This is a genomic window from Amycolatopsis sp. NPDC051045, from assembly GCF_040682955.1.
In the GTDB taxonomy this organism is placed as follows: Bacteria; Actinomycetota; Actinomycetes; order Mycobacteriales; family Pseudonocardiaceae; genus Amycolatopsis.
On the sequence record NZ_JBFBCC010000003.1, the window covers coordinates 526,636 to 636,982 of the forward strand.

At 69.7% G+C, this 110,347-nt stretch carries 110 protein-coding genes, 1 tRNA gene and 11 pseudogenes (2 of these 122 running past the window's edge); 64 read left to right on the plus strand and 58 right to left on the minus strand.

The window, feature by feature from the left end; translation table 11 throughout:
• Together AB0M80_RS10295 and AB0M80_RS10300 are read left to right on the plus strand one after the other, a co-directional pair.
• Positions 1-338: the 3' end of a glycosyl hydrolase family 18 protein gene (locus AB0M80_RS10295; RefSeq protein WP_364561660.1), read on the plus strand. Its footprint begins 1,285 nt before the window's first position; the window shows 338 of its 1,623 coding nt (coding positions 1,286-1,623); the start codon falls outside the window, past its left edge; it ends in the stop codon at positions 336-338.
• The gene (locus AB0M80_RS10300) at positions 335-1,687 is read left to right on the plus strand and encodes a cellulose binding domain-containing protein (protein ID WP_364561663.1); all 1,353 of its coding nucleotides are present in this window, start codon (positions 335-337) and stop codon (positions 1,685-1,687) included. The genes AB0M80_RS10295 and AB0M80_RS10300 overlap by 4 nt, the downstream gene beginning before the upstream one ends.
• Positions 1,688-1,771: 84 nt before the next feature.
• Here the strand turns inward: AB0M80_RS10300 and AB0M80_RS10305 are convergent, their stop codons facing one another.
• Positions 1,772-2,239, minus strand: a complete 468-nt coding sequence (locus tag AB0M80_RS10305; RefSeq protein WP_364561666.1) for a hydrogenase maturation protease — start codon at positions 2,237-2,239, stop codon at positions 1,772-1,774.
• Between the two features lie 58 nt (positions 2,240-2,297).
• Complete coding sequence (locus AB0M80_RS10310) at positions 2,298-3,341, minus strand: tetratricopeptide repeat protein (protein WP_364561669.1); 1,044 nt, start codon at positions 3,339-3,341, stop codon at positions 2,298-2,300.
• Between the two features lie 177 nt (positions 3,342-3,518).
• On the opposite strand from AB0M80_RS10310, the gene AB0M80_RS10315 reads away from it, so the two are divergent.
• A complete protein-coding gene (locus AB0M80_RS10315; protein WP_364561672.1) occupies positions 3,519-4,196 on the plus strand; it encodes an HNH endonuclease family protein in 678 nt (225 codons plus the stop codon).
• Positions 4,197-4,206: 10 nt separating this feature from the next.
• Complete coding sequence (locus AB0M80_RS10320) at positions 4,207-4,845, plus strand: alpha/beta fold hydrolase (RefSeq protein WP_364561675.1); 639 nt, start codon at positions 4,207-4,209, stop codon at positions 4,843-4,845.
• Between the two features lie 7 nt (positions 4,846-4,852).
• Here AB0M80_RS10320 and AB0M80_RS10325 read toward each other — a convergent pair whose 3' ends face one another.
• Complete coding sequence (locus AB0M80_RS10325; protein ID WP_364561678.1) at positions 4,853-5,491, minus strand: nitroreductase family protein; 639 nt, start codon at positions 5,489-5,491, stop codon at positions 4,853-4,855.
• Positions 5,492-5,509: 18 nt separating this feature from the next.
• Entirely contained in the window at positions 5,510-6,487 is a 978-nt protein-coding gene (locus AB0M80_RS10330; RefSeq protein ID WP_364561681.1) for an aldo/keto reductase, read from the minus strand.
• A gap of 42 nt (positions 6,488-6,529) precedes the next feature.
• Between AB0M80_RS10330 and AB0M80_RS10335 the strand changes: the two genes are divergently transcribed.
• The gene (locus AB0M80_RS10335) at positions 6,530-7,015 is read left to right on the plus strand and encodes a MarR family winged helix-turn-helix transcriptional regulator (protein ID WP_364561684.1); all 486 of its coding nucleotides are present in this window, start codon (positions 6,530-6,532) and stop codon (positions 7,013-7,015) included.
• Here the strand turns inward: AB0M80_RS10335 and AB0M80_RS10340 are convergent, their stop codons facing one another.
• The 3 genes from AB0M80_RS10340 to AB0M80_RS10350 form a co-directional block, all read right to left on the minus strand.
• The gene (locus AB0M80_RS10340) at positions 7,016-7,435 is read right to left on the minus strand and encodes an ATP-binding protein (RefSeq protein ID WP_364561687.1); all 420 of its coding nucleotides are present in this window, start codon (positions 7,433-7,435) and stop codon (positions 7,016-7,018) included. It lies immediately after the preceding gene.
• Positions 7,436-7,497: 62 nt separating this feature from the next.
• Complete coding sequence (locus AB0M80_RS10345) at positions 7,498-8,277, minus strand: SigB/SigF/SigG family RNA polymerase sigma factor (RefSeq protein ID WP_364561689.1); 780 nt, start codon at positions 8,275-8,277, stop codon at positions 7,498-7,500.
• Positions 8,274-8,690, minus strand: a complete 417-nt coding sequence (locus AB0M80_RS10350) for an anti-sigma factor (RefSeq protein WP_364561692.1) — start codon at positions 8,688-8,690, stop codon at positions 8,274-8,276. The genes AB0M80_RS10345 and AB0M80_RS10350 overlap by 4 nt, the downstream gene beginning before the upstream one ends.
• A 162-nt stretch (positions 8,691-8,852) precedes the next feature.
• Between AB0M80_RS10350 and AB0M80_RS10355 the strand changes: the two genes are divergently transcribed.
• The 4 genes from AB0M80_RS10355 to AB0M80_RS10370 all read left to right on the plus strand — a co-directional run bounded on the left by AB0M80_RS10355 (position 8,853) and on the right by AB0M80_RS10370 (position 11,306).
• A complete protein-coding gene (locus tag AB0M80_RS10355) occupies positions 8,853-9,161 on the plus strand; it encodes a WhiB family transcriptional regulator (RefSeq protein ID WP_043788536.1) in 309 nt (102 codons plus the stop codon).
• Positions 9,162-9,391: 230 nt separating this feature from the next.
• The gene (locus AB0M80_RS10360; protein ID WP_364561694.1) at positions 9,392-9,745 is read left to right on the plus strand and encodes an STAS domain-containing protein; all 354 of its coding nucleotides are present in this window, start codon (positions 9,392-9,394) and stop codon (positions 9,743-9,745) included.
• Between the two features lie 57 nt (positions 9,746-9,802).
• Positions 9,803-10,591, plus strand: coding sequence for a metal-dependent hydrolase (locus tag AB0M80_RS10365; protein ID WP_364562049.1), 789 nt, complete (start codon positions 9,803-9,805; stop codon positions 10,589-10,591).
• 142 nt (positions 10,592-10,733) lie between these two features.
• Entirely contained in the window at positions 10,734-11,306 is a 573-nt protein-coding gene (locus AB0M80_RS10370; protein WP_364561696.1) for a TetR/AcrR family transcriptional regulator, read from the plus strand.
• Here AB0M80_RS10370 and AB0M80_RS10375 read toward each other — a convergent pair.
• Both AB0M80_RS10375 and AB0M80_RS10380 read right to left on the minus strand, forming a co-directional pair.
• Positions 11,251-12,474, minus strand: a pseudogene (locus AB0M80_RS10375) (MFS transporter); the annotation flags it as partial. The gene AB0M80_RS10370 and the pseudogene AB0M80_RS10375 overlap by 56 nt on opposite strands.
• 98 nt (positions 12,475-12,572) lie before the next feature.
• Positions 12,573-12,905, minus strand: coding sequence for a hypothetical protein (locus AB0M80_RS10380; protein WP_364561697.1), 333 nt, complete (start codon positions 12,903-12,905; stop codon positions 12,573-12,575).
• 69 nt (positions 12,906-12,974) lie between these two features.
• Here AB0M80_RS10380 and AB0M80_RS10385 point away from each other — a divergent pair, with 69 nt between their 5' ends.
• A complete protein-coding gene (locus tag AB0M80_RS10385; RefSeq protein WP_364561700.1) occupies positions 12,975-13,457 on the plus strand; it encodes a hypothetical protein in 483 nt (160 codons plus the stop codon).
• Here the strand turns inward: AB0M80_RS10385 and AB0M80_RS10390 are convergent.
• A complete protein-coding gene (locus tag AB0M80_RS10390; protein WP_364561703.1) occupies positions 13,454-15,088 on the minus strand; it encodes an ABC transporter permease in 1,635 nt (544 codons plus the stop codon). The genes AB0M80_RS10385 and AB0M80_RS10390 overlap by 4 nt on opposite strands.
• Positions 15,085-15,981 carry an ABC transporter ATP-binding protein gene (locus AB0M80_RS10395; RefSeq protein WP_364561705.1) on the minus strand — a complete coding sequence of 299 codons (897 nt, stop codon included), beginning with the start codon at positions 15,979-15,981 and terminating at the stop codon, positions 15,085-15,087. Before AB0M80_RS10395 ends, AB0M80_RS10390 begins: the two co-directional genes overlap by 4 nt.
• A 93-nt stretch (positions 15,982-16,074) precedes the next feature.
• Between AB0M80_RS10395 and AB0M80_RS10400 the strand changes: the two genes are divergently transcribed.
• Positions 16,075-16,563 (plus strand): MarR family transcriptional regulator, encoded by a 489-nt coding sequence (locus tag AB0M80_RS10400; RefSeq protein WP_364561708.1) that lies wholly within the window; start codon positions 16,075-16,077, stop codon positions 16,561-16,563.
• On the opposite strand, the gene AB0M80_RS10405 is transcribed toward AB0M80_RS10400, so the two are convergent.
• Complete coding sequence (locus AB0M80_RS10405; RefSeq protein ID WP_364561711.1) at positions 16,560-17,123, minus strand: TetR/AcrR family transcriptional regulator; 564 nt, start codon at positions 17,121-17,123, stop codon at positions 16,560-16,562. The genes AB0M80_RS10400 and AB0M80_RS10405 overlap by 4 nt on opposite strands.
• 84 nt (positions 17,124-17,207) lie before the next feature.
• Here AB0M80_RS10405 and AB0M80_RS10410 point away from each other — a divergent pair, with 84 nt between their 5' ends.
• From AB0M80_RS10410 to AB0M80_RS10425, 4 genes are all read left to right on the plus strand, one after another.
• Positions 17,208-17,816: an NAD(P)-binding oxidoreductase gene (locus tag AB0M80_RS10410; RefSeq protein WP_364561714.1), complete on the plus strand. Its 609-nt coding sequence runs from the start codon at positions 17,208-17,210 to the stop codon at positions 17,814-17,816.
• Positions 17,817-17,825: 9 nt separating this feature from the next.
• Positions 17,826-18,497 (plus strand): SGNH/GDSL hydrolase family protein, encoded by a 672-nt coding sequence (locus tag AB0M80_RS10415; protein ID WP_364561717.1) that lies wholly within the window; start codon positions 17,826-17,828, stop codon positions 18,495-18,497.
• Positions 18,498-18,912: 415 nt separating this feature from the next.
• Positions 18,913-19,518: a sigma-70 family RNA polymerase sigma factor gene (locus AB0M80_RS10420; protein WP_364561720.1), complete on the plus strand. Its 606-nt coding sequence runs from the start codon at positions 18,913-18,915 to the stop codon at positions 19,516-19,518.
• The gene (locus AB0M80_RS10425) at positions 19,515-19,994 is read left to right on the plus strand and encodes a carboxypeptidase regulatory-like domain-containing protein (RefSeq protein WP_364561723.1); all 480 of its coding nucleotides are present in this window, start codon (positions 19,515-19,517) and stop codon (positions 19,992-19,994) included. The genes AB0M80_RS10420 and AB0M80_RS10425 overlap by 4 nt, the downstream gene beginning before the upstream one ends.
• Here the strand turns inward: AB0M80_RS10425 and AB0M80_RS10430 are convergent.
• A complete protein-coding gene (locus tag AB0M80_RS10430) occupies positions 19,991-20,740 on the minus strand; it encodes a polysaccharide deacetylase family protein (RefSeq protein ID WP_364562051.1) in 750 nt (249 codons plus the stop codon). The two genes, AB0M80_RS10425 and AB0M80_RS10430, sit on opposite strands and share 4 nt — an antisense overlap.
• Before the next feature lie 126 nt (positions 20,741-20,866).
• Positions 20,867-21,316 (minus strand): SRPBCC family protein, encoded by a 450-nt coding sequence (locus tag AB0M80_RS10435; protein ID WP_364561726.1) that lies wholly within the window; start codon positions 21,314-21,316, stop codon positions 20,867-20,869.
• Positions 21,317-21,384: 68 nt separating this feature from the next.
• Here AB0M80_RS10435 and AB0M80_RS10440 point away from each other — a divergent pair, with 68 nt between their 5' ends.
• Both AB0M80_RS10440 and AB0M80_RS10445 read left to right on the plus strand, forming a co-directional pair.
• Complete coding sequence (locus AB0M80_RS10440; protein WP_364561729.1) at positions 21,385-23,352, plus strand: FUSC family protein; 1,968 nt, start codon at positions 21,385-21,387, stop codon at positions 23,350-23,352.
• 23 nt (positions 23,353-23,375) lie between these two features.
• Entirely contained in the window at positions 23,376-23,585 is a 210-nt protein-coding gene (locus tag AB0M80_RS10445; RefSeq protein WP_364561732.1) for an antitoxin, read from the plus strand.
• Between the two features lie 12 nt (positions 23,586-23,597).
• On the opposite strand, the gene AB0M80_RS10450 is transcribed toward AB0M80_RS10445, so the two are convergent.
• The 3 genes from AB0M80_RS10450 to AB0M80_RS10460 form a co-directional block, all read right to left on the minus strand.
• Complete coding sequence (locus tag AB0M80_RS10450; RefSeq protein ID WP_364561734.1) at positions 23,598-24,575, minus strand: prephenate dehydrogenase; 978 nt, start codon at positions 24,573-24,575, stop codon at positions 23,598-23,600.
• Between the two features lie 88 nt (positions 24,576-24,663).
• Positions 24,664-26,676, minus strand: coding sequence for an NADPH-dependent 2,4-dienoyl-CoA reductase (locus AB0M80_RS10455; protein WP_364561737.1), 2,013 nt, complete (start codon positions 26,674-26,676; stop codon positions 24,664-24,666).
• Positions 26,673-27,218 (minus strand): PadR family transcriptional regulator, encoded by a 546-nt coding sequence (locus AB0M80_RS10460; protein ID WP_364561739.1) that lies wholly within the window; start codon positions 27,216-27,218, stop codon positions 26,673-26,675. The genes AB0M80_RS10455 and AB0M80_RS10460 overlap by 4 nt, the downstream gene beginning before the upstream one ends.
• A gap of 123 nt (positions 27,219-27,341) precedes the next feature.
• Here AB0M80_RS10460 and AB0M80_RS10465 point away from each other — a divergent pair, with 123 nt between their 5' ends.
• Positions 27,342-28,271: a patatin family protein gene (locus AB0M80_RS10465; RefSeq protein ID WP_364561742.1), complete on the plus strand. Its 930-nt coding sequence runs from the start codon at positions 27,342-27,344 to the stop codon at positions 28,269-28,271.
• On the opposite strand, the gene AB0M80_RS10470 is transcribed toward AB0M80_RS10465, so the two are convergent.
• The gene (locus AB0M80_RS10470; RefSeq protein WP_364562054.1) at positions 28,268-29,110 is read right to left on the minus strand and encodes an SAM-dependent methyltransferase; all 843 of its coding nucleotides are present in this window, start codon (positions 29,108-29,110) and stop codon (positions 28,268-28,270) included. The two genes, AB0M80_RS10465 and AB0M80_RS10470, sit on opposite strands and share 4 nt — an antisense overlap.
• Positions 29,111-29,147: 37 nt before the next feature.
• The gene (locus tag AB0M80_RS10475; RefSeq protein ID WP_364561745.1) at positions 29,148-29,597 is read right to left on the minus strand and encodes a MarR family transcriptional regulator; all 450 of its coding nucleotides are present in this window, start codon (positions 29,595-29,597) and stop codon (positions 29,148-29,150) included.
• Between the two features lie 153 nt (positions 29,598-29,750).
• On the opposite strand from AB0M80_RS10475, the gene AB0M80_RS10480 reads away from it, so the two are divergent.
• Both AB0M80_RS10480 and AB0M80_RS10485 read left to right on the plus strand, forming a co-directional pair.
• Positions 29,751-30,713 carry an alpha/beta hydrolase gene (locus tag AB0M80_RS10480; RefSeq protein ID WP_364561747.1) on the plus strand — a complete coding sequence of 321 codons (963 nt, stop codon included), beginning with the start codon at positions 29,751-29,753 and terminating at the stop codon, positions 30,711-30,713.
• 144 nt (positions 30,714-30,857) lie between these two features.
• The gene (locus tag AB0M80_RS10485; protein ID WP_364561749.1) at positions 30,858-32,066 is read left to right on the plus strand and encodes an alpha/beta hydrolase-fold protein; all 1,209 of its coding nucleotides are present in this window, start codon (positions 30,858-30,860) and stop codon (positions 32,064-32,066) included.
• 6 nt (positions 32,067-32,072) lie between these two features.
• Here the strand turns inward: AB0M80_RS10485 and AB0M80_RS10490 are convergent, their stop codons facing one another.
• On the minus strand, positions 32,073-32,966 hold the full coding sequence (locus tag AB0M80_RS10490; RefSeq protein WP_364561752.1) for a serine hydrolase: 894 nt from the start codon (positions 32,964-32,966) through the stop codon (positions 32,073-32,075).
• A gap of 190 nt (positions 32,967-33,156) precedes the next feature.
• Here AB0M80_RS10490 and AB0M80_RS10495 point away from each other — a divergent pair, with 190 nt between their 5' ends.
• A complete protein-coding gene (locus AB0M80_RS10495; protein ID WP_364561755.1) occupies positions 33,157-33,810 on the plus strand; it encodes a DUF4383 domain-containing protein in 654 nt (217 codons plus the stop codon).
• 15 nt (positions 33,811-33,825) lie between these two features.
• Here AB0M80_RS10495 and AB0M80_RS10500 read toward each other — a convergent pair whose 3' ends face one another.
• Together AB0M80_RS10500 and AB0M80_RS10505 are read right to left on the minus strand one after the other, a co-directional pair.
• On the minus strand, positions 33,826-34,812 hold the full coding sequence (locus tag AB0M80_RS10500) for an SCO0930 family lipoprotein (protein ID WP_364561757.1): 987 nt from the start codon (positions 34,810-34,812) through the stop codon (positions 33,826-33,828).
• A 135-nt stretch (positions 34,813-34,947) separates the two neighbouring features.
• Positions 34,948-36,504 (minus strand): adenylosuccinate lyase family protein, encoded by a 1,557-nt coding sequence (locus AB0M80_RS10505; RefSeq protein ID WP_364561760.1) that lies wholly within the window; start codon positions 36,502-36,504, stop codon positions 34,948-34,950.
• Between the two features lie 69 nt (positions 36,505-36,573).
• Between AB0M80_RS10505 and AB0M80_RS10510 the strand changes: the two genes are divergently transcribed.
• Positions 36,574-37,215: a TMEM175 family protein gene (locus AB0M80_RS10510; protein ID WP_364561762.1), complete on the plus strand. Its 642-nt coding sequence runs from the start codon at positions 36,574-36,576 to the stop codon at positions 37,213-37,215.
• 4 nt (positions 37,216-37,219) lie between these two features.
• Here AB0M80_RS10510 and AB0M80_RS10515 read toward each other — a convergent pair whose 3' ends face one another.
• Positions 37,220-37,762, minus strand: a complete 543-nt coding sequence (locus AB0M80_RS10515) for a DinB family protein (RefSeq protein ID WP_364561764.1) — start codon at positions 37,760-37,762, stop codon at positions 37,220-37,222.
• A gap of 239 nt (positions 37,763-38,001) precedes the next feature.
• Here AB0M80_RS10515 and AB0M80_RS10520 point away from each other — a divergent pair, with 239 nt between their 5' ends.
• Together AB0M80_RS10520 and AB0M80_RS10525 are read left to right on the plus strand one after the other, a co-directional pair.
• Positions 38,002-38,823 (plus strand): hypothetical protein, encoded by an 822-nt coding sequence (locus AB0M80_RS10520; protein WP_364561766.1) that lies wholly within the window; start codon positions 38,002-38,004, stop codon positions 38,821-38,823.
• 203 nt (positions 38,824-39,026) lie between these two features.
• A tRNA-Lys gene (locus tag AB0M80_RS10525) sits at positions 39,027-39,099 on the plus strand.
• Positions 39,100-39,577: 478 nt separating this feature from the next.
• Here the strand turns inward: AB0M80_RS10525 and AB0M80_RS10530 are convergent.
• Positions 39,578-40,729 (minus strand): site-specific integrase, encoded by a 1,152-nt coding sequence (locus tag AB0M80_RS10530; protein WP_364561768.1) that lies wholly within the window; start codon positions 40,727-40,729, stop codon positions 39,578-39,580.
• A gap of 1,058 nt (positions 40,730-41,787) precedes the next feature.
• On the opposite strand from AB0M80_RS10530, the gene AB0M80_RS10535 reads away from it, so the two are divergent.
• On the plus strand, positions 41,788-42,834 hold the full coding sequence (locus AB0M80_RS10535) for a hypothetical protein (RefSeq protein WP_364561769.1): 1,047 nt from the start codon (positions 41,788-41,790) through the stop codon (positions 42,832-42,834).
• On the opposite strand, the gene AB0M80_RS10540 is transcribed toward AB0M80_RS10535, so the two are convergent.
• A complete protein-coding gene (locus AB0M80_RS10540; RefSeq protein WP_364561772.1) occupies positions 42,831-43,394 on the minus strand; it encodes a hypothetical protein in 564 nt (187 codons plus the stop codon). The genes AB0M80_RS10535 and AB0M80_RS10540 overlap by 4 nt on opposite strands.
• Before the next feature lie 183 nt (positions 43,395-43,577).
• Between AB0M80_RS10540 and AB0M80_RS10545 the strand changes: the two genes are divergently transcribed.
• The 4 genes from AB0M80_RS10545 (at position 43,578) to AB0M80_RS10560 (ending at position 50,414) form a co-directional block, all read left to right on the plus strand.
• Complete coding sequence (locus tag AB0M80_RS10545) at positions 43,578-43,853, plus strand: helix-turn-helix transcriptional regulator (RefSeq protein ID WP_364561774.1); 276 nt, start codon at positions 43,578-43,580, stop codon at positions 43,851-43,853.
• 410 nt (positions 43,854-44,263) lie between these two features.
• Entirely contained in the window at positions 44,264-46,009 is a 1,746-nt protein-coding gene (locus AB0M80_RS10550; RefSeq protein WP_364561777.1) for a class I SAM-dependent DNA methyltransferase, read from the plus strand.
• Positions 46,010-46,053: 44 nt separating this feature from the next.
• Positions 46,054-47,277, plus strand: coding sequence for a restriction endonuclease subunit S (locus AB0M80_RS10555; RefSeq protein ID WP_364561780.1), 1,224 nt, complete (start codon positions 46,054-46,056; stop codon positions 47,275-47,277).
• Complete coding sequence (locus AB0M80_RS10560) at positions 47,277-50,414, plus strand: DEAD/DEAH box helicase family protein (protein WP_364561783.1); 3,138 nt, start codon at positions 47,277-47,279, stop codon at positions 50,412-50,414. The genes AB0M80_RS10555 and AB0M80_RS10560 overlap by 1 nt, the downstream gene beginning before the upstream one ends.
• A 214-nt stretch (positions 50,415-50,628) precedes the next feature.
• Here the strand turns inward: AB0M80_RS10560 and AB0M80_RS10565 are convergent, their stop codons facing one another.
• From AB0M80_RS10565 to AB0M80_RS10595, 7 genes are all read right to left on the minus strand, one after another.
• Positions 50,629-51,087: a contact-dependent growth inhibition system immunity protein gene (locus tag AB0M80_RS10565; protein WP_364561786.1), complete on the minus strand. Its 459-nt coding sequence runs from the start codon at positions 51,085-51,087 to the stop codon at positions 50,629-50,631.
• A 40-nt stretch (positions 51,088-51,127) separates the two neighbouring features.
• Positions 51,128-52,294, minus strand: a complete 1,167-nt coding sequence (locus AB0M80_RS10570; protein WP_364561788.1) for a putative T7SS-secreted protein — start codon at positions 52,292-52,294, stop codon at positions 51,128-51,130.
• Complete coding sequence (locus AB0M80_RS10575; RefSeq protein WP_364561790.1) at positions 52,287-52,607, minus strand: hypothetical protein; 321 nt, start codon at positions 52,605-52,607, stop codon at positions 52,287-52,289. Before AB0M80_RS10575 ends, AB0M80_RS10570 begins: the two co-directional genes overlap by 8 nt.
• A gap of 555 nt (positions 52,608-53,162) precedes the next feature.
• Entirely contained in the window at positions 53,163-54,335 is a 1,173-nt protein-coding gene (locus tag AB0M80_RS10580) for a site-specific integrase (RefSeq protein WP_364561792.1), read from the minus strand.
• 391 nt (positions 54,336-54,726) lie between these two features.
• Positions 54,727-55,650, minus strand: coding sequence for a DMT family transporter (locus tag AB0M80_RS10585; protein WP_364561795.1), 924 nt, complete (start codon positions 55,648-55,650; stop codon positions 54,727-54,729).
• A gap of 81 nt (positions 55,651-55,731) precedes the next feature.
• Positions 55,732-56,028: a hypothetical protein gene (locus AB0M80_RS10590; RefSeq protein ID WP_364561797.1), complete on the minus strand. Its 297-nt coding sequence runs from the start codon at positions 56,026-56,028 to the stop codon at positions 55,732-55,734.
• A gap of 455 nt (positions 56,029-56,483) precedes the next feature.
• Positions 56,484-56,915: a hypothetical protein gene (locus tag AB0M80_RS10595; RefSeq protein ID WP_364561799.1), complete on the minus strand. Its 432-nt coding sequence runs from the start codon at positions 56,913-56,915 to the stop codon at positions 56,484-56,486.
• Positions 56,916-57,095: 180 nt separating this feature from the next.
• Between AB0M80_RS10595 and AB0M80_RS10600 the strand changes: the two genes are divergently transcribed.
• Genes AB0M80_RS10600 through AB0M80_RS10610 form a run of 3 tightly spaced genes read left to right on the plus strand, consistent with a single transcriptional unit; the run spans position 57,096 to position 59,602 of the window.
• Positions 57,096-57,662, plus strand: a complete 567-nt coding sequence (locus AB0M80_RS10600) for a hypothetical protein (RefSeq protein WP_364561800.1) — start codon at positions 57,096-57,098, stop codon at positions 57,660-57,662.
• Between the two features lie 54 nt (positions 57,663-57,716).
• Positions 57,717-58,964, plus strand: coding sequence for a histidine kinase (locus AB0M80_RS10605; protein WP_364561802.1), 1,248 nt, complete (start codon positions 57,717-57,719; stop codon positions 58,962-58,964).
• Positions 58,952-59,602, plus strand: a complete 651-nt coding sequence (locus tag AB0M80_RS10610; protein WP_364561804.1) for a response regulator transcription factor — start codon at positions 58,952-58,954, stop codon at positions 59,600-59,602. Before AB0M80_RS10605 ends, AB0M80_RS10610 begins: the two co-directional genes overlap by 13 nt.
• Before the next feature lie 195 nt (positions 59,603-59,797).
• On the opposite strand, the pseudogene AB0M80_RS10615 reads toward AB0M80_RS10610, so the two are convergent.
• Both AB0M80_RS10615 and AB0M80_RS10620 read right to left on the minus strand, forming a co-directional pair.
• Positions 59,798-59,908: pseudogene (locus AB0M80_RS10615) on the minus strand (IS982 family transposase); the annotation flags it as partial.
• Between the two features lie 21 nt (positions 59,909-59,929).
• Positions 59,930-60,079 (minus strand): annotated as a pseudogene (locus tag AB0M80_RS10620) (helix-turn-helix domain-containing protein); the annotation flags it as partial.
• A gap of 193 nt (positions 60,080-60,272) precedes the next feature.
• Between AB0M80_RS10620 and AB0M80_RS10625 the strand changes: the two are divergent.
• Positions 60,273-60,418: pseudogene (locus tag AB0M80_RS10625) on the plus strand (IS256 family transposase); the annotation flags it as partial.
• A 42-nt stretch (positions 60,419-60,460) separates the two neighbouring features.
• On the opposite strand, the gene AB0M80_RS10630 reads toward AB0M80_RS10625, so the two are convergent.
• Genes AB0M80_RS10630 through AB0M80_RS10640 form a run of 3 tightly spaced genes read right to left on the minus strand, consistent with a single transcriptional unit; the run spans position 60,461 to position 64,395 of the window.
• Positions 60,461-61,813, minus strand: coding sequence for a hypothetical protein (locus AB0M80_RS10630; RefSeq protein ID WP_364561807.1), 1,353 nt, complete (start codon positions 61,811-61,813; stop codon positions 60,461-60,463).
• A gap of 5 nt (positions 61,814-61,818) precedes the next feature.
• Positions 61,819-63,231, minus strand: a complete 1,413-nt coding sequence (dctA, locus tag AB0M80_RS10635; RefSeq protein ID WP_364561808.1) for a C4-dicarboxylate transporter DctA — start codon at positions 63,229-63,231, stop codon at positions 61,819-61,821.
• A 27-nt stretch (positions 63,232-63,258) separates the two neighbouring features.
• Positions 63,259-64,395, minus strand: a complete 1,137-nt coding sequence (locus AB0M80_RS10640) for a glycerate kinase (protein WP_364561811.1) — start codon at positions 64,393-64,395, stop codon at positions 63,259-63,261.
• Positions 64,396-64,538: 143 nt separating this feature from the next.
• Between AB0M80_RS10640 and AB0M80_RS10645 the strand changes: the two genes are divergently transcribed.
• Positions 64,539-65,447, plus strand: a complete 909-nt coding sequence (locus AB0M80_RS10645) for a LysR family transcriptional regulator (RefSeq protein ID WP_364561813.1) — start codon at positions 64,539-64,541, stop codon at positions 65,445-65,447.
• A gap of 104 nt (positions 65,448-65,551) precedes the next feature.
• Positions 65,552-66,643: a tartrate dehydrogenase gene (locus tag AB0M80_RS10650; protein WP_364561816.1), complete on the plus strand. Its 1,092-nt coding sequence runs from the start codon at positions 65,552-65,554 to the stop codon at positions 66,641-66,643.
• Positions 66,644-66,679: 36 nt separating this feature from the next.
• Here AB0M80_RS10650 and AB0M80_RS10655 read toward each other — a convergent pair whose 3' ends face one another.
• Positions 66,680-66,928 carry a hypothetical protein gene (locus tag AB0M80_RS10655; protein WP_364561818.1) on the minus strand — a complete coding sequence of 83 codons (249 nt, stop codon included), beginning with the start codon at positions 66,926-66,928 and terminating at the stop codon, positions 66,680-66,682.
• Between the two features lie 139 nt (positions 66,929-67,067).
• Between AB0M80_RS10655 and AB0M80_RS10660 the strand changes: the two genes are divergently transcribed.
• Positions 67,068-67,484: a transposase gene (locus tag AB0M80_RS10660; RefSeq protein WP_364561821.1), complete on the plus strand. Its 417-nt coding sequence runs from the start codon at positions 67,068-67,070 to the stop codon at positions 67,482-67,484.
• A gap of 86 nt (positions 67,485-67,570) precedes the next feature.
• On the opposite strand, the gene AB0M80_RS10665 is transcribed toward AB0M80_RS10660, so the two are convergent.
• Both AB0M80_RS10665 and AB0M80_RS10670 read right to left on the minus strand, forming a co-directional pair.
• The gene (locus tag AB0M80_RS10665) at positions 67,571-68,758 is read right to left on the minus strand and encodes a HAMP domain-containing sensor histidine kinase (RefSeq protein WP_364561824.1); all 1,188 of its coding nucleotides are present in this window, start codon (positions 68,756-68,758) and stop codon (positions 67,571-67,573) included.
• Positions 68,755-69,414, minus strand: coding sequence for a response regulator transcription factor (locus tag AB0M80_RS10670; RefSeq protein ID WP_364561827.1), 660 nt, complete (start codon positions 69,412-69,414; stop codon positions 68,755-68,757). Before AB0M80_RS10670 ends, AB0M80_RS10665 begins: the two co-directional genes overlap by 4 nt.
• 90 nt (positions 69,415-69,504) lie before the next feature.
• Between AB0M80_RS10670 and dacB the strand changes: the two genes are divergently transcribed.
• From dacB to AB0M80_RS10685, 3 genes and pseudogenes are all read left to right on the plus strand, one after another.
• Entirely contained in the window at positions 69,505-71,022 is a 1,518-nt protein-coding gene (dacB, locus tag AB0M80_RS10675) for a D-alanyl-D-alanine carboxypeptidase/D-alanyl-D-alanine-endopeptidase (RefSeq protein WP_364561829.1), read from the plus strand.
• A 10-nt stretch (positions 71,023-71,032) separates the two neighbouring features.
• Positions 71,033-72,193, plus strand: a complete 1,161-nt coding sequence (locus tag AB0M80_RS10680) for a serine hydrolase domain-containing protein (protein WP_364561832.1) — start codon at positions 71,033-71,035, stop codon at positions 72,191-72,193.
• A 371-nt stretch (positions 72,194-72,564) separates the two neighbouring features.
• Positions 72,565-72,684 (plus strand): annotated as a pseudogene (locus AB0M80_RS10685) (IS3 family transposase); the annotation flags it as partial.
• Between the two features lie 208 nt (positions 72,685-72,892).
• On the opposite strand, the gene AB0M80_RS10690 reads toward AB0M80_RS10685, so the two are convergent.
• Positions 72,893-73,843, minus strand: a complete 951-nt coding sequence (locus AB0M80_RS10690) for an SDR family NAD(P)-dependent oxidoreductase (protein WP_364561835.1) — start codon at positions 73,841-73,843, stop codon at positions 72,893-72,895.
• 57 nt (positions 73,844-73,900) lie between these two features.
• Between AB0M80_RS10690 and AB0M80_RS10695 the strand changes: the two genes are divergently transcribed.
• The gene (locus AB0M80_RS10695) at positions 73,901-74,305 is read left to right on the plus strand and encodes a MerR family transcriptional regulator (protein WP_364561838.1); all 405 of its coding nucleotides are present in this window, start codon (positions 73,901-73,903) and stop codon (positions 74,303-74,305) included.
• Positions 74,306-74,458: 153 nt separating this feature from the next.
• Here the strand turns inward: AB0M80_RS10695 and AB0M80_RS10700 are convergent.
• From AB0M80_RS10700 to AB0M80_RS10710, 3 genes and pseudogenes are all read right to left on the minus strand, one after another.
• Positions 74,459-74,998: pseudogene (locus AB0M80_RS10700) on the minus strand (response regulator transcription factor); the annotation flags it as partial.
• Positions 74,999-75,000: 2 nt separating this feature from the next.
• Positions 75,001-75,138 (minus strand): annotated as a pseudogene (locus AB0M80_RS10705) (IS5/IS1182 family transposase); the annotation flags it as partial.
• Positions 75,139-75,171: 33 nt separating this feature from the next.
• A complete protein-coding gene (locus AB0M80_RS10710) occupies positions 75,172-75,561 on the minus strand; it encodes a RidA family protein (RefSeq protein ID WP_364561841.1) in 390 nt (129 codons plus the stop codon).
• A gap of 66 nt (positions 75,562-75,627) precedes the next feature.
• Here AB0M80_RS10710 and AB0M80_RS10715 point away from each other — a divergent pair, with 66 nt between their 5' ends.
• Complete coding sequence (locus tag AB0M80_RS10715) at positions 75,628-76,542, plus strand: LysR family transcriptional regulator (RefSeq protein ID WP_364561844.1); 915 nt, start codon at positions 75,628-75,630, stop codon at positions 76,540-76,542.
• Positions 76,543-76,587: 45 nt separating this feature from the next.
• On the opposite strand, the pseudogene AB0M80_RS10720 reads toward AB0M80_RS10715, so the two are convergent.
• A pseudogene (locus tag AB0M80_RS10720) lies at positions 76,588-76,944 on the minus strand (transposase family protein); the annotation flags it as partial.
• 111 nt (positions 76,945-77,055) lie between these two features.
• Here AB0M80_RS10720 and AB0M80_RS10725 point away from each other — a divergent pair.
• A complete protein-coding gene (locus AB0M80_RS10725; protein ID WP_364561846.1) occupies positions 77,056-77,835 on the plus strand; it encodes an alpha/beta hydrolase in 780 nt (259 codons plus the stop codon).
• 58 nt (positions 77,836-77,893) lie between these two features.
• Positions 77,894-78,040: a hypothetical protein gene (locus tag AB0M80_RS10730; protein ID WP_364561847.1), complete on the plus strand. Its 147-nt coding sequence runs from the start codon at positions 77,894-77,896 to the stop codon at positions 78,038-78,040.
• Positions 78,041-78,543: 503 nt separating this feature from the next.
• Here AB0M80_RS10730 and AB0M80_RS10735 read toward each other — a convergent pair.
• Positions 78,544-79,497, minus strand: a complete 954-nt coding sequence (locus AB0M80_RS10735; protein WP_364561849.1) for a helix-turn-helix domain-containing protein — start codon at positions 79,495-79,497, stop codon at positions 78,544-78,546.
• A 71-nt stretch (positions 79,498-79,568) separates the two neighbouring features.
• Here AB0M80_RS10735 and AB0M80_RS10740 point away from each other — a divergent pair, with 71 nt between their 5' ends.
• Entirely contained in the window at positions 79,569-80,408 is an 840-nt protein-coding gene (locus AB0M80_RS10740) for an alpha/beta hydrolase (RefSeq protein WP_364561852.1), read from the plus strand.
• Here the strand turns inward: AB0M80_RS10740 and AB0M80_RS10745 are convergent.
• From AB0M80_RS10745 to AB0M80_RS10765, 5 genes and pseudogenes are all read right to left on the minus strand, one after another.
• Positions 80,386-80,814, minus strand: a complete 429-nt coding sequence (locus tag AB0M80_RS10745; RefSeq protein ID WP_364561854.1) for an AAA family ATPase — start codon at positions 80,812-80,814, stop codon at positions 80,386-80,388. The two genes, AB0M80_RS10740 and AB0M80_RS10745, sit on opposite strands and share 23 nt — an antisense overlap.
• Positions 80,751-80,978 carry a hypothetical protein gene (locus AB0M80_RS10750; RefSeq protein ID WP_364561856.1) on the minus strand — a complete coding sequence of 76 codons (228 nt, stop codon included), beginning with the start codon at positions 80,976-80,978 and terminating at the stop codon, positions 80,751-80,753. The genes AB0M80_RS10745 and AB0M80_RS10750 overlap by 64 nt, the downstream gene beginning before the upstream one ends.
• Positions 80,979-81,095: 117 nt before the next feature.
• Entirely contained in the window at positions 81,096-81,464 is a 369-nt protein-coding gene (locus AB0M80_RS10755; protein WP_364561859.1) for an MmcQ/YjbR family DNA-binding protein, read from the minus strand.
• Positions 81,461-81,854 (minus strand): annotated as a pseudogene (locus tag AB0M80_RS10760) (MmcQ/YjbR family DNA-binding protein). Before AB0M80_RS10760 ends, AB0M80_RS10755 begins: the two are co-directional and overlap by 4 nt.
• A gap of 374 nt (positions 81,855-82,228) precedes the next feature.
• The gene (locus AB0M80_RS10765; protein ID WP_364561862.1) at positions 82,229-82,624 is read right to left on the minus strand and encodes a helix-turn-helix domain-containing protein; all 396 of its coding nucleotides are present in this window, start codon (positions 82,622-82,624) and stop codon (positions 82,229-82,231) included.
• A gap of 86 nt (positions 82,625-82,710) precedes the next feature.
• Between AB0M80_RS10765 and AB0M80_RS10770 the strand changes: the two genes are divergently transcribed.
• Both AB0M80_RS10770 and AB0M80_RS10775 read left to right on the plus strand, forming a co-directional pair.
• A complete protein-coding gene (locus AB0M80_RS10770; RefSeq protein ID WP_364561865.1) occupies positions 82,711-83,478 on the plus strand; it encodes an SDR family oxidoreductase in 768 nt (255 codons plus the stop codon).
• A 929-nt stretch (positions 83,479-84,407) separates the two neighbouring features.
• A complete protein-coding gene (locus tag AB0M80_RS10775) occupies positions 84,408-84,836 on the plus strand; it encodes a hypothetical protein (protein WP_364561868.1) in 429 nt (142 codons plus the stop codon).
• A gap of 138 nt (positions 84,837-84,974) precedes the next feature.
• On the opposite strand, the gene AB0M80_RS10780 is transcribed toward AB0M80_RS10775, so the two are convergent.
• Positions 84,975-85,544 (minus strand): TIGR03086 family metal-binding protein, encoded by a 570-nt coding sequence (locus tag AB0M80_RS10780; protein WP_364561870.1) that lies wholly within the window; start codon positions 85,542-85,544, stop codon positions 84,975-84,977.
• A gap of 64 nt (positions 85,545-85,608) precedes the next feature.
• Between AB0M80_RS10780 and AB0M80_RS10785 the strand changes: the two genes are divergently transcribed.
• The 6 genes and pseudogenes from AB0M80_RS10785 (at position 85,609) to AB0M80_RS10810 (ending at position 90,139) form a co-directional block, all read left to right on the plus strand.
• The gene (locus AB0M80_RS10785) at positions 85,609-86,355 is read left to right on the plus strand and encodes a helix-turn-helix domain-containing protein (RefSeq protein WP_364561872.1); all 747 of its coding nucleotides are present in this window, start codon (positions 85,609-85,611) and stop codon (positions 86,353-86,355) included.
• 345 nt (positions 86,356-86,700) lie between these two features.
• Entirely contained in the window at positions 86,701-87,120 is a 420-nt protein-coding gene (locus tag AB0M80_RS10790; protein WP_364561875.1) for a hypothetical protein, read from the plus strand.
• Between the two features lie 620 nt (positions 87,121-87,740).
• A pseudogene (locus tag AB0M80_RS10795) lies at positions 87,741-88,040 on the plus strand (DoxX family protein); the annotation flags it as partial.
• Positions 88,033-88,140: pseudogene (locus tag AB0M80_RS10800) on the plus strand (NAD(P)H-binding protein); the annotation flags it as partial. The pseudogenes AB0M80_RS10795 and AB0M80_RS10800, both read left to right, overlap by 8 nt.
• Positions 88,141-88,209: 69 nt before the next feature.
• Positions 88,210-88,719, plus strand: a complete 510-nt coding sequence (locus tag AB0M80_RS10805) for a histidine phosphatase family protein (RefSeq protein WP_364561877.1) — start codon at positions 88,210-88,212, stop codon at positions 88,717-88,719.
• Between the two features lie 115 nt (positions 88,720-88,834).
• Positions 88,835-90,139 carry an alginate lyase family protein gene (locus AB0M80_RS10810; RefSeq protein WP_364561880.1) on the plus strand — a complete coding sequence of 435 codons (1,305 nt, stop codon included), beginning with the start codon at positions 88,835-88,837 and terminating at the stop codon, positions 90,137-90,139.
• Between the two features lie 51 nt (positions 90,140-90,190).
• Here AB0M80_RS10810 and AB0M80_RS10815 read toward each other — a convergent pair whose 3' ends face one another.
• From AB0M80_RS10815 to AB0M80_RS10825, 3 genes are all read right to left on the minus strand, one after another.
• Positions 90,191-90,907, minus strand: a complete 717-nt coding sequence (locus AB0M80_RS10815; RefSeq protein WP_364561882.1) for a trypsin-like serine protease — start codon at positions 90,905-90,907, stop codon at positions 90,191-90,193.
• A 275-nt stretch (positions 90,908-91,182) separates the two neighbouring features.
• The gene (locus tag AB0M80_RS10820) at positions 91,183-91,554 is read right to left on the minus strand and encodes a hypothetical protein (RefSeq protein WP_364562057.1); all 372 of its coding nucleotides are present in this window, start codon (positions 91,552-91,554) and stop codon (positions 91,183-91,185) included.
• Between the two features lie 22 nt (positions 91,555-91,576).
• Positions 91,577-91,942, minus strand: coding sequence for a hypothetical protein (locus AB0M80_RS10825; RefSeq protein WP_364561885.1), 366 nt, complete (start codon positions 91,940-91,942; stop codon positions 91,577-91,579).
• Between the two features lie 443 nt (positions 91,943-92,385).
• On the opposite strand from AB0M80_RS10825, the gene lanKC reads away from it, so the two are divergent.
• Positions 92,386-94,950 carry a class III lanthionine synthetase LanKC gene (lanKC, locus tag AB0M80_RS10830; RefSeq protein ID WP_364561888.1) on the plus strand — a complete coding sequence of 855 codons (2,565 nt, stop codon included), beginning with the start codon at positions 92,386-92,388 and terminating at the stop codon, positions 94,948-94,950.
• 644 nt (positions 94,951-95,594) lie between these two features.
• Here lanKC and AB0M80_RS10835 read toward each other — a convergent pair.
• A complete protein-coding gene (locus AB0M80_RS10835; protein ID WP_364561890.1) occupies positions 95,595-96,008 on the minus strand; it encodes a thioesterase family protein in 414 nt (137 codons plus the stop codon).
• Positions 96,002-97,282: a hydroxyacid-oxoacid transhydrogenase gene (locus tag AB0M80_RS10840; protein ID WP_364561894.1), complete on the minus strand. Its 1,281-nt coding sequence runs from the start codon at positions 97,280-97,282 to the stop codon at positions 96,002-96,004. Before AB0M80_RS10840 ends, AB0M80_RS10835 begins: the two co-directional genes overlap by 7 nt.
• 135 nt (positions 97,283-97,417) lie before the next feature.
• Here AB0M80_RS10840 and AB0M80_RS10845 point away from each other — a divergent pair, with 135 nt between their 5' ends.
• From AB0M80_RS10845 to AB0M80_RS10895, 11 genes are all read left to right on the plus strand, one after another.
• On the plus strand, positions 97,418-99,076 hold the full coding sequence (locus AB0M80_RS10845; RefSeq protein WP_364562059.1) for a thiamine pyrophosphate-dependent enzyme: 1,659 nt from the start codon (positions 97,418-97,420) through the stop codon (positions 99,074-99,076).
• Between the two features lie 213 nt (positions 99,077-99,289).
• A complete protein-coding gene (locus AB0M80_RS10850) occupies positions 99,290-99,463 on the plus strand; it encodes a hypothetical protein (RefSeq protein WP_364561897.1) in 174 nt (57 codons plus the stop codon).
• 208 nt (positions 99,464-99,671) lie between these two features.
• Positions 99,672-99,875: a cold-shock protein gene (locus AB0M80_RS10855; RefSeq protein WP_013222289.1), complete on the plus strand. Its 204-nt coding sequence runs from the start codon at positions 99,672-99,674 to the stop codon at positions 99,873-99,875.
• 64 nt (positions 99,876-99,939) lie between these two features.
• The gene (locus AB0M80_RS10860; RefSeq protein WP_364561900.1) at positions 99,940-100,164 is read left to right on the plus strand and encodes a heavy-metal-associated domain-containing protein; all 225 of its coding nucleotides are present in this window, start codon (positions 99,940-99,942) and stop codon (positions 100,162-100,164) included.
• A gap of 173 nt (positions 100,165-100,337) precedes the next feature.
• Complete coding sequence (locus tag AB0M80_RS10865) at positions 100,338-101,372, plus strand: NAD(+)/NADH kinase (protein ID WP_364561902.1); 1,035 nt, start codon at positions 100,338-100,340, stop codon at positions 101,370-101,372.
• Positions 101,369-102,172 carry a thiamine pyrophosphate-dependent dehydrogenase E1 component subunit alpha gene (locus tag AB0M80_RS10870; RefSeq protein ID WP_364561904.1) on the plus strand — a complete coding sequence of 268 codons (804 nt, stop codon included), beginning with the start codon at positions 101,369-101,371 and terminating at the stop codon, positions 102,170-102,172. The genes AB0M80_RS10865 and AB0M80_RS10870 overlap by 4 nt, the downstream gene beginning before the upstream one ends.
• A 95-nt stretch (positions 102,173-102,267) precedes the next feature.
• Positions 102,268-103,530: a GAF domain-containing protein gene (locus AB0M80_RS10875; RefSeq protein ID WP_364561907.1), complete on the plus strand. Its 1,263-nt coding sequence runs from the start codon at positions 102,268-102,270 to the stop codon at positions 103,528-103,530.
• Positions 103,531-103,547: 17 nt separating this feature from the next.
• Positions 103,548-104,684, plus strand: coding sequence for a histidine kinase (locus AB0M80_RS10880; RefSeq protein WP_364561910.1), 1,137 nt, complete (start codon positions 103,548-103,550; stop codon positions 104,682-104,684).
• A 181-nt stretch (positions 104,685-104,865) separates the two neighbouring features.
• Entirely contained in the window at positions 104,866-106,284 is a 1,419-nt protein-coding gene (locus tag AB0M80_RS10885) for a hypothetical protein (protein WP_364561913.1), read from the plus strand.
• Complete coding sequence (locus AB0M80_RS10890) at positions 106,281-107,255, plus strand: glutamate ABC transporter substrate-binding protein (protein ID WP_364561916.1); 975 nt, start codon at positions 106,281-106,283, stop codon at positions 107,253-107,255. The genes AB0M80_RS10885 and AB0M80_RS10890 overlap by 4 nt, the downstream gene beginning before the upstream one ends.
• Before the next feature lie 55 nt (positions 107,256-107,310).
• Positions 107,311-109,968, plus strand: coding sequence for a tetratricopeptide repeat protein (locus AB0M80_RS10895; RefSeq protein WP_364561919.1), 2,658 nt, complete (start codon positions 107,311-107,313; stop codon positions 109,966-109,968).
• 45 nt (positions 109,969-110,013) lie between these two features.
• Here the strand turns inward: AB0M80_RS10895 and AB0M80_RS10900 are convergent, their stop codons facing one another.
• Positions 110,014-110,347 carry the 3' portion of a PaaI family thioesterase gene (locus AB0M80_RS10900; protein WP_364561921.1) on the minus strand. It continues 260 nt past the right edge of the window, so the window shows 334 of its 594 coding nt (coding positions 261-594); the start codon falls outside the window, past its right edge; its stop codon occupies positions 110,014-110,016.

Sequence of the window (110,347 nt, forward strand, 5' to 3'; positions counted from 1 at the left end):
AGCTGCTGCTGGGCATCGGGTTCTACGGCCGCGGCTGGACCGGCGTCACACAGGACGCCCCGGGTGGCACCGCGACCGGCGCCGCGCCGGGCACGTACGAGGCCGGCATCGAGGACTACAAGGTCCTCAAGAACACCTGCCCGTCGACCGGCACGTTCGCCGGCACCGCGTACGCCAAGTGCGGCAGCAACTGGTGGAGCTACGACACCCCGGCGACCATCGGCGGGAAGATGTCCTACGCCAAGCAGCAGGGCCTCGGCGGCGCCTTCTTCTGGGAGCTGACCGGGGACACCACGGGCGGCGAGCTCATCACCGCGATGAAGAACGGCCTGTCATGAGGCGCCGGTGGTGGCCCGCACTCGGGCTGGCGGCCGCGGCCGCCACGATCGGCGCGCTGTTCGTGATCGCTCCGGCGAGCGCGGCGGGCGGGGTGTCCGCGACCTTCACCAAGGGCTCCGACTGGGGCACCGGGTACGAGGGCAAGTACACGATCAACAACGGCTCCGGCTCGACGTTGCCGACCTGGACCGTCGAGTTCGACCTGCCGAGCGGCGCGAAGATCTCGTCGCTGTGGGACGGCAGCTATACGGCGTCCGGGCAGCACGTCACGGTGAAGAACACGTGGAACGGCAACGTCGGCAACGGCGGTAGCGCGAGCTTCGGCTTCAACGTGGCGTACTCCGGTTCGTACGTCGCGCCGTCGAACTGCAAGCTGAACGGCGGTTCGTGCTCGGCCGGGGGCACACCCCCCACGACCACTACGCCGCCTACGACGACCACCCCGCCGACCACCACCACCCCGCCGCTCCCGGCGGGCGGCCGCGGCGCGCCGTACCTGTACCTGGGCTGGGGCAACCCCCCGAACCCGCAAACGGTGATGAGCGCGACCGGGGTCAAGTGGTTCACCATGGCGTTCGTCAACGCCTCCGGTGGCTGCAACCCGGCGTGGGACAGCAGCCGTCCGCTGCAGGGCAGCGCGGACGCGAACGCGATCGCGCAAATCAAGGCGGCGGGCGGCCAGGTGGTCCCGTCGTTCGGCGGCTGGAGCGGTAACAAGCTCGGCCCGAACTGCTCGACCCCGGCCGCGCTGGCCGGCGCCTACCAGCAGGTGATCAACGCGTACGGGCTCAAGGCGATCGACATCGACATCGAGAACTCCGACGAGTTCGAGAACGAGGCCGTGCAGGACCGCATCCTGAACGCGCTGAAGATCGTCAAGCAGAACAACCCGGGCGTGCAGACCATCCTGACCTTCGGCACGTCGACGACCGGCCCGAACTACTACGGCAACCGGCTCATCGACCAGTCGAAGGCCTTGGGCGCCAACGTGGACGTCTTCACGATCATGCCGTTCGACTTCGGCGGCGGCGCGGACATGTACGCGAGCACGGTGAGCGCGGCGAACGGCTTGCGCGACAAGCTGAAGTCGACGTTCGGGTGGAACGACGCCACGGCGTACGCCCACCTCGGCATCTCGGGCATGAACGGCCTGTCCGACCAGCAGGAGCTGACGAGCTTGTCGGCCTGGACCCAGATCACCGGCTGGGCCAAGACGAACAAGATCGCCCGCCTGGCGTTCTGGTCGGTCAACCGCGACCGCGGCTGCCCCGGCGGCGGCGTCCAGTCGACCTGCAGCGGCATCGCCCAGAACGATTGGGACTTCACGAAGGTGACGGCGGGTTTCTGACGCTGTCGTGAATGAAGGCCTCCTTGCCGGCTCCCCGGGCCGGCAAGGAGGTTTTCTCGCGCAGTGCCTTGCCGAACAAGGAAGTCAGACTTCGGTCGGCTCCCGGACCGGCAGTTCCGGACTGGCGCCCCAGGCCAGTTCGGTGACCACGCGCACCGCGGCCGGGACAGCGGCTCCGACCTTGCGGGACAGCCCGATCCCGCCGTCGACGCACGCCGGTTCGCAGCTCAGGAGCAGTACCCGGCCCGCGTCGCCGCCCACGAGGCGGAGCAGGCGGAACACCGCGTCGCCGTGCAGGTCGTGGGTGTCCGTTGCCGAGGTCAGGGACAGCGTGCCCGGTGGCAGGCCGTGCGGGGTCGCGTCCAGGAGGATCGTTGTGTCGTAGCCACCCGTCAGGTCGTACGCCAGGTGGACCGTCGCGATGTCGTAGTCGGCGATCTGCACCCACGGTGGCAGGCCGGCCCGGTCCAGTTCCCTGATCACCTCGACACCGAAGCCGTCGTCGTGCAGGAAGACGTTGCCGATACCCGCGACCAGGACTCGTGGCCTCATTGCGCAACCTCCAGGGGTGCGCCCCCAGGCTAGAACCGTGAGTTGGACCACACAACAGTCAGTGTTGGTGCTCCCGATCGTCCTGCACGGTCTCCGCGCGGGCCAGCCACAGCTCGGCCTCCTGGTTGGCGCCGCGCGCCCGCAGCATGCGCGCCAGGCTCAACATGCCCTGGACGTCCCCGATCTCGGCGGCTTGGCGGAACCACCGCTCGGCCTCGGCGAAGTCCTCGCGGTGCTCGGCGAGGTGGCCGAGGTTGGTGAGCGCGGGGACGCTGCCGTGCTCGGCGGCCTTGCGGTACCAGGCCGCGGCTTCGCCCTCGTCGCCGCGGTTGCGGGCCAGCACGCCGAGGTTCGTCATCGCCGCCGGGTCGCCGCGCTCGGCGGCGTCGAGGTACCAGCTCTCGGCCTCTTCGAGGTCGCCGCGGCGGTGCAGCAGCAGCCCGAGCCGGACGATCGCCTCGACGTGGCCGCCACCCGCCCCTCGGCGGTACCACGCTTCGGCGTCGGCCGGCCGGCCGAGCCGTTCGGCCTGCCTGCCGAGCTGGCAGGTGGCCGCGAGGTCGCCGGCCTGCACGGCGGACCGCCACCAGCGGGACGCCTCGGCGGCCTGGCCGCGGTCGCGGAGCACGGTGCCCAGGTCGATCATCGCGCCGGTGAAGCCCGCCTCGGCGGCCTGCCGCAGCCACGACTCGGCCTCTTCGCCCTGCCCGCCCTCGCGCAGCAGCCGCCCCAGCGCGGCCATCGAGGGCAGGTCACCGGCGCGGGCCGCCTCGCCGTACCAGTGCCGGGCGTCTTCGCGCTTGCCGCGCCGCTCGTACGACTTGGCGAGGTACTGCATCCCGTGCGGCTCGCCGGCCAGCGCCGCCTCGTGGTACCAGCGTTCGGCCTCGTCCGGCGCGCCGCGGTCGGCGAGCAGGTGGGCCAGCGCGGTCATCGAGACGCGGTCACCGCCCATGGCGGCCTTGCGGTACCAAGACTCGGCCTCGGCGAGCTCGCCGCGCTCTCGCATCGCCGACCCCATCCGGGCCATGGCGACGACGTTGCCGCCCTCGGCGGCCTTGCGCTGGAAGAACTCGTCGAACTTCTTGAGCCGGCCGGGCATCGGCTGCTCCCTCCGGATGGGTCCTGCTCCGGTAGTCGCAGTTGATCGGCTCCGTGTGACAGCTCCGCCATGGGTGGGCGAGGTCACATTCGCGCCAGGTCATCGTGTCGGCGCGGTTGTCCCGCGTCGGCAGAGGTGAGACTACGCCGCGCGAGCGCGCAGGTGAGAGGAGAAAATGTGGCGGCCCGGAGCTTTCGGCTCAGCGTGACGCAGCGAACCCTGCTGGTAATCGCGGTCTTGGCGGTCGCACTCCTCGGGTACTGGGCGACGAGGGGCGCGGGCGCGACCCCGCCGTCGCCCGCTCCTTCGGCGCCCGTCCCGGTCGACGCGGCCGGCGCGCAGAAGCAACTCGACGAGCTGACCATCGCCGCGCGGACGTCCATGGACGGCTATTCGCGCGAGAAGTTCCCGCACTGGGACAGCCAGGGATCCGGCTGCGACACCCGTGAAGTCGTGCTCAAGCGCGCCGGCAAGGACGTCAAGACCGACCAGGACTGCAAGGCGACGTCCGGGACGTGGACCAGCGTCTACGACGACGAGACCTGGACCAAGGCCACCGATCTCGACATCGACCACATGGTCCCGCTCGGGCAGGCCTGGGCGAGCGGCGCGAAGACGTGGACGACCGAGAAGCGCGAGCAGTTCGCCAACGACCTGACCCGGCCGCAGCTGTTCGCCGTCACCGACAACGTCAACCAGCAGAAGAGCGACAAGGCGCCCGACCAGTGGAAGCCGCCGCTGGTGGCCTTCTGGTGCACCTACGCGACCGACTGGATCGTCGTGAAGCACTACTACGGGCTGACCGTCACGCAGGCCGAGAAAACCGCCTTGACGGACATGTTGCGCCGCTGCTGAGCTGCCCGCCATGACGACTTTCGCGCTGATCCACGGCGGCGGTGGCAGCGGCTGGGACTTCCACCTGCTCGTGCCGGAACTGGCGGCCCGCGGGCACGACGCGGTCGCCCCGGACCTGCCGATCACCGACACCTCGGCCGGGCTGGCGGAGTTCACCGAGACGGTGCTGGCCGCGCTCGGCGACCGCACGGACGTCGCCGTGGTCGGCCACTCGTACGGCGGGTTCACCGCGCCGCTGGTCGCGGCGAAGGTCCGCGCGCGGCTGCTGGTGTACCTGGCCGGGATGATCCCGGCGCCGGGGGAGCAGCCGGGGCAGTGGTGGGGCAACACGGGCTTCGAGTCGCCGAAGGGGCTGAGCGAGACCGAACAGTTCTTCAACGGCGTCCCGGCGCCGCTCGCCGAGGCGTGCCAGGCGCACGGGCGCGAGCAGGTCAGCAAGGAGTGGGACGAGCCGTGGCCGCTGCCGGCCCACCCGGACGTCCCGACCCGCGTGCTGCTCGCCCGCGACGACCGGTTCTTCGTCCCGGACTTCCAGCGGCGGGTGGCACGCGACCGCCTCGGCATCGAGCCCGACGAGATCGACGGCCCGCACTGCGTGCCGCTCAGCCACCCGGCCCCACTGGCCGACCGCCTGGTGAGCTACCTGTAACTCCGCCTCACCAGCGGTCGAGGTGCAGCACCTCGTCCAGGGGCTGCCGCGCCGCGGGTTTGAACGTCTCGCCCGTGTAGAAGGCCGTCGGGATCAGCGCCGCCTGGTGGACGTTCTTCGGCAGCTCCAGCACCTCGGCCGCCTCCTGCTCGTACTTCAGGTGCAGCGTCGTCCACGCCGTCCCGAGCGTCACCGACCGGGCCGCGAGCATGTAGCTCCACACCGCCGGCAGCAGGGAGGCCCACATCCCCGCCTGGTTGCCCGGCGGCAGCTCCGCGGACGCCGTCTCCAAGCAGGGGACCACCAGCACCGGGACGTCACCCATCCGGTCGGCCAGGTACGCCACGCTGTCGCCGACCCGCTGCTGCACCCGCGCCCGCGCCGGGTCGTCCGCGAACAACTTGCCCGCGGCGCCCGGAGACGCCAGGTACTCCTGGCACGCCCGGCGGTAGATCGCCCCGAGCGCGGCCCGCTGGCCGGCGTCGGTGACGACCAGCCACTGCCACCGCTGCGTGTTCGACCCGCTCGGCGCCTGGAGCGCGACCTGCACGCAGTGCTTGACCAGGTCGAGCGGCACCGGGCGCTCGAGGTCGAGGCGCTTGCGGACGGTCCGGGTGGTGGTCAGCAGCTCTTCGGGCGTCATCATCGGCCCATCATGCCGGGCCTACCAGCGGTCGTGCACCAGCGGCCGGATCAGCGCGTCGTAGGTTTCGCGGACGCCGGCGGCTGCCTCAGCGGACAGCGGCGGGAGTGCGGCCGCCACGGTGTTCGCCTGCGCCTGCCCGGCGTTGCGGGCGCCCGGGATCACCGTGCTGACGCCCGGCTGGTCGATGATCCAGCGCAGCGCGAACTGCGCGAGGGTCTGCCCGGACGGGACCAGGCCGCGCAGCCGCTCGACGGCCTCCAGCCCGACTTCGTACGGCACCCCGGAGAAGGTCTCGCCGACGTCGAACGCGTCGCCGTGGCGGTTGTAGTTGCGGTGGTCGTTCTCCGCGAACGTCGTCTGCGCGGTGTACCGCCCGGACAGCAGCCCGGACGCCAGCGGCACCCGCGCGATGATCCCGGCGCCCGCCTCCACCGCCGCGGGCAGCACGCGCTCCAGCGGCTTGAGCCGCAGGCAGTTCAGGATGATCTGCACCGAGGCGACGTTCGGCCGCGCGAGCGCCGTCAGCGCTTCCTCGCAGGTCTCGACGCTCACGCCGTACGCCTTGATGCGGCCTTCGTCGACCATCGCGTCGAGGGCGTCGTACACCGCGTCGGAGGAGTACACCGGCGTCGGCGGGCAGTGCAGCTGGACCAGGTCGAGCGTGTCCACGCCGAGGTTGCGGCGCGACCGGTCGTTCCACTCGCGGAAGTTCGCGGCCACGTAGTTCTCGGGTACCTGCTCGACCCGGCGGCCCATCTTGGTCGCCACGAAGACGTCACCGCGTTCGGCGAGGAACCGGCCGACCAGCCGCTCGCTGCGGCCGTCGCCGTAGACGTCCGCGGTGTCGAAGAAGGTGACGCCGGCGTCGGCGGCGCCGTGCAGCACGGCCAGCGCGTCGTTCTCGTCGACCTCGCCCCAGTCCGCCCCGAGCTGCCAGCAGCCGAGCCCGACGACGGACACCTCGCGGCCCAGACGGGTGATCTTCCGGTTCTCCATGTCGCGATCCAAGCACACGACCGGCGCCTATGATCGGCCGTCATGGCCATGACGTCGGGTCCGGAGGGACTGGGGACCCGGATGCGGCACGTCCTCGAGATCCTCGACGGTGACATCGCGCGGTTCCTCGCCGACATCGGCCTCGACGGCTACCGGCCGCGGTACTCGCCGGTGGTGCGGGCGCTGCTGGCGCGCGGCCCACTGGCCATCCGCGACCTCGCCGGGGAGATGCGCGTGACGCACTCGGCGGCCAGCCAGACCGTCGCGCAGATGAGCCGGGCCGGGCTCGTGCGCCTGGAGCCGGGGGCCGACGCCCGGCAGCGGATCGTCTCGCTCACCGCGAAGGCGCGCGACCTGCTGCCGCTGATCGAGGCGGAGTGGACGGCGACGACCGAAGCGACGGAGGCACTGGAGGCCGAGCTGCCGTACTCGCTGCGCGCCCTGCTGGACGCGATCGCCGAAGCACTGGAGCGCAAGCCGTTCCGGCAGCGGATCGGGGAGACCGACGCTGCGCGGGAACTCCTCTGATCAGGCGTCCGGCAGCTGGAAGACCGCCCAGACGTACTTGCCGCCGGGGCAGCGTTCGAAGCCCCAGTCCAGCGACAGCGCCTGCACCAGGACCAGCCCGCGGCTGCATGCCTCGGCCGGGGACGGCGCCCGCAGCTCGGGCAGCATCCGGCCGGTGTCGTGCACCCGCAGCGTCAGCCGGCCGCCGGCGTACTCCATCTCGAGCCGCTGGGGCCGGTCGCCGTGCTCGAAGGCGTTGGTGACCAGCTCCGAGGTCGCCAGCAGGACGTCGTCGAACTGCTGCTCCCGCAGGCCGTGCCGGAGCAGCGTCGTCCGGACCTCGTGCCGGGCCAGTGCCGGGGCCGTGACGTCGGCCGGAAGAAGCACCCGCAGCGGGGCGACGGCCGCCGCTGTGCGCTGCGGCGTCTTCGACATCGTCATCCGGTCCCCCTCCCAGTGAGTTCGGTACCGCCCGCCAGGTACCCAAGCGGCTGAGCGGCTAATCAGGTGCCGTCGGCCAGCTCGGATTCGTCCAAACCCGACCGCAGCTTCTTCAGCGTCGCGGCCAGCAGCCGCGAAACCTGCATCTGGGACACCCCGACGCGGCGGGCGATGTCCGACTGGCTCATCCCCGAGCCGAACCGCAGCGCGACGATCTTGCGCTCCCGCTCCGGCAGGCTTTCCAGCATCGGGCGCAGCGCCTCCCGCAGCTCGGCCTGACCCAGCTCGGCGTCCGGCGCCCCGAAGCGGGTGTGCGCCGCGTTCTCCAGCAGGTGGTCCAGCGACGCGCCGTAGCGGCCTTGCCCCGCGCGGAGTCCCTCGTAGACGTCCTCGATGGGCACCCCGAGCCGGGCCGCGATCTCACTCGGCTTCGGAGCGCGCGAGAGCTGCACGGTGAGCTCCTCGCGCGCGGCGGAGATGTTCGCGTTCAGCTCCTTGAGCCGCCGCGGCACCCGCACCGACCAGCTGTTGTCCCGGAAGTGGTGCCGCAGCTCGCCCGAGATGGTGGGCACGGCGAACGCCAGGAAGTCCGTGCCCTGTCCCGGGTCGAACCGGTCGACGGCGTGGATCAGCCCGACCGTGGCGATCTGGACCAGGTCCTCCATCGCCTCGTCGCGGTTGCGGAACTTCCGGGCCAGGTTCCGCGCCAGCTCCAGGTGCGCGCGCACGAGGGTGTCGCGGATGCGCTCCCGCTCGGGCGAGTCCGCCGGCAGGGCAGCGAGTTGGGTGAACAGCGCGCCGACGTCGAGGTCGTTCCCGCTGCTCCCGGCGGGATCGGTCACGACTCCGTCGCCTGGCTTTCCCGGACGAGGTCGACCCGGGACAGGTAGCGGCCGTTCTCCGGGGTGATCGTGCGCTCGGCGGTCGTCGCGAGGGCGGTCAGCAGCTGCCACGACAGGCCGGCGTCGTCCTCGTGTTCGGCGCTGTCCGCCAGCACCGACACGGAAACCTCGATCCGCGGCCCGCTCCAGGAGAAGACGCACGTCAGACGACCGTCCGAACTGGCGGGGAGCAACAGTGAGCAGGCTTCGTCCACTGCCATCCGGAGGTCCTCGACGGCGTCGAGGTCGAAGTCCTGGCGCATCGCGATGTCGGCCACGATGGTCCGCAGCGTGGGCACGACGTGCGGGATCGCTGCCGTCCGTACCTCGATGACCTGCGCGACTTCCGGGACGAGCGGGGCGTTGTCCTCCACGTTTGTTCCTTTCTCAGGCTCGCGCTCCAGGTGATCGGCAGTGTCTTCCACGCCCGGTGAGCGAGATGCCCGTGGTGTGAGCAAACCAAACCCGGGTTTGATCCGCTCCACCGGCGGGCATGTAGCGGTCGACGTGCTGATCCTGGGAAAGGCAGGGACGACATGGCTGACGTGAGCCGGCTGCCCAATGTGGTTGCTGAAGAGTGGGAATGGCAGCTGCACGGCTCGTGCCGGGGTGCGGACAGCAGCCTGTTCTTCCACACGGACAACGAGCGCGGTTCGGCGCGGGAGCGGCGGGAGGCGCGGGCCAAGGCGATCTGCCAGGCCTGCCCGGTCCTGGCTCAGTGCCGCCAGCACGCGATGACCGTACAGGAGCCGTACGGCATCTGGGGCGGGCTCGGGGAGATCGAGCGGCGGCAGCTGTTCCTGCGCCAGCGCAGGGCGGCGCGGAAGGCGATGAGTGCGCACTGAGCAGCACGCTGAGCAGGCAGGATTTGATCGCTGGTGAGCAGTACAGGCGAAAGGGTGGCGGCCGTGGCGGGCGCGGTCGCTTCCTGGGTTAGGGTTGGCCCCGGAGTTGCCTTGACCGTGTCCGGCGCGGGGTCATGCCCCGGGCTGTGGAAGGCACGGTGACACGGATGCCGCTTGAGACAGCAGGCGCGTACCCGGCGCAGGAGCAGCGCCTGACGAGGAGAAACTGCATGCCCGCAGCCGACCAGAACGCCACCCCGCCCGGGTTCGGCATCACGCTGGACACCGACGCGACGGAGCCTCGGGTGGTGGTCACCGGCGAGCTCGATCTGCTCACCAGCCCGCAGCTGCAGGAGGCCCTCGCCGGGCTGATCGCGGACAAGCGCGCGCAGCGGGTCGTGGCCGATCTGTCCGGGGTGACCTTCTTCGATTCCTCCGCGCTGAACGTGGTGCTCCGCGCACAACGCCAGGCCGGCGAGCAGGACGTCGAACTCGAGGTCGTTCCGAGCCCCGCGGTGAGCCGGGTGATCGAGCTCACCGGTGTGGCCGAACACCTGAGCGTGTCGGAGGAACCCCAAGGCTGACTGCCCGCTACCGTTCCGCGGAGATTTGGTTCGCGGACCACTGGGGGCGGCACGATGATGGGGCGGACGCATGCCCTGACCGGCTGGTGCGCGGGCTTGGCCCTGGCGCCCGCGGTGGGGGCGGGTTCGGTGCACCAGGCGGTCGTCTTCGCGGCGACGACGGCGGGGTTCGCCCTGCTGCCCGACCTCGACCACCCCGGCGCGAGCGCGTCCCGCCTGCTCGGCTGGCTGACGGGCGCCCTGTCATGGATCCTGCGCCGCGTCTCGGCGGGGATCTACGCGCTGACCAAGGGCCCGCGCGACGAGAAGGTCACCGGCAAACACCGCCACCTGTCCCACACGGTTCTCTTCGCGGCCGGACTGGGCGTGCTGACGTCGTGGGGCACGACCGAAGGCGGCCCGTGGGCGGTCGTCGGCGTGGTGATCTTCGGGCTGATGCTGGCCGAGGGCGCCTTGGGCGACTGGCTTCTCCCGGTGAGCGGCGCGGCGGTGGCGTGGTGGTTCTTCACGGCGCCACCCGATCGAGCGGGTGAACTGGCGTCCATTTCCGGCTGGCTCGGGATCGCGGTGGCGGCGGGGTGCGTGGCCCACTGCCTGGGTGACGCGCTGACCGAGTCCGGTTGCCCGTTCCTCTTCCCGCTCCCGATCGCCGGCGAGACCTGGTACGAGATCCGGCCACCGCGGGTGCTGCGGTTCCGCACCGGCAAGAAGGTCGAGAAGCGGCTGATCTTCCCGGTGTTCGCGGTGCTGGGGGTGCTGCTGGTGCCGGGGGTGTGGGAGCACTCGGTGAGCACGTTCGAGCGGCTGTTCATCCCGCCGGCGAGTCAGCAGGCGACCACGCCTTGAGCCGCTCCGTCGCCGAGCCCGGCGGCCGGCGAACGGAGCCGCGGCATCGGAATTCTCCTGGAACACCGGACGTTGAATCGGAACGGTGGGCCCGCTTAGGACGATGCGGAGCGCGCGTTCCGGTGGTCAACGAGGAGACGTGATGGAGAAGATGCGCGCTGACGCACGGCGCAACCGGGCCAAGGTGCTGGCCGCCGCCGAAGAGGCGTTCGCCCTCGATGGCCTCGCCGTCCCGCTCGATGACATCGCGCGGCTGGCCGGCGTCGGCGCCGGGACCGTCTACCGGCACTTCCCCAGCAAGGAAGCGCTGTTCCAGGCCGTTGTCCTGGAACGCATCGGCCAGTTCGCCGAGGAGGCCCGCGCACTCGCCACCGCCGACCGCCCCGGTGAAGTCTTCTTCGACTACTTCGTCCGCGTCATCAAGCAGGCGTCGCTCAACCGCGCCATCTGCGACGCCCTCGCCGAGTCGGGCGGGCACGCCTTCAAGGCCGGCGCGGGCGAGGAGTTCCGCGCGGCGCTGGCCGAGCTGCTGGCCCGCGCGCAGGCCGCCGGCGCCGTCCGCCCGGACCTCGACGGCGACGACCTGCGGGCGCTCATCGTCGGCTGCCTCGCCGTCGAGCGGTACGCGCCGGGCAGCCGGCACCTGGTCCGCGTCGTCGTCGACGGTCTGCGGGCGTCAAGTCACGCAGCTTCCGCAGCGGCGACCACACCATGATCACCGCCGACGCCAGGACGCCGGCCGCGGCGACGTGCATCGTCGTCCGCATGCCGAACGTGCCGGCCAGCACGCCCCCGAGCAGGCTGCCGACCGGCGCGACGCCGAACACCAGCGTCTGCGAGATGGCGTTGACCCGGCCCAGCAGCTCCGGCGGCGTGACGGCTTGCAGGAAGCTCACGCCGAAGACGCTCAGCACGATCACGCTGTAGCTGGTGAAGAAGCCCGCGGCGACGTAGCAAGCGAGCGCCCACCCCCGTCCGGTGAACGGGTAGAGCTGGTAGGCCAGGCCGAACAGCACCGCCGCACCCCACAGGGCCCGCGCCTGGCCGATCCGCTCGCCGAGCCACCGCGCGGTGAGCCCGGCCGTGAGGGCGCCGGTCAGCGACGCGGTGCCCAGCAGCCCGATCACCCAGGGCGAGAGCCCGACCTCGCGGGCGAGGAAGACGATCACGATCGCCAAGTGGGCCGACTGGAAGAAGCTAGACACCGCGCCGTGCGCGCTGATCGCCAGCAGGACGCGGTCGCCGCGGACCAGCCGCAGCCCTTCGCCGATGTCGCGCAGCAGCCGCCGCTCCCGCGGCTCGGGCCGCGCGTCGGGCGTCTCGATGCGGCGCAGCCAGAGGGCCGACCACAGGTAGCTGGCGGCGTCGACGGCCAGTGCCGCGGCGATGCCGAGCGCCTGGACGATCATCCCGGCGAGGCCGGGACCCGCCACCGCCGCCACCGACCGGTTCGTCTGCAGCCGGGTGTTGGCTTCCGGCAGCTGCTCCCGCGGCACCAGCCTCGGGACGTAGGTCTGGTGGGCGACGTCGAAGAAGACGCCGAGCACGCCGGCGGCGAGGACGACGGCGAGCAGCTGCGCCATGCCGAGCACGCCGAACACCGCGGCGAGCGGAATGGAGGCGAGCAGCACGGCTCGCCCGACATCCGCGGCGATGAGTACCGGGCGGTGGCGGATCCGGTCGCACCAGACGCCGACCTGCAGGCCGAGCACCAGGTACGGCAGCGTTCCCGCGGTTCTCAGCAGCGAGACCTCGAAGACCGGCGCGCCGAGCACGGTGGCCGCGAGCAACGGCATCGCCAGGACGTCGATCCGGCTCCCGAGCTGGCTCGCGAGGTCGGCGAGCCAAAGGCGCCGGAAGTCCCGGTTCGCCAGCACCCCCATGATCCCAAGCTGGCAGATGCGCGCCTGGACCGCAAAGAAACTTGAGCCATACAGACTCAAGGTGCACTCGGCGTAACAAGACGTAAGATCAACGCGAGTTAGTCCTCGTACCTGCGCTGCGCGTGGCGAGGGGGTGCCCGGATGAGTGGCCGACCTACCTGGGGTTCCGCCGCGGTCACCGGGCTGGCCGGCTTCGCCAGCGGGTTGCTGGTGGCCGCGCTGCTCATCGCCGGGCGCTCCGCGCCGCGGCCCGTCGAGGCCACGGTGCCGCCGACCAGGACCGTTTCCGCGGTGCCCGTCACGGTGACCTCGTCCGTGCCACCGTCCACGATCACGTCGGTCGAGACGTCCCCGCCGACGACCACCACCAGCTTCGTCCAGGTGACGGTCCAGTCGCCGACCTCCGTCACGCCGACCTCGAGCTCGCCCACGTTGCCGGCCGTCTCCGGCTGGCGCGACTGAAGGTGCAACCCGGCGGCCGCCGGGCCCGTCTGGTCGGTATGCGCTGTGTGCCGGGGTTCGTGATGCTCGTGGCGGTGACGGCCGGCTGTGCCGGGACGGAGGGCGCCGGGCCGGAGGTCGCCTGCCCGGCGATCGGGTACCCCGTCGGCATCGGCCTGTCGATCCCGTCCCCCGTGGGCATCTCCCGCGCGACGCTCGAAGCGTGCTGGCGCGGCCGGTGCGTCACGGTCCCGGTCAGCCTCTTCCCCGAGACGTCGGCGGGTGCGACGACCTGCACGGGCACCGGCCCGGACGGCTCGTGCGGCACGTCGGTGGTCCCGACCGGCGGCCTCCAGGGCTTCGCGGCCGTCCCTGACCTGCCCGCCGAGCCGGTGCGGGTCACCGTCCGGTTCGACGACGGCCGGCCGCACACCGTCGAGGTGACGCCGGCCCTCGCCGAACCGAACGGCCCCGCTTGCGGGAAGGCCGGCCCCCAGGCGCAGCTCGTGGCCGGCCCCGGCCACGAGCTGCGGGTGCGTTAGCCGACGTCGCGGCGCTTCCAGCCGACCAGGCCGGCCACCAGTGCGACGACCGCGACCGCCAGTAGCCAGCCGAGCGGTGTCGCGGTGAACTCCTGACCGGGGAGCTTCGGCGGGTGCTGGAACGGGGAGACGTCCAGCACCACCTGGGGCAGGTTGAGGATCGGGCCGAACAGGCTGAGCAGCAGCGCCAGCGCGCCGGCCGCCCACGCCGCGGCCGAGAAGGCCGGCAGCAGCCCGAAGATCGTCACGGCCAGCGCGACCACCACCCAGGCCGCGGGCAGCTGGACGAGCATCCCGGCGAGCGTGTCCGCGAGCGAGCCACCGACGTCGCCGGTGCGCAGCCCGTTGGCCAGGCCCATGAACACCCCGCCGGACAGCAGCAGCGCCGCCGTGCCGAAGAAGGCGAACACCAGGTGGCTGCCCGCCCAGCGCAGCCTGCCGACGCTGGTGGCCAGCACCGGCTCGAGCCGGATCGCGGTCTCCTCGCCGCGCATCCGCAGCACCGCCTGGACCCCGTACAGGGACGCGACCATGGCGAACATCCCGGCCATCGCGGCGAGGAACGCCTGCGTCAGCGCGTGGCTGCCGCCCAGCCGCTCGAAGATCTGCTGCGCCTGCGGGCTCGAGCCGACCAGGTCGCCGATGCCGCTGGCGATGGAGCCGAACACCGCGCCGACCACCGCCGTGCCGATCGTCCAGCCGAGCAGCGGGCCGCGGTGCAGCCGCCAGGCGAGCGCGAGCGGTGACCGCAGGCTCGCCGCTGCCCTCGCCGGCCCCGGCCGGGGCGGCAGGATGCCGACGCCGACGTCGCGGCGGGGCAGCAGCCAGTACCCGGCCGCACCGGCCACCAGCGCGGCGGCCACCGGCAGCAGGAGCACCCACCAGCGTTCTCCGGCGAACGCCCGGACCTGCTGCACCCAGCCGATCGGCGACAGCCAGGACAGCCAGCGAGCGTCCACAGTGGAGTCACCGGCGCCGCGCAGCAGAAAGGCGGCGCCGACCACGGCGGTCCCGATGCCGTTGGCGGTCCGGGAGTACTCGGCGAGCTGGACGGCGACCGCCGCGACGGCGGTGAACACCAGCCCCACCAGCGCTTCCGACGCGCCGAAGGCGAGCGAGCCGGCCGCGGGCAGGCCGGCGCCGATCATGGTGACCGCCTGGATCAGCCCGGTCAGCACGCTCGCGCCGCCGGCCACCAGCAGCGACGCCGTCAGCGCCGCGTACCGGCCGACCACCGCGGATCCCAGCAGTTCCGCCCGCCCGGTGTCCTCCTCGGCGCGGGTGTGCCGGGTGACCGTGAAGACGACCATCAGCCCGGTGAGCAGCGCCAGGAACCCGCACATGCGCCAGGCGATGAAGCCGCCGGCCGTGGTCAGGTCGAACGGCGGGCCGTAGAGCAGCGCGTACGACGGGTTGGCGTTCGCGCCGGCCTGCAACGCGAGCCGGTCGGCGACGGTCGGGTAGAACTGCGTGAACGTGTTGACCGTGCTCGCCGGGACGACGCTGAGCAGCACGATCCAGATCGGCAGGAGCACGCGGTCGCGGCGCAGCGCGAGCCGGGTGAGGTGCCAGGTGCCGGCCAGCTCGTGGGCGGGCGCCACGGTGGCCGGGCGTTCGAGCGTCGCGGTCATTTCGCGCTCGCTTCGGTCGTGTAGTGGCGCAGGAACAGCTCCTCCAGCGTCGGCGGCTGGCTGACCAGGCTCCGCACGCCGACCTGGGTCAGCTGTCGCAGGGCTTCGTCGAGCGAGCGCGTTTCGACGTCGAACCGCACGCGGTTGCCGTCGACCTTGAGGTCGTGGATGTTCGCCAGGTTCGTCAGCCCGTTCGGCGGCCCGGCGAGCTCGGCGGTGATCGACGTCCGGGTCAGGTGGCGCAGCTCGGCCAGCGTGCCGGACTCCACCGTGCGGCCGTTGCGGATGATGCTGACCTTGTCGCACAGTGCCTCGACCTCGGCGAGGATGTGGCTGGAGAGCAGCACGGTGCGGCCCTGTTCGCGCTCCTCCTGGATGGCGTACTGGAAGGTCGCCTCCATCAGCGGGTCGAGGCCGGACGTCGGCTCGTCGAGGATCAGCAGGTCGACCCGGGAGGCGAGGGCGGCGACGATGGCGACCTTCTGCCGGTTGCCCTTCGAGTACGTCCGCCCCTTCTTCTTCGGGTCGAGGTCGAAGCGCTCGATGAGCTCGGCGCGGCGCTTTTCGTCCAGCCCGCCGCGCAGCCGGCCGAGCAGGTCGATCACCTCGCCGCCGGAGAGGTTGGGCCAGAGGTTGACGTCGCCGGGCACGTAGGCCAGGCGGCGGTGCAGGCTCGCGGCGTCCTTCCAGGGGTCGCCGCCGAGCAGCCGGACGTCCCCCGAGTCCGCGTGGAGCAGGCCGAGCAGGACCCGGACGGTGGTCGACTTCCCGGCGCCGTTGGGGCCGAGGAAGCCGTGCACCTCCCCGGCGGGCACCTGCAGGTCCAGGCCGTCGAGGGCCTTGGTCCGGCCGAACGACTTGTGCAGGCCGATGACCGAAATGGCATTTTCCATGCTTCGGAAGCTACGCTCGGTTCATGAAGTTGTGAAGTTAAGAAAATGTCTAGATTTAGTGATCTTGGGGGACCGGTACGGGAGGATGGACCGATGACGACGCCTGACACCAAACGAGACGAGGACGCCGTCCGCCGTTACGTCGAGAGCCTCGGGCTCGTGCTGTCGCAGATCGGGATGCAGCGCATGTCCGCGCGGGTGTTCGCCGCGCTGATGACCACCGACGAGGGCCGGTTGACCGCCGCCGACCTGGCCGCCCAGCTGTCGGTCAGCCCGGCGGCCGTCTCCGGCGCCGTGCGTTACCTCGAGCAGATCGGGCTGGTCGCCAAGGAGCGCCAGCCCGGCGAGCGCCGCGACCACTACCGCCTCTACGACGACCTCTGGTACGCGACCTTCCTCAAGCGCGACCGCATGATCATCATGTGGCGCGACGCGGCCGAGAACGGCATCGAAGCCCTCGGTGCGGACTCGCCCGCGGGCCGGCGGCTCGCCGAGATGCGGGACTTCCTCTCCTTCATGATGAAGGAGCTCGACGGCATGTACGAGCGTTGGCACCAGCTCCGCGAGGAGAAGAACGCCTAAAGCCCGGCCAGCAGGACGTCGGCGAGCCGGTCGGCCCGGTCCGCCGGCTCGCGTTCTTCGAACGTGGCCAGGAAGGCCTGGTGGAAGCACGCGCCGAGCAGCATCGATGCGGCCGCCTCGACGTCGGTGCTCGCCTTGATCCGGCCCAGCGCCTGCTCGGCGCGCAGGTAGCCCGCGACGGCCGCCGGCAGCACGTGGGGGCCGTGCTCGCCCAGCCGTTCGCGGTGCGACCGCAGCAGTTCCCGTGAGGAGAAGACCGAGACCGCGATCGGGAACCCTTCGAGGTAGAAGGCGAGGCCGAGCCGGGCGACGCGGACCAGGTTGTCCCGCAGCGGCGCCCGCCCGGGGTCGGCGGTCAGCTCGGCCAGTGCGGCGCCGAGCGCGGGCAGCTCCTCGGCCATGACGCTGAGGAACAGGTCGGTCTTGTCGCGAAAGTGCTTGTAGAGCATCGCCTCCGAGTAACCCGCGGTCCGCGCGATGACCTTGGTCGTCGCGTGGGCGTAGCCCTGCTCGCGCATCACCTTCGCGGCCGCGGCGACGATCTCTTCGCGGCTTCCCATGGCGGCTCCCTGAGTGCGTTCTCAGTTGGGTTAGTGAACACTCACTCTACCTGGTGAGTGTTCACTAACCGAGAAGGAGACACCATGAAGATCACCGTGCTGGGGGCGACCGGCGGCGTCGGCGGCGAGGTCGTCAAGCAGGCATTGGACCGCGGCTGGGACGTCACGGCCGTGGTTCGCGACCCCGCCCGGCTGAAGCTGCCGGCCCACGTCGTGGTCGCCGGGCTGCAGGACCACGAGAAGCTTGCGGCCGCCGTCGAAGGCCGCGACGCGGTGATCTCGGCGGTCGGCTCCCGCGACCGCGGGCCGACCACGGTCTGCGTGGACGGCGCCCGGGCCGCGATCGAGGCCGGGGCGAAGCGCCTGCTCGTCGTCAGCGCCAGCGGCATGCACACCGAGGGGGACGGCTTCTTCACCCGCACGCTCGTCAAGCCGCTGCTCAACACCTTCCTGAAGCACGGCTGGGCGGACATGCTCGCGATGGAGGCCCTGGTCACGGCCACCGACCTGGACTGGACGATCGTCCGGCCGCCGATGCTGCTCAACGGCCCGCGCACGGGCAAGGTCGCGAGCCGGCTCGACGGGAACGTCCACACGTTCACCATCCGGCGGGCCGACGTCGCCGCCTTCCTGCTCGACGCCGTGGCGGAGCCCACGCTGATCAGGGCCAAGGTTTCGATCGCCCACGGCTAACTTCGAGGAATGGTGCTCCTCGCTCAGGCTGTCTACGTCAAGCGCACGACCCCGCGGCTGCCCGGCGCGGCCGGGCCGACCGAAGGGCACGTGCCGGGCCGGGGCGAGCCCTTCCGGCTGGCCGTGCTCGGCGAATCCACAGTGGACGGGGTCGGCGCGGCGGACCACGAGGAAGCGCTCACCGGCTGCCTCGCCCGCGAACTCGCGCGGGGCGGCCGGGCGGTGCGCTGGCAGGCGGTCGGCCGGACCGGCGCCAACGCGCGGCTCGTCCGCACCGAGCTCGTCCCGCTGGTCCGCCCGGCCGACTTGGTCGTGATCGCCCTCGGCGTCAACGACACCATCGAGCTCCGGACGGCCGCGGCCTACCGCCGTGACCTCCTGCACCTGGTGATCGACCTGCGCCGGCGGCTGGGCTCGGTCGACGTCCTGCTGGCCGGGGTGCCGCCGATGTCCCGCTTCCCGGCCCTGCCCAGGCCGCTGCGTGACGTCCTTTCGACCCGCTCCGCCGCGCTCGACCGGGCGGCCGCGACGCTCGGCCGCCTTCCCGGCGTCCGGCACCTCCCGATGGACCCCGCCCTGCTCGACCCCGCGGCCTTCGCGTCCGACCGCTTCCATCCGGGGCCAGCCGGTTACGCACGGTGGGCGCGGACGCTCGCCGACGCACTGCCCGTGATCAGTTAGCCGCTCTGCGTCGATCTTCAAAAAAAGTCACCGGTTCGGGTATCTGGCGGTCCCCTCACTGCGTCCTGTGGAGCAGCCGAGCACGGAGGAACACGACAGGGGGTGTCGGGTTCGGAGTGACGCGGTGGCCGGGAGCCGAGGGGGCTGCCGGACACCGTCGGCCGGGTGCCCTTCGGGGGAGGGGACATCCGGCGGGGCCCGTTGGGGAGCGGGCCCTTGAGGGAGGGGAGTACCGGCCGGCGCGGGTTCGCCCGCGTCGGCCGGTACCTCGCGGAATCGACATTGACCGGTAGTGCACGACCGACGAAGTAAGTGACTGATGTATTCCAGATTCACCTGCACGCTCCTTCCCCCCGAAGGACCCGCGATACTGCCATTGCCGACTCGAAGAACTTTCCGAAGAGGGGCAGATACGGTGACCGACGTGCAAACCACAGAGGTAGATCCGCCGTGGGAGGGCCTGACCGGCGCCGAACTGCACGCCGCGTGCATGCAGGCCGCCCGGGAGGGTGACCGCCGGGCGATGGCTCGCCTCGTCGAAGAGCTGACCCCGCTCGTCTGGCACGTCGCCCGGGCCAACGGGCTCGACCGCGCGGTCGCCGAAGACGTCGTCCAGACCGTCTGGCTGGCGCTGTTCAGCCAGCTCGGCAAGCTCCGCGACCCCAAGGCCCTCGCCGCATGGCTGATCACCACCACCCGCCGCGAGGCGACCCACCCGTTCGGCCGGCGGATGCAGCCGGTGCCGCTGAGCGACGAAGTCGCCGAAGCCATGCCGAGCACCCAACCGGCACCCGAAGACGAAGCCGTCCGCGCCGACCGCGACCGCCGGGTCTGGCGCGCCTTCGTCCGGCTGCCCCACCGCTGTCAGGAACTGCTCCGGCTGACCGTGCTCGCGGGTCGCGCGGAGTACCAGCTCGTCGCCGAGGCGTTGCGCATGCCGCGCGGCAGTGTCGGCCCGACCAGGGGTCGCTGCCTCGACCAGATGCGCGATCTCCTCGCCAGTGAAGGGGGAAGCCGATGAACGACCTCGGGGTACCGGGGGGCCAAGCCTCCTTCGGTGACGACGTGCTGCTGGCCGACATCGGCCGTTTCCTCGACGAACTGGACCCGCCACCGGGCGACCTGGTGCAGCGGGTCCAGTTCGCGCTCGCCCTCGAAGACCTCGACGTCGAGGTCGCGCGGTGGGAGCGGCTGGACAACCTCGCCGGCGTCCGCGGCGGTGGCACCGGCACGATCACGTTCACCGTCAGCGACCTGACGGTGATGATCAACCTGACCAAGATCGGCAAGCTGCACCGCATCGACGGCTGGCTGGTGCCGGCCGGGCAGTACGGCGTCGAGGTGCGGGTCGCCGAGCACGGCACGTCGTCGACCACGGCCGACGAGGGCGGCCGGTTCGTGCTCGACAACGTGCCGCGCGGGACGACGCAGATCCTCGTGCACCTCGGTGACGTGTCGTGCCGCCGGACCGTCGTGACGCCGACGGTCGTGCTTTAACCCAGGAAGTCGCCGAGAGGGACGGGAATCAGCCCGTCCCTCTTGGCCTGCTCGACGAACGCCGTGTAGTCCTCGGCGAAGGTCTTGCGGAAGTGCATCAGCACGATGTCACCCGGCTTGAGCTTGTCCCCGGACTGGAACTGGACGTGCCCGTCGTTGACCGCGGCCGTCCACAGCACGGCGGCGCGCATCCCGCAGGCGGCCGCGGCGCGCAGCGTGTTCTGGTCGTAGTTGCCGAACGGCGGCCGGAACAGGGACGGGCGCACGCCGAGCCCGCGCTGGAAGTCGTCGGCGTCGTCGCAGATCTCCTTGCGCTGGAACTCGTACGGCTTGCCCTTGAGGTTCGGGTGGTCGACGGTGTGGTCGCCGAGCGTGGCGCCGGTGGCGTCGAGGATCTGCTTGAAGTAGGCCTCGTGGCCCTGCACGTACTTCTGGTTCAGGAACAGCACCGGGTGGGTGGCGTTCTCCTGCATCAGCTTCAGCGCGCCTGCGTCCTTGACCGCGCCGTCGTCCATGGTGAGGAAGACGTACGGCTTGTCGGTGGTGATCCGGCGGACGAGCGGGACCTGGCCGTTCGCGATCGCGGGCGCCTTCTGCTGGACCGTGCCGAACGGGTAGGGCGCCGGCGTCCGGGTGCCCGGGCTCACGCCGCCCGGCGCCGGGTTCGGCTGGCTCGTGCCGAACGCCCGCTGGTCCGGCTCGTCCGCCGAACACGCCGTGAGCGCCAGTGCCGCTGCGGCCACCACGGCCACCAGTCGCTTCATCCCGCGTCCCCTCTCTCACCGGTGATTGCAAAGACCACCCGAAAGAGTGACGCCGACGGGACGGGGGAAGTTGCGCCGGACGATCTTCTGTGGTCTGGCGCACGCAGGTCAGCGCCCGGATTCGGCCGCCTTGACCAGCTTGGCCGAGAACAGCCGGATCACGCTCCGGAGCGTGGCGGCCAGCACCGGCCCGCTGCCCTTGACCGGCTCGGTGAACGAGCCGGTCCACCGCAGGTGCGTGCCGCCGTCGACGGTCGGCGTGAAGAGCACTTCGGCGCGGTAATCCTTGATCGGGTTGCCTTCGGTGAAGGTGTAGACGTGCTTGCGGCCGGGCTCGTACTCGAGGGTTTCCTCGCGGATCAGCACCGGCCACAGGCCGACCTCGCGGACGGCGCCGACGCCGTCCGGGTCCTCGGTGCCGCGCCGCGCCCAGCGGGCCTGGACGATGAGTGGCTTTCCCCACTCCGCCCAGCGCGGGCCGTGGGCTTCGCGCTCGAACAGCGCCTCCGGAGGGGCGCTGCTCGTGCGGTTGACCTCGAAGGAGTACTTGCGGCCCACCGGAACCTCCCGCGTTGTTGACAGGCTGATAATTAATCGTCTCCGGCAGCGTAGGTCAAGATGAGGGGGTGAGCACGCCGCGTCCCGACCTCGCCGCGCCGCACTGGCTGGTCCAGCTCCTGCGCAGCAAGCCGGTCCCGGTGCCGTGGAACATGGTCGCCCGCGCCGTCGTCGCGCTGGCCGTCCCGCTGGCGGTGGCGTACGCGGCGGGGGACATCGCCGTCGGCGCGCTCATCTCGACCGGCGCCCTGCCCGCCGTGCTGTCCGAATCGGCCGGGCCGTACCGCTACCGCGCCCGCCGGCTGGGCGGTGCGACGCTCGCTGCGACCGCCGGGTACTTCGCCGGCCTGCTGACCGGCGGCACCCCGGCGCTGTCGGTGCCCGCGGTGATCCTGATCGCCGCGGTGTCCGCGCTGATCAGCGCGGCCGGCAGCAACGCCTCCGTCGCCGGGCTGCAGATGCTGGTCTTCGGCGTGCTCGGCACCGGCCAGCACGCGACCGGCCTGCGCGTCGAGGTCCTGCTCGGCTTCTTCTGCCTCGGCGCCGCCTGGAGCCTCCTGGTCGCCCTCGTCACCTGGACCGTCCGGGCGACCAGCCCGGAGCGCACCGCCGTCGCGCACGTCTACGTCGAGCTCGCCGCGATGCTCTCGGCGACCGACGAAGCCGTCTCGCGGGTGGCCCGCCACCGGCTGACCACGGCGATGAACACCGCCTACGACCAGCTGCTCACCGCGCGCTCCTGGCTGTCCGGCCGGGACGCCGCCTACCGGCAGCTGCTCAACCTGCTTTCGGCCACGACCCCCGCGGTCGAGGCGTCGGTGGCGCTGGTCAACGCGGGCCGCCGCACGCCGCAGGCGGTCATCGACCACTTCGTCGCGCTCTCGGCGTCGGTGCTGGCCAGCCAGCCGCTGCCGGAACCGCCGACGGCGCCGGACGACGACGGCGATCCGCTGCTCGCCGCGCTCTTCGCGGGGCTCGTCCGGATCGGCAAGGGCGACGACCGCAAACGCCGCGAGCCGACGCCGTGGTACCGGCGCCTGCGGACGTGGGCCGGTTCGCTCGCGTCCGGCCCGCTGACCTGGATCGCCGCGCTGCGCCTGACGCTGTGCGTCGCGATCGCCGAGGTCGTCGGCCTGCTGGTGCCGTTCGAGCGGTCCTACTGGATCACCCTGACCGTCGGCATCGTGCTCAAGCCGGACTTCGGCTCGGTCTTCGGCCGCGCGGTGCTGCGCGGCATCGGCACGGTCGTCGGCGTCGGGATCGGTGCGGTGGTGCTCGTCGCGGGCGGCCGCGGCTGGATCCTGGTGGTGCTGATCGCGATCTTCGCCGGCGGCGTGGCGGTCGGGAAGGTGCGCAACTACGGCATCCTCAGCGCGTTCGTGACGCCACTGATCATCCTGCAGATGGACCTGGCGAACAGCGGGAGCTGGAACGTCGTCGTGGCGCGGCTGGTCGACACCGCGCTCGGCTGTGTGATCGTGCTCGTCTTCGGTTACCTGCTGTGGCCGGGCAGCCGGCGCCCGCAGGTGGGCGGCCGGCTCGCCGACGGGTTGGACGCCGTCGCGAAGTACGTCTCGTGCGCGCTGGTCGAAGCGTCGTCGGGGGAGGCGCGGCTGGCGCGGTCGCGGGCCCGGCGCGGCGCCTACCGGGCCCTGGCCGACCTGCGGACGGCGTTCCAGCAGGTCGTCGTCGAGCCGTCCGCGAACGGCCGCCAGGCGGTGGCGTGGTGGCCGGTGATCGCCGCGCAGGAGCGCGTCGCGGACGCCGTCACCGAGGTCGGCGTGACGATCGGGCGGGGCGCGCCGCCACCGGCCCCGGCCGACATCGAGCTGCTCACGGCCGCGTTGGCGGAACTCGCGTCGGCCGTCCGGGAACAGCGGCAGCCGCGGTCGGTGCCGCTGCCCGACGCCCCGCAGCTGGCCGGTGTGGTCGACCAGCTGGCGTCGGCGTTCGACGCCGTGCGCGGCCCCGACCTGGCGGAACGCGCGCCTCTGTGGCTCGTCCGGCGGTTCCTGCCCTACCACCGGCGCACCTGAGGACCGTGCGGTTCAATGCACCCATGGGAATCGACTTCGAAGCGTTGAAGGGCAAGGCCGAAGAGGCCCTGCGCGAGCACAACGACAAGATCGAGGAAGGCCTGGACAAGGCGGCCGGCTTCGCGAAGTCGAAGTTCGGCGGGCACGACGAGCAGATCGACAGCGGCGTCGAAAAGGCGAAGGACTTCCTCAACAAGTTCGACGACACGCCGGACAACCCCCCGGCGCGCTAGCCGTCCGAGTTGCTACTGGACTTCGCCGGTGGCGATGCCGTCGGAAAGGCCGGTGATCCGGCCGCCGCGCTCGCCGAGCGCGATCAAGCCCTGTCGCGCGTCCGGTGCGGTCAGGCTGATCCGGACACCGGCCCGCTCGACGTCCAGGCCGGCGGCCAGCGCTTGCGCGCCTTCGAACCCCGCGTTGATCGTGGCCGCGAGCCCGCCGGTCGACGCCAGCGAACCGCGGGCGGCACCCAGCCGGCCGAGTGCCTCGTCGACGATCGGCAGCAGCGCGTCCCGGTTGCCTTCGGTCATCGCCCGGACGAGCTGCGGGTTCGAACCCGCGACCCGCGTGCCGTCGCGGTACGACCCGGCGGCCAGCGACATCGCCAGCGGGCCGCCTTCGGCGCCGATCGTGGCCAGGATGGCCGCGAACAGGTGCGGCAGGTGCGAAATCCGGGCGACGGCTTCGTCGTGCGACTCCGCGGGCAGCGGGACCACGTGCGCCCCGACGTCCAGCACGAGCTTCGCCACCTCGGCCCAGGCGTCGAGATCGGTGTCGTCCTCGACGGCGACCACCCACGCGGCGCCCTGGAACAGCGAGGCGTCGCCGGCCAGCCAGCCGGATTTCGACGTCCCGGCCATCGGGTGCCCGCCGACGTACCGCGTGTACGGCACACGACGGCGAACCGCGTCCAAGACCGGCGCTTTCACGCTGGTCACGTCGGTGAGCAGGCAGTGCGACGCGTGCTGGGCGACCAGCCTCAGCAGGTCCTCGACGGCCGGCAGCGGCACGGCGAGCACGACCATCGCGTCCTCGTCCGCGGCCCGGTGCAGGGCCGCTTCGACGTTGGTCGTGACGTCGTAGCCCGCTCTGCTCGCCGCGTCGGCGTCCACTTCGGAAACCGCGGCACCCCACGCCGTGCGGCCGTTCGCGGCCGCCGCGCGCAGCAGTGACCCGCCGATCAGCCCGAGCCCGATCACGCATACGTCTCGCACGGGGTTCATCCTGCCAGTAACAACCGGGGCTCCGCCCCAAGCCGGGGGCTCCGCCACCCGGACCCCCCGAAAAAAGGTGTGCCGGACGCATCTGTGGCTACAGCGCGGCGGCGAGCCGCGTGCCCTGGTCGATGGCGCGTTTCGCGTCGAGTTCCGCGGCGACGTCGGCGCCGCCGATCAGGTGCACCGGCGGCCCCGCCGCCCGCAGGTCGTCGGCGAGGTCCCGGACGGGTTCCTGGCCGGCGCAGACGACGACGGTGTCGACGTCCAGGAGCCGAGGCACGCCGTCGACGGTGATGTGCAGGCCGGCGTCGTCGATCCGCTCGTAGGTGACGCCGGGGAGCTGCTCGACGCGCTTGGCCTTCAGCGCGGCGCGGTGCACCCAGCCCGAGGTCTTGCCGAGCCCGGAGCCGATGCCGGACTTCTTGCGCTGCAACAGGAAAACCTGCCGCGGCGACGGCGCGGGCTTCGGCTCGGCGAGCCCGCCCGCCGCCTGTTCCGGGTCGGTGACACCCCATTCGGCCATCCACGCGCCGAGGTCGAGCGCCGGGGACCCGGTGTGCGTGAGGAACTCGCTGACGTCGACGCCGATGCCGCCGGCTCCGATGACCGCGACCCGCTCGCCGACCGGCTTGCCGTGCTTCACGACGTCGACGTAGGACAGCACCTTCGGGTGGTCGATCCCGGGCAGAGACGGCACGCGCGGCGCGACGCCGGTGGCCAGCACGACCTCGTCGAAGCCGGTCAGGTCCGTTGCCCGCACACGGGTTCCGAGGTGCAGCTTCACCCCGGTGACTTCCAGACGCCGCTGGTAGTAGCGGATGGTCTCGGCGAACTCTTCCTTGCCGGGGATCTTCCGCGCGATGCCGAACTGGCCGCCGATCTCGTCGTCGGCTTCGAACAGCTCGACGCGGTGCCCGCGTTCGGCCAGCGCCGTCGCCGCCGCCAGCCCCGCGGGCCCGGCCCCGACGACAGCGACGTGCTTCGACCTGCGCGTCGGCGCGAGCGTCAAGGTCGTCTCGTGGCCGGCGCGCGGGTTGACCATGCAGGACACGAGTTTCCGCTTGAAGGCGTGGTCCAGGCAGGCCTGGTTGCAGGCGATGCAGGTGTTGATCTCGTCCTCGCGGCCGCTCTCGGCCTTGCGGATCCACTCGGGATCGGCGAGGAACGGCCGGGCCATCGACACCAGATCCGCGTTTCCGCTGCTCAACGCCTCCTCGGCGACCTGCGGCATGTTGATCCGGTTCGACGTCACCACCGGGATCCCGACGTGCGGCTTGAGCTTCCCGGTCACCCAGGTGAACGCGGCGCGCGGCACCGACGTCACGATCGTCGGCACGCGGGCTTCGTGCCAGCCGATGCCGGTGTTGATGATCGTGGCGCCGGCGGCTTCGACCTCCTGGGCGAGCGCGACGACGTCCTCCCAGCGCTGGCCGCCGGGGACGAGGTCCAGCAGCGAAAGCCGGTAGATGATGATGAAGTCGTCGCCGGTCTTTTCCCGCGTTCGCTTCACGATTTCGACGGCGAACCGGCGCCGCTTCTCCGGCGTGCCGCCCCAGGCGTCGGTGCGCTTGTTGGTGCGCTCGGCCAGGAACTGGTTGATCAGGTAGCCCTCGGAGCCCATGATCTCGACGCCGTCGTAGCCCGCTTCGCGCGCGAGAGCGGCACACTCGGCGAAGGCGCGGATCTGCTGACGGACGCCGTAACCGGTCAGCGCGCGCGGCCGGAACGGGTTGATCGGCGCCTTGATGCTCGACGCGGACACGCTCAGCGGGTGGTAGGCGTACCGCCCGGCGTGCAGGACCTGCAGCGCGATCTTGCCGCCGGCCTCGTGGACCGGTGCGGTGAGCTGCCGGTGCTCCTTCGCTTCGGCGGACGTCGTCAGCTTGGAGGCGAGCGGCAGCAGCCAGCCGGTGCGGTTCGGGGCGAACCCGCCGGTGACGATGAGCCCGACGCCGCCACGGGCGCGTTCGGCGTAGTACTCGGCGAGCTCGGGGAAGTGCGAAGCCTTGTCTTCGAGACCGGTGTGCATCGAGCCCATCAGGACGCGGTTGCGCAACGTCGTGAAGCCGAGGTCGAGCGGGGCGAGCAGGTGCGGGTACGGGCTCATCGGGCGTCCTTGGGGTGGTGGAGGGCGGCGAGTACTTCGTCGAACCACTCGACCTGACCCTCTTCGACGCGGATGCCGCCGCGCAGGACCAGGTACTGGTGCAGCTGCCGGCCGTGCAGTGCCGCCGGCGCGGGGAAGTCGCGCTTCTCGATCTGGCGGTAGACGTCGAGGCGTTCAGCGTGGGCCGACCGGTGCCGGACGATCTCCTCGGCGACCTTCGAAGGGTCGCCGAAGGTGGCGCCGCGGATCTTCACGGCCAGCTCGACCGGCCCGGCGCCCGGGTCGGGCTCGGCCAGCCAGCGGACCAGCTCGGCGTGGCCGCCTTCGCTGACGGTGTAGACCTTCTTGTCCGGCCGTCCCGACTGCGCGACGACGTCGACGGCCACCCAGCCGGCCTCTTCCATCCGCTTCAGCACGCGGTAGATCTGCTGGTGGGTGGCGCTCCAGAAGAGCCCGATCGACTTCTCGAAGCGGCGCGTGAGCTCGTAGCCCGAACCGGCGCGCTCGGACAGCGAGACGAGGATCGCGTGCTCCAGGGCCATGGGCCACAGCATGCATATGCAACTAGGTGCAGTGCAACGAGGCGCGCATCACTCCACCCCTCAGTGGGATGCGTCCTTCACAAAACGGGTCGACTAATCGAGCGGAAAGACCAGGATGGAGGCGTGCACCCGGTACTCGAACTGATCTCCGAACGGATGGCGGCGGGCAGCGTCCCGGGAGAACGCACCGACGGCCGGCGCCTCGCGCTCGCCGTCGAGGGCGGCAGCAGCCGCGGCACCTACTCCAGCGGCATGGTCCTGGCGCTGGACGAACTCGGCGTGACGCCGGCGTTCGACGCCGTCTACGGCTCGTCGGCCGGAGCGCTGAACGGCGCCTGGCTGCTCTGCGGCCGGTCGTCGACCGGCGTCCGCACCTGGTGGAACCCGGTCGTCATGCGCCGGATCATCAACCCGCTGCACACCCTGCGCGGCCGCGCGGTGATCGACCTCGAATACCTCGTCCACCAGGTCTACTCGGTGCTCGAGCCGATGGACTTCCCGGCGATCCTGGCCAACCCGGTCACCTTCCACCCGCTGGCCACGGACGCCGACACCGGCGAGTCCACCGACCTGCACCCGTTCCTGGCCGACGTCGACGCGGTCAAGGTCGCGCTCGCCGCGTCGTCGTGCATGCCGGTGCTGGCGGGGCCGCCGATCCCCATGGCGGGCCGCCGGTTCGTCGACGCCGGCGTGGCCGAGCCGATCCCGTACCGGACCGCGTTGGCTCAGGGCGCGACCGACGTCCTCGTGCTGCGCACCCGCCGCGCCGACGAGCTGCCGGTGCGGCCGCCGCGGGTGCACGACGTCGTCGTGCCGCGGTTCCTGCGCCGCCAGGCGCCGGGCGCGATCCCGGCCTGGCAGGACACCTACCGGCGGGACGTCGAGGACGAGGACGTCCTGGCGGCCGACCCGCGCATCCTGAGCATCCGCCCGCCGGTCGGCGCGCCGGACGTGGTGGTGCTGGAGCGTGACCCCGAGGTGCTGCGCCAGGCCGTCGACCTGGGCAAAGGGGCGGTCCTCGACGTGTTGGAAGGCTTGCGCGAAGCGTCTTAAGGCTTGCGCGCGACGCCGCCGATCACCCGCGACTCGGACGGCGAACCGGCGAACACGGTGTGCTCGTCCGGGTGCCACGCCGGGGCGTAGACGAGGCCCGGTTCCAGCATCGGCCAGCCGCCGAAGAAGCGTTCGAACTCGGCCATCGGCCGCAGGAAACCCGGATTCGTCGTGGTCTCGTAGTATTCGAGCAGATCGAGCAGCGCCTGCCGCTCGTCCTCGTTCGCCGGGTTCTCGTTGGTCATCTGCGACAGCACCAGCAGCGAGCCGGGGGCCAGCCGCTCGCGGTAGAAGGCGAGCAGCGCGTCGGGGTTCTCCTCGTCCTTGACGAAGTGCATCACCGCGTTGATCACCAGGGCGACCGGCTCGCGCACGTCGATGATGTCCGAGGCCTTCACGCGCTCCCAGAGATCGTCCGGCTGCAGGAAGTCCGCGGCGATGGCGTGGTGGCGCTCCGGGTCGGCGGTGTCGGCGAGCAGCAGCGTCGAGTGGGCGAGCGCGATGGGCTCGTTGTCGATGTAGAGCACCCGCGTGTCCAGCCGCGGACTAGTGTCATCTGCGACCTCGTGCACGTTGCCCGCGGTCGGCAGGCCGGAGCCGATGTCGACGAACTGCCGCAGCCCGGCGCGCACGCACTCGCGGACCGCGCGGCCGAGGAACTGCCGGCTCGTCAGGCAGTAGTCACCCATGAGCGGCAGCCGGGCCCGCACCTTCTCGGCGAAGTCGCGATCGATCGCGTAGTGGGTGTTCCCGCCGATGAAGTAGTCGTAGATCCGGGCCGCCGACGGCCGGTCGAGGCTGCCGGCGACGGCCTTCAGCGCGTCGTCGTGGTTGATCATGATCATCCCCTTCGCGGCCATGCTGCCACGGGAACGATCACGCCGGCGACAACGCCTCCCGATAGGCGTTCACCGACTCCGTCAACCGGTCCAGTTCGGCGCGCATCCGGGCCACGCCGGCTTCGTCCAGGCTCATCGCCGCGCCGATCACGTCGGGGATGCCTTGCGCCTTCTCGCGCAGCGCCTTCCCGGTCTCGCTCAGGCTGACGCGGACCGAGCGCTCGTCGTCGGCCTGCCGGTTGCGGACCACCAGGCCCGCGGTCTGCAGCCGCTTGAGCAGCGGTGAGAGCGTGCCCGAGTCGAGGTTCAGCTCGGCGCCGAGCTCCTTGACCAGGCGATGGTCCTTGTCCCAGAGCGCCAGCATGACCAGGTACTGGGGGTAGGTCAGATCGAGGTCGTCCAGGACGACCCGGTACAGGGACGTCACCGCGCGCGACGCCGCGTACAGCCCGAAGCAGAGCTGGTCCTCCAGCCGCAGCGATGCCATGGCGACTCCTCTCTCGTGACTCTTCATGGTCCTCGACATCGTGCTGGACGGCAACTTAAGTGCCCTGTATCTCATCGAGGTCAACTTAGTTGTGCACAACTAAGTTGAGAGCTATGTTCATGACATCAGCTCGTTGCACCCCAGGAGGACGACATGACCGCCAACCCGCACAACCTGGCCCTCGAACCGGCCGCGCAGGCGTTCGCGGAGGTCACCGACCAGCCGCCGTACCTGTTCCAGCTGCCGCCGGAGGAAGGTCGCAAGGCCGTCGACGGCGTCCAGGACGGCGAAATCGCCATGGCCGCCGCCGAGATCGAGGTGCTCGACGTTCCGGGCGGCCCGAACGGCGACGTCGAGACGCGGATCGTCCGCCCGGCCGGGATCGAGGGCCCGCTGCCGGTGATCGTCTACATCCACGGCGCCGGCTGGGTGTTCGGCGACTTCCACACCCACGAGCGGCTGGTCCGCGAACTGGCCGCCGGCGTCGGCGCCGCCGTCGTCTTCCCCGAGTACAGCCGTTCGCCCGAGGCGCGCTACCCGGTCGCCATCGAGGAGAACTACGCCGTGGCGAAGTGGGTCGCCCAGCATGGCGCCGAGAAGGGCCTCGACACCTCGCGCATCGCGATCGCCGGCGACTCCGTCGGCGGGAACATGACCGCGGCGCTGACCCTGCTGGCCAAGCAGCGCGGCGACGTCACCTTCCGGCAGCAGGTGCTGTTCTACCCGGTCACCGACGCCAACTTCGACACCGAGTCGTACGTGAAGTTCGCCGAGGGCTACTTCCTCGGCCGCGAAGGCATGCAGTGGTTCTGGGACCAGTACACGACGGATCCCGCCCAGCGCGCGGAAATCACGGCGTCGCCGCTGCGCGCGTCCCTCGACGAGCTCGCCGGGCTGCCGCCGGCCCTGGTGATCACCGGCGAAGCCGACGTGCTCCGCGACGAAGGTGAGGCATACGCGGCGAAGCTGCGTCAGGCCGGTGTGCCCGTCACCGCCGTGCGCTACCAGGGGATCATCCACGACTTCGTGATGGTCAACGCGCTCCGCGAGACCCACGCGGCCGAGGCTGCGATCACCCAGGCCGTCACGGTGCTGTCGCGCGCACTCGCGAAATAACTGAGAAGACGCTGAGTGCGCCGCACGTTGCGGCTCTATGACAGACCTCACAGGGTCGCAACGTGCGAGGGGGCTCAAACGTGATATGTACGCGAGTCCCGCGATCCGGGCGCGCATTTCTGCCCGCCTGGAAGGACCGTTGTCATGCACCTGAGCAGCATCCGGCTCGATTCGCCGGTCAACATGATCGTGGTGGTCGTGCTGACGCTGCTCGCGATCATCGCCGTCCCGTGGTGCTGGGACCGGTGGAAGCGCAAGCGGCTCTGGCGCAGCGCCACGATCCTGCTCGCCGTCGTCCTCCTGGTGCTCAGCACCGGCATGGCGGGCAACATGATCGGCGGGTTCTTCCCGACGGTCGGATCGCTGCTCGGCACCGGCGTCTATTCGGCGCAGGGGACCGACGCCGAAGCGGCGCAGAACGGCGAGGACCTCGAAAAGCTGCGCGACACCGGGGTGGCGCACGCCCGCGAAGGCAAGGGCACCGTCGTCCACATGAAGGTGGCCGGGCGGCGCACCAAGATCACCCGCGACGTCACGGTGTACCTGCCGCCGCAGTACTTCGACGCGGCGTTCAAGGACTTGCGGTTCCCGGCGATCGAGTGGATCCCGAACTACCCCTCCGGCCCCGAAGTCGTGACCGGTGGCTACCACCTGCCGGAGCAGCTCGACGCGGCGATCGCCAAGCACGTCCTGCCGCCGACCGTGGTGATCGTCCCGGACGCGATCGGTGTCCCGAAGGTCGGCCACGACACGGAATGCATCGACGAGGTGGACGGCACCGCGAACGACACGTACCTGACGGCGGACCTGCGCGACTGGGCGCTGCAGAAGCTCGGCGTCGCGGCGAACCGGCGGGCGTGGACGATCGCCGGCTGGTCGTCCGGCGGGTACTGCGCGATGAACCTGGTGACCCGCCACCCCCAGTGGTACGGCCAGGCGGTCAGCGTCAGCGGCTACGACAAGGCCCAGATCGACGCGGAGACCAAGGACCTGTTCCACGGCCGCCAGGACATCAACGACGCCAACAACGTCCGGCTCAACGTGCGCCTGCACCCGTCACCGGTGGAAATCCTGGCGATCTCGGGGGAGAAGGAAAGCTACGAGAGCTTCGCCATCGACCAGATCCGCGCGGCGGCCCGGCCGCCGGTCCAGTTCTCGTCGTGGCGGATCAAGGACGCGGGGCACAACATGAACACGTTCAAGTCCCAGCTCCCGGACGTTCTGGCGTGGATCGGCGCCCACACGACGGGAACGTCACCGGCCGGACGGCCGACGGAGACCACCGGCGGCGTGCTGCCGTGGCCGCTGCCGCGCTCCGGCGCGCAGGGCGCCCTGGCCGACACCGACCAGTAGGCCCGCTCAGCCGAGCAGCGTCGAGACGATGTCCGTGACCCGCTTCGACGCGGTGGCGTAGTCGACCTTGGCGGGGTGCTCGGTCAGCACCACCACGATGTAGCGGCTGTCCTCGCCGAGCACGCCCGAGGTGTGCAGCATCCGTGTCGGCCCGCAGCACGACCAGCCCTGCTTCACCGCCCACGGGCGCCCGGCGGCGGCGTCCGGGATGCCGAAGTACTGCCGGAACCCGTCGGACCCCCGCTCGGTTGCGTCCCGCAGCGCCTTCATGATCGTGCTCGACTTGTGGTCGAGCAGGTACTGGTAGATGCGCACGACGTCCGACGCGGTGATGCGCGTGTCGCCCCAGCGGCCGGGATCCGTGGGTGCGCGGGTGCCGGTGAGGCCGAGCTTCGCGGCCCAGCGCGTGACGATCGACGTTCCGCCGTAGGACATCCAGAACCGGCTCGCGAGCTCGTCGTCGCTGCGGGCCAGCATTCGCTGCACGTCGGCCGCGGGACCGTTCCGCTCGAGGACCTGAAGGGCGATGAGCAGCTTCACGATCGAAGCGGAGGTGTAGCCGCGGTCCGCGTGGACGGAGACGGTCGCCGCGCCGCCCTGCCGGTCGAATACGACGGCGCTGACGTTGCCGCCGCGCACCAGCCGGTCCAGTCCGGCGGCGTCCACCGCGGGCTTCTTCTCCGGGGCCTTGCCCGGGTCGCTCGCCGGCGCCGTCTCCGGAGGCGGCGTCGGAGTGGGTGTCGTGCTCGGAGCCGTGCTCGGCGAATCCGTCTTCATCGTCGCGGCTTCGGCGACCGTGATCGGCTCGGGCGCGGAAGTGCCGTGACTCGCCGTCACCGCCACCGCGCCGATCGCCCCCAGGCACAGCCCCACCAGGAAGATGCCGCTCAACTTGCGCATGATCCGGATTGCCGGGAAGGCCGTGCGCTGTTCGCCGGAAGGGACCGGTTTGTGGGATAGCTCTCGGAAGGGGCCGGATCCGGGAACAGGCGGGGGCTCTGCGGGCAAGCAGGATCGTTTCGCTCACCGTGGTCGCGGGGTACCTGAGGGCGGTGACGATCGTCACCACCCGCTGGGAAGGACTGGAGTCATGGTTCACGCGAAACGCGCACGCATCCGGGTCCGAGGCCTGCAGCCGGCGCAGGTGCTGGCCGGACTGGCCGGGATCGCGTTCCTCGTCGTCGGCATCATCGGATTCACCAGGACCGGCTTCGGCAACTTCGCCGGGCACCACGACGCCGGGTTCTGGCGGTTCTCCGGCAACCCGCTCATGAGCCTGGTCCGGGTCGTGACCGGCGTGGTCGGCCTGCTGCTGGCGTTCGGCTCGGGCCGCGCGCGGGCGTTCGGCTGGCTGCTGTTCATCGGCTACGGCCTGCTGTTCGTGTGGGGCCTGATGATCGACGGGCTCATCTCGACCAACCCGTTCGCCAACGCCGGCAACCCGATGGACCTCGGGCGCGCCGACACGTGGCTGCACCTCGGTGTCGCCGCGCTCGGTCTGCTGATCGCGGTCCTGCCGGCCCGCCGCACCATCCTGCTGCCCGAGGACGAGACGACCGACGAGCCGACGGTCGCCGAGCAGCGCACCGACGTCGTCGACCGCACCGACCACCGCACCGACCGCACTGACCGCACCGACGGGGTGGCCGACGAGCCGCGCCGCCGGTCGTTCCTGCGCCGTGACCACAAGGGGCGAGGCCCGGAGGTCACTCACGAAGAGCGTCCGCCGGGCCTCGCCCACTAGGAGGTTCGGGGTGGTTCAGTAGGTGGTGCCACCGGAGGAGTTGCTGGTCCCCGCACCGCTGTCGGCCGGAGCCTGCTGGCTGGCGGCGGTGTTCGGGTTGCTGCCGACCTTGCAGCCGGCGGGCTCGATGACGAACCAGGTGCCGTTGACGCCTTGGCCGTTCGCGTCGCCCGGCTTGGTGTCCTTCGCGAAGGTGTAGACGGGCCAGCCACCGATGGTGACCTGCTCGCTGCCGTCCTGGCGCTTGATGCTGCCGAGCAGCTTCGAGTCGATGCCCTGCAGTTCGACCTTGCCGTTGGAGAGGACGGCCGGCCAGGTCTTGGCGCAGTCACCGTTGCAGGCGGAGGTCTTGGCCTTCTTGGTGTCCTTCTGGAACAGGTAGAGCGTCATCCCGTTCTGGTCGACGATCGCGTCGCCGAGGCCGTCGATCTTGCTGGCGCTGAGCTTGACGGTGCCGGATTCGGCCGCGGCCTGCCCGGCCTTCCCGCCCTTGGCGTTCGACGCGTACCAGGCGCCACCGACGCCCTGGCCGGTCGCGTCGCCGGGCTTGGTGTCCTTGGCGTAGCGGTAGAGCGCCCACCCGCCGACGGTGATCTGCTCGGTACCGTCGGAGCGCGTCACCTTCCCGACGTTGTTCTTGTCGACCCCTTGGACTTGCACGTCCCCGGTGGCCAGCATCGGCGGCCAGGTCTTGGCGCAGTCACCGTCGCAGTTGGACTTCGGCGGCTTCGCGGTGTCCTTGTCGAACCGGTAGAGGGTCATGCCGTTCTGGTCGGTGAGCACTTGCCCGACGTCGGCGACGTCCGCGACGACCAGTTTGGATTCGTTGGACGCCGGAGCGGCGTTGCCCACCTGGCCGTTGGCGGCCTGGCCGCCTCCGGTGCCACCGGCCGCCGCGGGGGCGACAACCGGCTGCGCAGTCTCGACACCCGAGCAAGCGGTGAGCACTGCCAGCCCGGCTGCCGCCGCGGCGACGGAGACGGCGATGCGCGTGCGAAGCATGGAAGTTCTCCTTGTGTCCGTTGGATTTCCCGCCGCTCGGTGCGGCTGCTTGATATCCACTACACGGACCCCCGGCGGAGACGGTTCAATGAATTTTCGCCGGGTTCGGACTTCGCCGGCCGGTGGACCCCTCGGCTACTCCGAAGCGTCCTTCGGCTCAGAGCCGTCGCCGAGAGCCCGGTCGACCAGAGCGGCCGCGGCGCCGGTGTAGCCGGCGGGGTCGAGCAGGTCGTCCAGCGCGGCCGGCGTCAGCACATCGGTGACGGCGGGCAGCTCGTCCAGCACGTCCCGGAGCGGCCGGTCGTCCCGCACGGCCCGCCGGGACGCCTCGCCCAGCAGCTCCTTGGCCTTCGCCTTGCCGAGCAGTGGCGCGAGCACGGCGGAGAGCCGTTCGGAGACGATCAGCCCGTGCGTCGACGCCAGGTTCGCCCGCATCCGCCCGGGCTCCGCGGTGAGCCCGCGCGCGAGCTCGGCGGCGGTGTGCGCGGCGCCGCCGGTCAGCCGGAGACACTCGCGGACCAGCTGCCATTCGGCGTGCCAGACCCCGGCCGACCGCTCGTCTTCGGCGAGCATCGACTGCGCGACGCCCGCGGCCAGCACCGGCACCTGCAGCGCGGCCGAGCGGATGAGGGTGGCGAGGACGGGGTTCCGCTTGTGCGGCATCGCCGAGGAACCGCCCCGCCCATCGGCGGCCGGTTCGACGACCTCGCCCAGCTCGGTCCGGCTGAGCGTCTCGACGTCGACGGCCAGCTTCCCGAGCGCCCCGGCGGTGAAGGCGAGGGCGCCGGCGAGGTCGGCCACGGGCGTCCGCAGCGAATGCCACGGCAGCACCGGCGCGGCGAGGCCGGTCTCGTCGGCGAACGCGGCGGTCAGCCGTGCCACGTAGTCGCCGACGTCCGCGTCGCGCGCCTTCCCCGAGCCGCCGAGGACCGCGGCGGACGTGCTGGCATCACCCCCGCCCCCGCCCCCGCCCCCGCCCCCGCCCCCGCCCCGCCCGTGCCCCTGGCCGGCCTCCCGCCCCTCGTCGGCGCCCCGGCCGGCGTCTGTCTCGCCGGCGAGGCGCGCGTACTCGACGTACGCCGCCAGCGTCCCGGCCGCTCCGCCGAGCGAGACCGGCAGCCCACCGTCGAGCACCCGCCGGATGCGGACGGCCGCGTCCAGCACGAGCTGCCGCCAGCCCGCGGCCTTGAGCCCGAACGTCGTGGGCACCGCGTGCGCCGTCAGCGTCCGCCCGGCCATGGTCGTGTCCCGGTGCGCCCGGGCCAGCCCGGCCAGCGCCTCCGCGGTGGCATCGAGGTCGGCGGCGAGCGGCCGCAGCGTCCGGTCGGCGACCAGCATCATCGCCGTGTCGAAGATGTCCTGGCTGGTCGAGCCGCGGTGCACGTACTCGGCGGCCCCGGGCGCGATCTCGCCGACGGCCGACGTCAGCGCCTTCACCAGGCCGACGACCGGGTTGGCGGTCGCCCGCGACCCACGCGCCAGCTCGGCGACGTCGATCCGCACGCGGCCCGCTGCCTCCGTGATCGCGTCCGCGGCCTCCGGCGGCACCGTCCCGAGCCGCGCCTGCGCCCTCGCGAGCGCCGCCTCGGCGTCGAGCATCGCGCGCAACCAGGCCTCGTCTCCGGTCGACGCTTCGGCCGGCGTACCGGCCCGCACCGGGGACAGGAGTCCGGAATCGGGGTCGACGGTCATGGGCGTCAGCATCGCACGCGGCCGACCTCGGCGGCGGCCGCGCAACCGGGTCTGGCACGCTCATCGGTCATGACCAGCGCCCCGTCCGCCGAAGACACCGTCGGCTCCGAACCCCGGGGTATCGCCGCCGAGCGGCTGACCTTCTTCTCGGACGCCGTCGTCGCCATCGCGATCACGCTGCTCGCGCTCGAGCTGCCGCTGCCGGAGGGCGCCACCAGCGCCGAGCTGCTGCGGTCACTCGGTCATCACCAGTCCGAATACATCTCCTTCCTGATCAGCTTCATCGTGATCGGCGGTCACTGGCGCGCCCACCACCGCCTGTTCAACTACGTCACCACGCTTGGCGGCGGGCTCGCCCGGCTCACCTTCGGCTGGCTCCTGACGCAGGTGATCATGCCCTTCGCCACGAAGGTGATGGCCGAAGACGGCGCGTTCGAGTTCCGCTTCGTCTTCTACGCCCTCGTGCAGGTCATCGCCCTTACGCTGTTCCTCCTCATGGCCTGGCAGATCCAGCGGAACCACCTCTACCGCGCGGACACCCCGCCGGAGCTCTTCGGCGCGATCTACCGCGGGATCGGCGCGATGATCGCCGCTTTCGCCGTCTCGATCCCGGTCGCCTTCTTCACGCACTGGGCCTACGCGTGCTGGATCGTCGTTCCGGTCGTGGCTGACCTCCTCTTCCGCTTCCGCCGCCGGGCGGCAGCCGCCTGAGCCGTCATTCGCCCGTCGCGCCGTCGATGCGCTCGCGGATCAGGTCGGCTTGGCCGATGTGGCGCGCGTACTCGCCGATCATGCGCAGCATCAGCCAGCGCAGGGTGAACGGTTCGCCGGTGCTGCGACGGGTGCCGGTCTGCTCCAGCGAACTGGCTGCGACGATCTCGCGGGAGCGCGCACATTCGGCGTGCCACAACGAAAACGCCTCGTCGACGTCGCCGGCCAGATCCGTGAAGTCCTGCTCCGGGTCGTCGTCGGAGTAGTAGAGGTTCGGGACGTCCTCACCCGTGAACTGGATCCGGAACCACCAGCGTTCGCAGCCGGTGAGGTGCCGTAGCAGTCCATGCAGGGTCAGCGTCGATGGTGGTACCGAGCGTTCGGACAGCTGGCCGGGGTCCAGACCGGCGCACTTCAGCTCGAAAGTGCGCCGGTAGTAGTCGAGGCTCTCGGTGAGAGCCTGGCGCTCGTCCGCGACCGGTGCCGGGTCGATTCGGGGGCCGGTCAAGCGGGGCGGAGGCGCCACCGGGATGGTGTGTTCGGTCATGTGCGGAGCGTGCCACAGGGGTCCGACAATTTCGGTTCGCCGGGGTGCTCGGTGACCGGGCAACTGCCGTGAAAGCCCAGTTCAGGCACGGTTTGGCGAACCCGGTAACGAATCTCCGGGTGCGCCGATCTGATCTTCGTCACCCCTGCTGCGCACGCCAGTTTCACCGGTCGGAGCGGCACCCCTCGGTTCGGAACCAGGAGATCACCAAGATGCAGCGAACCGGACGAAGAACCGCTGTGCTGGCTGCGCTGACGACCGCGGTTCTGTGCACGGCACCCGCCGTCGCGGCCGCGACCCCGCCCGCGAGCACGATCGACGTCAGCGCGACCACCGTGCGCGCGGGCGTCACGTTCACGGTCACGGAGCAGCTGATCAACCCGACGGACTTCACGGTCACGGGCGCGAAGGCGGCGCTCTACGTGAAGGAGAAGCCGATCGCCGACGTGGTGGACCTGGTCTCCTGCGCCGGGACGATCGCGCCGTGCGCGCCGTACCTCAGCAGCTTCCGCGGCGGCGTCGGCGACCTGGGCGCGGGCGAGAGCCGGACGGTGACGTTCACGTTGCGCGTCAAGGACGACGTCGAGCCGGGCCAGTTCACGCTCCAGCACCAGTTCGCCGGCGACAACTACGCGTTCGGCGTCGAAGACGGCCCGGTCGTCACGATCGCCGTGCCGGACAAGGCCGACGTCAAGGTAGCGCTGACCGCCACCCCGCGCGCCGGCCTGGTCGCCCGGGTCGAGTACGTGATCAAGGTGTCGAACACCGGCCCCGCCACGGCGACCGACATCCGCGTGACAGCCAACCCGGGTGCGGGCCGCACGATCGCCTCGACGACCGGCTGCACCCGCTCGGGAGCGGCCCTGACCTGCGCAATCGGCACCCTGGCCCCGGGCGCTTCGGCCACGGCGAAGTTCACCTCGGAGGGCGGCGTCTTCGCCTGGGGCGCGTTCACAGCGACGGCCCAGCGAGCGGCGAGCGCACCAGCCGACCCGGACCCGGCCAACGACAAGGCGTCGAAGAAGTGCACGGCCTACACGGGCCTCATCGTGCAGTGCTGACGGCGTGACGTGCGGGGCCCAGCCGGCCCCGCACGTTCGTCCAAAGAGGATCAGGCTGCGAAGGCGGCGCCTTCTGCCGAGCGGCCTCGGGCAGGTACGGCGGCACGAACCCGGCACGGATCCAGCCGTAGAAGCTATCGGCCAGCTCACCGCGGAGGACCAGTCGCGACCCGTCGAGGGAGGCCTGGCTAGACTGATGGCGCGGGCCGTTAGCTCAATTGGTAGAGCTGCGGACTTTTAATCCGTAGGTTCTGGGTTCGAGCCCCAGGCGGCCCACTACGATCATGCGTCTGACCTGCGGAAACAGGGAACTTGGTGATCTTCGGGTAAGTCCGCGGGGTCACGTGTGGCCGGTTGTGTGGCCACAGCGTGGACATGGCAATCGGCGGTTGTGACGAAATTGGCTAGTACCAGGGGTCGGCTCGCGCCAAGGTGAACGGACCCGAGATTCGACGGTGTCGGCTCTTTGTGTTGCTGTCGCTGGGAAATCAACCTTCTGCGGGACACCTATGGCCGCCGCCCTTCTGTTCCGGCCCGCCCGTCCCCGATGTGACGTTTGCGTGTCTGATCGTGAGTCCCGGACCGTTGCTTGCAGCAGATTGATAACGCCGTTTTGAGCACGACGTGAGCAACGGAGCCCATTCGGAGACATCGGTGTCGGTTCCTGAGCCGACCCTGGCAGCATATTCCCAGGTCAAGCCCACACCACGCGGCAGCGCGATGCCGCGTACCTGCGGACTCGCGGTCCGCGGGTTCAGATTTTCGAGGTAGCTGTCGGCACATGTGGGCACCGGGTGGCATTGCCCGCCACGCGTCGGCAGTGGAGGGGAAGCCGGGTCCGGTGCACGCGGCCGGATGGTGTGGCGAACAGGGACGCGCCGATCTTCTCGGCGGCCTGGTGGCGGGTGCTGGGGTAAAGCGAGACGTAGTAGTCGGCAGTGAAGGACATCGAGGCGTGTCCGAGCATGTCCTGGATGCTTTTGAGATCATTGCCGGCAGCCAGGGACAGTGAGGCCGCGCCGTGGCGGAGGTCGTGCAGCCGGATCGGCGGCAGCTGGGTGCGTTCGGCCAGCAGGTCCTCGAACTCGTGGGTGAACAGATCACGTCGGCATGGCATCCCCGTGGGGGTGGTGAACAGGTACCGCTCTCCCCCTGGTCCGGCGGGAACCCCGGCTCGTGCCGTGAGGTAGCGCCGCACCAAGCCGACGGTGACATGGTCGAGAGCGATGGTCCGTGCGCTGTATCGGCTCTTCAGCTTCCCGTCACCGTCCACCTGCCCTCCGGGGTCCGGCCTGGTGATGACGAACAGCTCGCGATGCCACAGGTCCACGTCGACCTCGCGCAAAGCGGCCGCTTCGCCACGGCGCAGTCCGGTGATCGCCACGAGGTGGTAATACAGATAGCGCTTGTGCCCGGCAATGCTCTTGAGGAGCTCGATCGTCTGCCCTCTCGTCCACACGCACACCGGCCCTGGGCGCCATCCGGTTGTCCGCCAGCGCGCCACCCGCTCCTCGGTCCACACATACGGCCGCGGCGCCAGCACTTCCGGGAGGTCGATCTCCGGGCCTCGTGCAGGGTTGTGCGCCAGCAGTCCTTCCTCCACCGCAGCTCGCAGCGCGGAACTCAACGTCGCACGCACCCGCGCCACAGTCGACGGCGCCAGCCGCCCGTACCGGGAACCGCTCCCGGCCGCGATCGCGGTGAACGCCTTCCGCACGTCGCTCACGTGGAGGGTCACCAAAGGCAGGTCACCCAGCTGGGGAGTCAGGTAGGTGACGACGTGCTGCCGGTAGTTCCGGCGCGTACTGGAACGCAGCCGGACGGTGCGGATCCAGTACGCCAGCCAGTCACCGGTCGTCAGCCCGATGCCCTTGGTGGCCGCCGCAACCTGGTCCCGGGCAGCCATCGCGGCCTTCTCCGAGGTGTCGCCGCCGCGACGCACCCGCGTACGAGACCCGTCCCCGGCTCGGGGGCCTTCGACCGCGAACCACCACGACCCGTGCTCCGGTTCAGCCAATCGGCGACAACGCGCACCCAGTTGCCTCCCCGTCGCCGGACACCGGCACTCACACCGCTTGAACACATCCTTTGCCGACATAGAGACTCCCCACGAGGGTCAGACCACCGAGCTGGCCGGGTCGCCGATCTGCGCCGAGTCTCGGTCTCCGTCGGGGCCGATGGCCGGGTCGAGGCCAGCGGGTCCCGACCGACGGCGGTGCTGGGCACGGCGTGCAGGTGGCGTCGATGCGCTGCAGCGTGGCCGGCGACAACGGCCGATCGTCGGTCACGTAGGTGTGGATCACGGTGATGAACATCGCCTGCGTCCGGGTAGGGCCCAATTCGGTGATCCGCCCAGGCTCAGCTGCGGCATCAGATGAATCGTGTCACCCTCATCGCTTCAACATTCCAGGATCCGATGCCATGGTCATACGCCTCAATTCACGGTAAAGAACATCCGCTGTCAACCGCGTCCTCGCTGAGGCTGCTGGGGCTGCCGGGCGGGGTGCCGCTGCGATCATGACGGAACACCACACGACTATGATCGTGAACCCATAACCAAGGAGTGTCCATAAGGGACAGTCTGTTCGTGATAAAGCCACGCGAAGCGGGATGAAAATTGGCGCGTTGTGGCGTCCTCGGTCCCTGCGTGCATCGTAAGACCACAACAGGCAGAAGCCCCGCCTCGTCAATCACGGACATTGCCAGCATGCCGAGCTGCGATACCTTCGTTGATCACGAGGCAGCCAGCCACCTCGCTGTCCCGGTTCACGAGGTGTTCACCGTTTCGCAGCGGTCTCTTGATCGCTCTGCGGCGCTCGCGCTGTGGCTCATGTGGAGATTGTTGTTCGAGTGGCAGGTGTGCCCAATTCTTCCTTCGCTTCACGACTCGTCCGGCGTGTCGCGCACCGAGGGTGTTGCCGGGCTGCCGTACCGTAGTCAGTTACAGGTCCTCGAGGAGGCTTGATGACGGCAACCCGGACAACGGCACGCGGCGTCTTCGCGATCACGGATGTACTGCTGGCACAAGTAGACCCGGCGGATGCACAGCCGCTTGCCTCGGTAGCAGGGGTGCCCGGTGGTGGCCTCGTCGTTTCCGGGGACAAGGAAGCGAAGATGGCCGTCCGCTATCTTCGAGGGCGCGGTTTCCAGCAGTTGGTGTTGCCGGACCGTCAGCGTTATAAGGGACGGAACCGGTTGCCCGCGGCCCATCCATTCGACTCCAACTGGATTTCGTGGCAGCGGGACCTGGGACTGCCGGTGATCATGCCGGACGCCGGCTACGTTGCGGCAACGGACCTGAATGGCCTTCAGACGGTTCTGCGGAACTCGGCAGCGATCCCGGGAGCCATCGCACCATTGGCTCTGGCCAATTGGTGGTTATACGGCGCCGGCCTCCGGCTGCTGCTCACCGAACTCGCCCAGGTCTCGGTGCCGATCGCCGTGATCATCGAGCATGCCGGCGATCCCTTCGGGGCGAACCGCATACTCCAGGGACTACTCGCCGTGATCCGCAGCGGGATCCCGGTCATTCCGTTGCGCTGCGACACGAGTGCGGTTGGGCTACTCGCTCATGGCGCGCTGGCCGCCGCATACGGAGGTACGACAGCACTACGACACCTGTATCCCCAGCGAGCCGGTGGTGGTGGGGGTACTCCCGGTAAGGAATCAGCTCTCTGGTCCGCAGGACTTGCCTTGCACTACCTCGACCTCCTCCACGACGCCGTGATGGCCACACCGACAGCCCCGCGGTGGAGGTGTGACTGTCAAATCTGCCGCGGCGCTCGGCTCGATCGCCTTGCCATCGCAACGACCTACGAGGTGCGGCAGCACAATCTTGCGTGCGTTCTCGACCTCCGCCACCAGCTTGTCGCTCTGCCCGCAGGGGGTGACCGGGTCAGGACTTGGTCCTCCTGGTGCCGGCGTGGCGAAGAGGAACATGCGGCCGCGAACACGTCGCCGGTCTTTCTCAGGGTGCCGCCGGCGTTACGGCACTGGCAGGCCGCGGGCTAGACGGACACAATTCCCGGAGCTGAGTCGCTGCGCAGCTCAGCAAGGATCACTTCGTCCAGCAGGCGGTGCAGCAGGCCTCTGCTGGACCCCGGCGCCGGTCCGACCTCGCCTGCCGAGGCGATTTGTACCGGGCATCCGGCCGCGACCAGCCACACACCACGCAGGGCCGCCTCGACCATGGCGTGCTCAGTGATGCGATCAGCGGGAACAATCGCGACCCGAGACGCATAGGACGCCCACCGAGCTGCCCGTTGTACGGCGCGAACAGGATCAAGTCCGGCCACGACGATGGCCTGGATCGTGACAGGTCGGGCCCATTCGAGGTTCTCTGCGCTACCTGAGACCAGCTCCAACGCCAAGAGGTCCGTAGTCGGTTCACGGTGAAGTACGTCGTGAGCCGACCGGTCGAGCTCGGCAACGGCCGTGACCGCCTGGCCCTGGAATCGAACGGTGCACACCCGACCGGGTACACCGAGCAAACCAGACACGGCCTCCGCGGCATGCAACAGCCCAGCACCAGCAGGTGCTGACCAGGTGGAGTCGATCGCCTGAGCTGTCATGTCTCCTTGATTGTGCCCACTCAAGTAGGCATCCTCAAGGAGGCACGCCGAGGCAAGGCTGGTCAAACGGTCAAGGATTCGAGGGTCAAGATGCCAGCTGGCGAACCACCCGGCAAGGGTCCTCGGCGGACGCCGCGTCTCCTCAAGGCGGTTCCATCCCCGCCTCTCGATGACCACTTCAGTATGCACTTCGGCCGCCGTCTCCGCGAGCTACGCGAGCAACGGGGTCTGACACAAGAAGTCGCCGCAGTGACTGCGGGCATCACGCGGAACACCCTCGTCAAGCTTGAAGGCGCGCGCTTCCCGAATCCGCAGCTCAGCACGTTGCTGTCCCTGATGCAGTGCTACGAGCTTCGTTCCATCGACGAGTTGATCGGGCCGATGCCCGCCGCGCGCCTTGCCCATGCCTGGCAAGCGGCGGGGTGGCCGAACACGCGTCAACGAAGACAACCAGGATGACGCCGACGTTCATGCGCGGACCAGGCTTCTCTTGTCCCCGGTTTGCGGTCGGCTCGACCGGCGGTTCGTCGTTCCGGCGGAGGCGGTGCAGCCGGCTCGTCTGCTTGCGGCGAGGCGGCAGCGTGCGCAGCCCCAGCGACCTTGCCGCAGGGCAGACCGAGCTCGTGGCCGGGGATCGACGCCTGGCTTCTCGCTTGCGCGAGCGTAAACGCCCTGGCCACGCAAGCGCCCGGCTACAGGCTCTTACGCGGCCGAGCGTTGGCGGCGCCGCCCGGAGGACTGGCGATGCGCCATGATGTTCCTGTGACGCGCCGGTTGTCGCAGACTGCGCGCCGCCTGGCCGGACGGTGCGCACGTCCTCCAGCTGGACGTCCACCATTTATCGTCGAGTGAACGTCGTAAGGAGCCGCGTGAGCACTCTCGGTAGTTTCATCTGGTCGATCGCCGACCAGCTTCGGGGCCCTTACCGCCCCAATCAGTACGGCAACGTGATCCTCCCGCTCACGATCTTGCGTCGCCTCGACTGCATCCTCGAACCCGACCGCGAGACGGTGCGCGAGCTGGCGGCGAAGTACGACAACCCGAACCGGCTCAGGGTCGAGGTCAAGAAGGCGACCGGCCGACCGTTCTTCAACACCTCGAACTACTCGTTCGCCAACCTCCTCGAAGACGCCGACGGGTTGGCGGACAACCTCGCCGACTACATCGACCGGTTCTCACCCGATGTCGACGTGTTCGAGTACTTTGACTTCAAGAAGGAGATACTCGCCCTCGAGAAGGCGGAACTGCTGCGCGAGGTCATCACGTCCTTCAAGCGCGTCGACCTACATCCGAACGTCGTCTCCAACGCCGACATGGGCGACGCGTTCGAGTACATCATCCGCAAGTTCAACGAGGCCGCGAACGAGACCTCCGGCGACCACTACACCCCGCGGGACGCGATCCGGCTGCTGGTCGACCTGCTCTTCGCCGAGAAGGACGCCGCCCTGACCGAGTCCGGCATCATCCGGACACTGTACGACCCCACCGCCGGCACCGGCGGCATGCTCGCCTTGGCCGAGGAACACCTGCTCCTGCAGAACCCTGACGCGAAGCTGAGCTTGTTCGGCCAGGAGTACAACCCGCAGTCGTACGCGATCTGCAAGTCCGATCTGCTCGCCAAGGGCCACGACGCAACCAACATCGCCTTCGGCAACACGCTCACCGACGACGCCTTCAAGGGCCGCCAGTTCGACTTCTGCATGTCGAACCCGCCATACGGCGTCGACTGGAAGCAGTACGCCAAGGCGGTTACGAAGGAACGGGACGAAGCAGGTCCCTACGGCCGGTTCGCTCCCGGCCTCCCGTCGACCTCGGACGGGCAGATGCTCTTCCTACTCCACCTCGCCCACAAGATGCGCGCCCCCGAGGACGGCGGTGGCCGGGCCGGAATCGTCATGAACGGCTCGCCGCTCTTTAATGGCGCCGCCGAGTCCGGCCCCTCCAACATCCGCAAGTGGCTGTTGGAGAACGACCTGGTCGACGCTATCGTCGCGTTACCGACGAACATGTTCTTCAATACCGGTATCGCCACCTACATCTGGATCCTCGACAACACCAAGCATCCCGACCGCAAGGGCCTGGTCCAGCTCATCGACAGCACGTCGTTCTGGACCAAGATGCGCAAGAACCTCGGCTCCAAGGGGCGCGAAATCAGCGACGCCGACCGCGCCAAGGTAGTGAAGTTGTACGACGACTTCACCGACGCCGACCCCGAGTACTCCAAGGTGCTGCGCAACGACGAGTTCGGCTCCTGGACCATCACCGTCGAGCGCCCGCTGTTGAACGAGTCCGGGAAGCCGGTCGTCGACCGCAAGGGCAAGCCCAAGCCTGACCCGAAGAAGCGCGACACCGAGAACGTCCCGTTCACCTACGGCGGCTCGACCGTTGGTGTGGCTGGCAAGGTCGAGGTGATCCAGACGTACTTCGACGCCGAGGTGAAGCCGCATGCCCCCGACGCCTGGATCGACTGGCCCAAGGTCAAGACCGGCTACGAGGTCCCCTTCACCCGCCACTTCTACAAGTACGTCCCGCCGCGTCCCCTCGCCGAGATCGACGCCGACCTGGAGAAGCAGGTCACCAAGATCCTCGACCTGCTGCGGGAGGTGGAGGGGTGAATACAGGTCTGAGGCCCGGTTGGCGCGAGACGACAGTACGTCGGGTGCTCCGTCCGCTCGACCGTCAGGCTCAACCCGGGCTTGGTGTGGTCACCGCCTACCGAGACGGCATCGTGACACTGCGCTCCAACCGTCGCGAGGACGGCTACACCTTCTCCGACACTGAGAACGGCTACCAAGAGATCCGCCCCGGCGACCTGGTCTTCCACGCCCTCGACGGTTTCGCTGGCGCGGTTGGCGTCTCCGACAGTCACGGCAACGCCTCACCGGTTTACCACGTCTGCGAATCCGTGGCTGACGACGATCTCACCTACCTCGCGCGCCTGCTACGTCACCTTGGAACCTCCGGCTTCCTTGCCACCCAGGCGCCGAACGTCCGCGAGCGCAGCGTTGACTTCCGCAACTGGAGCACCTTCGCCCGCATACCCCTGGCACTGCCGCCTGCCGATGAGCAACGCGCCATCGCCGGCTACCTCGACCGGGAGACCGCCCGCATCGACACGCTCATCGAGGAGCAGCAGCGCCTGATCGAGATGCTGCGTGGGCGCCGTAAGGCTCTCGTTGAGATGGCCGTCTTCTCCGGGCTTGAGGGTGCTCCCATGAAGAACAACGCTGAGCCGTGGCTTCCTCAGACACCTTCCCACTGGCGGGTCATGCAACTCGGGTTCATGAGTGACACCGTGGCTGGCTATGCGTTCCCCAGCGATGGGTTCAGTGCCGACGAGGCTCACGTCCGTCTGCTTCGTGGCGTGAACGTGAAGCCCGGGAAAATCAACTGGACCGACACCGTCTACTGGGACGTTGAGGCTGCGGCTATTCCGAGTGAGTTCGTACTCGAAGTTGGCGATCTCGTATTCGGTATGGACCGCCCGTTTGTGGGCGGCGGCGTACGTGTAGCAGCGATTTCGGACGACGATCTTCCGGCTTTGCTGCTTCAGCGGGTCATGCGTATCCGGGCCAACGATGAGGCTGGACGTGGGTACATGCATTACGTCATGTCGACCGATGCGTTCTTCAACTATTTGCAGCCCCTGTTCACGGGTGTCAGCGTGCCCCATGTGAGCGAGTGGCAGGTCCGGAAGTTCAAGATGCCGTTCCCGCCGCTTGGTGAGCAGAAAAGCATCGCCGCCTACCTAGACAAGCAGACCGCGAAGATCGACGCGCTGATCGAAGAGACCGAAAGGTTCGTCGAGCTCGCTCGCGAGCGTCGTTCGGCGTTGATCACGGCGGCGGTGACGGGGCAGATCGACGTACGGGAGATGGTCTGATGGCCGATCACAACGAGGTCGTCTTCGAGACCGAGATCTGCGAGTACCTGGACGCGCACGGGTGGCTGTACTCGGAGGACGACACCGGCTACGACCGGGAGCGGGCGCTCTTCCCCGAGGACCTGTCCGCCTGGCTGGAAGAGACCCAGCAGGCCCCGTACGAGAAAGCCATGAGGGCTGCAGGGTCGAAGGCGAAGTTCCTCGACGTGCTGGCCACAACTCTGGACAAGCCCCTGGAACATGGTGGCGGGACGCTGAACATCCTGCGCAACGGAGTGCAGTACATCGGCGGCGGCCGGTTGAAGATGGCACAGTTCCGACCCGAGACCAGCCTGAACGCGACCACCAACGGGCAGTACGCGGCGATGCGGGTGCGGGTGATGCGGCAGGTGTACTTCTCCACCGCCGATCAGCGCAGCATCGACTTGGTCTTCTTCATCAACGGGCTCCCGGTCGCCACCGTCGAGTTGAAGACCGACTTCACCCAGTCCCTCGATGAGGCGATCAACCAGTACCGCAAGCACCGTCATCCGCTGACCAACGGGCGGCCGGAGCCGCTGCTGTCGTTCGGGCACCGGGCGGTGGTGCACTTCGCGGTCTCGAACGACCTGGCCGCGATGACCACCCGGCTCGAGGGTGAGAAGACGCACTTCCTGCCGTTCAACGTCGGCCATGAGGATGGCGCGGGGAACCCGCCGGGTACGGGCGGGCGGTCGGCAACCGCTTACCTGTGGGAGCGGGTCTGGGAAAAACACGCCTGGCTCAACATCCTCGGCCGACTGATGATCGTGGAGACCAAGGAGGAATGGGACGTCGCGACCGGGACGTCGGTGCGGCGCATGAGCATGCTCTTCCCCCGGTTCCACCAATGGGAAGCTGTGACGAACATCGTGGCCGCGGTGCGCGAGGAGGGAGTGGGACACCGCTACCTGATCGAGCACTCCGCAGGCTCAGGCAAGACAAACACCATCGCCTGGACTGCACACCGGCTGGCGCGCCTGCACGTAAACGACGAGAAGGTCTTCGACTCGGTGATCGTGGTCGTGGACCGCACCGTGCTCGACGGTCAGCTCCAAGAGGCGATCCGGCAGATCGACGGATCGGGGAAGATCGTGGCCACGATCAGTCCGGAGGACGTCCGCAAGGCGGGGGCCAAGTCGAAGTCCGGACTGCTGGCGACCGCGTTGAAGAACGGGGAGCTGATCATCGCGGTGACAGTGCAGACCTTCCCGTTCGCACTCGACGAGATCCGGGCTAGCAGGGGCCTGCGGGGGAAGCGGTTCGCTGTGATCGCGGACGAGGCGCACTCGTCGCAGTCCGGGCAGATCTCCTCCAAGCTCAAGGCCGTCCTGACCGCCGAGGAGGTCAAGGAGATCGAGGAGCGCGGCTCAGTCGATGTCGAGTCGATCCTGGCCTCGGAGATGACCGAGCGAGCCGAGTCGAAGAACATCTCCTACTTCGCGTTCACCGCGACGCCGAAGAACAAGACCCTGGAGCTCTTCGGCCGCAAGGGTCCTGACAACAAGCCGGTCGAGTTCCACCTCTACTCGATGCGACAGGCGATCGAGGAGGGCTACATCCTCGACGTGCTCAAGGGCTACCAGTCCTACGACACCGCACTGAAGATTGCCGGCCAGGCCGAGAGCGGTGACGGTGACGTGGTGGTGGACGAGGCCGCGGCGCGCAAGGGGCTGATGCGGTGGGTAAAGCTGCACCCGACCAACATCAGCCAGAAAGTGCAGATCATCGTCGAGCACTTCCACGTCAACGTCGCCCACCTGCTGGAGGGCAAGGCGAAGGCGATGGTCGTGACCGACTCTCGCAAGGCCGCGGTGAAGTACAAGAAGGCGATAGACGCCTACATCGCCAAGCGGGCCACCAACGACGCCTCGTACAACTACCGCACCCTGGTCGCCTTTTCCGGCTCAGTGACGATGGCCGAGGACGAAGAGTGGGCTTCGGACTGGGGACCGCAGCCGAGCAAGTACGACGAGTTCACCGAGGCCAACCTGAACCCTGGCGCCGGCTCGGACCTGGCCGCCGCCTTCAAGGGCACGACGTACAAGATCATGTTGGTCGCCAACAAGTTCCAGACAGGGTTCGACCAGCCACTGCTCTCGGCGATGTACATCGACAAGAAGCTCTCCGGGGTTACTGCCGTGCAAACGCTGTCGCGCCTCAACCGCACCTATCGCACTGCGGGCGGAGATCGCAAGCGCAAGACGTTCGTCATCGACTTCGTGAACAAGCCCGAGGACATCCGGACCGCGTTCGAGCCGTACTTCACCAACGCCACCCTGGAGACTGAGACCGACCCGTACGTCGTCTTCCACCTTTCCACCAAGCTCGCCCAGGCTGGTATCTATACGCCGGAGCAGGTGCGCGAAGTCGCCGAACTGTGGGTCACCCGGAAGGGGAACAACGCGCTCTCGGCCGCGATCAGCCCAGCCAAGAACGAGTTCGCCCGCCGCTACGCGGCTGCGATCGAAGCCGACGACAAGGTCACCCTCAACACTCTCGACCTGTTCCGCAAGGACGTCTCCACCCTCGTCCGGCTCTACGACTTCATGAGCCAGATCGTCGACTATGGCGACCCGTACATGGAGATGCTGTCGATCTTCTTGCGCCTTCTAGAGAAGGTCATCGCAGACTCATCCTGGGCCGCGGAGGTCGATTTGTCCGATGTGGTCCTCGTTGGCGTCAAGCACAGCAAGGGAACGGCGGTCGACATCTCGCTGACCGGCGACGGTGAGCTCAAGGGCATCAGTGCTGCGGGCACCGGCGGTCGGAAGGAGCCGAAGTACGTAGCGCTCCAGGTCGTCATTGACAAGATGAATGATCTCTTCGGTGCCGAGTCGTTCACTGGTTCGCAGGTTCGGGAGTTCGTGCAGGGCCTGGTGCAGCGACTGCTCGCCTACCCGGGTCTCATCAACCAGACCAAGGTGAACTCGAAGAAGCAATTCATGGAGTCGCAGGACTTCCAGGCTGCGGTCATCGAGGCGGTGGTCGAGAACCAGGAGGCCCACAACACCATGGCGGACTACTTCTTCAGCGACGGGCCTAGTATCAACGCTGTCATCGTGGCACTCGCGGACGCATTTTACGAGGCCGCGATCGATCAGCAGACGGATGTGTGAGTAGCCTGGGTGCCATACCGCGAACGGTGTTTCGGCATCCTCGATAAGTCTCTATAGCTTGCCGGCGGTGGCCCGAAGATGATGGCGAACGCACAGCTGGCGTGCCATACACATAAGTTTCCAGCCGACCATCGCAGCGGCAGCGGCTCGTACAGTTGGCGGCGGTCAGTGCCATTCCAATCTTGCTCCGAAGGGCTTGAAGCAATTCCGCAGATCATATCTCCGCCACTGTCCGAATTATGGATTGTCCGCCGCGGAACGTGTTGATCTGCTGCCAGATGGTGTCGTGTGGCGCGTCGTGATCGTCGAGGTTGCCGAGGGCCTCGATTGCTCCGATCACGGCTGAAACGCGGCTTCGTTGGGCAGGGTGCTGTTGCCAGTACGTCTGTGGGATCTTCAGCACCGCGGTGAGCAGGTCGCCGGGGTAGAAGTCGCCTTCGGCGAGTGGGTTCTGCTCGAGGTGGGTCAGCGCAACGGGGACCAGCACGTCGATGCTCTCCTGCTGGAGCAGGAGCACGCGAAGGTCTTCGACGTCCATGGAGCCGATGGGCTTGTGGCGCAGTTCGTAGACGGTTTTGATCAGCCTGGTTGCGTCGGCTGGTGGGTTGCCCCAGTGGCGGTCTTCGATCTGCTCGAGGGTGAGCGATTCGTCGACGTCAGGACTGGTCCCCATGGCTCCTCGTGTCAGCTGTCGTGTCGTGTCGATGAGGCTGCTATCCGCGTGGTACCCACTGCTCACTGTAGTCGAGCAGCCGGCTGGCCTCGGACAGCTCGGCCTCGACGGCGGGGCGATCCTCCGGCGACAGTCGTGAGTCGCTGAGCTGGCGTTTCAGGCGGTTGATCTGGTTCGAGAGGCCGTTTTGGGCCTCTCTGACTTCGGTGACGTGGTCCCAAGGTGTGCCGTCACCCTTGCGGGCTACGACTTCGCCGTTCAGTTCGCGGCGGGCTCCGTCGAGGTCCTTGTCGGTCAGGTGTTCCTTGAGCCGGTCCGTCTTGGTGGGTTTGGTCGGGTTGGAACGCGGTTTGACGGGCTCGACGTGGTCGTCGGTCATGGCGTGCCGGGCGAGGTCGCCGACGGCGCCGACGGTCATCGTTCCGCCGACGGCGATGCCGGCGGCGGATACGACGTTGAGAGGCACGCCGGCGATGGCGCCGATGCCGGTGGCGTCGAGGAGGAGGCCCGCGCCTTCGCCTGCTGAGCTGATCGTGGTCAGCGCTATTCCGCCGACCGCGGCGGCGGTGTCGACCGGGTGGTTGAGCATGGCGTTGCCGAACGAGGCGAGGCTGTTCGCGGCGTGGGTGCCGAGGTCGGTGAGGAAGTTGCCGGCGTCGTCGAGCCAGCTGGACTTTTGTGGTGCTGCGTCCGCTTCGGTGTCGAGCATGCCTGCGATGGAGTTGCCGGCGTCGGTCAGCTGCGCTCGGGCTCGGTTGAGCGTGTCCTGGGCAGCTTGCCGTCCGCCTTCACCCGGATCGGTGAACAGTGGCAGAGGCTGGTTGTTGGCCTGTGCCTCGGCTGCGGCGGCATCGTGCCGGGTTTTGGCCTGTTGGGTGGCGGCTTGTGCGTTTTTCCACTGGGCGATGGCTTCGCCTGCCTGGGTTTGGGCCCAGCGGAGGGTGCGCGCGTAGTCGGTTAGCAGTGACCCGCCCCGGTGGAGGGCGTCGGCGGCGTCGAACCACTTGTTCGGTTCGTAGCTGAACTTGTCGTGGAATGCGCGGGCGGCGGGGCCTTCCCAGGCTCCGGTGTCGATGGCTTTGAGCCCGTCAGCGGCCTGGCCGGCGAGGTCGCCGCGGGCGTTCAGTACGCGGGCGTTCTCCTCGATCGCTTCGGGTTTGCCGGGGACGAGGGCTGTCGGGTCGCTGGTGTCTCCGAGTTCAGCCATCGTCCACCGGTCCCTGGCCCGGGTCGGTGGTGAGTGACCCGGCGGCGGCGGAGTCCGTCGCTCGGTACGCGGCGGCTGCCTTGGTGAGGACGTCGCCGATCGCGTCTGCGTCGTCGGTCAGGATGTCGAGACCGTCGCTCCAGCGGACGCAGAAGTTCATCAGTGAGTTGTGGATGCCGTCGTGTCCGTACAGGTTGGTGTCGCCGCACAGGTCGCGTAGCTCGAAGCTCGATTGGTCGGTCATGCTTCGCTTGATGCCGTTCGCGGCCTCCTCGATCTTGCCGACGTCGACATGGAACCCAGGACCATCCACTACTGAAACCATCCCCCTCGAACACGTTCAGTGCTCATCGAGTGTGGATGATTCGATCGCCGATGACAAGCGGCCGACCTGTCGTGAGCACAGCTGGGCGAACGGAGACATAACGGAGCCCAGACCTGTCGGCAAGGCACGTTAAGATGAGCGCTGCGGACATAAAACTGCTGGTAGAAGCTGTTGGCAACGCGATCACGACTTATTCGCTGCTTTTAATCCGTAGGTTCTGGGTTCGAGCCCCAGGCGGCCCACCAAGGTCGGCACGTGTGCTGGCCTGCTAGTTACTTGCTGTAGTTGATCTTCGCGACCGTCGTTGTGATCTTGCGTGGGCTCCCGGTAAGCCCGTGATGGGCTCGGGGGCCCATAGCGGCCACGCCGCGCGGGTGTCGCAGCGGAGCGGGAAACGGCTTTCGGGCAGGTCACAGCCAGGGCAGGTCGCGGGCTGACCTGTCCTTCGCCGGGTCGGTGACCGTCCTTTCGGGGGTTCTGCGGACTACCCGGGGGTCGAGTTGTTGTAGGCGGGCAGCCGAGTAGCGGGCGTTGACCAGCGGGTTAAGCCGCTGCGGCGGCGATGTTGGCGATGCCGCGTAGCCGTGCGGCGGTGGCTTTCGCGGCGCCGAGGACGTGGTGGATGGTGGCTTCGGCGGCGCGGCAGGCCAGGTCGGGTAGGACGCTGACGTAGGTGTCGGCGGTTAGCACGATGCTGGAGTGTCCGAGCATGGCTTGGACGGTTTTGAGGTCGTTTCCGGCGGCCAGGGAAAGGCTGCCGGCGCCGTGCCGTAGGTCGTGCAACCGGATCGGCGGCAGGCCAGATTCTTCATTCAGGGCGCGGAGTAGGTGGGTCAGATGTTGCGGGGTGAGCATTCCTCCGGAACGGGTCGTGAACATGAAGTCCTGCGATCCAGGATCGACGTCTGCAGCGACGTTTTCCCGGTATTGACGGAGCAGGGCGATGGTTACGCTGTCGAGGCCGATGACCCGGTTGCTGGCTTCGCTTTTCGGTTTGCCGACCTCGATGCGCCAGCCGTATTGGCGGATCTGGTGGGAGATGGTCAGTAGGCCTTGTTCGAGGTCGATGTCGCACCACCGCAATCCCGCCGCTTCGCCACGGCGGAGACCGAACAGGGCGATGAGGTGAAACAGCGGGTAGAGCGTGTGGTCGTGGATGTGTTCGAGGAATGCGCGGGTCTGGTCGACGGTCCAGACCGCGACCGGTGGTCGCTGCGCGGTGGCTTGCCATTGTGCGATCCGGGGTGCGGTCCATACGACTGCGTGCGGTCGCTTGCCGCAGGGTACGTGGATGTGCCAGGCGGGGTTGGTGGGGAGGAGGCCTCTCCGTACGGCGGCGTTGAGGGCGGCACGCAGCGTCGCGTGGACGTGCCGGAGCGTGCCTGGTCGTAGGGGCTGGCCGGATACGCTGCCGTTGCGGATGAGGTCGGCCACCATCGCTTGGATCCGGTCCGCGGTCAACTCCCGCACCAGGACGCCGCCCAGCAATGGGATCAGATAGGTTTCGACGTTGCTGCGGTACGAGTACAAAGTGGAGCCTCTGAGGGCGAGGGTTTCCAGCCACAGGCGCAGCCACTGCGCCATGGTCATCGTCGCGTCCGCCGGTCCCCGCCCGCCGGTCGCGCCGAACTGGTCTCGTTCGCTGCGCGCGGCGTCGGCGGTGGCGAATCCGCCGCGTCGCAGCTGTCGTCGCGGGCCGTCCGGCCACGGTGCCAATTCCAGACGGTAGTACCAGCTCCCATGCCCGTCCTGCGCCAGGTCGGGACACGTGGCGCCCAGCGGCCTCCCAGTTTCCGGGCTCCGGCACCCGCACCGCTTGAACACCCGCCGACGAATCCACGTCGCACCCTTTCGAAGATCAACAGAACCCAGCTCGGCTATTCTCGCGCCAGCGCGCCCTGGGCAAGCTCACGCGGCTGAGTTTGAGACCATCTGCAGAACCGAATCAGCGGCCCTGAAAACCAGCGTCCGTGTCAACCGAAGTGGTCAAGTGATGGGCGTGCTCGCGGGTAGCGATGTTGACACCCGCGGTTCAGCTGTCCCATCGGCCTGGCGTGCCGCACTGCGGCGACGAGTCGAGAGACTCTCGCGCCGGTCCGTGGGGGCTTCAGGTGACCAGGGCGACGCCGACTGCGGCGAGGGCAAAGCCCACGATCGCGGCCGGGTTGAGGTGCTGGCCGAGGATGGGAACCCCGGCCAGGGCAGTCGCGGGAGGCACGAGGAACAGGTAGCTGGTTGCGCTGGCGCCCGGTTGTCGCTTGAGGACGTAGAAGAGCAGGACGAACGCGGCGATGGATCCGACGAGGGCGAGCCAGGCGACGGATCCGATCGCGGCGAAGGTGAGTGGCAGCGCGAAACCGCCGGAGACCGCGGTGAAGGGGATGATGCTCACGGTCGCGGCGAGCATCTGGATGAACATGCCGGTCCGCAGGTCCATGTCGTCGCCGAAGCGTTTCTGGTAGAGGGTGCCGCCGGCTGAGCCGGCGAGCCCGGCGACGGCGGCGAGGATGCCGGCGGCGGTACCGAAGCCTGCCAGATCCGAGCTGACCGCCGCAGTAACGCCCGCAAACCCCAACGCCAGGCCGCCGACCTGCCAGGGCCGTAGTCGTTCACCGAAGATGGGCACGGCTGCGGCAGCGACCATCAGCGGGGTCGCGTCGGTGATCAGCGAGGTGATTCCTGCGGACACCCCCAGATCCAGCGCGACGAAGACGCCGACGAACTGGCAGGTCTGCAGCAGAAATCCGGACACGATCAGGTGAAGCCAGGTGGCCGGGCGTCGGGGCCACCGGCCGCGCCCGGCCACCGCGATGACTCCCAGCACCGCCGAGGCAGTGAGAAACCGCCAGAACCCCAGCGTCCCGGGTGCCACGGTGCGAGTACCGATGCTGCCGACGAGGAAGCCGCTGCTCCACACGGCCACGAAGACGACGGCGAACGCTGCCCGGCCGAACCACCCCCGGCGCACGCCTGGGGTGCGGCGACCGTCGGGTCGTTGCGTGGCCTGTCCGGCCCGGTTCAGCGCCGTCATCGGCGGGCTCCTCCCTCGTCCGGCGTGTGACGGCCGAGTACCCCGATGCCGGCGATCTTGCACCGTGGTCCGGTCCTCGGTTCAGCGGTTGGCGGTCCATGGGCGGCCGAGACCGAGGGCGAACCCTTGCTGGTCCGGTTTGTCGAGGTAGGCGGCTTGGTGGGCAAAGCCGGTGCCCCACCACGACAGGGTGCTGGGGTTGGCCTTCAACCACGTGTCGGCAGCGCTCTGGAGACCGGCCAGGTCGTCCGCGTCCGTCGGGTCGAACCGGTTCTTCAGTTCGGGAACCCGCAGCCAGAGGTTGAGGTGCAGCTCGCCGAGTGAGTGCGGGTTGTAACGAGTCTTCAGCGCCGCGGCATCGCCGGTTGGGGCGGCCATGTCGGCGAGCGGTCGCCGGGCCGGCCCTCGGCATCCCGCACTCCCCAGGCCCACGAGTCCGGCACGGCGATCGCCCGGAGGTGATAGACCTGCCCGCCGCTCGTACTGTCCAGCGAGCCGAGCCGGATGTGGTAGATGGACCGATCGCTGTGATCGACAGGCTTGCTGCCCTCGGTGGCCGCCCAGGCGCCGTACGCAAGACGTGCCGACCGAGCCCGAACGCCCGACACCGGCATGTTCGTCACACAGTGCGCGTTGGTCGCGACGTGCCAGGCGTCGTGGATCAACACCACACGCGGGCCAGTCCGGGTCGTTCCCGTTGTCGTACAGCAACGAACCGACCGGGTAGAGCTGATCGGCTCCTTCACCGTCGACGATGGCTTCGGCGGTTCCTGGAACGCACATCACTGCGGCGAAAACGTATGCCGCCGCAGCCGCGGATGTTCTTCTTTTCATCACAGCCTTTCAGGATTGCGCAGGGCGAGCCACATACACAGGCCGGCCAGGGCCAGTTCCGGGACCGCGCAGACGAGGGCCTGGGTGAATTCGGCGCCGGCCTGGGCGGTGAGAACGTCGAACCAAGCGTCCATCACCGTGAGCGCCGCGACGGCCGACGCCGACAGGCGGGCGCGGTCATCGCCGTGGTGGAGCAAGCGCGCGGTGGTCGCGCAGCCGAGCGCCATGGCCAGGTCGAGTCCGATCCACGCGGCCGGCCAGTGCCGTACCTGTGTGGTCTCGGGCAGGGACGGGCCCAGCACGAACACCCACGGCACCATGCCCGCGGCGACCGCGCCGAGCACCTTGGGCGCCCAGCTGGTCCGGGGTCGCGCCCGGGCACCCGGCGACCTCGCCGTGCGTGGCGGCCGGGGCATCGTCCGAACGGTCATGAGAATTCCTCCACCGATGTCGTGGTGATGCCGCCGGCGTCGGCGGCCCTGCGGCGAAACCTTGCCGCCGCGGCCTGCCGAGATCAGTAGCCCGTGGTTCCGACTTCGTGGTGGTGCCTGCTACCGCACCGACCCGGGTGCCTGCATGATGGTGGGCCCGGTCTCGATTAGCGTTGGATCATGGACACGGCACGACGCACGCGGGCCGGTGGTTCGGCGGCTTTCAGGTTCGTCGCGGCTGGAGTGTCCGTGCAGCTGATCACCCTGGGGATCACCACAGCGCTCTGGCTCGGCCTGCACCTGACTGAGGTGAAGTTCGCCCGGGACGTCGTCTTGGGCGGCGTGGTCTTCACGGCTCTCGTGCTGCTGGCCGTGTCCCCGGTACTGACCGTGGCTCAGTGGAACCGGCTGCGCGGCGTGGACCTCCCGCCGGTCACCGCCAGAAGGTGGACCTGGCGCGGCCTTACGGTGACCGGGCGGCAGCTCGGCTACCACGCCAAGCCGCTCTGGATCCACACGGCGATCTTCAGCGAGCCGGTGCTCGACGGCAGTGCACAGGGCATCTCGAAGGGTGCCGGAGACGGCGGACCCTCGCCGTTGTCTGGGTCGACAACAGTCTTGGGGGCTTCGTTGTCAAGGACATCCTCCTACCTGCCAACGGCCAGCAGAAGCCGACCTACCGACCCGAGATGCTGTCCGCCCACAGGTCAAGATCAAGGTCTACAGCTGGTACTAGGTTCACCATGAGATCGGGCACAGGTTTCATGGCACCGTCCTCCTGCGGTGCCCTAGCGTCGTGCCATGACGATTCCAGCTGGACTGAGACGTACGGTCCTCCGGGCGCGGCGGGACACCGGCTTTCTTGCCGCTGGTGTGCTGCCGCACCTGGCGCTGGTGCCCGTGTGGGCCTGGGCGGTGGCGACTACCGCGAGGACGGGGAACTGGCTCCTTGCGGTTTCCATGTCGGCCGCCCTGGTCATGCTCGGCACCCCGGTGCTGACGGCCGTTCAGCGGGCTCGCTACCGGGTGCTCATCGGTGTGGACGTCCCCCGGCTCACCCCCACCGCGCCGGAACAATGGACGTGGGCCTCGACCGCCCGGTGGCTCGCGGCGAAGCGGCCTTGGCGCAAGATCGGCTACCACCTCCTGCTGGGCCCGCTGCTCGCGCAGCTGGAGCTGCTGGTGCTCGCGGTGGCAGCGGCGGGCCTGGCGGGCGTCATCGCTTACGCCTGGTCATGGGCGCTGCCAACCGGAATCCGCCAGGACTGGTTCGGCTACCTGACCCAGCTGCCGGCTTACACAGCGGCTGGAGTCCTCCTCCTGTGCGCCCTGCCCTGGACCGCGCGGGCGATAGCCCGGGCCGAGGCGCGGCTGGCGTTGGGCCTGCTCGGGCCCAGCCGGGCGCAGCGGCTCCAGGAGCGGGTCGATCAGCTGGCCGTGAGCCGGACCGACTTGATCGAGGCCGTCGACGCGGAGCGCCGCCGGATCGAGCGCGACCTGCACGACGGCACCCAGCAGCGGTTGGTGTCTCTCGCGGTCAACCTGGGTCTGGCCATTGCCACTCGCCCGGACCTGCCGAGTGATGCCCGTGAGGTGATCGCGAGAGCGCACCTGGAGGCGAAGGAGGCGATCGCCGAACTCAATGACCTGGTGCGGGGGCTGCACCCGGCCGTGCTCGAAGACCGAGGTCTGGACGCGGCGTTGTCCGGGCTGGCTGCCCGCACGCCCCTGCCGGTGCGGCTGCGGGTCGATCTGGAGGAGCGGGTGGCGCCCAACGTGGAGTCAGTCGCGTACTTCGTGATCTCTGAGGCGCTGACCAATGCGACGAAGCACGCCAACGCGATGCGTGCAGAGGTGATAGTCCGTCAGGTCGGCGAGGTGCTGCGAATGCGCGTTACCGACGACGGGCTGGGCGGTGCCGACGCCGCCGCCGGCACGGGGCTGACCGGGCTGGCCAAGCGGGTCGGCTCCCTCGACGGGGCCTTCCACGTCAGCAGCCCGGTTGGCGGGCCCACCACCATCACCGCGGAGCTGCCGTGCGCGCGGTGATCGCCGAGGATTCGGTGTTGTTGCGGGTCGGCTTGATCAAGGTGCTGGAGATGGGCGGGTTCCAGGTCGCCGCGGAAGCCGGCGACGCGGAGGGGCTGTTGGCGGCAGTGGCGGAGCACCGGCCCGAACTTGCCTTGATCGACGTCCGGATGCCGCCCGGCTTCACCGACGAGGGGGTGCGGGCGGCGATGGAGATCCGTCGGCGCTGGCCGGGGACGCCGGTGGTGCTGCTTTCGCAGTACGTGGAGGAGCGGTACGCGGCTGACCTGCTGTCTGCGAACACCAGCGGTGTGGGCTACCTGCTCAAGCAGCGGGTTGCCGATGTCGCCGACTTCGTGGCGGCGGTCCGGCGAGTGGCGGACGGGGGCACGGCCCTGGACCCGCAGGTCGTCGCCCAGTTGCTGCTGCGGCGCGACAGCGACCCGCTCGCGCGGCTGACCCCCCGCGAACGGGAGGTACTCGGCCTGATGGCCGAGGGGCGCTCCAATGCCGGCATCGCGCAGGCGCTGGTGGTCAGCGAAAGCGCCGTGGCGAAGCACATCAACAACATCTTCGCCAAGCTTGACCTGCCCGTGGTCGACGCGGACCACCGCCGCGTCCTGGCCGTGCTGCGGTTCCTAGGAGCGTCCCGGACCTGACCTTCCCATCCATGATCACGACCTACGGCTGGAGTACTGAGCCGGCCATTCATTCGAGTCTCCGCGATGCGGTCGCGTAGGTGGCGATGTTAGATCTGGCCGGCGTCGTTGAGTGCCCCAGTTTGCGCAGCTGCGGTCCTGTGCGGACCTGGTGCCCTGATGTGCTCCTAGATGAGTGATTCCGTGAAGTTGGTGTTAGTGGTCGTAGGCGATGAGTGAGCGTTTGCTGGTCAGGCCGGTGGTCCAGTTGTGCCAGATCGCGGCGGCCATGGCCAGCAGACGTTGCGCGACCCGGGTGAACACGCCGTGCGGGATACCACGGGCGAGCTCGCGGCTGACGGTCGAGGGCGGTCGGCCGATCGCCCTCGCAATGGCTCGATCGCCCTCGCCGCCCGCTCGGCGACAGGCGATCTCTTCCCAGTCGGCGAACGACAGGCGGGCCTGGCGACTTGAGGGTTCACACTGCTGTGGTGGCATCACCCCGCCAGCCTCACGGAACCACCGCCAGGCGACGGTCTTCGACACGCCGACCGCCGCGGCAGCGACATCGATAACCTCACCTCGTCGGATCGACGCCCAGAACGAGCGCTGAACCTCCACCGATATCGCAGGACGCCCCAATACAAACACCTCGTCACGACGGGGTGTTGAGCTGACTCCTTGAACCTAAGCCGCGATGAAGTGCCTGTACCTTGTGACCCGCAGCCTGGACCCACCGGGACAGGCCGCGCCCGATGGACGATGCGGTGGAAGCCAGTGATCAACGCATTCGCCATCACCTTCGGTGACCGCTGGCCGGGAGCCGAAACCTACTGATCAACAACGCCGGAAACACCGATCACGGGATAGACCCATCCCTTAGTCACATGACGCGTGGGCTGTCGCAGTCGTGCGGTCAGTCGGCAGGAAGGCGTGGGGCCGGGCCGGTGTGACCCGGTCCAGCTCGCGGATTCTGCGGTTCTTGCTCGCATCGATCCAGGTGTCGTCGTCGATGTCGAAGGTGAGTGGGCCGAGGTAGTCGACCGGGTCGATGAGCCAGCGGACCTCCGGTCGGTCGGCGGCCGGTACGTGCATGAGATCGAGTTGTTCGCGGTATCCGGCGTAGACCGCGAGTGAACTGGCTTCGCGGGTCAGGGATCCCGAGGTGAGGTGGTTGGGCACGAAGATGCGGGGTCGCAGCACAGATTGGTAAAGGATCAGATCGCGCAGGCCGTTGTTGGCGTAGTTGGCCGAGGACGCGGTGGCCAGGTGCAGATCGGTCGCGGGCAGTGCGGCGAGCCGGTCGCGGATGCGCTGCCCGTCCGCGGGTGTGCCGTCCCAGCCGTTGCCCTTGCCCTCTTTGAGTGCACCGGCGCTGTTCTGCCAGCCGAAGCTGAAGTTGCTTCCGCGGCGGAGGGTGATGTGGAAGTAGAGGCTGACCGGCCCGCCGGCCGAGGCGCTGCCGCCGGTGGTGATGTTCAGCTGGCCGGGTAGCGGGTGTTCGCCGGGGGTGAGCGGGACGCCGGCCGGGAACAGTTGCGCGTCCCGGGGGTCGACGAGGATCCGGGTTCGGGGGGGCGGGTAATCGGGATCGGGCGGGACCGCGACCGAGTGCAGGTGGCGGAACGCGACGACCTGGGCGTGCGGTTCGAGCACGTCGAGGCGGACCATTTCGGTGCCGGGCACCGATCCCGCGCTGGTCACGGGGACGGTGCGGAGCGGGGCGTCGCCGGGGACGCGGGTGCGCGGGTCGGCCTGGATCACGGGGTCGGCCTTGATCCGCGCGAGGTCCGCGGCCATCGATGCGCACGTCTCCGCGGAGGCGTAGATGGTCGCGCCGGTGCGTGCCGCGATGTAGGCGGCGTTGTCGGCGTGGTCGGAATGCCCGTGCCCGAGCAGGATGGCGTCGGGCCGGGCGTCGACGAGGTCGGCGATGACGACCGGGGTACGGCCGGGGGCCACTTCGAGGCGGGTGACGAACGTGTCGAGGTAGACCAGCCGGCCACCGACCGCCGCGGCGAACGTGGAGTTCGACAACCACGCGAAGACCACCCGGTCCGCGGGCAGGCCGCCCGTGCGCGGGTCGACGTTTTCCACGCCGAAGAACCGCACCCGCGCCGCGACCCCCTCGTCCGGCAGGCCACGACCCGGCAATGCGGCAGCGGATGCGGAGCCGGCACCGAGCACGACGCCGGTGGCCGCCGCGCCCACCAGGAAGCTCCTCCGTCGCACGCCCGTCACCTTCCGGTCCCGGCATTCGTGGCTTCGGCGGGCACTCGAGGAGACTCGTCCGAGCCCGCGGCCGCCGGGGCGGGAGGTGGCCCGGCCGCCGGATCGTCGGTCCAGCCGAGCGAGCGTTCGGCGGATCCCGGGTCGCCGAGGACTTCCCGGGCGCGGGCGTAGTCGAGGTTGCGGTCCCACTTGGCGATCACGAGTGTCGCGACGGCGTTGCCGTAGAAGTTGACCAGAGCCCGGCATTCGGACATGAACTTGTCGATGCCGAAGACGAGCATGATGCCGGCGGCCGGCACGGTGCCGATGGTCGAGAGCGTCGCGGTGAGCGCGATGAAACCACCACCGGCGACGCCCGCGGCGCCCTTCGACGTGAGCAGCATGACCGCGAGCAGCCCGAGCTGCTGGGGGAAGGTGAGCACGGTGTTGGTCGCCTGGGCGATGTAGAGCGTCGCGAGGGAGAGGTAGATGGCGGCGCCGTCGAGGTTGAAGCTGTAGCCGGTCGGCACGACGAGGCCCACCGTCGCGCGGTCGGCGCCGAGGAAGGACAGCTTGCGCATCAGGCCGGGCAGCGCCGGTTCCGCGGTGGACGTGCCGAGGACGAGGAAGAACTCTTCACGCAGGTACCGGAAGAGCTGGAAGATGTTGAGCCGCACGTAGGCGCCGAGGAGACCGCCGAGCACTACGACCACGAACGCGATGGAGGTGACGTAGAACAGCAGGATCAGGGAGCCGAGACTGGTCAACGTGGACAGTCCGAACGCGCCGACGGCGTAGGCCATCGCACCGAAAGCCCCGATCGGAGCAGTCTTCATCACGAAGCTCAGGACCTTGAACACAACCGCGGTGAACCGCTTGACCCCGGTGACGATCGGGTCGCCGAGCGGCCCGATCGCCTTGATCGCGATGCCAAAGAGCACGGCCAGGAAGATGATCTGCAGGATGTCGCCGTCGGTGAAAGCGCTGAAGAAGCTGTCGGGGACCAGGTTGGTGAAGAACTCCCACCAGTGCTGGGTTTCTCCGGTCTGGATGTACTTCTCGGCGCTCCCGGTGGGATGCAGCGCGGCCGGGTTGGCGTTGACGCCGTCGCCGAGGCGGACCAGGTTGATCGCGACGAGCCCGAACCCGAGCGCGACGATCGTGCCGACCTGGAAGTAGGTCAGGGCCTTCAGCCCGGTCAGGCCGACCTTCTTGAGGTCGGCGACGCCGGCGATGCCGCCGATCACGGTGAGGAACACGATGGGGCCGATGAGGACCTTCATCGTGGCGATGAAGGTCGTGCCGATGGGCTGCATCGCCTTGCCGAGGTCCGGGGCCAGCGCACCCAGGACGACACCGATGACGATGGCGACCAGGACCTGCACGTACAGCTGCCGGTACCAGGGCTTCCGCTTGCGTTCCGGTGTGGTTTGCGTCATTGCAACCTCCTGAGCGGGGTGGGGGAGTCAGTCGAGAAGGTGCCGGGCGATGTGTTCGCCGAGGCGTTCCAGCAGAGGCTCGGCGTCGGCGACGCACCGCTCGAGGTCGGGTTCGAGCTCGGTGAGGGTGAACGCGCCCGTGAAGCCGGCGGCGGTCAGTTCGGTGGTGGTGAGCACGCTGCGCCCGGCCACAGCCACGGTCGGCACTCCCGCGGTCCGGGCGGCGGAAGCGACACCCATCGGCGCCTTGCCGCGCAGGCTCTGCCGGTCCAGTGAGCCTTCTCCGGTGAGCACGAGCCCGGCCCCGGGCAACCGCGCGTGCAGCCCGGTCAGGCGCAGCACCAGGTCGATGCCGGGAACCGTGCGGGCGCCGAGGGCGAGCAGGGCGAACCCCGCTCCGCCGGCGGCACCGGCGCTCGGCATCGCCGCGGCGGCGACCCCGGTGGCCTGTTCGAGGATGAGTGCCCACCGGGACATCGCCTCTTCGAGGGCGGCCACAGTGGCACCGTCCGCTCCCTTCTGCGGCCCGTACACGGCCGCCGCGCCGTCGGGGCCGAGCAGGGGATTGTCGACGTCGCAGGCGACGATCACCTCGGCGCGGTCCGGTCCGGCCAGCCGGGGGTGCAGGCCGGACAGCTCGATCGAACCGATTGCGTGCAGGGCGGAGGTCCGGCCGGGCAGCTCACGCCCGTCCGCGTCGAGCAGGCGCGCCCCGAGACCGGTGAGCAGGCCCGTGCCGCCGTCGGTCGTCGCGCTGCCACCCAAACCCACGACCACCGTGTGGTGGCCGGCGTCCAAGGCCGCCGCGATCACCTGGCCCGTCCCGTGGGTCGATGCCGCGGCCGCCGTGGCGGGAGTCGGTGCCGCATCCGGGAGCGCGGCGAGCCCGGACGTCTCGGCGAGTTCGACGACAGCGACTCCGTCGCGGTGGGCGTACCGCGCGGTGAGTGGCTCGCCCAGGGGACCGGCGGCGCTGAGCGAGACCGGGGTGAACCCGGCGGCGACCGCGGCGGAGACTGTGCCCTCGCCGCCGTCGGCGACCGGGTGCTCCCGCACCACCGGCTTGCTGTGGTGGCGGCGCAGCCCGCGGGCGAGTGCCGCGGTGGCCTGCGTGGCGCCGAGCGATCCCTTGAACGAATCGAGGGCCACGAGCAACTCGCCCATCAAATCCTCCTCGACTCGCGGAATTCGACAACCCTGACTCGGGAGCCGCCCCCGCGTCCAAGAGAACGTTGCTACCCGACTGATAGGCTAGGGTTATGGATAGCCGCTGACCTGGCCCGATGTGGTGGGTCTGGAGGTGACGGATGGACGCTCGTCAGCTCGAGTACTTCCTGGCGATCGTCGACCACGACGGATTCGGCCGCGCCGCGCAGGCCCTCCACCTCGCGCAGCCGTCGTTGTCGCAGGCGATCGCCGGACTCGAACGCGAAGTCGGCATGCAGCTGTTCCACCGGATCGGCCGCCGCGTGGTTCTTAGCGATGCCGGTACCGAGCTCATCGGCCCGGCCCGGCAGGTGCTGCGCGACCTGCGCACGGCCAAGGCGACGATGGCGTCGATGAAGGGCGTCCGCCACGGCCGGATCGAGCTGGTCACCATGCCCTCGCCCGGTATCGAGCCGCTCAGCGCGCTGATCGGTGCCTTCACCCGGCGGCACCCGGGCATCACCGTGGACGCCGAGGCCGCGTTCACTCCGGACGAGGTGATCCAGCAGGTCCGCCAAGGCGCCTGCGAACTCGGTCTGACCGGCGCGCCGGAACCGTTGCACCCGCCCGGCGTCGATGTGCTTCCGCTGCAACAGCAGGATTTCGTGCTCATTGGTGCCGCCGATGCCGCCTTCCCGGTGGGTGATCCGCTGCCGATCGGTGCCCTGGCCGGAGTGGAGCTGATTGCTTCACCGCCCGGCAGCCTGATGCGCCGGGTCGTCGACGACATCCTCGCCGAGCACGCGGACGTGCGGATCGTCGCCGAGATCGCCCACCGCGCCTCGATCCTTCCCCTCGTGCTTCAGGGCGCCGGGCTGGCGGTGCTGCCCGCGGCATGGGCCTCGCTCGCTCGCCGGTCGGGAGCCCGCGCCGTGCGGCTGGACCACCCCGCCCGGTTGCACGTCGAGTTGCTGAGCCGGCAGGCCCAGCTGACTCCGGCAGCCGAGGCGTTCCTCGCGCTCGCACGCACCTTCCGTCCCGCTGATGAAGGCGCTGAACAGCCTGGATAGGCGGTTCCTATGAATCGCATCGGCAGCGCGTGTTGGACGCCGCACCCGTCCCGCGGTTTCACTCGGGAGGTCAGCGCAGCCGAATCCAGCAGGGAGCCCGATCAATGTCAGCACCCGCCAACACCCGCACCTTCAAGATCGCCGCGGTCCCGGCGGACGGCGTGGGCAGCGAGGTCGTCGCCGCCGGACGTGCCGTCCTCGACGCGCTGGCGAAAGCCTCCGGCGGCGCGTTCGCCTTCGACTGGACCGAATTCCCCTGGGGCTGCGGCTACTACGAGCGGACCGGCCGCATGATGGACGAGGACGGCCTGGAGGTCCTGAAGGACTTCGACTCGATCTACTTCGGCGCCGTCGGCTGGCCGTCGGTGCCCGACCACATCAGCCTGTGGGGTCTGCGGCTGCGGATCTGCCAGAACTTCGACCAGTGGGCCAACGTGCGCCCCGTCCACTTCCACCCGGGCATCACCTCGCCCCTGCGCAAGGCCGACCACACGCCACTGGACTGGGTGGTCGTCCGCGAGAACAGCGAAGGCGAGTACGCCGGCCTCGGCGGGCGCAACCTGGCCGGACGTGGCCCGGGCAACGAGGTCGCGCTGCAGACGGCGTTGTTCACCGAGAAGGGGTGCGAGCGCATCATGCGGTTCGCCTTCGACCTCGCTCGTGAGCGGGACCGCAAGAAGGTGTCCTCGGTGACCAAAAGCAACGCGCAGCAGTACGGAATGGTGTTGTGGGACGAGACATTCGCCCGCGTCGCGCAGGACTATCCCGACGTGGAAACCGAAAGTGTCCTCGTGGACGCGATGTCGGCGAAGTTCGTGCTCAAGCCCGAAGACCTGTCGGTGGTCGTGGCCTCGAACCTCAACGCCGACATTCTTTCCGACCTCGGGTCCGCGCTGGCCGGGAGCCTCGGTCTCGCCGCGAGTGCGAACTTCAACCCGGAGCGGCGGTTCCCGTCGATGTTCGAGCCGGTCCACGGCTCCGCGCCCGACATCGCCGGCCAGGGCTTGGCCAACCCGATCGGCGCCATTGGCAGCGCCGCCCTGATGCTCGACCACTTCGGGCTGTCCGCCGAGGCCGATCAGGTTCGTCGTGCCATCGAGGCCACCACGGCCGCCGGGGTGCTGACCCCGGACGTCGGGGGTTCCGCGAAGACCGGCGACGTCGTCGCCGCCATCATCGGCAACCTCGGCCGCTGAACCTCCACGACCGACTCGTGAATGAGAAACAGGGTGCTAACCCGACCCCGGCTGTTCACTCAGTTCGGTCAGTGTGCCCATCGCCCGGTCGAGCAGCACGGACAGGGGAGTGGTGCCGTTTTCGGCTGTCCAGGCGTCGATGGCGGCGTCCAGGCAGGCCATCGCCGAGGCCACCAGCGCCCGCGCACGGAGGTCGTCGGCGGACTCCGGGCTGCCGAGCCGGCGGGAGATCTCCGGCAGCAGCATGCTCTGCCAGCCCTCGGTCTTCTCCCACTGGCGGGTCATCAACTCGCAGGCGTCGCTGCCGGTGTCATTGGTGTGGCTCTCTCATGGGCATGCGTCTCGCCGAGCACCGTGCGAGGAGTGGCTGAAAAGGGGTCTGCCCGGCTCGAAGTGTATCCGTCCGTCCGGCGCCGCGCGGCTGTTGGCCGACGTCGGTGACATCCACCGGTTCGCGTCCTGGAACGGCACCGCACCGCTGGACGCCTCCTCCGGAGAACAGCAACGGCATCGCCTGTCCCGCGCCGGCAACCGCAGAATCAACCGGACACTGCACATCATGGGTGTCGTTCAGCTCCGCAACCCGACCGCTGGCCGGGTCTATTTCGACGGCAAGAAAGCCGCGGGCAAGACGTCAATGGAGGCGATGCGTGCGCTCAAACGACGCCTGTCCAACGTCGTCTACGTCCACATGCTGGCTGATCAGAACCGACGTGAGGCGGCAGGCCCGGGAGGGCACTCGGGGACGACTCTGCAATCCAGCGTGACCGGCCTGACCCCGGACACTGGCCCTTCGGACAAGCCACCACCCGAACCCGCCACCGCCAGGGCCGCCCCTTGACATAAAGGGGAGCCATGAGAGGGCGTTCCGGAGGTCAGGTGGAAGTGGGTCGGGCGCAGTGCGAGGCCCTCTGGCCGCGCCCACCGCTACAGGCCGCTCGAGTACCTCTGGCGTCGGGCGACCTGGCTCCGCACGCCGTGACTCGCGGGGAGCCGGACCGTCACGACGAGGCCGCCGGACCGGCCGGGCCGGACGTCGAGGTCGCCGCCGTGTGCGGTGACGATGGCCGCCACGATCGGGAGGCCGAGGCCAAGCCCGTCGCGTGCGGTGCGTTCCCCGGTCAGGCGGGTGAACGGCTGCAGCAGGCGGTCGACCTCACCTGGTGGGATCACCGGGCCTGTGTTGGTCACCGTCAGCGTCGTGGTGGCCGCCTCGGACTCCGTCGTCACCTCGACCGTCCCGTCCGGGATGTTGTGCCGGACGGCGTTGTCCACGAGGTTGGCGACCATGCGTTCGGCCAGCCGCGCGTCGCCGAGTATCGGCGCCGGCGACAGGCACGTCCGGATCTCCGTGTGCGACGACACGACCGACGCCGTGACGGCGCGGAGGTCGACGGGGTCGCGGCGGTCGAGGCCGCGTTCGCTGCGTGCCAGCGTCAGCAACGCCTCGATCAGCCGTTCCTGCTGCTCCCCGGCCGCGAGCACCCGTCCGCACACCGTCCGCAGGCCGGCCACGGTCGCGTCGGGGTCGGCGAGTGCCACCTCCAGCACCGTCCGCTGCCTGGCGAGCGGCGTCCGCAGCTCATGCGACGCGTTGGCCACGAACTGCCGCTGCGCGGTGAACGCGTCGTCCAGCCGGGCGAGCAAACCGTCGAACGTGTCGCCGAGCTTGCGCAGCTCGTCGCGGCGGCCGGTCATCGCGAGCCGCTGGTGCAGGTCGCTCGCGGAGATGTGCCGCGCCGCGGCCGTGATCACCCGCAACGGCCGTAGCGCACGTCCGGCGAAGAACCAGCCGAGACCGACCGACACCACGGTCATGATCGCGAGCGCGGCGCCCGACCGGAACAGCAGCAGTCGCAGTGTCTCGTCCTGCTGTGCGGCGATCAGCCGCTGGGCCCGTGCGGCGCACGCGCCGAAGTCGGTGCCGGTCGCGGTCGTCTCACCGGACAGTGTGCAGACCTCGATCACGTCCGCCGGGCCCGCACGCAGCTTCATCACCGGGAAACCGCCGGCCACCAACAGGTACGTAATGAGCAGCAACCCGGCGCCGGACAGGAGGAAGAGTCCGCTGTAGACAGCGGTGAGCCGCCACCGCACGGTCGGGGTGAACCTCATGGGCCGATCCGGTACCCGGCCTGCGGCACGGTCTCGATCAGCGAGGGCTCGCCGAGCTTGCGCCGCAACCGGCTGACCGTCACCTTCACCGCGGTCGTGAACGGGTCGGCCATCTGGTCCCACACCCGCTCCAGCAGCTCCTCAGCGGGCACGATCCTGCCCCGTGCGGCCAGCAGCAGCTCCAGCACGCCGAACTCCTTCGGTCCGAGTTCGAGAAGCCGACCGTCGCGGCTCGCGGACCGCCGTGCGGCGTCGAGCACGAGACCGCCCGCCTCGAGGACCGGTGGCAGCGCGGGCTGGGCCCGCCGGAACAACGCCCGCAGCCGCGCGACCAGCTCGGCGAACGCGAACGGCTTGGGCAGGTAGTCGTCCGCGCCGAGGCCGAGACCGTCGACGCGGTCCTCGATGGTCGCCGCCGCGGTCAGCATGAGCACCCGGCCCCGGCAGCCGTCGGCGGCCAGCCGCGCACACACGTCGTCGCCGTGCCGGCCGGGCAGGTCCCGGTCGAGCACGATCACGTCGTAGTCGTGGACCTGCGCCGCCGCCAGTCCCGTCACGCCGTCGAACGCCACGTCGACGGCCATCCGCTCGCGACGCAGCCCGGCGCCGATCGCCTCGGCCAGCTCCACGTCGTCCTCGATCACCAGCACGCGCACACGCGACAGCGTGCCGCAACAGACGTTGCACCACGGTTACATCGCGGCTGTAACCACGGTGCAACCACGACCCGCGTACTCCTGGTGATCATGACCCACCACTCACGACGCGCTGTGCTCGGCATGCTCGGTGCGGCACCCCTCGCCGCGGGACTCCTTCCCGGCCTCGCCACGGCACACGCCGACACCGGCCTCGCGGGCCGGATCCAGGCGGTCACCGACAGGCCGGAGTTCGCGGGCTCACGCTGGGGCATGCGGTTCCAGGTGCACGGCGCCACCGAGCCCATCCACGTGCTGAACCCACAGCAACGGTTCGAGCCCGCCTCCGCGGTCAAGCTGTTTATCGCGGGTTCGGCGTTCGACGCCCTCGGGCCCAGTCACCGGTTCCGCACCACGGTGCACGGCACCGGCCCGGTCGTCCTCGGCACTCTGAGGGGCGACCTGACGTTGGTGGCCGGCGGAGACCTGCTGCTCGGCCCGCGCGTCCGGCGGGACGGCTCGCTCGCGTTGCCCGTCCCGGACCACTCCTACGGCACCGCCGGCCAACCGATCGCCGGCGATCCCCTCCAGCAGCTGCGCCACCTCGCCCGCCAGGTCGCCCGCCACGGAGTCCGCCGCGTCGACGGCACCGTGCGGGTGGACACCTCGTTGTTCCGGCAGGGCACCGAGGCACTCCCACAGGGCAACCTCCAGCTGCCGGTCTCTCCCATGATGATCAACGACAACATCGTCGACGTCGTGGTACGCCCCGGCGACCGGATCGGCGCGCCGGCCACACTCCGGGTGACACCGGAGCTCGGCTACGTGGATATCGTCAACGAGGTGACCACGGTCGCGACCCCGTCGCGGCGCTTGGCCTTCAGCACGTCCGCCGGAGTGGTACGGCTGACCGGGGAGGTCGCTCTCGGCGCATCACCCTTGCTGTGTCCGCACTTCGTGCCCGACCCCGCCGGTTTCGCCGAGGTCGCGTTCACACAAGCCCTTGCCGACGAGGGCATCGACGTCACCGGAAATTCAGTGACCACAGTGGACCGTCGCATGGTCAGGCTCGCCGAGCACGTTTCGCTCCCGCTCTCGGAGGAGGTGAAGGTGATGCTCAAGCTCAGCTCCAACGTGCACACCGTCTACTTCCCCTACCTGGTCGGCGCGATAGCCGGCGGTGACCCGGACACACCGAAAGCGACGGGCCAGCGGCTCCGGAGTGAACTCGTCGTCCGGGCCGGCCTCGACCCGGACGACCCGGCGAACGGCGGCTACACGCCGGACTACTTCGTCCGGTTCCTCGAGCACATGGCCCGGCAGCCGTACTTCACCCGGTACCGGGAGGGACTGCCGGTCATGGGCCGGGACGGCACCCTGGCAGACGTCCTGCCGAACTCTCCCGCCGCGGGACGCGTGTTCGCCAAGACCGGCACCGGCGGCACCAGCACCGGCCTGTACAAGGCGATGGCCGGCTACCTGTGCCTGCCCGACGGCACGCTGGTCGTGTTCGCGGAGTTCATGGAGAAACCGGTCAGCTCCCCGGAAGAGGCGTTCGCGCTGGAAGGACGCGTCGGCGTCGCGCAGGGCGAGATCGTCACCGCCGTCTACGAGTCCCTTGTCCACTGAGAGGAAACCCATGACCCTCCACTCTCGACGGTCAGCGCTGGGCCTGCTCGGCGCGACCGGCGGTCTGCTCGCCATGGCCGGTCCGGGTGTCGCGCAAACTGGCTCCGACCTGTGCCCCGGCGGACGCCTCGACCGGTTCGTCGCCGACCGCGCGGCTGCCGGCCAGTTCTCCGGCACCATCCTGGTCGCACACCGAAACCGCCCCGTGTTGACCAGCTCTCACGGCATGGCCGACAGGAGCCGTGGCATCGCCAACGACCAGAACACGGCCATCGACCTGGCGTCGATGACCAAGTCGTTCACCGCGGTCGCGCTCATCCAGCTGGTACAGCGGGGAGAAGTGGCACTGCACGCGCCGTTGGGTGACTACCTCGACGGCTTCCCGGCCGACGTCGCACGGGTGACGATCCACCAGCTGCTCACCCACACCGCGGGCGCCGGGCGGCCCGGTCTCACCAACCAGCGCCCGCCCGGCGAGGAAGAGTGGGACAGCGAAACCGATATCTGGCAAGGCATGCTGGCCTACCTGCGCACACTTCCGCTGCGCTTCACACCAGGTTCGCAGTGGAGCTACAGCAACGACGGCTACTTCCTGCTCGGCGCCGTGACAGCGGCGGTGGCTGGAGTGACCTACTACGACTACATACGCCGAAACGTGTTCGCGCCAGCAGGCCTGACACACACCGACTTCTACACACGCCCGCAAGTCATCGCGGACCAAACCATCGCCCACGGCTACATGAGCCAACCAACAGGCGACCGCGTAGACATCACGACCACGCCGTACCTGCCCTACCTCGGCAGCCCGTACCACGGCGCGTTCTCGTCAGCGCCCGACGTCCTGCGGTTCGCCACCGCACTGCACGGGGAGAAGCTGCTCAACCCCGCCTACACACACCTCGTCACCAGCGGCAGACACCCGCTCAGCCCGACCGACCGCCCAGCATTCGCCGGACAACTACAGCTCTACGGCTACGGCCACGTCGAGACGATCGCAGGAAAGAGCCGCATAGTCGGCCATTCCGGCAGCGGCCCAGGCCGATCGACCAATATCGACGTGTTCCCGGACGCCGGTTGGGTGGTCGTCGTGCTGAGCAACTACGACACCTCCATCCGACCGATCGTCGAACTGGCACAGGAGCTGGTCAGGTCGGCGGTATGTCGGGAGTGAGCAGCCGCTGGTTGGCGGCCACGCCAGCGGCACGGTCCCGGACGCCAACCACGGCACAGCGAAGCCCGTCAATCAGCTCTCGTCGCACCCAGCCCTGTGCGGGAGCGGCCGATCGGTGCAGCACTGCCGCGCTGCGCACCACCCGAGAACGCCGCCACCGCCGCTCCCAACCACAGCTCACCACACCGGAATGATCACCAACAGGAGGCGAGATCTCCCGTGCTCTGGCGATGAGGGAGGGGGCGACGTCGACGCCTTCGACATCCACGAAACCCTGCTCGGCAAACAGACTCGACAGCCGCCCGTAGCCGTAGGTGACCGCGCCCCGTAAACGGCCACGGACCACCATCCCGGGCGCGGACAGGCCAGGTGATCTGCTGGAACGTGACTCGGACCAGCGGTGGGTCGCGGGCATCACCTATGTCGCCACCGCGGCCGGTTGGGCGTACACCGCGTTCGTCCAGGACCTGTACTCTCGCCGGATCGTCGGCTGCCGGGCTGGCCGCGCCCGCCGGTCGGCGCGGCCAGGGCGGGTCCCGCGCCCGTCGCCCCCGTCGCGGCCTGGGCGAACGTGAGACCGGCCCCGGCCACACCGCGATCGCATCGCCCGCAACCGGAACAGCCGCCGTCGTTCCGAAGTGGTCCTCACACTCCTTAAGCACGGATGAGAACCCGGATGGTCGCGAGATCCGGCCTCGGTCACGCGCGGAAAGGGTCAGCACCGGTCAGCCGCGCAGAAAGCGCCCAAAGCCGGGCGGCTTCGTCGGGGTCGACGGCGTGCTCGCGGACGCCGTCGACCATGGCGGAGCTCTCGGTCGGCTCGGCGACGTCGCAGTCCTCGCAGTACACCCCGCCCAGCCCGGCCAGCTGCGGGGAGGTCGCGGCCCAGACCTGCGTCGCCGCGCCCTGTTCTGGAGTTTTGAACGCGGGATCGGCGAGGTGGCCGTCCTCGTCGACCCAGCCGCGTTCGACCATTTCGGCACGCGTGAGGTGCCGCAGCAGGGGAGTGAAGATCGCGCCGGGATGCACGGAGAACGCGCGGACGCCGGAATCCCGGCCGAGCGCGTCGAGGTGGACAGCGAACAGGGCGTTGGCCGTCTTCGCCTGGGCGTAGGCGAGCCAACGGTCGTAACCCCGCTCGAAGTGGACGTCGTCCCAGCGGATTCCCGACAGCTGGTGACCCGCCGAGGACACGGTCACCACCCGCCCACCCGGCCGCAGTGCCGGCCAGAGCAGGTTGACCAGGGCGTGGTGGCCCAGGTGGTTGACCGCGAAGTGGGCTTCCCAGCCCGGGCCGACGCGCGTTTCGGGGTAGGCCATGATGCCGGCGTTGCCGATGAGGATGTCGAGCCCGCGTCCCGAGGCGAGGAACCGCTCGGCGAACCGGCGGACGCTGCCCAGGTCGCCGAGGTCCAGTTCGGCGACTTCGGCCGTGTCCAAGAGCGCGGCGCGGGCTTCGCCGGGGCGCCGGGCCGGGACGATCACGTCCGCCCCGGCGGCGGCGAGCGCGCGGGTGGTTTCGGCGCCCAGTCCGGAGTAACCGCCGGTGACCAGGGCGAGCCTGCCGGTGAGGTCGGTGCCGTGCAGGACTTCCGCGGCCGTGGTGCGGTGGTCGAAGCCGGAGCCGATCTTGTGCTGGTGTGTGGTCATGACGGCGAAGCTAGGACCTAGACCGGGGTCTAGGTCAACTGATCTACCATCACTGTCGTGGAGCTGGGAATCGGGCAGGTGGCCGAGCGCACCGGGATGAGCGTGCACGCGCTGCGGCTGTACGAGCGGGAAGGTCTGATGACGGGCCCGGTCCGCCGCGACGCCGGAGGCCGCCGCGTGTACACCGAGTGGGACGTCGAATGGCTGCACTACTGTACGAAGTTCCGCGCTTCGGGCATGCCGCTGGCTAAGATCCGGAAGTTCGCGGACCTGGTGCGCCGAGGGCCGGAGACCGAAGCCGAGCGCCTGGAGCTGCTGCGGGAGCACCAGGAACAGGTCGTCGCGCGGATCGCGGAGCTGAACGAGTGCCTCGAGGTGATCGCGAGTAAGGTGCGGGTGTATGGCGAGCACGTGGCCCGGGGGAGCGCGGCCGAGCTGTGGAGCCACCCCGCGGCGCCCTGACCGACGGTCCCTCGCCGACGGCCGGAAGAAGCCCAACGGCGTTTGCGGGGCGGCTTCCTTGCCGCCATTGGCATGAGCGGGACTGGACAAGAATGCCTACCGCGTGTGGCGCTTTCCTGACCGCTCAACGGTGATCGCGTAGACCCACGGACTTCACACCGGGTGGATGAGGCGGCTTTCGTAGGCGAAGATTACGGCCTGGATCCGGTCTCGGAGTTCGAGCTTGTGCAGGATTCGCCCCAGGTGGGACCTCACAGTCGCCTCCGCGAGATGCAGGGTGGCAGCGATCTCGGCGTTGGACAGACCGGAGCCCACCTGGACGAGCACCTCGCGCTCACGGGCGCTGAGCCTGCTCAGCCGCTCGGCGCGGGCAGTGGCGAAGGCGTCGGGGATGTGCGGGCGGAATTTCTCCAGCAGGCGGCGGGTGATGCGAGGGGAGCCCACCGCGTTGCCCGCGGCCACGGTGCGGATCGCGGTGAGCAGTTCCTCGGGCCTGGTGTTCTTCAACAGGAAGCCCGAGGCTCCGGCTTTGAGCCCGGCGAAGGCGTACTCATCCAGGTCGAAGGTGGTGAGGATCAGCACCCTGGTCTGCGGACAGGTTTGGATGATCTGCCGGGTCGCCTCGATTCCGTCGGTTCCCGGCATGCGGACGTCCATGAGGACGACATCGGGGCGCAGCTCGGCGGCGAGGCGGCTCGCAGGCGGAAGAGGATTCCGTTGATCACCGTGCGATGGTCGCTCCACCGTCCGCCCGGCAATCCGCCGCCGGGCAGCAGTGGTTGGAGCCGTGCCCACACGGCATGTGTCAGATCGCCCCGCCCGACCTCGGGCACGGTGTGCCCCTACACCCAGACCGGACTGCGTGGTTACACGGTGCTTCGCCGGGCGTACACCTCGATCTCGATCTTCATGCGGGGATCGGCGAGGCCGCACATGAGCATGGTGGCGGCCGGCCGGACCTCTCCGAAGGCGCGACGCAGCACCGGCCAGCAGGGCTCGAAGTCGGCCCGGTCGGGCAGCAGATAGCGCACCCGCACCACGTCAGCGAAGGTGCACTCCGCTTCGGTCAAGGCGGCCTCGATGTTGCGCAGGCACTGCTCGGCCTGCTCCACCACGTTGTCCGAGATCGTCATGGTGGTGTAGTCGAACCCGGTCGTCCCGGACACATGAACCCAGTCACCGTCGATCATGGCGCGGGCGTAGCCGATCTGCTCCTCGAACGTCGAGCCGCTGAGGATGGAACGTCGCTCTGTCATGTGCCGAACGCTAAGTGACCAGCACTGATACGTCTAATACACTTTCAAGCATGGAGTGATATCTCTATGCGTATGGAGCGCCCTGAACTTCCCCTCCCGCAGCTACACGCCTTCGTCGTGCTCGCCGAGGAACTCCACTTCGGCCGCGCCGCCACCCGGTTGGGCATCGCCCAGCCGCCGCTGAGCCAGCAGATCCGCCGCCTGGAAGACAAGGTCGGGTACGCGCTCTTCAGCCGCGAACCCGGGAATATCGGCCTCACCCCGGCGGGCCGGGAACTCCTGCCCGCTGCCCGGCATGCCCTCACCGACCTGGCAGAGGGCCTGACCGCAGCCAGAGAAGTCGGCAGCGGCAGGGCCGGCCGCCTGCGGATCGGCTTCGCCGCCTCCCTCGCCCTCACCGTCCTCCCCGGCCTGCTGCGCACCTTCCGGGAACGGTTTCCCGCCGTGGACCTGGACATCCAGGAGATGACCACCACACCGCAACTGGCCGCTCTGCGCGAAAGGACGATCGACATCGGCCTGTTGCGCGAACCGCCCGCCCATGACGCGGACCTCGGATTCAAGACCGTGTTGACCGAACCGTTCGTGGCCGTCCTGCCCTCCTCGCACCCACTCACGGCACAACGGACCGTCAGAGTCGAGCAGTTGGCAGAATGCCCCTTCGTGCTCCTGCCTCGCGCCGTCGGCCCGCCGCTGTACGACCAGATCACCAACCTGTGCACCGCTGCGGGCTTCACCCCCCAAGTGACCCAGCACGCCGTGGAATGGCAGACCGTCTGCGCCCTGGTGGAAACCGGCCTGGGCGTGTCACTGGCCCCGGAGAGCATCCGCCGCATCCGCCTCAGCGGTGTCGCCTTCCGCGGGATCGAGCCCGGCGCCGCGCGCACACGAGTCGCCGTCGCGTGGCGCAAGAACGATGCAAACCCCCTGGTCCTACGCCTATTGGCAGCTCTCAATCAAGATCCGCCGGACAGGCCCTAGGGATGTCTCGTAACTATTGTTGTGGTTGCTGGGCTGGTGTTGCGGTCAGTCGGTGAGGAGGATGTTGTGCAGATGCGCGATGCCGGACACCGTGTCGGCGAGCGTGCTCCCCGCTCGGCGGTAGTCGCGGAGAATCTTGAAGTTCTTCATCCGGGACAGCACGTGCTCGACGCGAGCGCGGATCTTGCGGTGGGTGGCGTTGAGGTCTTCCTTCCAGTCCGGCAATTCGCTGCCGTCGCGGGGCTTGCGGTAAGGCGTGACAACCCCGGGATTGCCTTGGTAGCCACCATCGGCCATCACAGGCCGACCGGCGAGCTGTTCAGCGATACCGGAGTCGCGGTAGACGGTGCAGTCGTTGCGGCTGCCCGGCCGAGGGGCACCGGTGGCAATCACCAATCTGGTGGTTGGCGAGGGCCGGTGCATCGCGACGTCGAGGCAGTGCCAGCCGGCGAACAGTGTGAGCGCCGTGGTTATGCTCGTCTCACCACGATCTTGACTGCAGGGGAGCAGACTGTGCGCACCGCCACTGTGACGGCCGACGGTGACCAGATCCGCTGGGTGGAGCTGCCCGGCCGGGAGCCGTCCCGTGTGTACGTGCATGGGCTGGGTGCGACTTCGCCCGCCTACTTCACTGAGGTTGCGGTCCACCCTCTGCTGGCGGGCCACCGTTCATTGCTCATCGACTTGCTCGGGCACGGCATCAGCGACCGACCGACGACCTTCGACTACACCTTGGAATCACACGCCGATGCCCTCGCCGCGGCCTTTGGTTCCGCGGGCGTCACCGGCGCCGAGTTGATCGCGCACAGCATGGGCGGCTCCGTGGCCATCGTCCTGGCCGCCCGCCATCCGCACCTCGTCTCCCGTCTGGTCCTGGTCGACGCCAACCTCGACCCGATCCCGCGCACACCCGGTTCCAGCGGCAGCAGCGGTATCGCCACCTACTCCGAGAAGGAGTTCCTGGCAGGCGGCTGGGAAGAAGTCCGCGACCGGGTCGGCCCTCACTGGTGGTCCACCATGCGCCTGGCCGGCAGGGAAGCCCTGCACCGCAGCGCCACCCATCTCACTCGGGGCACCGTCCCCACCATGCGCGAACTCCTGCTGGACCTGAAAATCCCCCGGACCTATCTGCTGCCCGAGGCCGACGGTCCGCTCCCGGGCACCGATGCACTCACCGAAGCCGGAGTGTCCGTGGTCCCCATCCCCGACTGCGGGCACAACATCATGCTGGACAATCCACAAGCTTTCGCACACGCCACCGCGGCGGCCCTCGGAGACCACGCCCGGGCATAGCAACCTGCCTGAGGGCAACAACGGGGCGTAACGCGGAGGCGGCCGCACGAGGCCCTTCGTGCGTGACGACGAAGGAATGGTCGCTGGCACGCACCTGGCGGCCACCGTCGCCCGAGACGCCGTCGAGTTGCCGGCCGGTCCCTTCGCACACCGCATCCGCACCTGCGCCGCCGAGGACTGTCACCTCATCTACGTCGACGCCTAACGCCCGGGCCGCCGCCGCTGGTGCTCCATGGAGCATGCGGGCGTTTATCGTCCCTCATGCTAGTCCACAATGGACCAGGACCGCAGGCACTGCGTCTCCGATGGGGCTCCGTTGCCGAAATAGTGCCCGACACCGGGCGACCCTTCGCGACACTGAAGAGCGGCGAAGATGTCGGCTGACCTGCATTTATTGGCAGTAAACGGCATTTTGTGACACTCGCCGGCATTAATTTCCCGCTTTCAATCGGTAGGTTCTGGTGTCGCGGCGGAGCGGGAATCGGTTTTCGGGCAGGTCGCAGACGGGGCAGGTCTCGGGTCTGACCTGTCCTCGCGGGTCGGTGACCGTCTTTTCGCGGGTTGCTCGCCAGTTCCTGCCACCGTCCCGGAACGGTCACTGAACTGCCGCGCGGTGGACCGGCCGGTGCTCGAACTGCTCCGGACCGCGGCACGCCCGCAGCAACCGCCGGTGTGCCCCGGCTGGGTTGTCGTGAGCCGGGGCCGGGCCTATCGGGCTTCGCCGAAGGTCTGCCGGTAGGCGCCGGGTGTGGTGCCGAGGTGGGCTCGGAAACGGCGGCGCAGGTTGACGGCCGAGGCGAGTCCGACCCGGGTGGCGATGGCTTCCACGGGAAGGTCGGTTTGTTCCAGCAGTACCCGTGTCGCGTTGAGGCGCTGGTCGAGCAGCCACTGTCCGGGGCTGGTGCCGAGCTGTTCGGTGAATCGCCGGGCAAGGGTTCGGCTCGATACGCCGGCGCGTTCGGCGAGCCTGCCGACGGTCAGCGGAGTGTCGATCCGGGAGGTGGCCCACTCCAGCAACGGCGCCAATGACTCGTCCGCCTTGGCCGGAGCGGGCTGGGTGGCGTACTGGAGTTGGTTGCCCTCCCGGTGTGGCGGCAGCACCATGCTCCGCGCGATCTCGGCGGCGTAGGCCGCGCCGTGGTCGGAACGGACGAGGTGCAGGCACAGGTCGATGCCTGCGCCGGTTCCGGCGCTGGTCGCCACGTCGCCGTGGTCGACGTACAGCACACCCGGGTCCACCTGCACCTCGGGGAAGGTGGCGGCGAGTTGGGCGGTGTGGCGCCAGTGGGTGGCGGCGCGGCGGCCGTCGAGCAGTCCGGCCTGCGCGAGGACGAACGCCCCCGTGCAAATGGCGACGATCCTCGTCCCGCGTCGGTAGGCGGCCCGCAGTGCCTCGGTGACGGCGGGTGGCGCCGGTGTGCCGGGCGGCTGCCAGCCGGGGACGACCACGGTGTCCGCCTCCTGCAGGGCCGCCAGCCCCGCGTCGACGTGCACCGTGTAGCCGACGGTGGTCTGCAGAGGGCCGGGGCGCTCGGCGCAGATCCGGAAGTCGTAGCGGCCGGGTGCGCCCGGCGGGACGGCGCCGAAGACCTCGCCGGCGCAGGCGAGTTCGAAGGGTGACTGGGGCGCGTTGAGCAGGGCCACCACCCGGTGACGGTTCATGGCAGAAAAGTACCCATGAGTGTCTTTGTTGACACTCGGCCGCGAGGCCGGCTCCGGGCAACAGTGGTCCCATGGGTGCAACGACGGAAACGGGTGTGCTGAGGACCACGGTTCAGGTCGACGGCGAAACTGTCAGTTACCTGACCGCGGGGCAGGGCGGCCCGGCCGTGTTGCTGCTGCACGGAACGTATTGGAGCCGGGTGTGGCTTCCGGTGCTGGGCCGTCTCGCGGAGGCGGGACTGCGGCCCATTGCCGTCGATTTCCCCGGGCTGGGACGCTCGGGAGGCGAGCTCACCCTGCAAACGGCCACGGTCCCGGCCCTGGCGGAATGGGTGGTGCGATTCGTGTCCGCGATGAAGATCTCCGGGCCGATGGCCGTGGCAGGTCATGACATCGGCGGCGCCGTCGCCCAGCATCTCCTCGCCTACGATCGACTGGCGGTGTCCCGGCTGGCCCTGGTCAACTCCGTCACCTACGACTCCTGGCCGGCGGCCCACGTGGCCCGGTTGCTGGACCCGGTGGCCGCCGCGACGACCACCGCCGGTGAATTTCTCGCCGCCCGCCGGGCGGCCGTGACGACGGACCTGGCCGGTGCCGCCACCGAGCAGCGGATCGCCGACTATCTGGATCCGTGGACCGATCCGCGGGTCCGCCGTTCGTGGCTGGCCATGGCGGGCGCGGCCGAAAGCCGCTACACCCTTGACCTCGTCCCCGTGCTACGGCGGTCCATGAAGCCCAAGTTGCTGATCTGGGGCGAGGACGACCGCTTCGAGAAGGTGGCGTACGCCGAGAAATTCGCCTCGGAGATCCCGCAAACCACGCTCCTGCGTATCCCGGAAGCGACCCACATTCCCACCGAGAACGCCCCCGGCCGGATCGCCCGCGCTCTCATCGATTTCTTCGTCGCGTAGAGGCAGCCCAATTGCGCAGGCGCTCGGCGATCTCGATCTCGTAGCCGTTTTGGGTGGGCTCGTAATACGTCTCACGGTCCATACCGCCGGGGAAGTAGTCGGCGCCGGAGAAGCCGTCGGCGGTGTCCGGGTCGTACTGGTAGTCCTTGCCGTAGCCGAGGTCCTTCATCAGCCGGGTCGGGGCGTTGAGAAGGAAGCTGTCCTGCTGGGCGCGGTTGAAGCGGTGGATCTCGTCGACGAACAGCAGGGTGCCCTGTCCGATGCCCCGCCGTTTTCCTGCGGCGGCGAAGACCTTCCGCAGATCGGCCACGCCGGAGAAGGTGGCCGACACCGGTTCGAAGGTCAGGTTGCTGCCGTCGGCGAGGAGCCGGGCGATGGTCGTTTTCCCGACGCCGGGCGGCCCCACAGGATGGCGGAGCCGAGGCGCTGCTGGGCGACCATGCGGCCGAGCGGGGCGTCCGGGGCCAGGAGGTGGTCCTGCCCGACGACATCTTCGAGCCGCGTGGGGCGCAGGCGGTCGGCGAGTGGCCGCGCGGGCTCTTCGTCGAAGAGCGGCAGAGTCGGTTCCATCGGTTCCATCGGTTCCATCGGGCTCTCGGTCGGAGGCGGACGTGTGCGGGTGTGACAAGCGTTGCATGGGACGCTGACGAGCGAGGGCTCAGCCGCCGGCGGGGAAGCTCGCGGCGGTCATCGGGCACCGGGGCGGTCGCGTCGCGGCAGCCGCTCGACGACCAGGTCGTAGGAGTTCTCGACCGCGTCGGTGATCAGTCGCTGGGTGATGCCGGGGCCCGGCCCCAGCGAGATCCAATGCCTTTTGTCGAGATAGCGGCCCGGTGTGATCGAGGCGTAGCTGCGTTCTTGCGCGCGGGCGTGTTCGGGTTCGCACTTGACCGTGATGATCTGGTCATCCGGGTCGTCGGTGACGATCAAGAACACCTTGCCCGCCACCTTGTACACGTCCAGGTGCTCGGTGAACGGGTAACCGTGGTCCGTCCCGGGCAGCGCGAGGGCCGTGGCGCGCGCGGTGTCTTGGAGCCGGTCGCCGGCCGCGCTCACCTGGCCGTCCGCGTGCCGCTGCCGTAGGTGTGCGGGTCGACGGGTTGCTCGGCCTTGGGCAGGTGGGAGACCACGAGCAAGTAGGAGTCGGTGACGAGTTCCTCGACCAGCTTCTCGTCGACGCCTTCCCCTGCTTCCAGGGTGATCCAGTGCTTCTTGTTCATGTGGTAGCCGGGTGATGTGGCTGTTGTGCTCCCGCAGGGCGAGGGCCTCGCCGGGGTCCGCCTTGAGGATCACGACGGGGCGCCCGGGAACCTCGGTCATCAGCATGAACACCTTGCCGCGGACCTTGAAGACTTCCCAGTCGGGGCCGAAGGGGTGCTCCAGTTGAGCTCCGGGAAGTTCCTCCGCGCAGTCGGCGGCGGTCTTCTGCAGGGTCGATCCGTTCATGGTGTGAGCCTTCTCAGGTGGTGACGGATTGTGGCATCGAAGCAGGCGGCGGTCGCGGCGGCACACCCCATCCTTCCCTCGAAGTCGACAAAGAGGGCGGTAGGCTGCGGACACGTGATGTGTCGACAAACGACACTTCGGGCCGGGCGGATGAGCCGGACCGGCTGAGGACCCACGCGTGACGGAAACGCGGCGGAGGCCCCTTGCCCGTCAGGAGGCGATGGCTCCCTTCGCGGTCTGCGTGAACACCAGTCGGAGTGCACGATGTGCCACTCGCCGGCCCCACCTCGGGGTCGAAGCCCGAGTAACTGCACACGGCGAGTCATCACCGCCATGAATTGGCCGGCGAGGCGTGGGCGTACGCGGGCCTGACGTCAGTTCTGGTCATCGTGCTGCGGCTGGGCGGCCAGGATGGCGTGGCCGTGGTCGGCTACCCAGCGCATCAGTTGGCGCAGCGGTTTGGCGACGCTGTGGCCCATGTCTGTGAGCGCATAACTGACCCGCGGCGGGATGGCCGGCTCGACCGTGCGTTCGACCAGTCCGTCACGGGCGAGCAGGCGCAGCTTCTCTGACAGCACCTTTTCACTGATCCCGCCGATCTGGTCACGCAGCTCGTAGAACCGCAACGGACCTTCGGCCAGCTTGACCAGGACCAGCGGCGCCCAGCGGCTGGTGACGCGGTCGAAGATGACCCGGCCCGGGCACTCGCTGTGGAACAGATCACTATGTCTGTTGCGCGGAAGCCGCTTGACCTCAACATTTTCTCCCATGTTTGGAGCTTACGCAAAGGTAAGTCCTTACTTTGAGTAAGCCCGGTGGTTAGCGTCTGGTCTCCATGGCACACAAGGAGGACCTGATGACGAGCACAGTGGCACTTGTCAGCGGAGCGAGCCGCGGTATCGGGGCGGCGATCGCGCGTAGCCTGGCACAGCGCGGGCACCACGTGATCGTGAACTACCGCCGCAATGCTGATGCGGGCAAGCAGGTGGTCGCCGACATCGAGGCGGCAGGCGGCACCGCTCAAGCCGAACAGGCCGACGTGTGCGACCACGCGCAGGTGGCCGCACTGGTCGACCGGGTACACGCCGAACATGGCCACGTGGATGTGCTGGTGTGCAACGCGAACACGGTCCAGCCGCCGTTCGAGCCGCTCGCGTCACTGCCGTGGGAGGCGTTTGCCGGCAAGGTGGTCGGCGAACTCGCCGGTTCCTACCACCTGACCCAGCGGGTCCTTCCGATCATGCGCGAGCAGCGTGCCGGACGGATCATCTACATCTCCAGCACCGTCGCCGACATGGTCGGCATGATCGCCGCGCACTCCACCGCGAAGGCAGCGCTGAACACCTTCAGCCGGCATGTCGCCGCAGACGCAGGACAGTACGGCGTCACCGTCAACACCATCGCGCTCGGCGCGGTGAACACCGATGCCACAGCCGGCGTTTTCGACGCCGACAGGCGCGCATCCTTCGCGCAACGGTCGGTTCACGGCCGAGTTCTCGAGCCCGAGGACATCGGCGCCGCGGTCTCGCTGCTCACCGACGGCGGCTTCGGCTCGGTCACCGGCCAGGTGATCCGCCTCGACGCCGGGTTCGACGTGCTCAACCAGCAACTGGCCGCGTTCTGACCCTTCACACATCGTGAACGATTGTCCGCGATCCATTTGTTCCAGGCCGTGGTAGACCTTCGCGATCGGGACTTCGAGGGTGGGTGACGTCCGGGCTCGACTCGCCTTTGCGGGTGGTGACCTCGGACTCGTTGACGCCGAACGCCTTCACCTCGATCCGCACTCAGCCGGGTTTGCGTACGGCACCCGCACATCTTTGATTTCCAGTGCGTCGAGGCCGCCGGGCCGGGTGACGACGACGGCTCGCATCGTCGCCGGTGCGGCGTCGCCGGCCGCTGTCGGTTGGTTGGCGGTGGAAGTCGATCATGGCTACGTCGCCTTCCGGCGAATCGCCGCCTGGCGGGGCGGTGATCCCGGTGCTTGTGTGTCGGTATGGAGATCTTGGTTCTGGGCGGAACGGCCTGGGTGGCTCGGGAGCTGTCGCGGCAGGGGATCGCACGCGGCCATCGGGTGACCTGTCTCGCGCGTGGCGAGAGCGGTGAAGTCGCGGACGGAGCGACACTGGTCGCCGCCGACCGGCGTGATCCGTCGGCGTACGAGCCCCTGCTCGACCGAGTGTGGGACGCGGTCGTCGAGGTGTCGTGGCAGCCAGGCTTCGTACGGGGAGCGCTCGACGTGCTGGGTGGCAAGGCCGGGCACTGGGTGTATGTCTCGTCCGGCAACGCCTACGCCTCCCACGCCACGCCGGGTGCGGACGAGTCCGCGGACCTGCTCGCCCCGACTGACCGGAGCGAGGTCGGCCACGAGTTGTACGGCGAGGCGAAGGTCGCCTGCGAGCAGGCGTCGACGGCCGCTGTGGGCGACCGCCTCCTCATCGCACGAGCCGGGCTCATCGGCGGCCCCGGCGATCAAAGCGGCGTTCCGGCTACTGGGTCGCCCGCGCCGCCCGCGATCCGCGAGGGCCGATGCTGGTCCCCGACACACCGGCTGTGCCCACTCAGGTGGTCGACGTGCGGGACCTCACCTCCTGGCTGCTCGACTCCGCGGAGACGGGAACCACCGGCACTTACAACGCTGTCGGCCCGGTCGTTCCGTTCGAAGAGTGGATCGAGCTGTCCCGCGCCGCCGGCGGGCACACCGGTCCGGTGGTCACCGCCGAGCCGGCGTGGCTGCTCGCCAACGGCGTGACCCAGTACATGGGGTCCGAATCACTGGCGATGTGGCTGGTTGAGCCGGGTTGGGAAGGGTGGTCGGCCCGGGACGGGTCCGCGGCGCGGGCCGCGGGGCTGCGTCACCGGCCCCGGGCGGAGATGCTGGCCGACACGCTGCGCTGGGAACGCGAGCAGGGGCTGGACCGGGAAAGGCGCGCCGGCCTCAGCGCGCGGCGCGAGCGCGAGTTGCTCGACGCCCTCGGCTGACGGCGCTGGACCGGACTCCCCGAGCGTTTGTACAGGCGCCTCCCGTTCTGACTTCCCGACAGTTCGCGATCATGGAGGTCACCGCAATCCTCGGTTTCGACAGCTCGCGCCAGACGTGACGACATCGCCGGTCGGAGACTACGTCCAGGCGGGATCACGGCCGGTCAGGCCGACTATGCGGTCCAAGGTGGGGGCGTCGGCCGGCACCGCGACCTCCGGTCCGTACATGCCCATCTCCCGCCCCTGCTCCACGCCGGCGGACACCGTGTCGTGCAGGTGCGCCAGCAGGTCGACGGGCAGTTCCAGTCGCTGCCCGGTCGCGACCGCCAGGTCCCAGCCGTGCACGGCCAGTTCGCCGACGATCATGTCGCCCATGACGGGCGCGGGCAGCATGTGCGGCGTGCCCATGCTCGTCTCGCCCTCCCAGGCGCTCGGCGGCGCCCACGACGACGTGATGTCGTCCAGCAGGGCGAGCAGGCGGCCGCGCCAGTCGCCGGCCGCCAGGTCCACATCGGACTCGGCGGTCGCCGGCTGCGGAACGGACTCCTTGCGGCCGGCGGCGGCGAGCGACGGGCCCCAGAACAGGAGGTGGTTGACCAGTGCCCGCACGTCGTACTCCGTGCACGGAGTCTTGTTGGCGAGCTGGTCGTCGGTGATGGTGCGGGCGACCGCGGCCATGGCCTCGGCCGCGTTGGATAGGTGTGACATGGCGGCGACGCTAGGCGGCGCGGGCCGGAGGGGTATTGAACAAAGGCGACGTACACTCTGCTGTGTGGGGCGGGACGTTCGTGAGCTGCGGAGTGCGTGGACCAGGTATCAGCACCACGCGTTCCACAACCCGTCGCCGGTGCTCGCGCCATGGGTGGAGCGGTACTGGGAGGCTCGCTGGGACTACGCCGAGCCCTACCGGCAGAAGATCGTGCCGTACCCGAACGTGCACCTGTCGTTCGGCAGCGGCCGCGCGGACGTCAACGGCGTGTGCAGCGGCTACCAGGTCAAGGTCCTCGAGGGCCGCGACCACGTCTTCGGCGTCGCGTTCCGGCCGGGCTGCTTCCGCCCGTTCCTCGGTGCCTCCGTCTCGACGATCACCGACCGCGTCGTCCCGGCGACCGAGGTGTTCGGCCCGGACCTGCCCACGACGCTCGACGCGCCGACCGTGGATGCGTTCCTGCTGAAACACCTGCCGGACGACGACGACCCCCGCGTACTCCAGGCGGTGGCCGCGGTCGAGCTGATCGCCAAGGACAAGGCCGTGACCAGGGTCGAACGCCTCGCCGGTGAATTGGGGCTGAGCATGCGGGGGCTGCAACGGCTGTTCGCGGAGTACGTCGGCATCGGGCCCAAGTGGGTGATCCGCCGCTACCGCCTGCACGAAGTGACCGCACGCATGGCCGCCGGCGGGGTGATCGACTGGGCCGCGCTGGCGGCGGACCTCGGCTACGCCGACCAGGGCCACTTCATCCGCGACTTCAAGAGCATGTTCGGCGAGCCACCGACCTGGTACGCGCAGCGGTATTAGGCCGCCTCCTCGGATTTGGGTGTGAGTCGCGTCCAGCGCGGCGTGCTGCGCCAAACCGAGGTCGTTGCGACTGAGCGCGGGCGGGTGAGCCGGCACATTCCCACAGTCGTGCGCGCTGGGGGCCTCGCGCCTGGCCAGCCGAGCGGCGATCGATCTGTCCATAATGGATCTGTTGCCAGATGGTGTCGTGTGGTGCGTCGTGGTCGTCGAGGTTGCCAAGGGCCTCGGCTGCTCGGGCCAGGGGCTGATGCGCGACGACGTTGGTCGAGGTGGGTCAGCGCGACGGGGACCAGCACGTCGAGGCTTTCTTGCTGGAGCAGGAGGACACGGAGGTCTTCGGTGTTCATGGAGCCGACTGGCTTGTGGCGGATGCGCGCGCTCGGCCAGGCCTCCGCCGGTGGGGTGGGCAACGCCCGGGCGCTGGCCGGGATGTACGCGGCCCTGGCCTTCGACCTGGACGGACGTGCCGCGCTGCTCAAACCCGGCACCCTGGACGAGTTCGTCATGCTGCACTCCACCGGTCGCGACCTGGTCACCGGCGAGGCGGGCCAGTACGCCCTGGGGTTCCAGGCCAAGGGCGCGCGCTACCCGTTTCTGAGCGCGAACGCCTTCGGTCACAACGGATCCGCGGGCTCGGAAGCGTTCGCCGACCCGGTCAGCGGGATCGCCTTCGGCTACACCCGCCGCCGCTTTTCCTTCGACTGGTCCTATCCGGAACACGACCGGCTTGCCGCTGCGGTCCACCACGCGGCTACGGCCTCCTGAGGAGCCGCTGTCGGGCCGCCCGCCATCGCGATGGACTGAACATCGCTGAGACCGACCTGAACTGAGTCCGGACCTCCTACGCGCTGGCGTTCGGCGACCTGTTCGCCGCGCCGGTTTTCCAGGTGGTGATCCTGACGAGCGTCGCCGCCACCGCCGCCCAGCTGGGAGGCACACCCACCCGGAACGCCCCCCCAGCGGCTACACCCCGCGAGCCCGTCGCCGGATCCGGTTACTTCCCCGACCCGCCATCCGTCAGAGAAGTGACCACACCGAAGTCCGGAAAGGACACCCGCGCCATGAGTTGTACGCCCGGTCGGCGACCCACTACGACGGCAAGGGGCTCGCCACCCTCGCCGTGGCGATCGGCCAGGTCGGCTTCTTCATCTCCACGTGAGCTGGGCTGAGGCCACGGCCCGCTGTCCCCGGCAGCCGGCGAATCGCGCCAAGGGCTTATCCCCCCGTTCCCCTCGAAAGGAACGAACCCATGCCCACCCGAGTGTGGCCCCGACGACTGCGCACCGCGTTCTACTGGTTCCTCGCCGTCGAATTCGCCCTGGGCGCCGTGACCAAGTTCTGGTCCGGCCCCACTTTCACCGGACCGGCGTACTCGGTCAAGTTCGCCGATTGGGTGCTACCCGACCTGGTTCCGGTTCGTCGTCGGCGCGATCGAACTGGTCTGCGCGGTGCTCCTCGTCGTTCCGGGCAGCCGGCCCCGGTTCCTGGCCGCGGCGACCCTGGTTCTGGTGCTCACCGGTGCGGTCACCACCCACATCGTCAACCACGACGAGCTCTACCAGAGTGTCGCGGCACCCATCCACCTGGTGATCATGGCGGCCATCGGCCTGGCGAACTGGCCGGCGGACTGGCGCGACGTGATGCGGCGTTCACCGCAGAACCCTTTGGCGATAGGGAATCCGTAGTGAAGCTCACTGTTTCGGTGCGAGCGGCGGCATCGGCCGCCTCCTGCTCGAACAGGTCACCGCCGCCGGACACGACGTCACCGCGGTGGTCCGCGACCCGGCGAAGGTGGCCGGGCGGGTCGTGTCCGCGGTGGGCCCGTCGAGCAACCTCGCCGTTAGAGTGGCGAGCATGGACGTGACCAGGTGGCTCATCGTTCTCCGGCACGCGAAGTCGGACTGGTCGGACGGCCTTCCCGACCACGAGCGGCCCCTCGCGCCCCGTGGCCTGCGTGACGCGCCCAGGCTCGGCCGGTGGCTCGCCGAGGAGGGACACGTTCCGGAGCTGGTCGTCTGCTCCACCGCCCGGCGGACCAGGGAAACCTGGCTGCGCGTCAGCGACGAACTTCCCGCGCCGCCGTCCGTCGAGTACGACGACGCCCTCTACGGTGCCGACGTTCCCGAACTGCTGAACGCGGCTCGCCGGACGCCGTCCGGAGTCACCACGCTTGCACTCGTCGGGCACGAGCCTGGTGTCAGCGACCTGACCCTGCACCTCGCCGGTCACGGGGAAGAGACCCGGCAGGTGCAGGCCAAGTTCCCCACCGGCGCCGCGGCCGTGCTCGCCACCACGGATCCGTGGGACGCGCTCCGCACGGCGCGGCTCGTCGCCTTCTTCCGGCCTCGGGACTTCCCCGGCTGACGGTTCCCCTGCTTCGGGCAGGAAGGTCTGGACCAAGCATTGCTTCTGTGACGTTCACGTGCGTACCCTCCATTCACTCACAGGTTTGATGTTCATATTTGTGAATGGAGCGGACATGGTTTTCCGCCACACCGTCGTGGCTGCGCTCGCCGTGCTCGGCCTCGCCGCCACGTCGTTCGCCGCGCCGGCCGAGGCCGCGACGCGACCCACCGGCTGCACCGTCCCGGTCATCGGGCCGGTCTGCGCGCCCCAGACCGCCGTCCTCGACGGCCAGCAGCTGCTTCGGACGAAGTTCGCCGCTCTTGTCGGCGAAAAAACGTCTCGTACCGCGCTGAACAACCTGCTCGCGGCCGCGAAAACCGACCTCACGGCGGGGCCGTGGAGCGTCACCTCGAAGAAACAGGTCCCGCCCAGCGGTGACAAGCACGACTACCTCAGCCTCGCGCCCTACTGGTGGCCGACCACCCAGCCGACCGCCGAGAACCCCTGGGGCTGCCCGTTCGTGCAGCGTGACGGCCAGCGCAACCCAATCGTCGACGAGATCACCGACCACGCCTACCGCGGTCAGGCGTTCGCCGCGATCTACCGGCTCGCGCTCGCCTGGTATTACACCGGGGACGCGCGGTACGCCCAGCGCGCGGCGCTCGACCTGCGCACGTGGTTCCTCGACGCGGCCACGAAGATGAACCCGAACATGAACTTCGCCCAGGGCATCCCGTGCAAGGTCGACGGCCGGGGCATCGGCATCATCGAGTTTTCCTACACGCTGAGCCAGGTCGTCGACGCGACCGCCATCCTGGCCACGGGCGCTCCCGGCTGGACGAAAACCGACCAGTCCGGCATGACCGGCTGGTACACGCAGTTCCTGGACTGGCTGCGCACCAGCAAGAACGGGACCGACGAAGGCAAGGCCCAGAACAACCACGGCAGCTTCTACGACATGCTCGTCGCCTCGCTGGCCCTCGGCACGGGGCAGCGGGACCTGGCCGCGGCCATCGCGCGGGACGCGGGGCCGAAGCGGATCGCGCCACAGGTCGAGGTCAACGGCTACCAGCCGCAGGAGGCGAGCCGGACCCGCAGCTGGCACTACTCCGCGTTCAACCTGGTCGCGCTGACCCGGCTCGCGCAGCTCGGCAAGCACGTCGGCGTCGACCTGTGGCACTACACCGCACCGAGCGGCGCGACGCTGTTCTCCGCGGTCGACTTCCTGATCCCGGGAGCTACGCAGGGACAGTCCGTTTGGCCGTATCCGGAGCTGGACTTCCGGCAGTACGCGGCACTGGACGTCCTGCACGCGGCGGCCGACGCGGGTGACAAGGCGGCGCGGACGGCCTTGCCGCGGGTGCCGGTCGAGCCGGGCGGGGACCTCTATCCGGTACGGCCCGCCGCCGAACAGCTCGACGACATTTCGACGTCCTGACGGCAAAAGGGCCCGGTCGTGCGACCGGGCCCTTTTCCGGGCCTCCGGGAATCAGACCCCGGCCACCTGGGAAATCCAGCTGCGATAACGCGTGATGTTCGTGTACGCGGTGTTGTTCGACCGGTCACTGGTCGACGCGACGCCGACCTGGCGACCGGAGGCGAACATCGGGCCGCCGGAGTCGCCGCCGGCGGTGATGCCGTTGACGCGGTTCGCGCACACCGCGACGCCGCCGTTGTAGTCGCTGCAGCTGATCGAGTTCACCCGCACCGTCGCGACCTTCAGGTACCGCGACTGGCAGTTGATCTCGGAGCCGCACTGGCTGGTCGCGCCCCAGCCGTAGACCGAGACGTTCTGGCCGACCGAGACGTCACCGACGCTGCCGAGCGGCGAGTAGGTGGCGTTCACCGAGGTGGTGAGCCGGACGATCGCCAGGTCGGCGGAGCCTGGGTAGCGCGTGATGGTGGAGCCGGTGGCCATCGTCCCGCCGCTCGACTGGTCCAGGCTGCCGATGCGGAACGTGTAGGTGCCGGAGCTGCTGACGCAGTGCTTGGCGGTGAGGATGTACTGCGGGGCGATGATCGTCGCGGTGCAGTTCTGCTGGCCGTTGACGAACAGCCGGGCCGCCCAGGGGCCGCTCGTGGCGGTGCTGCCGCCGATGATCGACGGCTGGGCCTGCGGGGTGCTGTCGGCGGCCGCCGGACCGCCGAGGCCGACGACGGCCAGTGCGGTGCTCGCGGCCAGCAGGACGAACTTGCCGAATTTCACGCTCACTCCTTTTCGCGCGGGGAGAACCGCACGGGGAAAGCCGGTGGGGACCGAACTCGACGATTGTCCGAGTTTTCGGTGAATGTCCGGAACCGACGAAAGTCGCCGGTCGAATCCGTATTTATTTCCGGATGTGGACTACCTGCAGTTCCCGTACTGTTCCGCGCTCGACCCAGAGCTTGCGGGAGACATGGCGGTGACGGCCGAGGTCTGGCGAGCGGATCGGCCGGACACCGCGCCGGTCAGAGAGGTGTTCGGCGGTGGAGGAGTCAGATTCAGGCGGCGATCTTCGCCGGGGCGGTCTTCCGCAGCCAGTACAGCCCGACGACCGGCAGCACCAGCGGGATGAACAGGTAGCCCTCGCCGTAGACCGACCAGACGGTCGGGTGCCGGAAGGCGGCCGCGTCGACGAGGCTCAGCGTGCCGATCGTCAGCACGCCCAGCAGTTCGATCGAGCAGGCCACGAGGGCCACGCGCCACCAGTCGTCGCCACGGCGGGCCAGCGCGATCGTCGCGACGATGTAGACGGCCGCGGCGAACGCCGAGAGCAGGTAGGCGAGCGGGGCTTCGTGGAACTTCGTGCCGATCTGGACGCCGGCCCGCGACGTCGCGGCCAGCGCGAAGATCGCGTACACGGCGACGAGCACCCGTCCGGGGCCGCTGGCCGTCCTACGCTGTTGCTCCACTCCACACCTCGTTCAGTCGCAGCACCATCACGGGGATGGCCAGGCAGGCGATGCCGAGCACCGCGGTGCTCGACCGGCTCCGCTCGGCCAGCGCCCAGGCGGCGCCGACGGGCAGCACGACCAGGCAGCCGATCAGGTAGGCCAGGTAAGTCGCCAGGCTGCCGGGCCGGTCCCCGCCGGCGAGCAGCACGATCCCGATCACCAGCTGCACGACCAGCAGCAGTTCGAGGGCCGCGAGCGCGATCAGGAGCGGGTTGTCCGGAAGCCGGTTGCGAGCCGACTGGACGAAGCTCCAGAGCGCGACGAGCGTGGCAGCCACAGCAACCGTCACGGCGAATCCGAAGACCACCCGTTCCTCCTTCCGGTCCGCCGGTCGCCAACTTACTCCGTGGTACCGGTCGGCCCGTCCGCCGAGGTACCGCGAGCGTGGCGCGGGCCACCACCGGGGTCCTGCGTAGCCGGCACGCCTACGCGATCGGCGCCTATTGGGAAAATCGATCACGGGCCGAGCTTGATGGCATTCTGCCAATTCGGCGAAATATCCTGCCGGATCCTACGGTGGACCTGGGGAAATGCCGGAAAGAGCTTCATGTTACGCCACTATGGTGTGGTAGTTCGGCTAGCAAAGATCACCCTGAGTGCACCTGCTGGTAGATAAGGGTCCTTTTTGCCTACCTCGGATAGCCCAGTTGAACTGCCGGGTTGGCGGATTGGCGCAGGGCGTTCGACGTGGGGCAATATGCATTGCCCCAGGACCGTGTGCCCGGGGCGTCGCACGGAGGGGTATCTCGGATGGATCTGCGCTACGAAGCTTTTTGCTTCGCCGACCTGTTGTTCTACGACGAACTGCAGGAAAACGGTGCGCCGGTCGACGGTTTCGCCACGGCGTTCCCCGCTCCGGACGTCGGCTGGGCCGCCACCGATCGCGGGGTCTGGCGCGAGGTGCGCCCTGAAGGCCGGGTTCTCCCCGCTCAGGGCTGGCAGATCCACGTTTCCGCCGGCTTGGACAACGCGCGCCGAGTGCTCGCGCAGGTGTACGAGAGCTGTATCGAGCACCAGGTCTCTTGCCGGCACCTCCGCTCGGTGCTGACCCTGCTCGCGCGGAATTCGAAATATGCCTCCAGTGTCGGTGGGTGCGAGCTGGCGACCATTTACCCGGTCGATCACAACGAACTCGAGCGGGTGCTTGCGGACCTGTCGGTGCGGCTCAAGGGTGAGCACGGGCCTGGTATTCCGAGTGGCCTGCCGCACGGCGACGGGCCCGTCTACGTGCGTTACGGCGGATTCGCCGAACAGTGGGTCGAACACGCGGGCAACCGCGTCCCGGCGGTCCGCAAGCCGGACGGCAGGCTGGTGCCCGACAAGTGTGGCTCGACGTTCTCCGTGCCCGATTGGGTGAAGATCCCGGCTTGTCTGCATAGCGGTATCTCCGCGAGCAAAGGGGGCGTCCCGGCCCGGTTCCCCTACCGGATGGCGAGCCCCCTGCGCGTCTCGAACGGCGGCGGCAGCTACCTCGCCAACCCCGAGGCGGGCGGTGACCAAGTCGTCCTCAAGGAGGCCCGTCCGTACGCCGGCCTCGACGAAGCGCGGACCGACGCCGTCGAACGGCTGCGCCGTGAACACGAGGTGCTCAATCGGCTCGCCGGTGTCCCGGGCGTGCCACGCGTCTTCGAGCGGTTCACTGCCTCGGAGCGCCACTACCTGGTCATGGAGTATCTGCCAGGCACCTCGCTGGCCGACTGGCTGACCCGCAACTACCCGCTGACCAGGCGCAGCACGACGGTCGGCGACCTCGCCGCCTACGCGCGCCGCGCGCTGGACATCGTCGCGGGAGTGCAGAAGACGATCGAGGAGGTCCACGCCCGCGGCATCGTCTTGGGCGACCTGCACCCGCTCAACATCCTGATCGACGAAGACCACCACGACCGGATTTCGCTGACCGACTTCGAGACGGCGTTCGACGTCGAGTCCGGCGACCGCCCGGCACCGGGTGCGCCCGGCTTCCGCGCTCCGGCCGATCGCGCCGGCTTCGAGATCGACGAGCACGCGGTCGCGGCGTTGAGGCTGTGGCTGTTCCTCCCGCTATCGCCGCTGTTAGAGCTCGCTCCGGCGAAGCTGCGTCGTTTCGCCGGCTTCGTCGAACGCCGGTTCGCGTTGCCCGGGGGGTACGCCGATGCCGCAGTCGCGGCGCTGGCCCGGCGTGAGGTACCGGCGGAGCCGGCGTCGGGCCACCCCGAGCTCGACCAGGAGAAACCGGACTGGTCGCTGGTCCGCAAGCAGATCGCCGAGGCGATCCTGGCCGGCGCGACCCCCTCGCGCCAGGACCGGCTGTTCCCCGGGGACATCGAGCAGTTCCGCGTCGGCGGTGCCTGCTTCGGCGTCGGTGCTGCGGGCGTGCTGCACGCCCTCGACGTCACCGGCGCCGGTCGCTTCCCCGAGTACGAGCGCTGGCTGCTCGAATCGGTCCATCGTGACCCGCCGACCCGGCCCGGCTTCTACGACGGCAGCTCCGGTGTCGCGTACGTGCTGGAGCACTTCGGGTACCACGACGAGGCCGGCAAGCTGCTGGCGTCTTCCGCGCGGCTCGTGGAGCAGACGACCGACCATTCCCTGGAGAGCGGCCTCGCCGGCATGGGATTGACCATGCTGCACTTCGCGACGGTCCGTCAGGACAACGAGTTCGGCCGTCAGGCGCTGACCACGGCCGTCCGGCTGGCCGAAGCACTGGAGACCGCGGCGCCGCCGGGGAACTCCGCCCGCGCCGGCCTGCTGTCCGGCTGGTCCGGGCCCGCGCTGTTGTTCCTCCGGCTCTTCGAACGCACCGGCGAGCCGGCCTGGCTGTCGTTCGCCGACCAGGCGCTGTGCCGCGACCTCGAAGAATGCATCGAGGCCGACGACGGCTCGCTGCAGGTTCGCGATGGCTCTGTCCGGACGTCGCCCTACGCCGGCGTCGGCAGCGCCGGGATCCTCCTGGTCGCCGAGCAGCTGGCGCGCCACCGCCCGGACGCCGAGGTCTGCGAGAGCGTCCCAGCTCTGCGCGAATCGTGCCGTGGCGAGTTCGTCGTCCACCCGGGCCTGCTCAACGGCCGGTGCGGACTGGCGGTCGCACTGGCCACGAACCCGGACGCGGAGCAGCCGATCCGCGCGGCGATCGACCAGCACCTGGGGTGGCTGGCCTGGTACGCGGTGCCGTACAAGGACGGCCTCGCCTTCCCGGGAAACGGGCTGCTGCGCCTGTCGATGGACGTCAAGACGGGCAGCGCGGGGATCCTCCTTTCTCTCGCTGCCCTTCTTGACGGCCAGGAAGTGTTGCCCTTCCTGGGGAGTACGCCATCCCAGCCGGCCACCGGTCGCTGACCGGTGGCGCCACGACGGCCGGTGCAGGCAGCCGGCCACCCAGTACTAGGGGCCCGCCGCCTGCAGTAGGGGTGCGGCCGCCGGCGGGACGCCTTCCGGCAACGGATCCGCGACCTCTACCAGGCCGTCTGCGGGTGGTGGTGTGGTTGTCGGCGGGGCGCCTTCCGGCGACGAATCCGCAATCTCCACCAGACCGCGTGTGGCAGTGGCGCGTCGCTCGCAGGGGCGCCTGCCGGGAGCGGACGCGCAACCACTGTGAGTCCACTTCTGTGCGTGGCTCCGCGACCGACGCCGGGGCGTCTTCCGGCGACGGGCCCAAAACCACTTCCAAGCCGTCTGCTGACCACTCTGCTGCCGCAACCGGATCGACGCCTAGGCCGCCATCCGTGTTACCAACTGCTCGGTGCAGAGACTGCTCGTCCACTGTGGACCGATTTCATGCGCTTTCCAGCTTATCGCCGTCGGAGGGCCGCGGAACCCCTCGCCGGAAATCTGTGGACAACTCGCCGATGTTCGCGGGGCCTGTGGACAACTCGAGCTGATCGGCCGGTTCTGTCGCCGTCGTGGTGCATGATCGGAAGTGCGGGAAGAACACGGCCCGGACTCGACACCGGCGGAAGGAGGTGAACCGGCGGCGGTGTACGTCATCCGGGTTGCAGTGCTTCCAGTGCCTCGCGCAACTTGCCGGCAACCGGAGCCGGCCGGCGGGACTCGCGGTCCACGAAGACGTGCACGAAGTGCCCTTCGGCGACCAGGGACTCGTCGGCTGCGTACATCCCGATCTCGTAGCGGACGCTGGACTTCCCGAGGTGCGCCACCCGCAACCCGACCCGCAGCGAACCAGGAAAGGAAACCGATGAGTGATACCCGCAGTGCGACTCGACGCACAACCCGATCACCGCCCCGGCTTCGATGTCGAGGCCACCCTGCTCGATGAGCCACGTGTTGATCACGGTGTCCATCAGCGAGTAGTGCACGACGTTGTTGACGTGCCCGTAGACGTCGTTGTCCTTCCAGCGCAGCGGAACCGTCTGCCAGTGCGGGTACCCGTTCACCACAGCGACACCGACTCGCGCAGGATGTCCGACAGGTCCTCCGCGGACGCCTCGCGCGGCGCGGTGGCCAGCAACCGCTGCTGCTTGAGGGTTCCCTGGACCAGGGAGTCCACATCGGACTCCGTGTAGCCGACGGCACCGATGCCGTCCGGGATGCCGATCTGCCGCATCAGGTCGATCAGCACCGCGGGCAGGTGGTCGGCGAAGTCGCCGGGCCACTCGAAGTCGGGCGCCAGCAGGCGCGCGACGCGCAGGTGGCGGTCCGGTGCCGCGTCGAAGGTGAAGCGGAACGCGGCGGGCGCGGTCAGTGAGACGGCCATGCCGTGCGGCACCATGGGTTCGTCGCCCGGGTAGCCGTCCGGGTGGAAATCCCTGACCTGGCCGGCGATCGGGTAGGCGTTCGCGTGCGGGATGTGCACGCCGGCGTTGCCGAACCCGAGCCCGGCGAACGTCGCGGCCAGCGCCATGGCCTCACGCGCCTTGAGGTCGGAACCGTCGCGCACGGCAGCCGGGAGGGCCCACGACAGCAGCCGCAGGGACTGCTCGGCGAACATGTCGGCCAGCGGGTTCGAGCCGCAGTACGGCACGCGCTGTTCCGGGCGCTTGCGCTCGAACTCGGTGTACGGCTTGGCGGTGTAGCTCTCGGCGGCGTGGCACAGGATGTCCATGCCGCTGGCGGCGGTCACCCCCGGCGGCTGGCTGACGGTGAGCCGCGGGTCGACGACGGCCAGGGTCGGGCGCAGCCGCAGGTGGCTGATCCCGCTCTTGACGCGCAGCGACAACACGTCCAGGACGCAGACCGTGGTGCTCTCGGAGCCGGTGCCGGTGGTCGTGGGCACCGCGACCAGCGGCTTCAGCGGGCGGTCCGGTGCGCGGCCACCGCCGACGGGGGCGTTGACGTAGTCCATCAGGTCGCCGTCGTTGCTCGTCAGCAGGTTCGCCGCCTTGGCGGTGTCGATGGCCGACCCGCCACCGACGGCGACGAAGGCGTCGTACGGACCGGTTCCGCGCGCGAAGTCAACCGCCTTCTGCATGCTGACATCGGTGGGTTCGACGTGTACACCGTCGAAGATCTCGGTCTCGATGCCGTAGCCCGCGATGCCGTCGGCGATGCGGCGCGGCCAGCCGGTTGCGGCTACCTGCGGGTCCGTCACGACGAGCACGCGGTGCGCGCCGTACTGGGTCAGGTCGTACCCGATCTCGTCGCTGGCGCCGGTGCCGTACTTCAACGCCGGGGCACCATAAGTAAAAACGGTTTCATGTTCCGTCGCGGCCAAGTCGGTGGTCCTCGCTCCCTTGATCGGCTACCAGTCGGTCAAAGCGGACATTCAGCCCATCCTTACCGGGTTTCGGCGAAGATCACTTGACTGCACTGAACGGTGCCCGCCTAAGCTCTCCTCATTAGATACCAACTGGGAGCGACCGTCGCCCAGACGGCCGTGCGGATCCTGACCGAGGCGCGTGTCCGCCGCGTATACGCGGTGGTCGGTGAGTCCTTCCTGGAACTGCTCGACGCCCTGCAACGCGAGCGGGAGATCACGCTGGTCTCGGCGCGTCACGACGCGGGCGCGGCCTTCATGGCGGAGGCCGAGGGGAAGCTCACCGAACGTCCCGCCGTGCTGCTCGCCAGCCGCGGGCCGAGCGCGGCGAGCCTGGCCATCGGCGTCCAGACGGCGTACCAGGACGAGACGCCGATGGTCGTGCTGCTGGAGACGCCGGCGACCGAGCCGATGCCGTCGTCGTCGGGGGAGCTGCCGACGTCGGACCTCACGGCCATGTTCGAGTCGATCGCCAAGTCGACCTTGCGGGTGACCGACCCGGACAGCCTGCCGGGGCTGCTCGCGCACGCGCTGACGACGTCGCAGGAAGGACGGCCGGGGCCGATCGTGCTCGGCGTGCCCTGCGACATCTGGGGCATGCCCTACGACGCGGCGAAGCCGATGGCGCGGGTGCGGCCACCGGCGTCCGGCACGTTGGGCCGTTCGGCGGACGCCGTGGCGCAACTGGTGGACGAGGCCAAGTACCCGGTGGTCATCGTCGGCGGCCGGGCGCGGTCGGCGCGGGACGAGCTGATCGCGGTGGCCGACGAGCTCGCGCTGCCCGTCTACAACGCCTTCCGGCGGCAGGACGCCTTCCCGGAGAACCACGCCCGCTACGCCGGGCACCTCGGGCTCGGCATCCCGGCCCGGCAGCTGGACGCGCTCGAGCGCGCCGACCTCGTGCTCGCGCTCGGCACCCAGCTCGACGAGGTGACGACACAGGCCTACCGCTATCCGACGGCGCAGCAGACGCTGGTCATGGTCGGCACCGGCATCGACGTCAGCCCGAAGCGGCGGGGGCTGACGTTCCGCGTCGACTCCGAGGTCGAGCCGTTCCTGCGGGAGCTGCGGGAGGTGGCGTCGCCGCGGGCGAGGCGGGCTTCGGCGGCGAACGCGGCCGTCCACACCTTCATGACCCCGCCCGACACCAGCGGGAACACCCGGGTGCACCCGGTCGACGTCGTCCGCGTGCTGCGCAAGCTGGCGCCCGAGGACACCATCGTCACCAGTGACGCGGGCAACTTCGCGCAGTTCATGCACCGTTACTGGTGCTTCACGGCGCCGCGCAGCCAGCTCGGCCCGAGCAACGCCGCGATGGGCTACGCCGTGCCGGCCGCCGTGGCGGCGAAACTGGCCGAGCCGCGGCGGACCGTCGTGGCCATGGTGGGGGACGCCGGGACACTGATGACCGGCCAGGAGATCGAAACGGCCGTCCGGTACCGGGCACCGGTGATGGTGGTCGTCTTCCAGAACGGCGTGCACGGCGCGCTCGCGATGCACCAGGCCCGCACGTACGGCAGGCTCACCGGGGTCTCCATCCCGTTGACCGACTTCGCTTCGTGGGCGCGTGGACTGGGCGCGGCCGGGTACACGGTGGACGATCGTGAAGAGCTCGAGCCCATCGTCGCCAGTGCGCTGGTGCGGCAGCGGCCGTGCGTCATCGACGTGCGCACGGATCCCGACGTGGTGACTCCCGACGTGCGGATTTCGGCCCTGCTCGGCCAGGCGCGGCCGCAACCGCCCGCCCAGTAAGGGTTTTGTCGTGTTTCGTTCCGGCAAAGCCGGGAATTTCGTGTGGTAGCAGGGCGTTGGCTCGGGTAACCTGGCGGTGTTCCGGTGGTGGTTCGCCGCTGAACCTTCCCGGCCGGGTCCCGGCGGGAGACAACCGGTTTCTGTCGGTGCCGCCTGGCACCATCACGGTCATGACCCGCGCCGAAGCGGGCAGGGAACGAGGGGAGTTTCGACGTGACCGATCACCAGCACGCCTCCGAACCGGCACGGAAGGTCTCCGGCGTCGTACCGGTGCAGTTCAGCGCCAGCGCGGAAGTCCACGACGACGCCGTGGTGGCCGCGGACCGCGACGCGACGTGGCGTTCGCCCTTCGCGAGCGAGGGGCTGCGCCCGGCGAGTGGCGAATAGCTCACCCTGCCGGGGTGAAGACGGCTTGTCCGCCCTGGCGATGGTGTGCTTTACTACTTAAGGTCTCGTTTTTTGTGTTCGTGTTGAGTCACGCTCGCAGAATTCAGCGGGCGTAGTGTCTCCTCGCCGAGGAAGCAAACCGTCCTGGTACTGACCCGGGTGGCCGAAGTGGCTTCCTGTTTTTTTGTGTTACACATGGAGATTTTTTATGACTCAGGGCACCGTGAAGTGGTTCAACTCCGAGAAGGGGTTCGGCTTCATCACCCCCGACAACGGTGGCGGCGACGTCTTCGTTCACTACAGCGAGATCCAGGGTAACGGCTTCAAGAGCCTGGAAGAGAACGCTCGCGTCGAGTTCGAGATCGGCCAGGGCCAGAAGGGCCCGCAGGCCACGTCGGTCACCGTCATCTGACTTTGATCTTGGGAAAGGGCCGTCACCCGTTCGGGGTGGCGGCCTTTTTCGTAGGCTGCGCACCATGATCGAGCACGGTTACGCCGTTTCCGGGATGAGCTGCGGGCACTGCGCCCAGTCGGTGACCGACGAAGTCGCGGCGCTGCCCGGAGTGGCCGAAGTGGACGTCGACGTTCCGGCCGGCCGGGTCCGCGTGCGCGCTGAAGCCGCGCTGGCCGAGGGCGACGTCCGCGCTGCCATCGAGGAAGCCGGCTTCACTTACGAGGGTGTGGTCGACCTGGTCCCGTAGCCCCTCCCGGCAACTCCAGCGTGGACAGTCCACTGGAAATCACCGGGTGAGACACCCCGTGTGATTTGCGTCGCTTTCGTAGCGCGCACGAACGACACTGCAACGCCCTGCAACCCTTCCGCTCCACCGGATCACGGAGTCTCCTGTCCTCCGGTGAAAGAACGGGAGGTCAGGTGGGCGAAACGGTGGCGGGGATCGTCGCGAACCCCGCTTCGGGGCGGGACATCCGCCGGCTGGTCGCGCAGGCGTCGGTGTTCCCCACCGCGGAGAAGGCGAACATGGTCCAGCGGCTGCTGGCGGCGTTCGCCGTCACCGGGCTCGACCGGGCTCTCGTCTCGACCGATCTCGGCGGGATCTCCGCCGCGGTCCTGCGCGCGCTCGGGCGCGGTGGCGCCTGGCCGAAGGTCGACTTCTGCGAGGACGACCCGATCACCGGCACCGCCGCGGACACGACGAACGCGGTGCGCCGGATGGTCGAGGCCGGCGCCGGGGTCATCGTCGTCCTCGGTGGGGACGGCACCGCCCGCGTTGCCGCCGCGGCCTGCGAAGACGTGCCGCTGATCGCCCTCTCCACCGGGACCAACAACGTCTTCCCGCAGATGCGGGAGGCGACTGTGGCCGGCCTCGCCGCCGGGCTGATCGCCACCGGGCAGATCGATCCCGACCTCGTCACCCACCGCGCCAGCGTGCTCGAGGTCGTCACGAAAGCGCGCCGCGAGATCGCGCTCGTCGACGTCTGCGTGTCGCTGAGCAGGCACATCGGGGCGCGGGCGCTGTGGGACCCGTCGTCGCTCACCGAGCTGTACTGCACCTTCGCCGAGCCGGACGGCATCGGTCTGTCGAGCATTCCAGGCCAGCTCTGTCCGAGCCCGCGGTCGAGCCCGGACGGTGTCGCGCTCCAGCTCGGCCCGGTCGGGGATACGCCGTACGTCGTGCACGCGCCGATCGCGCCCGGGCTCGTGCGGCCGGTCGGCGTGCGTGGCTGGGGCGTCCTCCACCCCGGCGTGCGCGTCGAGCTCGCCGCGGCGGGCGGGGTCATCGCACTCGACGGTGAGCGCGAACTCGAGCTGAAGACCGGGGAGAGCGCGTTCGTCGAGCTCAAGCCGGACGGGCCGTGGGTCGTCGACGTCCGGGCGGCGATGGCGGAGGCGGCGCGGAAAGGGCTGTTGCGCACGGATACCGAACTGGGGAAGGAGCGTCGAAGATGACGGACGCCCTGCGGGGTGCGTATCGCGTGATGCGCACCATCCGGGTCTTCGAAGAGTGCGTGCGCGCGGACTTCCCGGAGTTCGGGAGCCGGTACGCCGGTGAGGAGGCCCTGGCCACCGGCGTCTGCCGCCACCTGGACGGCCGTGACGCCATCGCCGGCATCCACCGCAACCACGGCCACCGCATCGCCAAGGGTGTCGGCGTCCGGGCCATCATGGCCGAGATCCAGGGGCGCAAGACCGGCTCCGGACGAATCATCGACCTCTCGGACGGCCCGCTCGGCTGTGTCCCGCTGCTGGTCTGCGGCACCGCGCTCGCCGCGAAACAGCAGAAGACCGGCGGCGTCGGCGTGGCTTTCCTCGGTGACGGCGCCGCCAGCCCGGCGACGACGCTGGAAGCGCTGAACCTCGCGTCCGCCTGGAATCTCCCCGTGATCTTCGTCGCGGAGGATGCCGGCTACGCCGATCGGGTGGCAGGGCTCGGCGTGCCCGGTGTGATTGTCGACGGCTCCGACTTCTTCGCCGTCCACGAAGCGGCGGGTGAGGCGGTCGACCGGGCCCGCGGAGGTGGTGGCCCGACGCTGATCGAGACCGGCTTCCCCCGGTCCGTCGAAGGCGGCCTCGACTGCCTCCAGCGGTTCCGCGCGCGCGTCACCGACACCGGTGAGCTGGCCGAATACGTCCTCGACGACATCGACGCCGAAGTCGCGACGCTCGTCGAGGACGCCGCCGGCGAGGCGAAGTCCGCGCCGAAATCCCCGTCGGATGAGCTGGAGACCGACGGTTATGTCTCGTACTGACCGGAACGGGACAAGCTGACCGCGATGTGCGCCACCTTCCGATCACCGGATCGAAAAGGCAGACTCCGAGGAGGCAAGAGCGCAAGGAGCGGCAGTTGGGGCAGCGAGACCTCGAGGCGGCGTTGCCGGCCGGGGCGGATCCCCGACGGCACGCCCGTGTCCTCGCGCAAGTGCACGAAGCGGCCCTGAGCGGCCGGGCGCTGCCCAGCCGTCCGCGGGCCGTCATCGGCGCGTCCTGGCAGCGGATGCGCCGACTGGGCCTGGACCCGGACAGCCGGGCCGCCGCGCCCGTCCTGACCTTCGAACAGCTGGAAGCTCGCCGCCGCGCGAGCGGGCTGGCCGCGGCGCTGCCGATCCTGCGCGGCGGGCTGATCAGCCTCGCCGAGCAGGCCGCGCACATCATGGTGATCGGCGACGCGGGCGGCAAGGTCCTCTGGCGGGACGGCAGCGCCGCCGTCCGGCGTCGCGCCGACGGGCTCGGCTTCGTCGAAGGCGTCGATTGGCAGGAGGAGTCCGTCGGCACCAACGCGATCGGCACCGCGCTGGTCGCGCGCCGCCCGGTCCAGATCTACTCCGCCGAGCACTACGTACGGGCCCAGCACTCCTGGACGTGCGCGGCCGCGCCGCTGCACGACCCGCGGGACGGCAGGCTGCTCGGCGTCGTCGACCTCTCCGGGGCGGCCTCGACCGTGCACGCGACGACGTTGGCGCTGGTCGACGCCGTGACGCGGCTCGCGGAGGCCCAGCTGCGCACCACCCACCTCACCGAGCTCGAACGGCTTCGCGGCTTCGCCGTCCCGGTGCTGGCGAAAGTCGGCGGTCGGGCGATGGTGGCCGACGAACACGGCTGGGTCGCCGCGGCCGCCGGGCTCGCGCCGGCCGACCGGATCGCGCTGCCCACCGGCCTCGGGCCCGGCCGGGTCTGGCTGCCGGCGTACGGCGGCTGCACGGTCGAGCCGGTGCCCGGCGGCTGGCTGATCCGGCTGACCGAGGACGAGGCCGCGCCGCCCATCCGCGTCGTGCTCGACGTCCGGTCGCCGCGCGAGCCCGAGCTCACCGTGGCCAGTGCGGCCGGGACCTGGACGCACCGGCTCAGCCCGCGCCACGCCGAGGTGCTGTACGTGCTGGCCAGCCACCGCGACGGCCGGTCGGCGTCCGAGCTGTCGGCCGACCTGTTCGGCGACGCCGGCCGCACGGTCACCGTCCGCGCCGAGATGTCCCGGCTGCGGCGCCACTTCGGCGGCATCCTCGGCGCGAAGCCGTACCGCTTCGCCGACGACGTCGAGGTGGTGGTCCGCCGGCCGCCGGACCCCGAAGCCGTGCTCCCGCACTCGCTCGCCCCGGCGATCCGCGGCTGACGTCCCCACCGGGGAAGATGGGCGTCGTGCCGAAACGTCGCCTGCTGCCGGACACCATCGCGCCGAGCTGGCTCGTGGTGCAGCTGCTCGGCACGCTCTTCTTCGCGGCGACGCTGCTCACCGCACGCGAGACGGACCCGGGGATCTGGACCGCTTACGGCGTCGCGACGGCCTGCTGGCTGGGCTTCGTCCTCCTCGCGCCCCGGCGGCCGAAGACGGCGGCCGCGCTGCTGGCCGTCGCGAGTGCGCTGCCGGCGGCGATCGTCGGCCGGGCCGGGGACTCGTCGGCGATCCTGCTGTCCGTCATCGCCCTCGGCCGGCTCGCGACGCTCACGTCGGTCAGCGTCGGTACCATCCTCGGGTTCGGCCTCCTGGACATCGCACTGGCGGTGACGTCGCACGCTCTCGCCGGGCAGTCCCTCGGCGGGACGCTCGCCGACCCCGGGGTGATGCTGCTGCTGGTGTTGCTCGGGCTCAACCGCCGCCAGTACGAGGTGCAGGCGACGCAGGCCCAGGCGCTGCTGGAGCAGACGCGGTTCGCGCAGGCCGAACACGCTCGCGCCGCCGCGCTCGACGAACGCACCCGGATCGCCCGCGAGCTGCACGACGTCCTGGCGCATTCCCTGGGCGCACTGGGGGTGCAGCTCGAACTCGCCGATGCGCTGCTCACCGAGCGGTCCGATGTGGACGGTGCGCTGCGCGCCGTCCGGCGGTCGCGGCGGCTCGCCGCGGACGGGCTGGCCGAGGCGCGTGACGCCGTCGCCGCACTCCGCCGGGACGTCCTGCCGCTCACCGGAACCCTCGCCGCGACGGCCGCCGCGCACGCCCGCGACCACCGCGTCACCGTGGCTTTCGACGCGGACGGCGAAACCCGGCCGCTGCCGTCCGCGGCGGTCGTCGCGTTGGTCGGCATCGCGCGGGAAGCCCTGACGAACGCCGGTAAGCACGCGCCGGGTGAGGACGTCCGGATGCGGCTGAGCTACGCATCCGGCGTCGTCCGGCTCGACGTCCGCAACGCCCTCGGGGCATTCACCCGGACAGGTGAAGGATTCGGGCTGGCCGGCATGCGCGAACGGCTCGCCCTCGCCGGCGGCGCACTGACGTCGGGACCGGAAGACGGCGACTGGCGCGTCCTGGCGGAGGTGCCGGCCTGATCACCGGGTGTGCGCCGGAACACGTACGCCGAGATCACGTGCTGATGACGGCGGGCGGTGCCGGTGGCTGCGCGCCCCGCGACTCGGCTACCTTCTGCGAGTACGGCTTTCGGGGGCTCAGGGCGGTGGCGAAGCTCCCGGCCTGGGGCGAAGCCCCGGATGGCAGGGGGAGGAATCGGGGATGACCAGCACTGCGACGGCCCCGGGGTCCACGGCGCCCGCGCCGGGATCCCCACCGTCGCCACCGGACGGCCGCGACCGCGCCCGGAGCCGCAGCGGCCTGCTGGGGCTGCTGGACCTGCCGGGCCAGGGGGTTCGCGCGATCATCCGGTCCACCAGGGCCACGCCGGGCCGGCTGACCGTGATCGCCGTCGGGCTGGTGCTGCTCTCGCTCGTGGCCGGGCTGGCCGCGACGCTGTCGGTGCAGGACCGCGACGACGCGATCACCGGCGTCATCGACCACCGCGAGCCCCTCGCCGCCGCGGCGCAGCAGGTCTACCGCTCGCTCTCGGACGCCGACGCGACCGCCGCGAGCGCGTTCCTCTCCATCGGCACCGAGCCGCCCGAACTCCGCCAGCGCTACGAGCGTGACGTCGCCGAAGCCGGCGCCGCGCTCGCGAAGGCCGCGTCCGACGCTTCGGACGTCGCCGACGCGGCCGCTCCGGTCGACGTCCTCAACCAGTCGCTGCCCGTCTACACGGGGCTCGTCGAGACGGCCCGCGCGAACAACCGGCTCGGCTACCCGGTCGGCGCGTCCTACCTCCGCGAGGCGTCCGAGCTCATGCGGGCGAAGATCCTCCCGGCCGCCCAGGACCTCTACCGCGTCGACACCGAGCGGCTGATCGACGAGCAGGACGGCGCCACCGATTTCCCGTGGCTCGCCACCATCTTGATGGTCGCCCTGCTGGCCGCGCTCGTCGCGGCGCAGGTCTACCTGACCCGGCGCACCAACCGGCTGCTCAACGTCGGGCTCGTCGTCGCGACGGCCGCCGTCGTGGTTTCCCTGCTGTGGGGCGCGGTCGCGCTGGTCGTGCAGGGCAGCCTGGTCGGCAGCGGCCAGGACGACGGCTCGCACCGCGTCGACGTGCTGGTCCGCGCGCGAATCGCCGCGCTGCAGGCCCGCGCCGACGAAACGCTGACGCTGGTCGCCCGCGGCGACGGCGCGGCGTACGAGAAGGACTTCGGCGCCAACGCGGCCCAGCTCGTCGGCCCGGACGGCCAGGGCGGCCTGCTCGGCGAAGCCCGCGGCTTGATCAAGGACGGCGACGGCGTCGCGAAGGTCGCCGACGCGACGAAGGCCGCGAACGACTGGCTGAAGGCGCACAAGGAAGTCCGCGCCCAGGACGACGCCGGCCAGTACCAGGAAGCCGTCGACTTCGCCGTGCTGGAGGACAAGACCGACGGCTCGGCACCGGCGTTCCGGCGGCTCGACGACAGCCTCCAGGCGGCCATCGACGTCGGCAGGCAGCAATTCCTCGACGACACCCACAACGGCGATCGCGCGCTGACGTTCCTCGCACCCGGCCTGGCCGTGCTGGCCATCGTGGCCGCGGCGGGTGTCACCATGGGGATCCGGGAGCGACTGAGGGAGTACCGGTGAACAGGCGGGGCATCACGGTCCGGGCGGGCGTCCTGGCGGTCGTCGCGCTGCTGGCGGCGTCCTGCGGCAGCCCCGGGAAACCGGTCGACCCGGCCCCGGTCGGCGACGCGGCCTGGCCGCAGCCCGCGCACGTCGGCGGTCCGGACGCGGCGGCCGGCGGGGGCAGCGACACCAGCTGCAACCCGCTCGCCAGCCTCTCGCCGGACAAGGGCACGACCATCCCCAGTGGCTCGACCATGGCGAAGATCAAGGAACGCGGCAAGCTCATCGCCGGCGTCGACCAGACGACCTACCTGTTCGGCTTCCGCAACCCCACCTCGGGCAACCTCGAGGGCTTCGACATCGACCTCGTCAACGAGATCGCCCGCTCGATCTTCGGCGCGCCCGAGGGCCACGTCCAGTTCCGCGCGATCACCTCGTCGCAGCGCCAGGACGTCCTGATGCAGCACCAGGTCGACATCGTGGTCCGGACCTACAGCATCACCTGCGCGCGCAAGAAGGACGTCCAGTTCTCCTCCGTGTACTACGTCGCCGGGCAGCGGCTGCTGGTCACGAAGGAGTCGAAGGCGACCAAGCTGGCCGACCTGAGCGGCAAGAAGGTGTGCGCGGCGAAGAAGTCGACGTCGCTGGCGAAGATCGCGACGGATCCGGCGAAGCCGGTGGCGGTCTCGGTGGACAACTGGTCGGACTGCCTGGTGATGCTCCAGCAGGGCCAGGTCGAGGCGGTCTCGACCGACGACACCATCCTCGCCGGGATGGCCGCGCAGGACCCGACGCTGCAGGTCGTCGGTGACCAGTTCACGCAGGAGAACTACGGCATCGGCGTGCCGAAGGACAACGAAGACATGGTCAAGTTCGTCAACGCCGTGCTCGAGAACATCCGCAACAGCGGCGCCTGGCAGAACAGCTACCGCCACTGGGTGGAGCCTTCGCTGGGGTCGGCTTCGCCGCCGCAGCCGCAGTACCAGTGAGCCGGTCGCGACTAGGATCGATGCCCGCACGTCGTCGGGGATCTGGGAGGTAGCAGTGTCGGAGGAGCCGCGCCGTGCTCGGCACGCCGCGCCGGACGGCGAGCCGCAGCAGGCGGCCACGCCGAGCTGGCAACCGCCGCCACCGGTGCGCTGGGAAACGCCGGAGCCGTCGATCTCGGGCCGCCTCGACGACGGCGAGCCGTCCCGCGGGGAAGAGACCGTCTTCCACGCGCCCGTGCGCCGCCCGCCGACGCCGCCGCGCGGGCAGCCGTCCGCCGCACGCGCGCCGATCCCGGGCGCGGACGACCCGACCCGCCCGCCGGGCAGCATCACCCCCGTCGCGCCGCCGGTCCAGCCGACGCAGGCCCTCCGGCCGGACCCCGACGCGCCGCAGCCCACCAGCGTGCTCGCGGCACCGGCGCCGGAGACCCAGAGCATCCGGCCGCCGACGCCGCGGCCGGACACCGGCCCCGGGGCCCCGCTGCCGGACCCCGGCACCGAAAGCGTGCTGCCCGAGCGCACCAGCGAAGGCCGGCACACGGGCACCGGAACCGGCACCGGAACGGGCACCGGCAGCGGCTCGGGCTCCGGCCCCGGCTCGTTCCCCGGTACTTCACGGCGGACGTCGTCGCGGACGTCGCGGTCGCGGCGCGGCCGGCTCGGCGCCGGGCTGGTCGAGGTGCCGCCGGTGCCCGCGCGCGACCCCGCGTCCGCGGTGCTGACGAACCCGGTGGTGTCGGAGGACAAGCGGTTCTGCGGCAGCTGCAACGCGAAGGTCGGCCGCGGCAAGGACGGCGAACCCGGTGTGCCGGAAGGGAAGTGCGAGAACTGCGGCGCGCCGTTCTCGTTCGTCCCGAAGCTGCAGCCGCACGAGCTCGTCGGCGGCCAGTACGAGGTGCTCGGCGCGATCGCCTACGGCGGCCTGGGCTGGATCTACCTGGCGCAGGACCACAACGTCAGCGACCGCTGGGTCGTCCTCAAAGGACTGATCGACACCGGGGACGCGACGGCGATGGCGGCCGCGGCCAACGAACAGCGGTTCCTCGCCGAGGTCGAGCACCCGAACATCGTCAAGATCCACAACTTCGTACAGCACCCGGACGCCCACAGCGGCACGACCGTCGGCTACATCGTCATGGAGTACGTCGGCGGCCAGTCGCTGCGCCAGCTCGCGCTGGCGCACCACCGGGAAAGCCGCCGCCCGGAGCCGCTGCCGATCGGCCAGGTCATCGCGTACGGCCTGGAGATCCTGCCTGCGCTCGGCTACCTGCACAGCCAGGGCCTGCTCTACTGCGACCTCAAGCCGGACAACGTCATCCAGACCAACGAGCAGCTGAAGCTGATCGACCTCGGCGCGGTCCGCCGGACCGACGACTACGAGAGCCCGCTGTTCTTCACCACCGGTTACAGCGCGCCGGAACTGCCGACGCAGGGCGCGTCGGTGGTGTCGGACCTGTTCACCGTCGGGCGCACGCTCGCCGTGCTGAGCTTCGAATTCACCGGCTACACCACCAAGTTCAAGACGACCCTGCCGGGCCCGGACGCGGTCCCGCTGTTCGCGCTGTTCGGTTCGTACTACCGGTTCCTGCGGCGCGCGACGCACGCCGACCCGGACCGGCGGTTCCTCTCCGCCGAAGAGATGGCCGACCAGCTCACCGGGGTGCTGCGCGAAATCATGGCGCTGGGCACCGGCAAGCCGCGGCCCGGCGCGTCCACGGTGTTCGGCCCGGAGAGCCGCACGTTCGGCGTGCAGCTGGTGGTGCCGGAGGCGGGCGCCAGCGTGCCGCTGCCCGGCGCGGCCGAAGTAGTCGCCGGGCTGCCGATCCCGCAGGTCGACACGGACGACCCGGCGGCGGGCGTGCTCGCCACCACGACCGCGCTCGACCCGCGCGCGGCCATCGAGGCGCTGGCCGGCGCGCCGCGGGAGTCGATCGAGGTGCGGCTGCGGATCGTGCGCGCCCGGATCGAGCTGGGCGAGCTCGCGGAGGCGCAGCGGCAGCTGCAGGCGGCGCAGTACCTGGCCATCAAGAACGGCTTCCCGCACGACTGGCGGATCGACTGGTACCGCGGCCTGATCGAGCTGGCCGGCAGCCGTTCGCGGGTGGCGCACGTCGCGTTCGAAGCGGTGTACGACGACCTGCCGGGCGAAATCGCCCCGAAGCTCGCCTTGGGCATCAGCGCCGAAGGTGTCGGCGACTACTTCGCCGCCGCGCGGTTCTACGAGCTGGTCTGGCGCACCGACCGCACCTACGTCAGCGCCGCCTTCGGCCTCGCCCGCGTCTACCTGGCGCAGGGCGCGCGGGCCAGCGCGGTCGAGGTGCTCGAGACCGTGCCGCCGTCCTCGACCCACTACGTCGACGCGCAGGTCGCGGCGATCAAGATCAAGACGACGGCGACCAAGGCCAACGGCCGCGAGACCCCGGTCACCGAGCACGACCTCCTCGACGCGTCGGCCCGGCTCGAACGCCTTCGCCTGGACGTCGAACGGCAGACCCGGCTCAGCGCGAACGTGCTCGAAGCCGCGCACGAGTGGCTCAAGCAGGGCAAGCCGACGCCGGGAGCGCGGGTGCTGGGGTGCCCGCTCGAAGAGCGCGAGCTGCGGTTCGGCCTCGAGCGGTGCTACCGGGCGCTGGCGCGGCTGGCGGGCACGATGGAGCAGCGCGTCGAGCTGGTGGACCGGGCCAACGCCATCCGGCCGCGGACCCTCACCTGAGCCCGGAAGCGGCACTTTCACCTGAAAGTGCCGCTTACACCGAGGTCAGGGGTTGATCTCCCAGTCGCGTTCGCCGCGTTCCCGCTGGTTCTTCTCGTGCTGCGCGGCCAGCTTCTCCAGCGCCTGCGGGTCGCCGTGCGTGTTGAAGTGCTCGAAGCCGACGACGACGAACAGCGCCCGCGCGCTGACGGCGATCAGGCCGTCCTCGGCGTCGAGGCGGCCGTCCGCGCTGACGTAGATCTTGCGGCCGGCGATGCCGTCCAGCCGGGCCTCGATGAACAGCGTCGAACCCACCGGGACCGGCCGCCGGAAGTCCGTCTCGAGCTTGCCGGTGACCGCCGGGCGGCGCATGAGGTTGCCGACCGTCGAGCCGAGCGCC

Coding starts and splice junctions, on each gene's coding strand:
- AB0M80_RS10300 (WP_364561663.1), top strand. CDS start 335: ATGAGGCGCCGGTGGTGGCCCGCACTCGGGCTGGCGGCCGCGGCCGCC.
- AB0M80_RS10305 (WP_364561666.1), bottom strand. CDS start 2,239: ATGAGGCCACGAGTCCTGGTCGCGGGTATCGGCAACGTCTTCCTGCAC.
- AB0M80_RS10310 (WP_364561669.1), bottom strand. CDS start 3,341: ATGCCCGGCCGGCTCAAGAAGTTCGACGAGTTCTTCCAGCGCAAGGCC.
- AB0M80_RS10320 (WP_364561675.1), top strand. CDS start 4,207: ATGACGACTTTCGCGCTGATCCACGGCGGCGGTGGCAGCGGCTGGGAC.
- AB0M80_RS10325 (WP_364561678.1), bottom strand. CDS start 5,491: ATGATGACGCCCGAAGAGCTGCTGACCACCACCCGGACCGTCCGCAAG.
- AB0M80_RS10330 (WP_364561681.1), bottom strand. CDS start 6,487: ATGGAGAACCGGAAGATCACCCGTCTGGGCCGCGAGGTGTCCGTCGTC.
- AB0M80_RS10335 (WP_364561684.1), top strand. CDS start 6,530: ATGGCCATGACGTCGGGTCCGGAGGGACTGGGGACCCGGATGCGGCAC.
- AB0M80_RS10340 (WP_364561687.1), bottom strand. CDS start 7,435: ATGACGATGTCGAAGACGCCGCAGCGCACAGCGGCGGCCGTCGCCCCG.
- AB0M80_RS10355 (WP_043788536.1), top strand. CDS start 8,853: ATGGCTGACGTGAGCCGGCTGCCCAATGTGGTTGCTGAAGAGTGGGAA.
- AB0M80_RS10360 (WP_364561694.1), top strand. CDS start 9,392: ATGCCCGCAGCCGACCAGAACGCCACCCCGCCCGGGTTCGGCATCACG.
- AB0M80_RS10365 (WP_364562049.1), top strand. CDS start 9,803: ATGGGGCGGACGCATGCCCTGACCGGCTGGTGCGCGGGCTTGGCCCTG.
- AB0M80_RS10370 (WP_364561696.1), top strand. CDS start 10,734: ATGGAGAAGATGCGCGCTGACGCACGGCGCAACCGGGCCAAGGTGCTG.
- AB0M80_RS10385 (WP_364561700.1), top strand. CDS start 12,975: ATGCGCTGTGTGCCGGGGTTCGTGATGCTCGTGGCGGTGACGGCCGGC.
- AB0M80_RS10390 (WP_364561703.1), bottom strand. CDS start 15,088: ATGACCGCGACGCTCGAACGCCCGGCCACCGTGGCGCCCGCCCACGAG.
- AB0M80_RS10395 (WP_364561705.1), bottom strand. CDS start 15,981: ATGGAAAATGCCATTTCGGTCATCGGCCTGCACAAGTCGTTCGGCCGG.
- AB0M80_RS10400 (WP_364561708.1), top strand. CDS start 16,075: ATGACGACGCCTGACACCAAACGAGACGAGGACGCCGTCCGCCGTTAC.
- AB0M80_RS10405 (WP_364561711.1), bottom strand. CDS start 17,123: ATGGGAAGCCGCGAAGAGATCGTCGCCGCGGCCGCGAAGGTGATGCGC.
- AB0M80_RS10410 (WP_364561714.1), top strand. CDS start 17,208: ATGAAGATCACCGTGCTGGGGGCGACCGGCGGCGTCGGCGGCGAGGTC.
- AB0M80_RS10415 (WP_364561717.1), top strand. CDS start 17,826: ATGGTGCTCCTCGCTCAGGCTGTCTACGTCAAGCGCACGACCCCGCGG.
- AB0M80_RS10425 (WP_364561723.1), top strand. CDS start 19,515: ATGAACGACCTCGGGGTACCGGGGGGCCAAGCCTCCTTCGGTGACGAC.
- AB0M80_RS10445 (WP_364561732.1), top strand. CDS start 23,376: ATGGGAATCGACTTCGAAGCGTTGAAGGGCAAGGCCGAAGAGGCCCTG.
- AB0M80_RS10450 (WP_364561734.1), bottom strand. CDS start 24,575: ATGAACCCCGTGCGAGACGTATGCGTGATCGGGCTCGGGCTGATCGGC.
- AB0M80_RS10455 (WP_364561737.1), bottom strand. CDS start 26,676: ATGAGCCCGTACCCGCACCTGCTCGCCCCGCTCGACCTCGGCTTCACG.
- AB0M80_RS10460 (WP_364561739.1), bottom strand. CDS start 27,218: ATGGCCCTGGAGCACGCGATCCTCGTCTCGCTGTCCGAGCGCGCCGGT.
- AB0M80_RS10470 (WP_364562054.1), bottom strand. CDS start 29,110: ATGATCAACCACGACGACGCGCTGAAGGCCGTCGCCGGCAGCCTCGAC.
- AB0M80_RS10475 (WP_364561745.1), bottom strand. CDS start 29,597: ATGGCATCGCTGCGGCTGGAGGACCAGCTCTGCTTCGGGCTGTACGCG.
- AB0M80_RS10480 (WP_364561747.1), top strand. CDS start 29,751: ATGACCGCCAACCCGCACAACCTGGCCCTCGAACCGGCCGCGCAGGCG.
- AB0M80_RS10485 (WP_364561749.1), top strand. CDS start 30,858: ATGCACCTGAGCAGCATCCGGCTCGATTCGCCGGTCAACATGATCGTG.
- AB0M80_RS10490 (WP_364561752.1), bottom strand. CDS start 32,966: ATGCGCAAGTTGAGCGGCATCTTCCTGGTGGGGCTGTGCCTGGGGGCG.
- AB0M80_RS10495 (WP_364561755.1), top strand. CDS start 33,157: ATGGTTCACGCGAAACGCGCACGCATCCGGGTCCGAGGCCTGCAGCCG.
- AB0M80_RS10500 (WP_364561757.1), bottom strand. CDS start 34,812: ATGCTTCGCACGCGCATCGCCGTCTCCGTCGCCGCGGCGGCAGCCGGG.
- AB0M80_RS10505 (WP_364561760.1), bottom strand. CDS start 36,504: ATGACCGTCGACCCCGATTCCGGACTCCTGTCCCCGGTGCGGGCCGGT.
- AB0M80_RS10510 (WP_364561762.1), top strand. CDS start 36,574: ATGACCAGCGCCCCGTCCGCCGAAGACACCGTCGGCTCCGAACCCCGG.
- AB0M80_RS10515 (WP_364561764.1), bottom strand. CDS start 37,762: ATGACCGAACACACCATCCCGGTGGCGCCTCCGCCCCGCTTGACCGGC.
- AB0M80_RS10530 (WP_364561768.1), bottom strand. CDS start 40,729: ATGGCTGCCCGGGACCAGGTTGCGGCGGCCACCAAGGGCATCGGGCTG.
- AB0M80_RS10535 (WP_364561769.1), top strand. CDS start 41,788: ATGACGGCAACCCGGACAACGGCACGCGGCGTCTTCGCGATCACGGAT.
- AB0M80_RS10540 (WP_364561772.1), bottom strand. CDS start 43,394: ATGACAGCTCAGGCGATCGACTCCACCTGGTCAGCACCTGCTGGTGCT.
- AB0M80_RS10545 (WP_364561774.1), top strand. CDS start 43,578: ATGCACTTCGGCCGCCGTCTCCGCGAGCTACGCGAGCAACGGGGTCTG.
- AB0M80_RS10560 (WP_364561783.1), top strand. CDS start 47,277: ATGGCCGATCACAACGAGGTCGTCTTCGAGACCGAGATCTGCGAGTAC.
- AB0M80_RS10565 (WP_364561786.1), bottom strand. CDS start 51,087: ATGGGGACCAGTCCTGACGTCGACGAATCGCTCACCCTCGAGCAGATC.
- AB0M80_RS10570 (WP_364561788.1), bottom strand. CDS start 52,294: ATGGCTGAACTCGGAGACACCAGCGACCCGACAGCCCTCGTCCCCGGC.
- AB0M80_RS10585 (WP_364561795.1), bottom strand. CDS start 55,650: ATGACGGCGCTGAACCGGGCCGGACAGGCCACGCAACGACCCGACGGT.
- AB0M80_RS10590 (WP_364561797.1), bottom strand. CDS start 56,028: ATGGCCGCCCCAACCGGCGATGCCGCGGCGCTGAAGACTCGTTACAAC.
- AB0M80_RS10595 (WP_364561799.1), bottom strand. CDS start 56,915: ATGACCGTTCGGACGATGCCCCGGCCGCCACGCACGGCGAGGTCGCCG.
- AB0M80_RS10600 (WP_364561800.1), top strand. CDS start 57,096: ATGGACACGGCACGACGCACGCGGGCCGGTGGTTCGGCGGCTTTCAGG.
- AB0M80_RS10605 (WP_364561802.1), top strand. CDS start 57,717: ATGACGATTCCAGCTGGACTGAGACGTACGGTCCTCCGGGCGCGGCGG.
- dctA (WP_364561808.1), bottom strand. CDS start 63,231: ATGACGCAAACCACACCGGAACGCAAGCGGAAGCCCTGGTACCGGCAG.
- AB0M80_RS10640 (WP_364561811.1), bottom strand. CDS start 64,395: ATGGGCGAGTTGCTCGTGGCCCTCGATTCGTTCAAGGGATCGCTCGGC.
- AB0M80_RS10645 (WP_364561813.1), top strand. CDS start 64,539: ATGGACGCTCGTCAGCTCGAGTACTTCCTGGCGATCGTCGACCACGAC.
- AB0M80_RS10650 (WP_364561816.1), top strand. CDS start 65,552: ATGTCAGCACCCGCCAACACCCGCACCTTCAAGATCGCCGCGGTCCCG.
- AB0M80_RS10655 (WP_364561818.1), bottom strand. CDS start 66,928: ATGACCCGCCAGTGGGAGAAGACCGAGGGCTGGCAGAGCATGCTGCTG.
- AB0M80_RS10665 (WP_364561824.1), bottom strand. CDS start 68,758: ATGAGGTTCACCCCGACCGTGCGGTGGCGGCTCACCGCTGTCTACAGC.
- dacB (WP_364561829.1), top strand. CDS start 69,505: ATGACCCACCACTCACGACGCGCTGTGCTCGGCATGCTCGGTGCGGCA.
- AB0M80_RS10680 (WP_364561832.1), top strand. CDS start 71,033: ATGACCCTCCACTCTCGACGGTCAGCGCTGGGCCTGCTCGGCGCGACC.
- AB0M80_RS10690 (WP_364561835.1), bottom strand. CDS start 73,843: ATGACCACACACCAGCACAAGATCGGCTCCGGCTTCGACCACCGCACC.
- AB0M80_RS10710 (WP_364561841.1), bottom strand. CDS start 75,561: ATGACAGAGCGACGTTCCATCCTCAGCGGCTCGACGTTCGAGGAGCAG.
- AB0M80_RS10715 (WP_364561844.1), top strand. CDS start 75,628: ATGCGTATGGAGCGCCCTGAACTTCCCCTCCCGCAGCTACACGCCTTC.
- AB0M80_RS10735 (WP_364561849.1), bottom strand. CDS start 79,497: ATGAACCGTCACCGGGTGGTGGCCCTGCTCAACGCGCCCCAGTCACCC.
- AB0M80_RS10740 (WP_364561852.1), top strand. CDS start 79,569: ATGGGTGCAACGACGGAAACGGGTGTGCTGAGGACCACGGTTCAGGTC.
- AB0M80_RS10750 (WP_364561856.1), bottom strand. CDS start 80,978: ATGGAACCGACTCTGCCGCTCTTCGACGAAGAGCCCGCGCGGCCACTC.
- AB0M80_RS10765 (WP_364561862.1), bottom strand. CDS start 82,624: ATGGGAGAAAATGTTGAGGTCAAGCGGCTTCCGCGCAACAGACATAGT.
- AB0M80_RS10770 (WP_364561865.1), top strand. CDS start 82,711: ATGACGAGCACAGTGGCACTTGTCAGCGGAGCGAGCCGCGGTATCGGG.
- AB0M80_RS10780 (WP_364561870.1), bottom strand. CDS start 85,544: ATGTCACACCTATCCAACGCGGCCGAGGCCATGGCCGCGGTCGCCCGC.
- AB0M80_RS10790 (WP_364561875.1), top strand. CDS start 86,701: ATGGAGCCGACTGGCTTGTGGCGGATGCGCGCGCTCGGCCAGGCCTCC.
- AB0M80_RS10805 (WP_364561877.1), top strand. CDS start 88,210: ATGGACGTGACCAGGTGGCTCATCGTTCTCCGGCACGCGAAGTCGGAC.
- AB0M80_RS10810 (WP_364561880.1), top strand. CDS start 88,835: ATGGTTTTCCGCCACACCGTCGTGGCTGCGCTCGCCGTGCTCGGCCTC.
- lanKC (WP_364561888.1), top strand. CDS start 92,386: ATGGATCTGCGCTACGAAGCTTTTTGCTTCGCCGACCTGTTGTTCTAC.
- AB0M80_RS10855 (WP_013222289.1), top strand. CDS start 99,672: ATGACTCAGGGCACCGTGAAGTGGTTCAACTCCGAGAAGGGGTTCGGC.
- AB0M80_RS10860 (WP_364561900.1), top strand. CDS start 99,940: ATGATCGAGCACGGTTACGCCGTTTCCGGGATGAGCTGCGGGCACTGC.
- AB0M80_RS10870 (WP_364561904.1), top strand. CDS start 101,369: ATGACGGACGCCCTGCGGGGTGCGTATCGCGTGATGCGCACCATCCGG.
- AB0M80_RS10880 (WP_364561910.1), top strand. CDS start 103,548: ATGGGCGTCGTGCCGAAACGTCGCCTGCTGCCGGACACCATCGCGCCG.
- AB0M80_RS10885 (WP_364561913.1), top strand. CDS start 104,866: ATGACCAGCACTGCGACGGCCCCGGGGTCCACGGCGCCCGCGCCGGGA.